At 73.6% G+C, this 109696-nt stretch carries 111 protein-coding genes and 1 pseudogene (2 of these 112 only partly in view); 51 read left to right on the top strand and 61 right to left on the bottom strand.

Annotated features, from left to right (window positions below; all coding sequences use genetic code 11):
* The 3 genes in view from ACIF8S_RS15355 to ACIF8S_RS15345 are tightly spaced (at most 54 nt apart) and all read left to right on the top strand, a layout consistent with a single transcriptional unit that may run on beyond the window.
* A protein-coding gene (locus ACIF8S_RS15355; RefSeq protein ID WP_399999619.1) for a GNAT family N-acetyltransferase crosses the window boundary here: on the top strand, window positions 1-724 show its 3' portion. It extends 179 nt beyond the left edge of the window; only the last 724 of its 903 coding nucleotides appear in the window; its start codon lies beyond the left edge, outside the window; its stop codon occupies window positions 722-724.
* Between the two features lie 43 nt (window positions 725-767).
* Window positions 768-1829 carry a nitrous oxide reductase family maturation protein NosD gene (locus ACIF8S_RS15350; RefSeq protein ID WP_399999618.1) on the top strand — a complete coding sequence of 354 codons (1062 nt, stop codon included), beginning with the start codon at window positions 768-770 and terminating at the stop codon, window positions 1827-1829.
* A gap of 54 nt (window positions 1830-1883) precedes the next feature.
* Window positions 1884-2912 carry a methyltransferase gene (locus ACIF8S_RS15345; RefSeq protein WP_349799339.1) on the top strand — a complete coding sequence of 343 codons (1029 nt, stop codon included), beginning with the start codon at window positions 1884-1886 and terminating at the stop codon, window positions 2910-2912.
* Window positions 2913-3002: 90 nt separating this feature from the next.
* Here the strand turns inward: ACIF8S_RS15345 and ACIF8S_RS15340 are convergent, their stop codons facing one another.
* The 7 genes from ACIF8S_RS15340 to ACIF8S_RS15310 all read right to left on the bottom strand — a co-directional run bounded on the left by ACIF8S_RS15340 (window position 3003) and on the right by ACIF8S_RS15310 (window position 8316).
* Window positions 3003-3338 (bottom strand): TcmI family type II polyketide cyclase, encoded by a 336-nt coding sequence (locus ACIF8S_RS15340; RefSeq protein ID WP_145825864.1) that lies wholly within the window; start codon window positions 3336-3338, stop codon window positions 3003-3005.
* Between the two features lie 37 nt (window positions 3339-3375).
* The gene (locus ACIF8S_RS15335) at window positions 3376-3858 is read right to left on the bottom strand and encodes an SRPBCC family protein (RefSeq protein ID WP_399999617.1); all 483 of its coding nucleotides are present in this window, start codon (window positions 3856-3858) and stop codon (window positions 3376-3378) included.
* Window positions 3859-3860: 2 nt separating this feature from the next.
* Window positions 3861-4121, bottom strand: coding sequence for an acyl carrier protein (locus tag ACIF8S_RS15330; RefSeq protein ID WP_399999616.1), 261 nt, complete (start codon window positions 4119-4121; stop codon window positions 3861-3863).
* Between the two features lie 26 nt (window positions 4122-4147).
* A complete protein-coding gene (locus ACIF8S_RS15325; protein ID WP_399999615.1) occupies window positions 4148-5392 on the bottom strand; it encodes a ketosynthase chain-length factor in 1245 nt (414 codons plus the stop codon).
* Window positions 5389-6657 (bottom strand): beta-ketoacyl-[acyl-carrier-protein] synthase family protein, encoded by a 1269-nt coding sequence (locus ACIF8S_RS15320; protein ID WP_399999614.1) that lies wholly within the window; start codon window positions 6655-6657, stop codon window positions 5389-5391. The genes ACIF8S_RS15325 and ACIF8S_RS15320 overlap by 4 nt, the downstream gene beginning before the upstream one ends.
* Window positions 6654-7121 (bottom strand): cupin domain-containing protein, encoded by a 468-nt coding sequence (locus ACIF8S_RS15315; protein WP_399999613.1) that lies wholly within the window; start codon window positions 7119-7121, stop codon window positions 6654-6656. The genes ACIF8S_RS15320 and ACIF8S_RS15315 overlap by 4 nt, the downstream gene beginning before the upstream one ends.
* A 70-nt stretch (window positions 7122-7191) precedes the next feature.
* Entirely contained in the window at window positions 7192-8316 is a 1125-nt protein-coding gene (locus ACIF8S_RS15310; RefSeq protein WP_399999612.1) for a SchA/CurD-like domain-containing protein, read from the bottom strand.
* A 273-nt stretch (window positions 8317-8589) separates the two neighbouring features.
* Between ACIF8S_RS15310 and ACIF8S_RS15305 the strand changes: the two genes are divergently transcribed.
* Entirely contained in the window at window positions 8590-10236 is a 1647-nt protein-coding gene (locus tag ACIF8S_RS15305) for an FAD-dependent oxidoreductase (protein ID WP_399999611.1), read from the top strand.
* A 26-nt stretch (window positions 10237-10262) separates the two neighbouring features.
* Here the strand turns inward: ACIF8S_RS15305 and ACIF8S_RS15300 are convergent, their stop codons facing one another.
* Together ACIF8S_RS15300 and ACIF8S_RS15295 are read right to left on the bottom strand one after the other, a co-directional pair.
* Window positions 10263-11222, bottom strand: coding sequence for a hypothetical protein (locus ACIF8S_RS15300; RefSeq protein WP_399999610.1), 960 nt, complete (start codon window positions 11220-11222; stop codon window positions 10263-10265).
* A gap of 148 nt (window positions 11223-11370) precedes the next feature.
* On the bottom strand, window positions 11371-12816 hold the full coding sequence (locus tag ACIF8S_RS15295; RefSeq protein ID WP_399999609.1) for a glyceraldehyde-3-phosphate dehydrogenase: 1446 nt from the start codon (window positions 12814-12816) through the stop codon (window positions 11371-11373).
* Window positions 12817-13025: 209 nt separating this feature from the next.
* Here ACIF8S_RS15295 and ACIF8S_RS15290 point away from each other — a divergent pair, with 209 nt between their 5' ends.
* Window positions 13026-13430, top strand: a complete 405-nt coding sequence (locus ACIF8S_RS15290; RefSeq protein ID WP_399999608.1) for an SseB family protein — start codon at window positions 13026-13028, stop codon at window positions 13428-13430.
* 104 nt (window positions 13431-13534) lie between these two features.
* On the opposite strand, the gene ACIF8S_RS15285 is transcribed toward ACIF8S_RS15290, so the two are convergent.
* The gene (locus tag ACIF8S_RS15285) at window positions 13535-13924 is read right to left on the bottom strand and encodes a MarR family transcriptional regulator (RefSeq protein ID WP_349799318.1); all 390 of its coding nucleotides are present in this window, start codon (window positions 13922-13924) and stop codon (window positions 13535-13537) included.
* Window positions 13925-14221: 297 nt separating this feature from the next.
* Between ACIF8S_RS15285 and ACIF8S_RS15280 the strand changes: the two genes are divergently transcribed.
* From ACIF8S_RS15280 to crcB (ACIF8S_RS15270), 3 genes are all read left to right on the top strand, one after another.
* Window positions 14222-14482 carry a helix-turn-helix domain-containing protein gene (locus ACIF8S_RS15280; RefSeq protein ID WP_399999607.1) on the top strand — a complete coding sequence of 87 codons (261 nt, stop codon included), beginning with the start codon at window positions 14222-14224 and terminating at the stop codon, window positions 14480-14482.
* An 88-nt stretch (window positions 14483-14570) separates the two neighbouring features.
* Window positions 14571-15014: a fluoride efflux transporter CrcB gene (gene crcB / locus ACIF8S_RS15275; RefSeq protein ID WP_399999606.1), complete on the top strand. Its 444-nt coding sequence runs from the start codon at window positions 14571-14573 to the stop codon at window positions 15012-15014.
* Window positions 15011-15385, top strand: coding sequence for a fluoride efflux transporter CrcB (gene crcB / locus ACIF8S_RS15270; RefSeq protein ID WP_399999605.1), 375 nt, complete (start codon window positions 15011-15013; stop codon window positions 15383-15385). The genes crcB (ACIF8S_RS15275) and crcB (ACIF8S_RS15270) overlap by 4 nt, the downstream gene beginning before the upstream one ends.
* A 62-nt stretch (window positions 15386-15447) precedes the next feature.
* Here the strand turns inward: crcB (ACIF8S_RS15270) and ACIF8S_RS15265 are convergent, their stop codons facing one another.
* A complete protein-coding gene (locus ACIF8S_RS15265) occupies window positions 15448-16536 on the bottom strand; it encodes a fatty acid desaturase family protein (protein ID WP_399999816.1) in 1089 nt (362 codons plus the stop codon).
* A gap of 191 nt (window positions 16537-16727) precedes the next feature.
* On the opposite strand from ACIF8S_RS15265, the gene ACIF8S_RS15260 reads away from it, so the two are divergent.
* The gene (locus ACIF8S_RS15260; RefSeq protein WP_399999604.1) at window positions 16728-17483 is read left to right on the top strand and encodes a FadR/GntR family transcriptional regulator; all 756 of its coding nucleotides are present in this window, start codon (window positions 16728-16730) and stop codon (window positions 17481-17483) included.
* Window positions 17483-18499 (top strand): asparaginase, encoded by a 1017-nt coding sequence (locus tag ACIF8S_RS15255; protein ID WP_399999603.1) that lies wholly within the window; start codon window positions 17483-17485, stop codon window positions 18497-18499. Before ACIF8S_RS15260 ends, ACIF8S_RS15255 begins: the two co-directional genes overlap by 1 nt.
* Window positions 18500-18684: 185 nt before the next feature.
* Here ACIF8S_RS15255 and ACIF8S_RS15250 read toward each other — a convergent pair whose 3' ends face one another.
* On the bottom strand, window positions 18685-19848 hold the full coding sequence (locus ACIF8S_RS15250; RefSeq protein ID WP_399999602.1) for a D-alanyl-D-alanine carboxypeptidase family protein: 1164 nt from the start codon (window positions 19846-19848) through the stop codon (window positions 18685-18687).
* 170 nt (window positions 19849-20018) lie between these two features.
* On the opposite strand from ACIF8S_RS15250, the gene ACIF8S_RS15245 reads away from it, so the two are divergent.
* Entirely contained in the window at window positions 20019-20747 is a 729-nt protein-coding gene (locus tag ACIF8S_RS15245; RefSeq protein WP_399999601.1) for a class I SAM-dependent methyltransferase, read from the top strand.
* 125 nt (window positions 20748-20872) lie between these two features.
* Window positions 20873-21670 (top strand): acyl-CoA thioesterase, encoded by a 798-nt coding sequence (locus ACIF8S_RS15240; protein WP_399999600.1) that lies wholly within the window; start codon window positions 20873-20875, stop codon window positions 21668-21670.
* Here the strand turns inward: ACIF8S_RS15240 and ACIF8S_RS15235 are convergent.
* The 6 genes from ACIF8S_RS15235 to ACIF8S_RS15210 form a co-directional block, all read right to left on the bottom strand.
* Window positions 21640-22398: a GntR family transcriptional regulator gene (locus ACIF8S_RS15235; protein ID WP_399999599.1), complete on the bottom strand. Its 759-nt coding sequence runs from the start codon at window positions 22396-22398 to the stop codon at window positions 21640-21642. The genes ACIF8S_RS15240 and ACIF8S_RS15235 overlap by 31 nt on opposite strands.
* Before the next feature lie 131 nt (window positions 22399-22529).
* Window positions 22530-23501 carry an acetylxylan esterase gene (locus ACIF8S_RS15230; RefSeq protein ID WP_399999598.1) on the bottom strand — a complete coding sequence of 324 codons (972 nt, stop codon included), beginning with the start codon at window positions 23499-23501 and terminating at the stop codon, window positions 22530-22532.
* Between the two features lie 224 nt (window positions 23502-23725).
* On the bottom strand, window positions 23726-24307 hold the full coding sequence (locus tag ACIF8S_RS15225; RefSeq protein ID WP_399999597.1) for a hypothetical protein: 582 nt from the start codon (window positions 24305-24307) through the stop codon (window positions 23726-23728).
* A gap of 207 nt (window positions 24308-24514) precedes the next feature.
* Complete coding sequence (locus ACIF8S_RS15220; RefSeq protein ID WP_399999596.1) at window positions 24515-25270, bottom strand: ferredoxin reductase; 756 nt, start codon at window positions 25268-25270, stop codon at window positions 24515-24517.
* A gap of 28 nt (window positions 25271-25298) precedes the next feature.
* Window positions 25299-25904, bottom strand: coding sequence for a sulfite oxidase-like oxidoreductase (locus ACIF8S_RS15215; protein WP_349799293.1), 606 nt, complete (start codon window positions 25902-25904; stop codon window positions 25299-25301).
* A gap of 137 nt (window positions 25905-26041) precedes the next feature.
* Entirely contained in the window at window positions 26042-26476 is a 435-nt protein-coding gene (locus tag ACIF8S_RS15210) for a MarR family winged helix-turn-helix transcriptional regulator (RefSeq protein ID WP_399999815.1), read from the bottom strand.
* A gap of 380 nt (window positions 26477-26856) precedes the next feature.
* Here ACIF8S_RS15210 and ACIF8S_RS15205 point away from each other — a divergent pair, with 380 nt between their 5' ends.
* On the top strand, window positions 26857-27612 hold the full coding sequence (locus tag ACIF8S_RS15205; protein ID WP_399999595.1) for a putative protein N(5)-glutamine methyltransferase: 756 nt from the start codon (window positions 26857-26859) through the stop codon (window positions 27610-27612).
* Between the two features lie 255 nt (window positions 27613-27867).
* Here the strand turns inward: ACIF8S_RS15205 and ACIF8S_RS15200 are convergent, their stop codons facing one another.
* On the bottom strand, window positions 27868-29940 hold the full coding sequence (locus ACIF8S_RS15200) for a SpoIIE family protein phosphatase (RefSeq protein ID WP_399999594.1): 2073 nt from the start codon (window positions 29938-29940) through the stop codon (window positions 27868-27870).
* Between the two features lie 269 nt (window positions 29941-30209).
* Here ACIF8S_RS15200 and ACIF8S_RS15195 point away from each other — a divergent pair, with 269 nt between their 5' ends.
* The 3 genes from ACIF8S_RS15195 to ACIF8S_RS15185 all read left to right on the top strand — a co-directional run bounded on the left by ACIF8S_RS15195 (window position 30210) and on the right by ACIF8S_RS15185 (window position 33294).
* Window positions 30210-30581: a hypothetical protein gene (locus ACIF8S_RS15195; protein ID WP_399999814.1), complete on the top strand. Its 372-nt coding sequence runs from the start codon at window positions 30210-30212 to the stop codon at window positions 30579-30581.
* A 108-nt stretch (window positions 30582-30689) separates the two neighbouring features.
* The gene (locus ACIF8S_RS15190; RefSeq protein ID WP_399999593.1) at window positions 30690-32705 is read left to right on the top strand and encodes an FAD-dependent oxidoreductase; all 2016 of its coding nucleotides are present in this window, start codon (window positions 30690-30692) and stop codon (window positions 32703-32705) included.
* A gap of 31 nt (window positions 32706-32736) precedes the next feature.
* A complete protein-coding gene (locus tag ACIF8S_RS15185; protein ID WP_399999592.1) occupies window positions 32737-33294 on the top strand; it encodes a PadR family transcriptional regulator in 558 nt (185 codons plus the stop codon).
* 97 nt (window positions 33295-33391) lie between these two features.
* Here ACIF8S_RS15185 and ACIF8S_RS15180 read toward each other — a convergent pair whose 3' ends face one another.
* Window positions 33392-34297: an oxidoreductase gene (locus ACIF8S_RS15180; RefSeq protein WP_399999591.1), complete on the bottom strand. Its 906-nt coding sequence runs from the start codon at window positions 34295-34297 to the stop codon at window positions 33392-33394.
* A gap of 131 nt (window positions 34298-34428) precedes the next feature.
* Here ACIF8S_RS15180 and ACIF8S_RS15175 point away from each other — a divergent pair, with 131 nt between their 5' ends.
* On the top strand, window positions 34429-35298 hold the full coding sequence (locus tag ACIF8S_RS15175) for a helix-turn-helix transcriptional regulator (RefSeq protein WP_399999590.1): 870 nt from the start codon (window positions 34429-34431) through the stop codon (window positions 35296-35298).
* 146 nt (window positions 35299-35444) lie between these two features.
* On the opposite strand, the gene ACIF8S_RS15170 is transcribed toward ACIF8S_RS15175, so the two are convergent.
* Window positions 35445-35978: a hypothetical protein gene (locus tag ACIF8S_RS15170; RefSeq protein ID WP_399999589.1), complete on the bottom strand. Its 534-nt coding sequence runs from the start codon at window positions 35976-35978 to the stop codon at window positions 35445-35447.
* A gap of 174 nt (window positions 35979-36152) precedes the next feature.
* Entirely contained in the window at window positions 36153-37154 is a 1002-nt protein-coding gene (locus ACIF8S_RS15165) for a fibronectin type III domain-containing protein (protein WP_399999588.1), read from the bottom strand.
* A 769-nt stretch (window positions 37155-37923) separates the two neighbouring features.
* Here ACIF8S_RS15165 and ACIF8S_RS15160 point away from each other — a divergent pair.
* Window positions 37924-38667 (top strand): glycoside hydrolase family 75 protein, encoded by a 744-nt coding sequence (locus ACIF8S_RS15160; RefSeq protein WP_399999813.1) that lies wholly within the window; start codon window positions 37924-37926, stop codon window positions 38665-38667.
* On the opposite strand, the gene dhaM is transcribed toward ACIF8S_RS15160, so the two are convergent.
* From dhaM to ACIF8S_RS15115, 9 genes are all read right to left on the bottom strand, one after another.
* Window positions 38652-39062: a dihydroxyacetone kinase phosphoryl donor subunit DhaM gene (dhaM, locus tag ACIF8S_RS15155; RefSeq protein WP_399999587.1), complete on the bottom strand. Its 411-nt coding sequence runs from the start codon at window positions 39060-39062 to the stop codon at window positions 38652-38654. The genes ACIF8S_RS15160 and dhaM overlap by 16 nt on opposite strands.
* Window positions 39055-39672: a dihydroxyacetone kinase subunit DhaL gene (gene dhaL, locus ACIF8S_RS15150; protein ID WP_399999586.1), complete on the bottom strand. Its 618-nt coding sequence runs from the start codon at window positions 39670-39672 to the stop codon at window positions 39055-39057. Before dhaL ends, dhaM begins: the two co-directional genes overlap by 8 nt.
* A gap of 48 nt (window positions 39673-39720) precedes the next feature.
* Window positions 39721-40713: a dihydroxyacetone kinase subunit DhaK gene (gene dhaK, locus ACIF8S_RS15145; RefSeq protein WP_145825832.1), complete on the bottom strand. Its 993-nt coding sequence runs from the start codon at window positions 40711-40713 to the stop codon at window positions 39721-39723.
* Window positions 40714-41020: 307 nt separating this feature from the next.
* The gene (locus tag ACIF8S_RS15140; RefSeq protein ID WP_399999585.1) at window positions 41021-42859 is read right to left on the bottom strand and encodes a sensor histidine kinase; all 1839 of its coding nucleotides are present in this window, start codon (window positions 42857-42859) and stop codon (window positions 41021-41023) included.
* On the bottom strand, window positions 42856-43545 hold the full coding sequence (locus ACIF8S_RS15135; protein ID WP_399999584.1) for a response regulator: 690 nt from the start codon (window positions 43543-43545) through the stop codon (window positions 42856-42858). Before ACIF8S_RS15135 ends, ACIF8S_RS15140 begins: the two co-directional genes overlap by 4 nt.
* Before the next feature lie 29 nt (window positions 43546-43574).
* Window positions 43575-44318: a L,D-transpeptidase family protein gene (locus tag ACIF8S_RS15130; protein ID WP_399999583.1), complete on the bottom strand. Its 744-nt coding sequence runs from the start codon at window positions 44316-44318 to the stop codon at window positions 43575-43577.
* Between the two features lie 81 nt (window positions 44319-44399).
* Window positions 44400-44684, bottom strand: a complete 285-nt coding sequence (locus tag ACIF8S_RS15125) for a DUF1876 domain-containing protein (RefSeq protein WP_399999582.1) — start codon at window positions 44682-44684, stop codon at window positions 44400-44402.
* A gap of 149 nt (window positions 44685-44833) precedes the next feature.
* Entirely contained in the window at window positions 44834-45559 is a 726-nt protein-coding gene (locus ACIF8S_RS15120; protein WP_399999581.1) for a CBS domain-containing protein, read from the bottom strand.
* Between the two features lie 462 nt (window positions 45560-46021).
* A complete protein-coding gene (locus tag ACIF8S_RS15115; RefSeq protein ID WP_399999580.1) occupies window positions 46022-46309 on the bottom strand; it encodes a metal-sensitive transcriptional regulator in 288 nt (95 codons plus the stop codon).
* A gap of 91 nt (window positions 46310-46400) precedes the next feature.
* Between ACIF8S_RS15115 and ACIF8S_RS15110 the strand changes: the two genes are divergently transcribed.
* The 5 genes from ACIF8S_RS15110 (at window position 46401) to ACIF8S_RS15090 (ending at window position 55953) form a co-directional block, all read left to right on the top strand.
* Window positions 46401-46979: a rhodanese-like domain-containing protein gene (locus ACIF8S_RS15110; protein WP_399999579.1), complete on the top strand. Its 579-nt coding sequence runs from the start codon at window positions 46401-46403 to the stop codon at window positions 46977-46979.
* 204 nt (window positions 46980-47183) lie between these two features.
* Window positions 47184-50738 carry a sodium/proline symporter PutP gene (gene putP, locus ACIF8S_RS15105; RefSeq protein WP_399999578.1) on the top strand — a complete coding sequence of 1185 codons (3555 nt, stop codon included), beginning with the start codon at window positions 47184-47186 and terminating at the stop codon, window positions 50736-50738.
* A 192-nt stretch (window positions 50739-50930) separates the two neighbouring features.
* Window positions 50931-53354 (top strand): phosphoketolase, encoded by a 2424-nt coding sequence (locus ACIF8S_RS15100; RefSeq protein ID WP_399999577.1) that lies wholly within the window; start codon window positions 50931-50933, stop codon window positions 53352-53354.
* 242 nt (window positions 53355-53596) lie between these two features.
* Window positions 53597-54931 (top strand): hemolysin family protein, encoded by a 1335-nt coding sequence (locus ACIF8S_RS15095; RefSeq protein WP_349799250.1) that lies wholly within the window; start codon window positions 53597-53599, stop codon window positions 54929-54931.
* Entirely contained in the window at window positions 54928-55953 is a 1026-nt protein-coding gene (locus tag ACIF8S_RS15090; protein ID WP_399999576.1) for a hemolysin family protein, read from the top strand. Before ACIF8S_RS15095 ends, ACIF8S_RS15090 begins: the two co-directional genes overlap by 4 nt.
* Window positions 55954-56082: 129 nt before the next feature.
* Here ACIF8S_RS15090 and ACIF8S_RS15085 read toward each other — a convergent pair whose 3' ends face one another.
* The 5 genes from ACIF8S_RS15085 to ACIF8S_RS15065 form a co-directional block, all read right to left on the bottom strand.
* Entirely contained in the window at window positions 56083-56361 is a 279-nt protein-coding gene (locus ACIF8S_RS15085) for a hypothetical protein (RefSeq protein ID WP_399999575.1), read from the bottom strand.
* 192 nt (window positions 56362-56553) lie between these two features.
* Window positions 56554-57822: a hypothetical protein gene (locus ACIF8S_RS15080; protein ID WP_399999574.1), complete on the bottom strand. Its 1269-nt coding sequence runs from the start codon at window positions 57820-57822 to the stop codon at window positions 56554-56556.
* Entirely contained in the window at window positions 57819-59117 is a 1299-nt protein-coding gene (locus tag ACIF8S_RS15075; RefSeq protein WP_399999573.1) for a glycosyltransferase, read from the bottom strand. Before ACIF8S_RS15075 ends, ACIF8S_RS15080 begins: the two co-directional genes overlap by 4 nt.
* Window positions 59118-59371: 254 nt before the next feature.
* Window positions 59372-59890, bottom strand: a complete 519-nt coding sequence (locus ACIF8S_RS15070; RefSeq protein WP_399999572.1) for a cellulase — start codon at window positions 59888-59890, stop codon at window positions 59372-59374.
* Window positions 59891-59901: 11 nt separating this feature from the next.
* Complete coding sequence (locus ACIF8S_RS15065) at window positions 59902-60408, bottom strand: SigE family RNA polymerase sigma factor (RefSeq protein WP_150155820.1); 507 nt, start codon at window positions 60406-60408, stop codon at window positions 59902-59904.
* A 190-nt stretch (window positions 60409-60598) separates the two neighbouring features.
* Between ACIF8S_RS15065 and ACIF8S_RS15060 the strand changes: the two genes are divergently transcribed.
* On the top strand, window positions 60599-61108 hold the full coding sequence (locus ACIF8S_RS15060) for an NUDIX domain-containing protein (RefSeq protein ID WP_399999571.1): 510 nt from the start codon (window positions 60599-60601) through the stop codon (window positions 61106-61108).
* A gap of 56 nt (window positions 61109-61164) precedes the next feature.
* Here the strand turns inward: ACIF8S_RS15060 and ACIF8S_RS15055 are convergent, their stop codons facing one another.
* The gene (locus ACIF8S_RS15055) at window positions 61165-61545 is read right to left on the bottom strand and encodes a DUF6479 family protein (RefSeq protein WP_349799235.1); all 381 of its coding nucleotides are present in this window, start codon (window positions 61543-61545) and stop codon (window positions 61165-61167) included.
* A 135-nt stretch (window positions 61546-61680) separates the two neighbouring features.
* Here ACIF8S_RS15055 and ACIF8S_RS15050 point away from each other — a divergent pair, with 135 nt between their 5' ends.
* The 3 genes and pseudogenes from ACIF8S_RS15050 to ACIF8S_RS15040 all read left to right on the top strand — a co-directional run bounded on the left by ACIF8S_RS15050 (window position 61681) and on the right by ACIF8S_RS15040 (window position 66025).
* A complete protein-coding gene (locus ACIF8S_RS15050; RefSeq protein WP_145825818.1) occupies window positions 61681-62052 on the top strand; it encodes a ferredoxin in 372 nt (123 codons plus the stop codon).
* 118 nt (window positions 62053-62170) lie between these two features.
* A pseudogene (locus ACIF8S_RS15045) lies at window positions 62171-64400 on the top strand (tetratricopeptide repeat protein).
* Window positions 64401-64456: 56 nt separating this feature from the next.
* Window positions 64457-66025, top strand: a complete 1569-nt coding sequence (locus ACIF8S_RS15040) for a phytoene desaturase family protein (protein ID WP_399999570.1) — start codon at window positions 64457-64459, stop codon at window positions 66023-66025.
* A 152-nt stretch (window positions 66026-66177) separates the two neighbouring features.
* Here ACIF8S_RS15040 and ACIF8S_RS15035 read toward each other — a convergent pair whose 3' ends face one another.
* Window positions 66178-67950 carry a serine hydrolase gene (locus tag ACIF8S_RS15035; protein ID WP_399999569.1) on the bottom strand — a complete coding sequence of 591 codons (1773 nt, stop codon included), beginning with the start codon at window positions 67948-67950 and terminating at the stop codon, window positions 66178-66180.
* Window positions 67951-68130: 180 nt separating this feature from the next.
* Between ACIF8S_RS15035 and ACIF8S_RS15030 the strand changes: the two genes are divergently transcribed.
* Window positions 68131-68670: a GNAT family N-acetyltransferase gene (locus tag ACIF8S_RS15030; protein ID WP_399999568.1), complete on the top strand. Its 540-nt coding sequence runs from the start codon at window positions 68131-68133 to the stop codon at window positions 68668-68670.
* 27 nt (window positions 68671-68697) lie between these two features.
* Here ACIF8S_RS15030 and paaK read toward each other — a convergent pair whose 3' ends face one another.
* Window positions 68698-69999, bottom strand: coding sequence for a phenylacetate--CoA ligase PaaK (gene paaK, locus ACIF8S_RS15025; protein ID WP_399999567.1), 1302 nt, complete (start codon window positions 69997-69999; stop codon window positions 68698-68700).
* Between the two features lie 265 nt (window positions 70000-70264).
* Between paaK and ACIF8S_RS15020 the strand changes: the two genes are divergently transcribed.
* From ACIF8S_RS15020 to ACIF8S_RS15005, 4 genes are all read left to right on the top strand, one after another.
* Window positions 70265-70507: a DUF397 domain-containing protein gene (locus tag ACIF8S_RS15020; RefSeq protein ID WP_145825813.1), complete on the top strand. Its 243-nt coding sequence runs from the start codon at window positions 70265-70267 to the stop codon at window positions 70505-70507.
* Window positions 70508-70646: 139 nt separating this feature from the next.
* Window positions 70647-71582 (top strand): universal stress protein, encoded by a 936-nt coding sequence (locus tag ACIF8S_RS15015; protein WP_399999566.1) that lies wholly within the window; start codon window positions 70647-70649, stop codon window positions 71580-71582.
* A gap of 368 nt (window positions 71583-71950) precedes the next feature.
* Window positions 71951-72553: a CGNR zinc finger domain-containing protein gene (locus tag ACIF8S_RS15010; RefSeq protein WP_399999565.1), complete on the top strand. Its 603-nt coding sequence runs from the start codon at window positions 71951-71953 to the stop codon at window positions 72551-72553.
* Between the two features lie 57 nt (window positions 72554-72610).
* Window positions 72611-73108 (top strand): hypothetical protein, encoded by a 498-nt coding sequence (locus ACIF8S_RS15005; RefSeq protein ID WP_024885988.1) that lies wholly within the window; start codon window positions 72611-72613, stop codon window positions 73106-73108.
* Window positions 73109-73186: 78 nt separating this feature from the next.
* Here ACIF8S_RS15005 and ACIF8S_RS15000 read toward each other — a convergent pair whose 3' ends face one another.
* A complete protein-coding gene (locus ACIF8S_RS15000; protein ID WP_399999564.1) occupies window positions 73187-75151 on the bottom strand; it encodes an N-acetylmuramoyl-L-alanine amidase in 1965 nt (654 codons plus the stop codon).
* Window positions 75152-75411: 260 nt separating this feature from the next.
* Window positions 75412-76542 (bottom strand): aminoglycoside phosphotransferase family protein, encoded by a 1131-nt coding sequence (locus tag ACIF8S_RS14995; protein ID WP_399999563.1) that lies wholly within the window; start codon window positions 76540-76542, stop codon window positions 75412-75414.
* Window positions 76543-76777: 235 nt separating this feature from the next.
* Here ACIF8S_RS14995 and ACIF8S_RS14990 point away from each other — a divergent pair, with 235 nt between their 5' ends.
* Window positions 76778-78268: a hypothetical protein gene (locus tag ACIF8S_RS14990; protein WP_024885985.1), complete on the top strand. Its 1491-nt coding sequence runs from the start codon at window positions 76778-76780 to the stop codon at window positions 78266-78268.
* An 18-nt stretch (window positions 78269-78286) separates the two neighbouring features.
* Here ACIF8S_RS14990 and ACIF8S_RS14985 read toward each other — a convergent pair whose 3' ends face one another.
* The gene (locus tag ACIF8S_RS14985; protein ID WP_399999562.1) at window positions 78287-79738 is read right to left on the bottom strand and encodes a PP2C family protein-serine/threonine phosphatase; all 1452 of its coding nucleotides are present in this window, start codon (window positions 79736-79738) and stop codon (window positions 78287-78289) included.
* Window positions 79739-80044: 306 nt separating this feature from the next.
* Complete coding sequence (locus ACIF8S_RS14980; protein ID WP_349799209.1) at window positions 80045-81139, bottom strand: chemotaxis protein; 1095 nt, start codon at window positions 81137-81139, stop codon at window positions 80045-80047.
* A gap of 110 nt (window positions 81140-81249) precedes the next feature.
* Here ACIF8S_RS14980 and ACIF8S_RS14975 point away from each other — a divergent pair, with 110 nt between their 5' ends.
* Window positions 81250-81660, top strand: coding sequence for a hypothetical protein (locus ACIF8S_RS14975; RefSeq protein WP_399999561.1), 411 nt, complete (start codon window positions 81250-81252; stop codon window positions 81658-81660).
* A gap of 22 nt (window positions 81661-81682) precedes the next feature.
* Here ACIF8S_RS14975 and ACIF8S_RS14970 read toward each other — a convergent pair whose 3' ends face one another.
* Window positions 81683-83281, bottom strand: a complete 1599-nt coding sequence (locus ACIF8S_RS14970) for an alpha/beta hydrolase (protein ID WP_399999560.1) — start codon at window positions 83279-83281, stop codon at window positions 81683-81685.
* A gap of 275 nt (window positions 83282-83556) precedes the next feature.
* Here ACIF8S_RS14970 and ACIF8S_RS14965 point away from each other — a divergent pair, with 275 nt between their 5' ends.
* Window positions 83557-84237 (top strand): chaplin, encoded by a 681-nt coding sequence (locus tag ACIF8S_RS14965; RefSeq protein WP_399999559.1) that lies wholly within the window; start codon window positions 83557-83559, stop codon window positions 84235-84237.
* 80 nt (window positions 84238-84317) lie between these two features.
* Here the strand turns inward: ACIF8S_RS14965 and ACIF8S_RS14960 are convergent, their stop codons facing one another.
* On the bottom strand, window positions 84318-84803 hold the full coding sequence (locus ACIF8S_RS14960; protein WP_399999812.1) for a nucleoside deaminase: 486 nt from the start codon (window positions 84801-84803) through the stop codon (window positions 84318-84320).
* A gap of 85 nt (window positions 84804-84888) precedes the next feature.
* On the opposite strand from ACIF8S_RS14960, the gene ACIF8S_RS14955 reads away from it, so the two are divergent.
* Entirely contained in the window at window positions 84889-85746 is an 858-nt protein-coding gene (locus ACIF8S_RS14955) for a GNAT family N-acetyltransferase (protein ID WP_399999557.1), read from the top strand.
* Window positions 85747-85935: 189 nt separating this feature from the next.
* Here the strand turns inward: ACIF8S_RS14955 and ACIF8S_RS14950 are convergent, their stop codons facing one another.
* Both ACIF8S_RS14950 and ACIF8S_RS14945 read right to left on the bottom strand, forming a co-directional pair.
* Window positions 85936-86199 (bottom strand): GlsB/YeaQ/YmgE family stress response membrane protein, encoded by a 264-nt coding sequence (locus tag ACIF8S_RS14950; protein ID WP_349796914.1) that lies wholly within the window; start codon window positions 86197-86199, stop codon window positions 85936-85938.
* Window positions 86200-86325: 126 nt separating this feature from the next.
* Window positions 86326-86772, bottom strand: a complete 447-nt coding sequence (locus ACIF8S_RS14945) for an SPW repeat protein (RefSeq protein WP_399999556.1) — start codon at window positions 86770-86772, stop codon at window positions 86326-86328.
* Between the two features lie 328 nt (window positions 86773-87100).
* Between ACIF8S_RS14945 and ACIF8S_RS14940 the strand changes: the two genes are divergently transcribed.
* From ACIF8S_RS14940 to ACIF8S_RS14925, 4 genes are all read left to right on the top strand, one after another.
* On the top strand, window positions 87101-88006 hold the full coding sequence (locus tag ACIF8S_RS14940) for a glycoside hydrolase family 19 protein (protein WP_349796910.1): 906 nt from the start codon (window positions 87101-87103) through the stop codon (window positions 88004-88006).
* A 98-nt stretch (window positions 88007-88104) separates the two neighbouring features.
* Window positions 88105-89487 (top strand): phospholipase, encoded by a 1383-nt coding sequence (locus ACIF8S_RS14935; protein ID WP_399999555.1) that lies wholly within the window; start codon window positions 88105-88107, stop codon window positions 89485-89487.
* A gap of 102 nt (window positions 89488-89589) precedes the next feature.
* Window positions 89590-89985, top strand: coding sequence for a VOC family protein (locus ACIF8S_RS14930; protein ID WP_399999554.1), 396 nt, complete (start codon window positions 89590-89592; stop codon window positions 89983-89985).
* Between the two features lie 56 nt (window positions 89986-90041).
* The gene (locus ACIF8S_RS14925; RefSeq protein WP_399999552.1) at window positions 90042-91121 is read left to right on the top strand and encodes an adenosine deaminase; all 1080 of its coding nucleotides are present in this window, start codon (window positions 90042-90044) and stop codon (window positions 91119-91121) included.
* Here ACIF8S_RS14925 and ACIF8S_RS14920 read toward each other — a convergent pair.
* Window positions 91103-91618: a DUF664 domain-containing protein gene (locus ACIF8S_RS14920; RefSeq protein WP_399999551.1), complete on the bottom strand. Its 516-nt coding sequence runs from the start codon at window positions 91616-91618 to the stop codon at window positions 91103-91105. The genes ACIF8S_RS14925 and ACIF8S_RS14920 overlap by 19 nt on opposite strands.
* A 27-nt stretch (window positions 91619-91645) precedes the next feature.
* Window positions 91646-92530 (bottom strand): LysR substrate-binding domain-containing protein, encoded by an 885-nt coding sequence (locus ACIF8S_RS14915; RefSeq protein ID WP_399999549.1) that lies wholly within the window; start codon window positions 92528-92530, stop codon window positions 91646-91648.
* A gap of 126 nt (window positions 92531-92656) precedes the next feature.
* Between ACIF8S_RS14915 and mgrA the strand changes: the two genes are divergently transcribed.
* The gene (mgrA, locus tag ACIF8S_RS14910) at window positions 92657-93649 is read left to right on the top strand and encodes an L-glyceraldehyde 3-phosphate reductase (RefSeq protein ID WP_399999547.1); all 993 of its coding nucleotides are present in this window, start codon (window positions 92657-92659) and stop codon (window positions 93647-93649) included.
* Between the two features lie 52 nt (window positions 93650-93701).
* Here mgrA and ACIF8S_RS14905 read toward each other — a convergent pair whose 3' ends face one another.
* Entirely contained in the window at window positions 93702-94085 is a 384-nt protein-coding gene (locus ACIF8S_RS14905; RefSeq protein ID WP_399999545.1) for a nuclear transport factor 2 family protein, read from the bottom strand.
* A gap of 334 nt (window positions 94086-94419) precedes the next feature.
* Between ACIF8S_RS14905 and ACIF8S_RS14900 the strand changes: the two genes are divergently transcribed.
* A complete protein-coding gene (locus tag ACIF8S_RS14900) occupies window positions 94420-94830 on the top strand; it encodes a hypothetical protein (RefSeq protein ID WP_024885967.1) in 411 nt (136 codons plus the stop codon).
* 13 nt (window positions 94831-94843) lie between these two features.
* On the opposite strand, the gene ACIF8S_RS14895 is transcribed toward ACIF8S_RS14900, so the two are convergent.
* The 3 genes from ACIF8S_RS14895 to ACIF8S_RS14885 form a co-directional block, all read right to left on the bottom strand.
* Window positions 94844-96103, bottom strand: coding sequence for a streptophobe family protein (locus ACIF8S_RS14895; RefSeq protein ID WP_399999544.1), 1260 nt, complete (start codon window positions 96101-96103; stop codon window positions 94844-94846).
* Between the two features lie 67 nt (window positions 96104-96170).
* On the bottom strand, window positions 96171-96605 hold the full coding sequence (locus ACIF8S_RS14890) for a PRC-barrel domain-containing protein (protein WP_399999542.1): 435 nt from the start codon (window positions 96603-96605) through the stop codon (window positions 96171-96173).
* Complete coding sequence (locus ACIF8S_RS14885) at window positions 96602-97180, bottom strand: PRC-barrel domain-containing protein (RefSeq protein WP_399999541.1); 579 nt, start codon at window positions 97178-97180, stop codon at window positions 96602-96604. The genes ACIF8S_RS14890 and ACIF8S_RS14885 overlap by 4 nt, the downstream gene beginning before the upstream one ends.
* Before the next feature lie 143 nt (window positions 97181-97323).
* Here ACIF8S_RS14885 and ACIF8S_RS14880 point away from each other — a divergent pair, with 143 nt between their 5' ends.
* Complete coding sequence (locus ACIF8S_RS14880) at window positions 97324-97779, top strand: ATP-binding protein (RefSeq protein ID WP_399999540.1); 456 nt, start codon at window positions 97324-97326, stop codon at window positions 97777-97779.
* Window positions 97780-97874: 95 nt separating this feature from the next.
* On the opposite strand, the gene ACIF8S_RS14875 is transcribed toward ACIF8S_RS14880, so the two are convergent.
* Window positions 97875-98762: a SigB/SigF/SigG family RNA polymerase sigma factor gene (locus ACIF8S_RS14875; protein ID WP_399999538.1), complete on the bottom strand. Its 888-nt coding sequence runs from the start codon at window positions 98760-98762 to the stop codon at window positions 97875-97877.
* Between the two features lie 270 nt (window positions 98763-99032).
* On the opposite strand from ACIF8S_RS14875, the gene ACIF8S_RS14870 reads away from it, so the two are divergent.
* Window positions 99033-99428 carry a helix-turn-helix domain-containing protein gene (locus tag ACIF8S_RS14870; protein ID WP_399999536.1) on the top strand — a complete coding sequence of 132 codons (396 nt, stop codon included), beginning with the start codon at window positions 99033-99035 and terminating at the stop codon, window positions 99426-99428.
* Between the two features lie 34 nt (window positions 99429-99462).
* Here ACIF8S_RS14870 and ACIF8S_RS14865 read toward each other — a convergent pair whose 3' ends face one another.
* The gene (locus tag ACIF8S_RS14865) at window positions 99463-100065 is read right to left on the bottom strand and encodes a ClpP family protease (protein ID WP_215212159.1); all 603 of its coding nucleotides are present in this window, start codon (window positions 100063-100065) and stop codon (window positions 99463-99465) included.
* A complete protein-coding gene (locus ACIF8S_RS14860) occupies window positions 100065-100721 on the bottom strand; it encodes an ATP-dependent Clp protease proteolytic subunit (RefSeq protein ID WP_215212160.1) in 657 nt (218 codons plus the stop codon). The genes ACIF8S_RS14865 and ACIF8S_RS14860 overlap by 1 nt, the downstream gene beginning before the upstream one ends.
* 232 nt (window positions 100722-100953) lie before the next feature.
* Here ACIF8S_RS14860 and ACIF8S_RS14855 point away from each other — a divergent pair, with 232 nt between their 5' ends.
* Both ACIF8S_RS14855 and ACIF8S_RS14850 read left to right on the top strand, forming a co-directional pair.
* Complete coding sequence (locus tag ACIF8S_RS14855) at window positions 100954-101439, top strand: VOC family protein (protein WP_399999535.1); 486 nt, start codon at window positions 100954-100956, stop codon at window positions 101437-101439.
* 110 nt (window positions 101440-101549) lie between these two features.
* Complete coding sequence (locus ACIF8S_RS14850) at window positions 101550-101879, top strand: nuclear transport factor 2 family protein (protein ID WP_252541473.1); 330 nt, start codon at window positions 101550-101552, stop codon at window positions 101877-101879.
* Window positions 101880-101906: 27 nt separating this feature from the next.
* Here the strand turns inward: ACIF8S_RS14850 and ACIF8S_RS14845 are convergent, their stop codons facing one another.
* Window positions 101907-102803 carry an MBL fold metallo-hydrolase gene (locus ACIF8S_RS14845; protein WP_399999533.1) on the bottom strand — a complete coding sequence of 299 codons (897 nt, stop codon included), beginning with the start codon at window positions 102801-102803 and terminating at the stop codon, window positions 101907-101909.
* 70 nt (window positions 102804-102873) lie between these two features.
* On the bottom strand, window positions 102874-103815 hold the full coding sequence (locus ACIF8S_RS14840) for an NmrA family NAD(P)-binding protein (protein WP_399999532.1): 942 nt from the start codon (window positions 103813-103815) through the stop codon (window positions 102874-102876).
* A 156-nt stretch (window positions 103816-103971) separates the two neighbouring features.
* On the opposite strand from ACIF8S_RS14840, the gene ACIF8S_RS14835 reads away from it, so the two are divergent.
* The 4 genes from ACIF8S_RS14835 to ACIF8S_RS14820 all read left to right on the top strand — a co-directional run bounded on the left by ACIF8S_RS14835 (window position 103972) and on the right by ACIF8S_RS14820 (window position 107511).
* Entirely contained in the window at window positions 103972-104826 is an 855-nt protein-coding gene (locus ACIF8S_RS14835; protein ID WP_399999531.1) for a helix-turn-helix domain-containing protein, read from the top strand.
* A gap of 109 nt (window positions 104827-104935) precedes the next feature.
* Window positions 104936-105730, top strand: a complete 795-nt coding sequence (locus ACIF8S_RS14830; RefSeq protein WP_399999529.1) for a VOC family protein — start codon at window positions 104936-104938, stop codon at window positions 105728-105730.
* Window positions 105731-105760: 30 nt separating this feature from the next.
* Window positions 105761-106468 (top strand): ribonuclease H, encoded by a 708-nt coding sequence (locus ACIF8S_RS14825; protein WP_399999527.1) that lies wholly within the window; start codon window positions 105761-105763, stop codon window positions 106466-106468.
* 59 nt (window positions 106469-106527) lie between these two features.
* Complete coding sequence (locus ACIF8S_RS14820) at window positions 106528-107511, top strand: aldo/keto reductase (RefSeq protein WP_399999524.1); 984 nt, start codon at window positions 106528-106530, stop codon at window positions 107509-107511.
* A gap of 32 nt (window positions 107512-107543) precedes the next feature.
* On the opposite strand, the gene ACIF8S_RS14815 is transcribed toward ACIF8S_RS14820, so the two are convergent.
* Window positions 107544-107885 (bottom strand): hypothetical protein, encoded by a 342-nt coding sequence (locus ACIF8S_RS14815; RefSeq protein WP_399999522.1) that lies wholly within the window; start codon window positions 107883-107885, stop codon window positions 107544-107546.
* Window positions 107886-108017: 132 nt separating this feature from the next.
* Here ACIF8S_RS14815 and ACIF8S_RS14810 point away from each other — a divergent pair, with 132 nt between their 5' ends.
* A complete protein-coding gene (locus tag ACIF8S_RS14810; RefSeq protein WP_399999521.1) occupies window positions 108018-108515 on the top strand; it encodes a DUF6328 family protein in 498 nt (165 codons plus the stop codon).
* A gap of 52 nt (window positions 108516-108567) precedes the next feature.
* Here the strand turns inward: ACIF8S_RS14810 and ACIF8S_RS14805 are convergent, their stop codons facing one another.
* Together ACIF8S_RS14805 and ACIF8S_RS14800 are read right to left on the bottom strand one after the other, a co-directional pair.
* Entirely contained in the window at window positions 108568-108993 is a 426-nt protein-coding gene (locus tag ACIF8S_RS14805) for an SsgA family sporulation/cell division regulator (protein WP_399999520.1), read from the bottom strand.
* Between the two features lie 103 nt (window positions 108994-109096).
* Window positions 109097-109696, bottom strand: partial view of an LLM class F420-dependent oxidoreductase gene (locus tag ACIF8S_RS14800; protein WP_399999519.1) — the 3' portion only. Its footprint extends 372 nt past the window's final position; only the last 600 of its 972 coding nucleotides appear in the window; its start codon lies beyond the right edge, outside the window; the stop codon is at window positions 109097-109099.

The following is a 109696-nucleotide window of genomic DNA, read 5'->3' as shown; positions in this document are numbered from 1 at the left end:
AACCGTCGCCGTCGGCCTGCTGGACGGCCCCGACCTGCTGCGTCTGGCCCTCGCGCCCGACGCCCGGCGGGACGAGGACGTGGCGCGGCGGCTCACCGCGGACCTCACGGAGCCCGGACGGGGCGTCCTGCCCGAGGGAACGGTGTACGTCGAGGCCCCGAGGGGCGCGCTGGTCCGGCAGACCCTCGCCGACGCCGGCTGGACGGACGACGAGCCGTGGACGCCGCTGCACCGTGACCTCGCCGCCCCGGTGCCCGGCCCGGGCGTACGGATCGAGGTGACCGGACCGGACGGGGCGCGGGTGCGCAGTGCCGTGCAGCGGGCCGCGTTCGCCAACTCGGCGTTCACGGAGGAGGCCTGGCACGCGATGGCCGCCGCGCAGACCTACACCGACGCCCGCTGCCTGGTCGCCCACGACGAGCGGGGCGACCCGGTGGCGGCGGTGACCGTGTGGTCGGCCGGCCCGGGACGTCCCGGGCTGCTGGAACCGCTGGGGGTGCACCGGGACCACCGCGGCCGGGGCCACGGCCGGGCGGTCACCCTCGCCGCGGCGGCCGCGCTCCGGGAGCTGGGCTCGTCGAGCGCCGTCGTGTGCACCCCCAGCTCCAACACGGCCGCCGTCGCCACCTACGCGTCGGCCGGTTTCCGGCGTCTTCCCGAGCTCCGGGACCTGCGCCGGGACGCGGTACCCCACCCCGCCGCGGCACCGCGCCCGGCTGGGTGATCACCGGTGGCGGGGCACAACGCCCGCTCATAGCTTCGGCTCCATGAACAAACGTCACATCGCGTATCTCGCGTGCACCACCGCCGTCGTGGCCGCGGGGATCGGTGCCGCCCCGTCGGCCCATCTGACGACCGTGCACCGCGTACAGCCGGGGCAGTCCATCCAGAAGGCCGTGAACGCCGCCAAGTCGGGAGACACCGTCCTCCTGGCCGCCGGCACCTACAAGCAGAGCGTCGACATCAAGAAGTCCGGCATCACCCTGCGCGGCGACGCCGCGGGCCGCACCGTCCTGCAGCCGGCCGCGAAGGCCGGCACGTCCGCCTGCGCCAAGGCCGGCAACGGCGTCTGCGTCACCGGCACCGACAAGAAGCCCCTCAAGGACGTCTCCGTACGCCACCTGACGGTGCGTGGATACGCCAAGAACGGGGTGTGGGCCACGGGGACCGACAACCTCAAGGTCCGCCATGTCGTCGCCGAGAAGAACGGCCAGTGGGGCATCGCCCAGGAACGCTCCGTGCGCGGCGTGCTCAGCCACAACGTCACCCGGAAGAACGGCGACGCCGGACTGTTCGTGGCCAACACCGTCGACACCGAGGAAGGCGCGCGCGACGCCAGGAAGACGGTGATCCGCTACAACAGGACCGCCGAGAACCGCGTCGGCGTCACCGTGCGCCGGCTGCGGAACGTCAGCGTCGACCACAACGAGGCCACCGGCAACTGCGCCGCGGTGTTCGTCGTGGGCGACGAGTCCAAGCCCCGCGCCGGCCACCTGAGCGTGTCCTGGAACAACATCCACGGCAACAACAAGTACTGCGCCAAGACACCCCGGCTGCCCTTCCTCCAGGGCTCGGGCATCGTCCTCACCGGCGTCGAGGAGACCCGGGTGGCGTTCAACCGGGTCGAGAACAACAAGGGCACCTCCCCGCTGTCCGGCGGCATCGTGCTGTTCAAGAGCCTCGTCGGCACGCCCAGCGAGCGCAACGACGTCCGCGACAACCTGGTGACCGGCAACAGCCCCGCCGACCTGGCCAACCGCGACACGGCGAAGACCAACACCTTCAGCCGCAACACCTGCACCCTCTCCGAACCCGCAGGAATGTGCTGACCCGTCAGCCCCCCCACCCCCCCCCACGGCACAACAGCAGAAGCGAGGCAACGGATGACCACCGTTGATCCGGCTCCCCCGCCGCCCATGCGGCTGAGGGAGCTCGTATTCGGGGCGGCCTGCGCGGCCGCCGTTCGCGCGGCCGTCCGCCTGGGCGTGCCCGACGCGCTGGACGACGACCCCATGACCGTCGACGACCTGGCGGCGGCGGTGAAGACCCAGCCGCACACCCTGCGCCGGCTGCTCCGCGCGCTGTCGTGCCAGGGCGTCTTCACCGAGAACCCCGACGGCAGCTTCGAGCACACGGAGATGTCCCGGCTGCTGCGCGAGGACGACCCGCACAGCCTGCGCTACATCGCCCTGTGGTGCACCGAACCCTGGACCTGGAACGTCTGGCCGCGCCTCGACGAGGCGGTGCGCACCGGCGGCAACGTCTTCGAGGACGTGTACGACCAGGAGTTCTTCACCTATCTCAACGAGTCGGCCCCCGAGTCCGCCCACGTCTTCAACCGGGCCATGACCACCTCCAGCGAGCAGTCCGCGCGGGACGTGGCCAAGCTGCTCGACCTGGACGACGCCTCCTCCGTGGTGGACATCGGCGGCGGCCAGGGACACGTCCTGGCCAGCCTGCTGGAGAAGCACCCCCACCTCCACGGCACCCTGCTCGACCTGCCGGGCGTCGTCGAGAACGCCGACCCCCGGCTGCGTGGCGGCGGCGCGCTCGCCGACCGGGTCCGCGTCGTGCCCGGCGACTGCCGCGAGGACGTGCCCGTCCAGGCCGATGTGTACATCATCAAGAACGTCCTGGAGTGGGACGACGACAGCACCCGCCGGGTGCTGGCCGCCATCCGCCGCTCGGCGCGGCCCGGCGCCCGGGTCGTCGTCATCGAGAACCTCGTCGACGACACCCCGTCCATGCGCTTCACCACCGCCATGGACCTGCTGCTGCTCCTCAACGTCGGCGGTGCCAAGCACACCCGGCAGAGCATGGTGGACCGCCTCACCGAGGCGGGCCTGACCATCGGCGAGATCCGCCCGGTCAACGCCTACCTGCACGCCTTCGAGTGCACCGTCGCCGGCTGACACGCGACGGCACGGGCCGCACACCCCGAGGCCGCCGGCTCCGCGTCTGACGCGGGACCGGCGGCCTCGGGGTTCTCCAGGTGCGGCGGCTCAGGAGCCGGCGCCGCGCTCCCAGCGGTAGAAGCACTGGGCCATGGCGTCCTTCGGGCTGCGCCACGTGGCCGGGTCGTACGCGCTGACGTACGCCTCCAGCTCCTGGCTGACGCGGCGGAACTCGGGGTGCGAGGCCACCTTCGCGATGGCCGGCGCCGGGTCCTGCTCGGACTCGATGAGGTGCAGGTACACGTCGTCCCCGAACTGGAAGAGACTGCGCCGGCTGACGCCGACCAGGTGGGGGAGCTCACCGCGGTCCGAGGCGGCGAACACGTCGGCGATGTGCGGCGCCGAACCGGGCTTCATCCGGGCGACGATCAGGGCGTGGTGCATGGGATGTCCTTCCGTGTCCCGCGGGCGGGAGAGGTGCTCAGCGCGAGGACGCGACGGACGCGCTCTCGGTCTCGCGGGCGGCCTGCTCGATCCTGTCCCGGATGAGCGCCATCTGGGTGCGGGAGTTGCGGTTGATGTTGTCCGTCATCCACGCGTCGTCGACCGGGGCGTCGGGCTTCATCGCGAAGTCCTGCGTCCAGCGCATCTCGATCCCGCCCGGCACCTCCTCGTACTCCCACAGGATGTCCATGTGGGCGAACGGGCCGGTCTCGACGCGGCGGGCGCGCACGATCCGCTTGGCGCGGTCGGGGGTGCGCTCCGACACCCAGCTCCACACCTTGCCGTTCTCGTCCGGGTGCATGGTCAGCCGGAACGTCGTCGTGGCGCCCTCGCGGGAGATGACCTCCACGGACGCGTACTCGCTGAACAGCCGCGGCCAGTTCTCCAGGTCGTTGGTCATCTCCCAGACGAGGTCGAAGGGAGCGTCGACGGTGATGCTGTTCTCCGTGTGTCCTGCCACTTTCAGGCTCCAGCCGTGAGGGTGCTGTTGACGAGGTTCAGGAACTCCCGGGGCGTCCTGCAGCGCTCCGAGTCGGGCGGCAGCGACACGCCGTACCGGTTCTCCAGCTCGCCGACGATGCCGAGCAGGCCGAGCGAGTCGAGGCCGAAGGAGTCGAAGGGGGACTCCGCGGCGTCCCTGAGTTCCTTGGGGTCGACGGTGATGCCGGCCGCCTGCTTCATCAGCGCGGCCAGTTCGTCGAAGGTCACTTCGGTGGTGATCATGGGTGACTGCTCCTTCCCCGCCCGGATCACCGGGCGGAATCGTCACCGCGGCGCACGACCAGCGCCGCGTTGGAGCCCATCAGTCCCCGGCTGAGGACGAGGGCGGTGCGCAGCTCGGCGGGCCGAGCGTGCGAGGTCACCAGATCGATGTCGTGGCAGATGTCGAACACGTTGGGCGTGGGCGGCACCAGACCGTGCTCCATGGCCAGCAGCGCGGCCACCGTGTCCAGCACGGGCGCCCCGCAGTACGCCCGGCCGTAGCCGGTCTTGGGCGCCGTCACCGGCACCCGCGTACCGTGCGCGCCGAGGGCGTCGGCGATCGCCAGCGCCTCCGCACGGTCCGCCTCGGGCACGCCCAGGGCGTCGGCGAAGACGACGTCGATCTCCTCCGGGGCGACGCCCGCGTCGTCGAGGGCGCCGGTGATGGCGTGCGCGAGGCCCGCGCGGGACTCCGCCCAGCGGGAGGCCCCGGTGAACGTGGCCGCGTGTCCGGCCACCACACCCCGTACGGGCACCCCGCGCTCACGGGCCCGCTCCTCGTCCTCGACGACGAGCAGCGCACCGCCCTCCGCGGGCACGAAACCGCACGCCTTCTCGGTGAACGGGCGGTACGCGCGGCCGGGGTCGTCGAGGGTGCTGAGCTCGGGGTAGCCGAGCTGACAGACCATCGAGTACGGGGCCAGCGGTGCCTCCGCCGCCCCCACGACCATGACGTCGGTGCCGCGCCGCACCGCGCGGGCCGCGTGCGCGAGGGAGTCCAGACCGCCCGCCTCGTCGCTCGCGACCACCCCGCACGGCCCCTTCAGGCCGCCGCGGATGGAGATCTGACCGGTGCTCGCCGCGTAGAACCAGGCGATCGACTGGTACGGGCCGACGAACTTGGAGCCCTTGCCCCACAGTTTCTGCAGCTCGCGCTGGCCGAACTCGCCGCCGCCGGAGCCGGCCGCGGTGACCACGCCGACCGAGTACGGATCGTCGGGCTCACCGCCGAGTCCGGCGTCGTCGAGGGCGAGCGCGGCCGCCGCCATCGCGAAATGGCTGAACCGGTCGGTCTGCACCAGGAAGCGGTCCTCGATGAGGGCCGCCGGGTCGAAGGACCGCACCTCGCCCGCCACCCGCAGCGGAAGGTGCTCACAGCCCTCGCGGGTGATCAGGTCCAGTACGCCGAGCCCTTCGCGCACCGACTTCCAGTAGGCGTCGGTGCCCAGTCCGCCGGGCGCGACCACACCGATGCCGGTGACGGCCGCACGCCCGGAACGCCGCTTGCTCATCGTGTCCTCCCGCCTGCCCCGGACAGCAGCACCGCGGACTGGAAACCGCCGAACCCGCTGCCGACGGAGAGCACGTGCTCCAGCTTCCGCTGACGGGCGGTGCGCGGCACGTAGTCCAGGTCGCACTCCGGGTCGGGGGTCTCGTAGTTCGCCGTCGGCGGCACCACCTGGTGTCGCAGCGCGAGCACGCAGGCGGCCACCTCGATGGCGCCGATCGCGCCGAGCGAGTGCCCCACCATCGACTTGATGGAGCTCATGGGCGTCTCGTACGCGTGCGCGCCCAGCGACCGCTTCACCGCGGCCGTCTCGTGCCGGTCGTTCTGCCGGGTGCCGGAACCGTGCGCGTTCACGTAGTCGATCCGGGTCGGATCGATACGGGCCTGGTCGAGGGTGCTGTCGATGGCCCGCGCCATCTCCAGGCCCTCACTGGTCAGTCCGGTCATGTGGTAGGCGTTGCCGTAGGTGGCGTAGCCGCTGATCTCGCAGAGGATGTCCGCGCCGCGCGCCCGCGCGTGCTCGTACTCCTCCAGCACCAGCACCGCCGCGCCCTCGCCCATCACGAACCCGTCGCGGCGGGCGTCGAACGGCCGTGACGCGTGCTCCGGGTCGTCGTTGTTGGGCGACGTCGCCTTGATGGCGTCGAAGCAGGCCATCGTGATCGGTGAGATCGGCGAGTCCGACGCCCCGGCGATGCAGACGTCGGCCCGGCCCTCGCTGATGGTGTGGAACGCGTAGCCGACGGCGTCGAGTCCGGAGGTGCAGCCGGTGGACACCGTCTGCACCGGGCCCCGGGCGTCGAACCGCTCGGCCACGGTGGCGGCGAGGGTGCTCGGCGCGAACGCCAGGTGCAGTTTCGGGTCCGCCTTGGTGTGGTCCACGTCCCAGCGCCGGCCGCTCTCGCTGACCAGCACGTAGTCGTGTTCCAGCCGGGTGGTGCCGCCGACCGCGCTGCCCAGGGACACCGCGGTGCGCCACGGGTCCACGGCCCCGGTGTCCAGCCCGGACTGCCGGACCGCCTCCCGGGCCGCGACCACGGCGAACTGGATGTAGCGGTCGGCGTGCTGGCACAGGTCCGCGTCCAGGCCGTGCTCGAACGGGTCGAAGTCGCACTCGGCGGCGATGCGCGAGCGCAGGCCCGCCGGATCGAACAGGGTGATGCCGCGGGTCGCGGTGCGGCCGGCGGCCAGCAGCTCCCAGAACGCCGTCGCCCCGATGCCGCCGGGAGCGACCACACCGATTCCGGTGACGGCCACCCGCCGGGTCATTTTATGGCCTCGCTCGGCTCGGCCGGGCGGGCCGTCTCCGGTCCGCCCACCGTCAACTGCGGTCCGGAGAGCGCGCTTTCGGTCTCCTCCGTGTCGACGTGCCCGAGGCTCGGGTGGGGCGCGAGGGGACCAAGGTGGAAGACCATGCGGGCCTCCTCGTCACCGACGTTGCGGAAGCGGTGCCGCATGTCGATCGGGATCATCAGCCCCTGCTCGGCGCGGAGCGCGAACGGCTCGCCGTCCAGGTCCACTTCGAGCGCCCCGTTGACGACGTACACGAACTCCTCGGAGTACGGGTGGTAGTGCTCGGCGATCCGCTCGCCGGGCTTGATGACGGCCAGCCCCATGAAGCCGCTCGTGGAGCCCACGGTGGCCGGGGTGAGCAGGGTCCTGAGGTCACCCCCGCGCCGGCGGTTGGGTTCCGTCTCGCTCAGGTCCACGATGCGTGGATGCTGCTTGGACATGGTTGATACCTCCGGGTGTACCGGTGACGTCCGGGCGCTCGGCGGCCGCGGACGTCACCGCGGTTGACCGTCAGGAAGCCGCCGCGCTGCGGTCGGTGACGGGCAGCATGTCGGCGTGCGACAGCAGCCGGTTGAGGGTGCGCTCCGAGTCGAGGGAGCCCTCGACGCCGATCGCGGCGCCGTCCAGGAGACGCTCCAGCTCCGCCGCCTTGCCCGGGCCGGTGATGCCGAGGGCCGCGAGCGGATCCAGGTCGAGGTCGCCGGTGACGTCGACGAGACGGACGACGATGTCGTCCCGCTGGAACACGGTGCTCGCGAACACCGGGCTGTCCGGGTCGTCGGCGGCCGTCTCGTCCTGCTGGGCGAGGAACCGGGCCAGCTCCATGCCCCGGCCCGCGACGGCCGGGTAGTACAGCGCGTGCCGCCGCAGCCCGGCGGGCTCAGGACGGCCGGACGCCACGTGGTGCACGGCGGGCAGCGCGGCCCGGGTGAAGAACAGTCGCGCCGACTCGGGATCGGTCAGGTCCCGGTCCTGCTCCAGATAGGGGTTGATGGCCTCCTCGACCGCCCGCACCTCCGGCTGGCGCGCCACGTGGCGCAGCGCGGCGAGCAGGTCGCCCTCCACCTCGACGGCCCGCACGACCCGGTTGCCGTGCATGAACAGCGAGGTGCGGCGCAGCCGCGTGGTGTCGTCGACCTGCGCCTTGGGCGACTCGTAGCCGGCCAGCAGCTCCGCGACCTTGGACTCGGAGCCCGGCTTGACGGTGAAGGTGAGGGCGTGGCGCGCCACACCGTCGCCGACCCGCACGGACGACTGCAGGCCCGCCCTGGCGGACTCGGAGCCCAGGGGGCGCTCGGGCATGGTCTCGCGCACGACGCTGTAGCGCATCGACCGGGTGTCCCGCACACAGCTGTGCATCGGCCGGACCGTCTCCACGTGCTCCTCGCTGTTCACCCACGCGAGGAACGGCGGGGCGCTCTCCCACTCGCTGGTGATCAGCCACTGCGAGGGGTTCTCGATCGACTGGCACAGCTGGTCGCTGATGTGACCGGGCACGGACGCGACCTTGCTGCGCATGTGCTCGTACGCCTCGAGGAACTGCTCCTGCGCCCCTTCGTACAGGTCGAGCAGCAGGATCACCCGCAGCCTGGAGCCGTCGAAGGCCGACTGCGATATGCGTCCCGACATGGTCATCCGGCGCACCTCTCCTCTTGTTGGGGAAACCCCTGCGGCGGGGCTTCTTCCGGAAGCTCTTCACGGAAGGTCAGGAACGACCGCCGTGTCCGATGGGCAGGGGGTCGCCATGTGTCGATGGTCGGCGCGGCCCGGGAAGCGCGCGAGCGACACGGGGCACGCGGGTGAACCGCGCGCCAACCGGGTGCCGCCCGGACGCGAAGGGCCCCGCACCGGGGATGAAATCGACGTCCCGTTCCTCAAACGACCCGGGCGAACGCTGGAGGCGTTTCAATGAACCGATCGGGTACGGCCGGCGAGGCGGTCCACCGCACGCCCGTCCTCATCGTGGGGGGCTCCCTGGTGGGCCTGTCCACGTCCCTGTTCCTGGGGCGGCTCGGTGTGCCGCACACGCTCGTGGAGCGTCATGCCGGCACGTCGATCCACCCGCGCGGGCGGGGCAACAACGTCCGCACGATGGAACTGTTCCGCGCGGCCGGCGTGGACGGCAGGATCGTCGAGGCCGCGTCGGTGCTGGCGGACAACCACGGCATCCTGCAGACACCGAGCCTGGTGGGGGACGCGGGGGAGTGGCTGTTCCGGGAGATCGACCCGGGCGGCGGACTCGCCCGCTTCAGTCCCGCCGGCTGGTGCCTGTGCAGTCAGAACGACCTGGAGCCGGTGTTGCTGCGCAGCGCGCGGGAACTGGGCGGCGATCTGCGCTTCAGCACCGAGATGATGTCCTTCGACCAGGACGCCGACGGGGTGACGGCCCTGGTCAAGAGCCGGGAGACCGGCGAGCACACCACGGTCCGGGCGGACTACCTGGTGGCCGCGGACGGTCCGCGCAGCCCCGTGCGCGAGGCGCTGGGCATCGGGCACACCGGTCCCGGCGACCTGTTCCACAACGTCAGCGTCACCTTCACCTCGCGCGACCTCGCCGCCGTCGTCGGCGACCGCCGGTTCATCGTCTGCTACCTCACCAGCCCGGACGGCGACGGAGCGCTGCTGCCGGTGGACAACCGCGAGCGCTGGGTCTTCCACGCGCCCTGGCACCCCGAACACGGCGAGACGCTGGAGGAGTTCACCGACGAGCGGTGCGTCGCGCACATCCGGCGGGCCGTGGGCGTCCCCGACCTGGACGTGACGATCACCGGCCGGGCCGCCTGGCACGCCGCCGAGCGGGTCGCCGAACGGTACGCGGAGGGACGGGTGTTCCTGGCCGGCGACTCGGCCCACGAGATGTCACCCACCGGCGCCTTCGGCTCCAACACCGGCATCCAGGACGCCCACAACCTCGCCTGGAAGCTGGCCGCGGTGCTCGGCGGCTGGGCCGGACCCGGCCTGCTCGACACCTACGACCGCGAGCGCCGGCCCGTCGCCGAGGCGACCAGCGCCCGCGCCTCGTCCCGCTCGGTGGAGCACAGCCACCCCGGGTACACGCCCGCCGAGGCCACCACGGCACTCACCGGCCGCAAGGGCGGCATCCTCAACGTGGCCCTGGCCTACCGCTATCCGCGCGGCGCGGTTTTGGGCGCCGACCCGGCGACGCCGGTGGTGCCCGACTCCGTGGCCCTGACCGGCGAGCCCGGCAGCCGCGCACCGCACCTGTGGCTGGACCGCGCCGGCACCCGCGTCTCCACGCTCGACCTCTACGAGCGCTCGCTGGTCCTGCTCACCTCGCCGCACAGCCCCTGGCAGGCCGCCGCGGCCGAGGTGGCGGCCGGGCTCCCGGTGCCGCTCGACGCGTACGGCATCGGTGAGGGCGCCGACCTGGTGCCCGAGCCGGGCACCGACTGGGCGGCCGCCCACGGCGTCACACCGGACGGCGCGGTGCTGGTCCGGCCCGACGGCTTCGTCGCCTGGCGCCACGAGGGCCCGGCCGCCGACCCGGCCCGGACCCTGCGGGAGGCGGTCACCACCCTGCTGTCCCGCGCCTGACGGCACGGCCGTCGGGGCGGCGCGGCTCAGCCGCTGCCAATGCCTCCCTGGCGGCCGCGTTCGGACTTGGCCAGATGCTGCTCGAAACGCTGGAGCGCCGGACCGTCGACGTCCCAGGGCCACGGGGTGACCACGCCCTGGAGGGCCTGGAACACCGGGTGGGCGTCCGCCGCGCGGCCGGCCGCGCACAGCGCGTACGCCAGGACGTTGAGGTCGGCGGTGGCCGCCGCATGCTGGAAGAACCCGGGCTTCGGCCACAGCGTGGCCGCCTGGTGCAGTGCCGCCGCCATCTGTCCCCCCTCGAACAGCTGGCCCGCCGTCATCGCCCGCACCCCGCCCTGCGCCAGGATGCCCTGGTACTGCCGTACGGCCGCAGTGAGTTCGATCGCCGCGCACGGCGCGTTGGCCGGGATGTGGGCGCGCACCGCGTCGACGAAGTCCAGCACCGCGGCGCTGGACCCGCCCTCCTCGGGCGACAGGTGGGCGAGCATCTGCAGATACGCCTCCCGGTGGTAGCGGTCCCGTCCGGTGGCCTCCCGCCACAGCGCCTGGACGTCCCTGCTGTCGTACCGCTCGATCCGCGCGGTGCCGAGCAGGACCACCCACGGCAGCGGGTCCTCCGGTGACAGCTCGGCGGCCCGGTGGCACCGGCCGACGACCTCCCGGGCGTCCTCCAGACGTCCGTCGCGCAGCCCTCGCGTCAGCTGGGTCCAGGAGTGGAACACCAGCGCGTCCGGCGCGTCCGGCTCCCGCTCCAGCCAGGTGGCCGCGATCCGGGTGCCGGCCGTCGCCTCGGCCAGCACGGACATCCGGTGCGAGCGTCTGTCCCAGTCGTCGCCGGTCTCCTCCAGCAGCTCGGAGATCGAGGTGGCGTCGGTCGCGCTGCCCTTCTTGCTCAACTTTCCGAGAGTACGGGAGAGTTGGTCGTCGCCGAGGGAGCGGGAGATGCGGGGGCGTCTGCTGGTGCGGGTGCTGAAGAGGGGCATGCCGGAAGACTAGGAAGCCTTGGTGCCCGGGCGATCGTTTTCCGGGTGATCGTTATCGATCTGGCCCTTACCACAGGTCATCCGGGCAGACCGGGGCGGGGCGGGGCAACCGGCCCCGCCCCGCCCCCGCTCCGCGGTCACCGTCGGCTCAGACCGCCGGGGCCGGGTACGTCGGGTACTCCACCCCGGAGACGTACTGGACGACCCGGACGACCTGGCAGGAGTAGCCGAACTCGTTGTCGTACCAGAGGTAGAGGATCGCGTTGTCGCCGTCGACCTTCAGCGCGCCGGCGTCGACGATCGACGCGTGCCGCGAGCCGATGAAGTCGCTGGAGACCGCGTCCGGCGCGCTGATGAAGTCGATCTGGCGCTTCAGCGGCGACGTCAGCGAGACGTTGCGCAGGTGGTCCAGGACCTCCTCGCGGTTCGTCGCGCGGGCCAGCTGGAGGTTGAGGATGGCGATCGACACGTCCGGCACCGGTACGCGGATCGAGCTGCCGGTGATCGGCGCCTTCAGGTCGGGCAGCGCCTTGGCGACGGCCGACGCGGCACCGGTCTCGGTGATCACCATGTTGAGCGGCGCGGACCGGCCGCGGCGCTCGGACTTGTGGTAATTGTCCAGCAGGTTCTGGTCGTTGGTGAACGAGTGGACCGTCTCCACGTGTCCGCGCAGCACGCCGTACTCGTCCGCCATCGCCTTCAGCGGCGGCACGATCGCGTTGGTGGTGCAGGACGCGCAGGACAGGATCCGCTCGTCCGGCTTGAGGGTGTCGTGGTTGACCCCGTGCACGATGTTGGGCACGTCGCCCTTGCCGGGCGCGGTCAGCACCACCTTGTCCACGCCGGGGCGCAGGTGCTGCGAAAGACCCTCACGGTCACGCCACTTGCCGGTGTTGTCGATGAGGATGGCGTTGTCGATGCCGTACGCCGTGTAGTCGATCTCGGACGGGTCGTTCGCGTAGATCACCTTGACCGTGTTGCCGTTGGCGACGATTGTGCTGTTCGCCTCGTCGACGGTGATGGTGCCCTGGAACTGGCCGTGCACGGAGTCGCGGCGCAGCAGCGAGGCCCGCTTGACGATGTCCTGCTCGCCGCCCCGGCGCACGACGATCGCGCGCAGCCGCAGGCCGTTGCCGGAGCCGGCCTTCTCGATGAGCAGCCGGGCGAGCAGCCGGCCGATGCGGCCGAAGCCGTAGAGGACGACGTCGCGCGGCTCGCGGCGGTCGATCTTGTCCGCGCCGGTCGCGCCGGCGACGGCCTCGGCGGTGAACTCGGCGACGGACCTGCCCCGGTCGTCGGCGCGGTAGGACTCGGCGAGCAGGCCGATGTCGATCTGCGACGGGCCGAGGTCCAGCGTGGTGAGCGCCTGGAGGAACGGCAGCGTCTCGGTGACGGACAGCTCCTCGCCGGCGATCTGCCGGGCGAAGCGGTGGGTCTTGAGGATGCTGACCACTGACTTGTTCACCAGGGAGCGGCTGTGCAGCAGGACGGTGACGTCCCGCTCCCGGTGCAGCTTCCCGATGATCGGGATCATCGACTCCGCGGTCTCCTCGCGGTGCTTCCAGTTGGTGAACGAGTCTTCGTTGACAGTCACAGGATCATCTTTCGAGCTAGAGGGTGCTCATATGATAGCCATGCTGCTCGAAGGGTTCCGAGGGGGTCCGCCCGCAGGTCCGCAGGGGCCCGTCGGCGGGTACGTCCCGCAGGGTTGCGTGACGGGCGAACGGGTACGCGTCCCCTGCTGTGCCCGGTTCGAACCAGTCCCGGGCGGGCCCCACGACCGCCGCTACCAGGGAATCTGCCATGGAGACACCCGCGCACGAGAACAACGCCCCCACGCCCGCGCAGCGGGCCCTGGACACGCTGTCCGAGAACACGGAGGACACGGCTGCGCTGGACGCCCTGGCGAACAGTGACGTGCTGATCCCCGTCCCCGACGACGCGGGCGACCAGGAGGCCGCCGACCCCGGAGCCGTCGCGCTGCCGGTGCTGGACCAGCCGGGCGGCACCCAGGTGGTGCCCGTGTTCACCTCCGAGCTGGAGATGGCCGGGCTGCTCCCGTTCGTGTCCCGCTACCGCCTGGTCCCGCTCGGCGCCCTCGCCGCGCAGTGGCCGGCCGAGGACCTCTCCCTCACCATCGACGGCAGCTCCGACCACCGTCTGACCCTCACCTCGGAAGGGGTGCGCACGCTGCTCGCCCGCCCGTAGGGGCCCTTGCGCACGTCAGCCCCGGCCCGTTCCGCCCGCCACCGGGCAGGACGCGGGCCGGGGCTTCGTCGTCGGTCCGGTGCCGGTGCGGCCGGCACAGACGTTCAGTCGCCGAGGGTGCGGGCCAGGGCGGCGCGCTGGACCGGGAGCGTCTCGGCGTACAGTTCGCGGCCCCGCTCGGTCAGCTGCACGTAGACGCCGCGGCGGTCCGTCGGGCAGGTGCTGCGCTCGACCAGGCCGTTCTTCTCCAGCCGTGCGATGAGCCGGGACAGCGCGCTCTGGCTGAGGTGGACCCGGCCGACCAGGTTCTGCACCCGGCACAGCTCGCCGGGCGGGGGAGTGCTGGAGGCGAGCAGGTGCAGCACCTCGAAGTCGGAGGCGCCCAGGCCGTAGGGGTGCAGAGCGCGGTCGATCTCGCCCTGGGTGCGGGCGTGCACCGCGAGGATGTCCCGCCACCGTTCCTCGAGCCGCGCCTCGTCGGCCATTCCTGCCATACCGGCACCGTAACACTTGTTCGATATTCAATGAACGCGCCCGTATTCGATGAACGGCCCCGTCCGCCCCGGCCCGAGGACCGCTTCACCCGGCGACGGCGTGGTTCCGTCACCGGCGACACCGGCACTGTGGCCGGGAGCCACGGCCCCCGGTCATCGCTTGCGTGTTCAACTTCCGTGCCAGGCAAGGGGGTTGAGTCAGGAGAACGTGCCCGCAGTACGGGACACGGGGACCCCGGGCGCGGCACAGTGGGAGGGCGCCGCGAGACACGGAAGCCCGGCGTGGAGGTGGACGACATGCTGAGCACTCCCGCCGACGGGACACGACTGCGCATCCTCGCGTGGCTGGCCGAACCCGGCGCCGCCGAACGCGGCCTCACCGCGGACGACGTCGCCGGCCGGCTGGGCGTGACCCGCCCCGCCGCCGTCACCCACCTCCGGCTGCTCACCTCGCTCGGCCTGCTCCGCACCACCCCCGGCGACGACGGCGGCCCCCGCTACCTGCGCGACGAGATCCGCGTCGCCGAGGTGACCCGGCTCTTCGAGAAGGGCTGGTAGGTGTCGGCGGGGTCGTACGCGGGCCGGTCGCGCGCACCCTCACCGGGGTCGTTACGCTGATCCCCGAGCGAGTGGGAGACGTACGACGGTGACAGCCCCCGGAACCGAGGGACGCCGGGCCCGCTCCGCGGTTCGCGTCCAGACTCCCGTCGTCGCGGCGGTGGCGGTGGGCGGGGGAGCGGGAGCGGCGGCCCGGTACGCGGCCACCCTGTGGTGGGCCACTCCGGCCGGCGGATTCCCCTGGACGATCCTGTGCGTGAACGTCGTGGGGTGCGCCCTGATGGGCGTCCTCATGGTGGCCGTCACCGAGGCCCGCACCCCCCACCCGCTGCTCCGCCCGTTCCTCGGCACCGGAGTTCTCGGCGGCTTCACGACCTTCTCCACGTACGCGGTGGACATCCGCGGCCTGTTCGAGGAGGGCCGTCCGGGTCCCGCGTTCCTCTACCTCGCCCTCACCCCCGTGGTCGCGCTCACCGCCGTGTGGGCGGCCACGGCGGCCACCCGTCGCGTCCTCGTGCGGAGGCGGCCGTGACCTGGCTCCACGTGCTGCTCGGCGCGATGGTCGGAGCGCCCCTGCGCTATCTCACCGACCGGGCCGTGCAGGCGCGGCACGGCTCGGGGCTCCCCTGGGGGACCTTCACGGTCAACGTCGCCGGCAGTCTGGTCCTCGGCCTGGTCACCGGTGCGGCGGCCGCGGGCGCCGCGGGATCCGATCTCCAGCTGCTGCTCGGCACCGGCCTGTGCGGGGCGCTGACCACCTATTCGACCTTCTCCTACGAGACCCTCCGCCTGGTGGAGGGCGGCGCACGCGGTCACGCGGTGGCCAACGTCGTGGTGAGCACGGCGGCCGGCCTGGGCGCCGCCTACGCGGGGGCGGCGCTGGCCGGGGCGGTGTGGTCGTAGCGCGACCGGACCGGTTCCGGCAGCCGGCGGGGGTCAGCACCGGTTCCGGCAGTCGGAGGGAGTCAGCCGCCCGCCGTGCGCAGCGGCTCACCGACGTCCCGCAGATGGCGCAGTGCGGTGCGGTGCGAGGCGAGCAGCCCCGTCCGGCAGTACGGGATGCCCAGCTCGGCGCAGTACCGCTCGGTGATGACCTGCGCCTCGGCGAGGGCGGGCGTCGGCATGCTGGGGAAGAGGTGGTGCTCGATCTGGTAGTTGAGGCCGCCCATGAACACGTCGGTCAGCGGGCCGCCGTCGACGTTGCGGGAGGTGAGCACCTGGCGGCGCAGGAAGTCCAGCTCGGTCCCCTCCTCGATCATCGGCATGCCCTTGTGGTTCGGCGCGAACACCGAGCCGAGGTAGAGGCCGAACAGCCCTTGGTGAACGGCGAGGAAGACGAGCGCCTTGCCGGGGGAGAGGACCGAGAAAAGGCCGCCGAAATACACGACGAAATGCGCGACGAGCAGCGTCCCCTCCAGCACCGGCCGTTTCATCGACGGGCTGCGCAGCGCCTTGAAACTGCTGAAACTCAAATTCAATCCCTCAAGGGTCAGCAGCGGAAAGAAAAGGGCCGCCTGGTGTTTCCCGATGAACCGGGCGGGCCCTTTGGCCCGGCGTGCCTGTCCCCGTGACCACACGATGATGTCCGGCGCGACGTCCGGGTCCTTGCTCTCGTGATTCGGGTTGGCGTGGTGGCGGGTGTGCTTGTTCATCCACCAGCCGTAACTCATCCCGAGGAGCACGTCGGCCACCAGCAGACCGCCTGTCTCGCTGGGGCGCCGGCGGGAGAACACCTGGCGGTGGGCCAGGTCGTGCGCCGCCAGACCGAGCTGCCCGAACACCAGGGCAAGGACGGCGGCGACGAGCAGCTGACTCCAGCTGTCGCCCAGCACGAGGAAGGCGGCGACGCTCCCGGCGAGCGTCAGACCCACGGCGGTGAACCGGACCGTGTAGTACAGCGGACGGCGTCGGAGCAGGCCCGCGTCGGCCATGCGCCGTGACAGCTCCGAGAAATCACTTCCTCGTCCCGCTCCTTCATCCCGCGCGCTGTTCCGCCCGTTTCTCTGTCGCCCTGTTTCCTTTTCCCCTTCACTTGAGGAAGGGGTGCCGGTCAGTACCGTCGAATTGGCCATACGGTTCAGTATGGGAACGATTTTGCCCGCGAAGAATGGCGGTGGCCCCCCAGTGGAACGCGGGTCACCCCCCGGGGGACGGGGTGGTGGCCCCCGCGCCGGGGGTGTGGTTCGCCCCACCCCCGCCCGCCCCCGCTTGACAGTGCCGACGGCCGCCGCGCACCATCGGGCTCGTGAACCTGTCAGACAGCCAGACAGGTGGTGCGGTACCCCGGCGCGTCAGCGCGATGGAGGCGGTGCTCGCCCACCTCCGCGACGCGATCGAGCGCGGCGAGTACGCGATCGGCGACAAGCTCCCCTCCGAGGCGGAGCTGTGCCGCGGCCTCGCGGTCTCCCGCCCGGTGCTGCGGGAGGCGCTGCGGGCCCTGCAGACCATGGGCCTGACCGTGTCCCGCACCGGCAAGGGCACCTTCGTGGTGGCCGACGCGGTTCAGGACGCCACCTTCGGCGACTTCACGGCCGGGGACCTCATGGAGGTGCGCCGGCACATCGAGATCCCGGTCGCCGGATACGCGGCCCTGCGCCGCACCCCTGAGGACGTGGACCAGCTGCGGAACCTGCTGGAGCGGATGGAGCGGGAGACCGACACCACCGCCTGGGTGGCCATGGACACCCTCTTCCACCTCGCCGTGGCCGAGGCCGCCCACAACCCGGTGTTCCGGCGGGTCCTCGAGGAGATCCGGGACGCGCTGGCCCGCCAGTCCGCCTTCCTCAACGAACTCGGCGGGCGCCGCGCGCAGTCCGACTGCGAACATCGGGCGATCGTCGAGGCGCTGGCCGACGGCTCCGAGCCGGACGCCGTCCGGGCCATGACCCACCACCTCGACCGTGTCGAGACGACCCTGACCGACCTCGTGCGCTCCGCGCGCACGCCGGGCCCGCGCACCACCCCCGCGCCGGTCCACCACCACAACACGCAGGCAGTGTGATGCTCAGCAGTCTCCCCGCGGACGCACCCCCGATCCGCGAACCCCTCCACGCCCCCGTCGCCCACCTGATACGCGGCGGCGTGGTGGAAGGCGTCCATTACGGCTCCGTCGTCGTCCTCGACGGCGACGGCCGGGTCCGGTTCCGTCTAGGTGACCCCGAGGCCGCCTTCTACCCGCGCTCCGCGCTCAAGCCCCTGCAGGCGGTCGCCATGGTCCGCGCGGGCCTCCCGCTCGACGGCGAACTGCTGTCGCTGGCGGCGGCCAGCCACTCCGGCGAGGAACGGCACCTCGCCGGCACCCGGCGCGTCCTCGCACGCGCCGGGCTGGCCGAGGACCGTCTGCTCAACGTGCCCGACCTGCCCTTCGACCCCGTCGTGCGGGACACCTGGGTGCGTGCGGGCCGGGCCCCGTCCCGGCTCGCCCAGAACTGCTCCGGCAAGCACGCCGCGATGCTGTACACGGCGAAGCTGAACGGCTGGTCGCTCGACGACTACCTCGACCCCGCGCACCCCCTGCAGAGGGTGATCGCCGAGACGGTCGAGGACCTCACCGGCCGGCGTGTCGCCGCGGTCACCGTCGACGGCTGTGGCGCCCCGCTGTTCGCGGTCTCCCTGGAGGGCCTGGCCCGCGCCGCCGCCCGTATCACCACGGCGGCGCCCGGCACCCCCGAGGCCCGGGTCGCCGACGCGATGCGCGCGCACGCCGAGATGGCGTCCGGCTCCGGCCGGGACGTGGCCGCGCTGATGCGGTCCGTGCCGGGGCTGCTCGCCAAGGACGGTTTCGAGGGTGTCCAGGTGGCCGCACTGCCCGACGGCCGGGCGGTCGCCGTCAAGATCGCCGACGGCGCCGGACGCGCCCGCATCCCGGTGGCCGCGGCGGCCCTCGCCCAGGCGGGCGTGGACCCGGCCCTGCTCGCCGACTTCACGGGCGAGACGGTCCTGGGCGGCGGCAGGCCGGTCGGCGGCATCCGTCCGGTCCACGCACTGGACGGGACGGGCGCCCCGGTCCGCGTGTAGGGCCTGTCCGGCGGAGCAAGCCGGGGGGGAAGCGGCGGCACTGTGCAGCCCTGGCGAGCGGTGTGCCGACGCCGGTTCCGGCCGGGCCGACCGGTCAGGTGTCCGCCGCGCCGGCTTTCGCCTGGCGCTGCAACGCCGGGGCGTCTGCGTCCGGTGGGGCCCGGGGAGGCGTGCGGGGGCGGTCGTCAGTCCTTCGGGACCGGGCCCCACCGCAGGCGCAGGAACACCGCCACCCCCGCTCCGCCCAGCAGCGCGGCCCCGGCGATCGTCCAGGTCACCGGGCGCTCGTCGGCGTCGTCCCGGCGGGGCGCGGGCAGGGCCACGGTGTCCGCCTCCGGGCCGCCCGGCGGGCCGGCGCGCAGGGCGTCCAGCGAGCCCACCGGTTGGACCCGTCCGGCCGCCTCGAAGCCCCAGTCCAGGAGCGAGCGCGCCTCCTCGTACACCGCGTGCCCGTCGTCCGACCGGGGGTTCATCACCGTGGCCACCAGCGTGCGGTCACCGCGTCGCGCGGCGGCGACCAGCGTGTTGCCGGCGTTGCTGGTGTAGCCGTTCTTGACCCCGATCAGCCCCCGGTACGGAGTGACCCCGTCCGCCCCCGTCAGCAGGCGGTTGGTGTTCACGATCGGGTAGTGGCCGCCGTCGCGGGCCGGAAAGCTGGCCTCCGCCCTGGCGCAGTACGTCGCGAACTCCGGGCTGCGCAGCCCCGCGCGGCCGAACACCGCCAGGTCGAACGCGGAGGACACCTGGCCCGGGGCGTCGTACCCGTCGGGCGACTTCACCCGGGTGTCCCGGGCCCCCAGGGCACGCGCCTTCTCCTCCATCCGTTCGGCCGTGACCCGCCACCCCCCGCTGAGCGCCGCCAGGACCCGCACGGCGTCGTTGCCGGAGTTGAGGAAGACCCCGTTCCACAGGTCCGAGACGCGGTACGACCGGTTCTCGGCGACACCGACGAGACTGCTCCCCGGCCCGATACCCTCCAGCTCCTCGGGGCGGACGCGGTGCCGGATGCCGGACGGCAGGGCCGGCATCACGGTCAACGCGAACAGTGTCTTGAGGGTGCTGGCCGGAGGCAGCCTGCGGTGCGCGTCGTGCGCCGCCAGCACCTCGCCGGTGCCGGCGTCGGCGACCAGCCACGAGCGGGCGGACAGGTCCGGGACCTCGGGCGCCCCCGCACGCGGGCGGACGTGTGTGCCGGGCCGGTACAGCAGGGACGCGGGAGCGTCCGTCGTCCGCGGCCCGGGGTCGGCACCGGGCCCGGTCGTCGCCGCGGCGGGCGCCAGCGCCAGCAGGCCCGCGGCGCAGAGCGCACACCCCGACACGGCAGCCCGCGAAGCAAATCCGATAGTCATACCGCAAACGTAGGAATCGGCCCCCCGAACACCGTGCTGCCCCGGCCGCGAGCCGCCCGCGAGCACCCGGATGCCCCACACGGCACCCGCCGGGCCACCAGGCGCGCCCGCTCACGGGCAGCCCGGCGCCGCACCGGGCGGCCGTACGGTTCAGGCTCTAGGCTGAGCGGATGTTCAGCCCCGAAGGCCCTCGTCTGAGCGAACTCGTCGCCCAGGCACTGTCGTCCGTCGAGCGCGGCTACGACCTCCTCGCCCCGAAGTTCGACCACACCCCCTTCCGTACTCCCGACTCGGTGCTGGACGCCACCGTCTCCGCGCTGCTGGACTCCGGGTCCTACGGCACCGGCCTGGACGTGTGCTGCGGCACCGGCGCGGGCGTGGACGTGCTGCGGCAGGTGTGCCGGGACACCGTCACCGGTGTGGACTTCAGTGCCGGGATGCTCGACGTCGCCCGCGCGCGCACCCGGCCGGCCGGACCCGAGGTCTCCTGGGTGCGGGCGGACGCGCGGGCGCTGCCGTTCGGACCGGAGTTCGACCTCGCGGTCAGCTTCGGCGCGTTCGGCCACTTCCTGCCGCGCGAGATGCCGCGGCTGTTCGCCCAGGTGTACGGGGCGCTGCGGCCCGGCGGCCGGTTCGTCTTCCCGGTGGTCGCACCACCCCGGCCCGGCTCCGTCACCCACGCGATGCTCCTGGGGTTCGACACCGCCATGCGGGTGCGGAACGCCGTGTGGCGGCCGCCGTTCGTCATGTACTACCGCGCCGTCCGCTTCGGTGACCTGTGGCACGGGCTGGAACGAGCCGGGTTCCGCGTCGCGTTCTGGCCGCTCCCCGAGTTCGGCCGACGGCGGGACGGAAGCCCGAAGGTGCGCCTGATCGTCGCCGAACGGCCGGAGGACTGAGGGGCCGGAGGGCTGAAGGGCCGGGAGAGGGCGGACGGAGGCCCTCCGCATCTGTGGGTTGGGGTTTCCAACTCGATCCCCGCATTGCGTTGGGTTTTCCAACTCACCTGGCTAGGGTGGGTCGCGTGACGACGACTTCGTATGACGCGACGCGCATCGACTCCCGCTGGTGGTCCTGGGAAGGCATGCACGGGGGCTGGGTCGCCGGAGCGGCACTGACCGCCGTGCGGGGCTCGTTCGCGGGCGGGGCGCAGCCGGTCCGCTCACTCACCACGCACTTCCTGGCCCCCGTCGGGACCGGGCCGCTCAGCTTCTCCGGGACGGCACCCGCGACCGGCCGGCGCACCTCCACCTGCGTCTTCACCGGACATCAGGACGGCGAGCCGGTGATCCTCGGCTCGGCGCTGTTCGGACCGTCCCGCACCGGCCCCGCGTACGCCGGGCTCGCCGCCCCGGAGGTGCCCGAACCGGACGACTGTCTCCCCCTGGAGCTGCCCGCCGACCTCGCGCCCTTCGCCCGCCAGCTGGAGATACGCCCCGGCACCGGTGATCTCCCGCTGGCCGCGGGACCTCGCGCCGAACTCGTCGCGTGGGTGCGCTTCCGGGACGACCGGCCCCTGGACGCGGCGGCCGTCACCACGCTCACGGACGTCATGCCGCCCGCCCTGTACGCCCACTGGAGCGCGCCCCGGCCGGTCCCCACCGCCGAGCTGACCGTGCACTTCTCGGATGCCCTGGACGACGGGGCGCCGTACGGCTGGAGTCTGGTCCGCATCCGCTGCGACCACGCGGGCGGCGGCTGGGCGGTGGACGACAGCGCGGTGTGGTCGCGGGACCGGACCCTGCTGGCGGCGGCCCGGCAGGCGCGCGTGGTGCGTGGCCCGACGCCCCCTCAGACGGCGGCCGGCATCATGAACTCGTAGACCAGCACGTCCTGCTGGGTGTCCATGACCAGCTCGGTGAGCTCCAGCGGCCGGGCGTACTGGTCGTGCACCCGCCGGGTCACCCGGACCGACGGGGTGCCCGCGAGCCGGGTGATCGTGTCCCGGTGGTGCAGCGACAGACCCGCCCGGCGCATCCAGTCGTAGGCCCGGCGCAGCTCTGCGGCGCCGGTGCCGTCGGCCCGGTCCCGGTAGCGCGCCAGTTCCTCGACCTCCGCCAGCACCACGGCGGAAAACGATGTCACCGCGGTCCGCTGCTCGCGCCCGTCGGCCGACGAGGACCAGTACCGGTGCATCAGGGTCGGCCGGCCCGGGGCGAGCCCCAGCGGCTCGGCGTGCCCCGCCGGCGGGACCTCCCAGGTGACGGTGGCCCGGGCCACCGTGTCCCGCCCGGCGCGCCGCGCCCCGAGCGGGAAGCCCGCGGCGGCCGGTGCCTCCACCGGCTCGCCGGGCAGCGCCGCATGGCTGCCGCGCCGGTCCGTGGCGACCAGCCCGTCCCGCCGCAGCACCTGCAGCGCCTGCCGTACGGTCTCCCGGCTGACGCCGAAGTGCTCGGCCAACTGCCGCTCGCCGGGCAGCCTTTCGCCGGGCGGGATGGTGCCGGTGCGCAGCTCGCCGAGCAGTGCCGTGGCGATCCGTTGGTACAGCGGCTCCCCGTCGGTGGGCGAGTGGTCGCCGACGACGTGATCGTGCGGGGTGGTGCGGGCCATACCGCGCCCTCCTGTTGGTGACGTACCGTGGCCGTGCCGGCTCGTTGAGCCATCACATCTACCATTGGTCTACACCAACAGGAAGGGTGGTCCGGCAGTTCGGCCGGAACCGTGCGGTGCCCCGGGGTGCGTCAGGCGTACGCGCGCATCCAGCGCACCTTCACCGCCTCCTGGTAGGGGCCGCCGCCCTCGTGGTCGTTGAACTCGTACACCTCGATGGTCTTGTCCTCGTGCGCCCACGCGTTGAAGGCGCCGAAGACCGTGGACGGCGGGCACGTCTGGTCCTCCAGGGCCGCCGAGAACAGGGCGGGGGCGTTGCCGCGGGCGGCGAAGTGCACGCCGTCGAAGTAGGACAGGGTGCGCAGGACGTCCGCCGAACGGCCCCGGTGGGTCTTGAGGAACGAGCCGATCTCCCGGTACGGGTTGCGGTCCGTGAGCGTCGTGGCGCGCGGGAAGTCGCACAGGAACGGCACGTCCGGCGCGACGGCCGCCAGGTCCGGAACCAGGCCGCCCACCGCGAGGGTGATGCCCCCGCCCTGGCTCCCGCCGACCGCCACGGTGCGGCTCGCGTCCGTCAGCGGGTGCGACCGAGCCGCCTCCACCGCGCGCACCGCGTCGGTGAACACCCGCCGGTAGTAGTAGTTCTCGGGCGCCTCGATGCCGCGCGTCATGAAACCGGCGAACGCCGGTCCGCCGCCGCCGACCGGGTCCGCGGTGCCGCCGCCCCCGCCCCAGGCGCTGCCCTGTCCGCGGGTGTCCATCACGAAGTGCGCGCGGCCCGTCGACGCCCACAGCAGGTGCTCGTGCGGCAGGCCCCGGCCGCCGCCGTACCCGACGAACTCGACCACCAGCGGCAGCGGCGCGCCGGCCCCGGCGGGCAGGACCAGCCAGCCCTTGACCGGGTGACCGCCGAACCCGGCGAACGTCACGTCGAGGACCTCCACGGTGGACAGTCCCGTGTCGACCGGCTCGAAACGGGCGTCCAGGTCGTGCCGGCGTGCCTCCTCCAGCGTCGCGGACCAGAACGCGTCGAAGTCCTCGGGCGCCGTGGACGTGCTGCGGTACGCGCGCAGTTTGTCGAGGGAGAGGTCGAACAGGGCCATCAGTGACCGCCTTCGGGAAGGGACCGTGCGAAGCGAGGACACGTTACGTGGATCATCCGGCGCGTCGCCAGGGTCCCTTGCGAAAAGGCCAGGTTAGAGGCGTGGAAAGCGATTGCTGTCGGGGCCGTCCCGCGATCCGGGGCGGCCCCGTTCGGCGGGTCGGATGCCGCGGTGGGTCGGACGCCGAGGTGGTCGGACGCCGAGGTGGTCAGACGCCGAGGTGGTCAGACGCCGCGGTGGGTCCACCGCGGCCCGGTGCGGGCCCAGGCGCGGTCCCATTCCTCGAGCCTGCGGCGCAGTGCCACCCGCCGCACCGCCCGGTGCGCGAGCAGCAGCACCGCCGCCGTGCCGCCACCGGCCAGCGTGCCCATGCCGACGCCGTACTGCCACACCGACGCGTCGTCGACCGGCGGCAGGACCTCGCGGCCCCGGGAGTCCAGCCAGACGTGCACCGTGTCGCCGGGGCGTACGTGCGCCGGGACGCGGGCCACCGTCGTACGTGTCCCCTCGTCCGGCGCAGCCCAGCGCACGGCCGCCCGGACGGCGTTCCGTCCGCCCGAGCCGGACGCGGGGCCCGCCCTCGACGGACGTTCCACGACCTCGGCGCGCACCCGGTGGCGCTCGGCGCGCTGCTCGTCGGCGGCCGCCCGTGCGTCCCCGTACGCCCAGCGAGTGGTGAGCACCCCCGCCAGCGGGGCCGCCAGGCACAGCAACACCGCGACGGAAAGTGCCGTCCACGCCTCGACGACGTCCGAGCGGCGGCAGAGCGCGCCGCGCCGCCGGGCGCTCAGCACTCGCGTCAGCATCTCGACCTCCCCTGCCGTCCCCGGCGGCCGAGGGGACGAAGGCCGAGCGGGGCGGCGGACCCAGCGGCTCCGGGACACGGCTCACGGCACGCGCGGAACAGTCCGGGGCGGGTGCCCCGGCGGCGGGCGCGCGAAACGACGGCTGCCCGGCCCGGGCGGGCAGGGACGGACGGCCGGCTGGGACCTGGGATCTGGGGCCGGTCCGGGTCAGCCGAAGCGCTCGATGCGGATGTGCTCCACGGGCTGCCCGGCGGCCACCAGCAGCCTGGAGGCGTGCTCGGCGAAGGAGTTGGAACCGCACACATAGGCTTCCCACCCACCGGCGGGCTGTTCGGCCAGGAGCGCCGCCACATGTGCGGCGGCCATACGTCCCACGGGCACACCCGACGGAGCGCTCCGGGTGAACACCGCGGTGGTCTCCGCGCCGTACTCGCGTCCGTAGATCAGGTCCTCGGGGCCGCGCGCCGACACCAGCAGACGCAGTGGGACGGTCAGGCCGCGCGCGCGGTGGTGCCGCACCATCGACATCAGGGGGACCACGCCCGATCCCGCCCCCAGCAGCAGCGCGGGCCGGTCGCCCGGCCAGGCGAAGAAGCCGCTGAGCGGACCGCGCATCTCGATCCGGTCGCCCGGGCGGGCCACCGTGTGGAACCAGCCCGACACCTCGCCGTCCGGCACGTGGTCCAAGGTCAGTTCGATGTGCCCGGAGTCGTCCGGCGCCGAGGCGATCGAGTAGTGGCGCTGCGCCGTGTATCCGTCCCCGGCGGTCAGCCGCACCATCAGGTGCTGCCCGGGCACATGCCCCGGCCAGCCCGGTACCGCGAACCGGAACGTCGACGCGCGGGGCGTCTCGCGGCGGATCTCCGTGAGGGTGGCCGTCCGCCACACCGACGCGGTCCGCTCGCTCACCCCGATGCGCCCGGGCACCGCGAACCGCGTCACCGGCGCCTGAGGCCCGGTCAATGCCCGAGTGATCCGCTGTGTCAGTTGCTCAGTCACCGGAGTACCGCTGCTCCTCCCACGGGTTGCCCCGCGCGTGATAGCCGTTGCCCTCCCAGAAGCCCGGCTCGTCGTGGTCCAGCAGCCGCAGCCCGGCGATCCACTTGGCGCTCTTCCAGAAGTACAGGTGCGGCACGATCAGCCGCGCCGGTCCGCCGTGCTCGGCGGGCAGCGGCTCGCCGCCGTACTCCCAGGCGATCCAGGCGCGCCCGCCGGTCACGTCGGCGAGGGGGAGGTTCGTGGTGTACCCGGTGTGCGCGTACGCCACCACGTGCGTGGCCGACGGCAGGGGCCGCACCCGCTCCAGGAACGCGTCCAGCGAGACACCGCCGAACCGCACCCCGAACTTCGACCAGCTCGTCACACAGTGGATGTCACCCTCGTACGCCGACGCGGGCAGCGCGTGGGCCTGCTCCCAGTCCCAGGTGCGGGGCTCGGCGACCAGGCCGTCGATCCGGAAGGTCCAGTCCTCGGGGGCCAGGTCGGGGGTGACCTCTGCGGACAGGACGGGCCACTCGTCCCCCGCGTCGTACTGGCCGGGCGGCAGCCCGGGGTTGTGCACGCGAGGACGGCCGGTGAAGCCTCGGGTGATGTTCACGTGATCGGCGTTTCCGTTGCGACTGGTGCTCAGTGTTTCCGCTGACCAACGGTACGCGGTGTCCGTGCCCCGCACGGCACGGGGCGGTGCGCTCCGCGTGGGCGCACGGGCCGGGCGCTCGTCGTCCGGTGCCCGGGTCAGTCCTCCCGCGCCGCGCGGCCCGGAGGCGTGACCGGCCCGGTCGTCCCCAGACCGGACCGGGCGTTGTAGCGCACGAGGTACCCGGCGAACCGGCGCAGGTCCTCCTCCGGCCAGTCCGCCAGCCGCTCCCCGAAGGCCGCGCGCCGGCGCTCGGTGACATCGGCCAGGATGCTGCGGCCGGCCGCCGTCAGCCGCACCACCTGCACGCGGTGGTCGGCGGGGTCCGGGCGCCGCTCCACCAGACCGGACCGCTCCAGGGCGGTCACCTGACGGCTCACCGTCGACTTGTCCAGCGCGTAGTGGGCGGCGAGATCGGTGGCCCGGCATCCGCCGCTCGTCTCCAGATGCCCCAGCAGCGTGTACGACACGAGCGACAGCTCGGGGTGCATGCGCCCGGCCGAGGCGCGGGCCCGGCGGGCGAACACCGTCATCTCCCGCTGGATGGTCTCCACGGCGTCCCGCGCGTCCCCGGACTTCTCCGCCTCGTCCGCTGATCTCCCCGCTTCGTCCGCTGACTTCCCCGCCTCGTCCGCGTCCACCCCGCACCTCCCCTCCGCCCTGCCCGAAACGGTCCTGAAGGCACCGTACCGCCGTGGTGATCGTCGGGTAGGGTGGCCGTCCGGCCGCGGACCGACCCGGCCGGAGTCGAGGAGGTGAGACCCATTACCGCTTGTCAGGTCGGGTGCTCTCACCTCGGAACGACACGGTCCGCCCGTAACGGGTGACCGGGAGAGCGCCTGTCGGCTCCCGAAAGGCCAGGCTCTTGCCGCACCGTTCCTCCCCTTCCTCCCTCTCCTCGCCCCGTGACGCGGTGGCCGCCACACTGCGCGCGGCGGGCTGCGTGTTCGCCGAGGACGAGGCCGAGCTGATCCTCGCCGCCGCCGAGGGCGACCCGTCCTCCGTCGACGCGATGGTCGCCCGCCGCGCCGCCGGACTGCCCCTCGAACTCGTCGTCGGCTGGGCCGAGTTCGGCGGGCTCCGGATCTCCGTGGAGCCAGGCGTCTTCGTGCCGCGCCGGCGTACCGAGTTCCTCGTCGAGCAGGCGCTCGCGTGGGCACCGGACGCGTCCGTCCTCGTCGACCTGTGCTGCGGGTCCGGCGCCGTCGGCGCCGCGCTGGCGGCCACGCTCGACGGCGCCGAGCTGCACGCCGCCGACATCGACCCCGTCGCCGTGCGTTGCGCACGCCGCAACGTCGCGAGTCTCGGCGGGCGGGTCCACCAGGGTGACCTGTTCGACGCGCTCCCCGAGCGGCTGCGGGGCCGCGTCGGCATCCTCGCCGCGAACGTGCCGTACGTGCCGAGCGACGAGATCGCCCTGCTGCCGGCGGAGGCCCGCGACCACGAGCCGCGCGTCGCCCTCGACGGCGGCGCCGATGGTCTCGACGTGCTGCGCCGGGTCGCCGCTCAGGCCCCGGCGTGGCTGGCCCCCGGCGGCTGCCTCCTGGTCGAGACCAGCAGCCACCAGGCCCCGTCCGCCGTCGCCGCCTTCGCCCGGGCCGGGCTGCACACCCGCCTCACCACCTGCGCGGAACGCCACGCGCATGTGGTGACCGGTATCCGCCGGTGACGCCGTGCACGGCGGGGGCCCGACAAGCCGGCTGCGACGCCCGGGGACGCCGCGCGCATGTGGTGACCGGCATGAACGGTGGGGGCCCGCTGCGGCAGGCCGCAGCGCCTGAGGCGCCACGCCCACGTGATGACCGGCATCCGCCGGTCACACCCTGCACCGTGGCGTTCCGTCGCAGCCGGCTGCGACGCCCCGCGCGCCCCGGAATGTGCGTCGCCCGTGCCGGACCGCCGCGCCCGGGACGTGCCTGGACGCCTACGTCCCCGGCGCCGTCACCCGGGCGATCAGGAGGGCGACGTCGTCGAAGTTGTCCGGTTCGTGGAGGGTGCGCAGAAGCATTTCGCAGACGTCGTCCAGGGAGTGGCCGGGCCGCTGGTCCAGCAGGGAGAGCAGCCGGTCCAGGCGTTCGTCCAGCGGATCGCGGCGCGTCTCGACCAGGCCGTCGGTGTAGAACACCAGCCGGTCGCCCGGCTCCAGGTCGACCGTGGTCGTGGAGAAGGCGACCCCGCCCACGCCGAGCGGCACCCCCGTGGGCAGGTCGAGCAGCTCGGGGGCGTGCCCGGCGCGGATCCGGGCCGGGGGAAGGTGCCCCGCGTTGGCGATGACGCAGCACCGCTCGGCCGGGTCGTGGACGGCGTAGACACAGGTGGCGATCGCCTCGTCCAGCTCGACGGTGATCCGGTTCAGGTGTTCCAGGAGCACGGCCGGGTCGAGCCCCAGGGAGGCCAGCGTGTGGGTCGCCGTGCGCAGCCGCCCCATGGTGGCCGCGGCGGGGATGCCGCTGCCCATGACGTCGCCCACCACCAGGGCCGTGCGGTCGCCGTCCAGCGGGATCACGTCGAACCAGTCGCCGCCCACCTCGCTGGTGGCACCCGCCGGCTGGTAGCGGGAGGCGACCTCCAGGCCGCCCGTCACGGAGGGATGGCTGGGCAGCAGGCTGCGCTGGAGCGTGAGCGCGGTGTCCCGGGCGTTCTGGTACCAGCGGGCGTTGTCGATCTGTACGGCCGCGCGCGAGGCCAGCTCCCGCGCGAGCAGCAGATCGTCCTCGTGGAACGGATGGGGCGTCCGCGTGCGGATGAGGTCCAGCGCGCCCAGCACCTCCCCGCGGGCGATCAGCGGCACGGCCAGGTACGAGTGGACACCCGCCCGGGCCAGCACCTCGGCCGCCTCGGGGGAGCGGGCGATGCGGAGCAGGTCCTCGTCCTTCACCTGCGGCACCATCACCGGCAGGCCCGTGCGGACGCACTCGGTGATCAGCCGGTCCGGCGCGTACCGGGTCACCCGCCCCGGCGGATCGGCCGCCGGCAGCACGTCGGACGCGTCCACCCAGCGCACCGCCAGCGCCCGCATCAGCGCCGGCTCGGCCGGGCCGATGACGCTGCGCCGGCCCCGTACGACCGCGTCCAGGAGGTCCACCGCGGCCGCGTCGGCCAGTTCCGGCACGGCCACGTCGGCGAGCTCGCCGGCCGTGCGGTCCAGGTCCAGCGTGGTGCCGATCCGGGCGGACGCGTCGGCGATCAGGGCGAGCCGGCGGCGCGCCGTCTCCGCCTCGGCGTTGGCCCGGTACTGCTCGGTGATGTCGACCACCGACACGGCGACGCCCAGCACGGTGCCGAGCGCGTTCTCCAGGCGGTACAGCGACACCGCCCAGGCGTGGTCCGCGTCCGGGTCGGCCGGGGTGCGGCCGGTGACCGACCGGTCGACCAGCGGCCGTCCGGTCCGCAGCACCTCCTCGGCGGCCTGCTCGATGGTGGCGGCGTCCATCAGCGGCAGCACCTCGCGCATGGTGCGGCCCCGGTGCTCGTCGGCGGGCAGGCCGTTGATCTGCTCCAGCGCCGGGTTCACCGACACGTACCGCAGGCCGGCGTCGAGGACGGCCAGCCCGATGGGGGACTGGGCGACGATCCGGGTGGACAGCGCGACGTCCTGTTCCAACCGGCGCACCGTCGTCTGGTCGACCGCGAGGCCGAGGGCGTACACGTCCCCCCGGTCGTCCAGCAGGCGCATGTTGCGGAACTCCACCAGCCGGGTCCCGCCGTCCTTGCGCCGGATCGGGAAGGCCCCGGCCCAGCTCCGCCCGGTGCGCATGACCTCCGCGAACAGCTTCCGTACGAGGTCGAGGTGCTCCTCGTGCACCATGATCCGGGCGGCGTACCTGCCCAGCGCCTCCTGCGCCGTGTACCCGAAGAGCTCCTCCGCCTGAGGGCTCCACAGCACGATCCGCCCCTCGGAGTCGAGGACGACCGAGGCCACGCGCAGTACGTCGAGCAGCCCGCTGGGACGCACCGGCCCGTCCCCGCCGGCCGGGAGTGACGCCGCTGCACTCATCCCACGCCCCGCCTTCGCCGAGTCCGCGGCGCGCCGTCGCCGCGCCGCCACCCCCCTGTTGTACCGCGCGCGAGGGCGATTTTCCGCCGCTCGCGTCGTCCCGTTCCCGCTTCTCCCACCATCCTGGGCGGTGTCCTCCCACCATCCTGGCCGGTGTCCGTGACCGCGCCACCGCGGGAGGGGCGCGCGGGTAGTGCTTCCCGGCGTCCGGTGCTTTGCTGAGGGAGGGGTGGGGGGGCGGCGACGTGACCACGAGAGGAGCGATCACGATGGTCAACGAGCCCACGCACCCGGAGTCCGTCTCGGTCGAGATCAGCGGATGCAGCAAGGACGACGCCCGGATCGTCTTCGACACACTGTGCGCGTGCTTCTCGTCGGACCGGTGCTCCGACGACGTGCCCGAGGAACTGCACGAGACCCGGCCCACGGTCTGGCTCGGCACGTTCGACGTCGCCGAGGCCCGCGAGGGAGAGGCCCGCCCCGCGCGGCTCTCGTCCTCGGTCGACGCCGACGTGCACGGCGGCTACTGGGCGATCGACCGGTTCCGCACCACCCTGGACGACCTGTTCCGGGTCAGCGAGCTGAGCAAGGTCTCGGGCGACCAGGAACGCGAACTGCACGTCCGGCTCGAAAGCGGATGACGCCGGCCGGAACGCTGTGCCCTCCGTCACCTCGTTTATGCAACTAGTTGCATAAGCCGGTGCGCGTGCCCTACAACTACAGGCACCACACCGCGCACGGAGGGCCCGATGAGCCGTTACCCCCACCTGCTGACCCCCCTGGACCTGGGCTTCACCACCCTGCCCAACCGCGTCCTCATGGGTTCCATGCACGTCGGTCTCGAGGAGGCCGAGGGCGGCTTCTCCCGCATGGCCGAGTTCTACGCCGCGCGCGCCCGCGGGGGCGTGGGCCTCATCGTCACCGGCGGCATCGCCCCCAACGACGAGGGCCGCCCCTACGAGGGCGGCGCCAAGCTCACCACCGACGAGGAGGCCGAGCAGCACCGGGTGGTCACCGCGGCCGTCCACCGCGAGGGCGGCCGCATCGCCCTGCAGATCCTGCACTTCGGCCGCTACGCCTACCACCGGGACCTGGTCGCCCCCAGCCCCCTCCAGGCGCCCATCAGCCCCTTCCCGCCGCGCGAGCTGACCGACGCCGACATCGAGCGGACCATCGACGACTACGTCCGCGCCGCCCGCCTCGCCCGCCAGGCCGGCTACGACGGCGTCGAGATCATGGGCTCCGAGGGCTACCTCATCAACGAGTTCATCGCCCGGCACACCAACCGGCGCACCGACCGCTGGGGCGGCTCCTACGAGAACCGCATGCGCTTCCCGGTCGAGATCGTCCGCCGGGTCCGCGAGGCGGTCGGCGACGACTTCATCCTCGTCTACCGGCTCTCCATGCTGGACCTGGTGCCCGACGGCTCCACCCTGGACGAGGTGATCACCCTCGCCAAGGCCGTCGAGTCGGCCGGCGCCACGATCATCAACACCGGCATCGGCTGGCACGAGGCCCGCATCCCCACCATCGCCACCTCCGTCCCGCGCGGCGCCTACACCTGGGTCACCAAGCGGCTCATGGGCGAGGTGAACGTCCCCCTGGTCACCACCAACCGCATCAACACCCCCGAACTCGCCGAGCGGTTGCTCGCCGAGGGCACCGCCGACATGGTCTCGATGGCCCGCCCGATGCTCGCCGACCCCGACTTCGTCGCCAAGGCCGCCGACGGCCGCGCCGACGCGATCAACACCTGCATCGGCTGCAACCAGGCCTGCCTCGACCACACCTTCAGCGGCCAGATCACCTCCTGCCTGGTCAACCCGCGCGCCTGCCACGAGACCGAGCTGGTGCTCTCCCCGACCCGCCGCCGCAAGCGCGTCGCCGTCGTCGGCGCCGGACCGGCCGGCCTCGCCTGCGCGGTCAGCGCCGCCGAACGCGGCCACCACGTCACGCTGTTCGACGCCGCGAGCGAGATCGGCGGTCAGCTCAACGTCGCCCGTAAGGTCCCCGGCAAGCAGGAGTTCGACGAGACCCTGCGCTACTTCCGCACCCGGCTCGGCGAGCTGGCCGTCGACGTGCGCCTCGACACGCGCGTCACCGCCGACGACGTCACCGGGTACGACGAGGTCGTCGTCGCCACCGGCGTCAGCCCCCGCGTCCCCGACATCCCCGGCGTCGACCACCCGAGCGTCCTCGGCTACCTCGACGTACTGCGCGACGGAGCGCCCGTCGGCGACCGCGTCGCGATCCTCGGCGCGGGCGGCATAGGCTTCGACGTCGCCGAGTTCCTCACCGACGGCGGCGACAAGGCGCACGAGGACCCCGAGACGTACTTCCGCCAGTGGGGCGTCGACCTCGACTACCGCGCGCCCGGCGGCCTCGCCGCCCCCGAGCGGCCCGCCCCGCCGCGCACCGTCCACCTGCTTCAGCGCAAGACGTCGAAGGTCGGCGCGGGGCTCGGCAAGACCACCGGCTGGATCCACCGCACCGAACTGCGCCACCGCGGCGTCACCATGGTCCCCGGGGTGCGTTACGACCGGATCGACGACGCCGGACTGCACGTCACCGTCGGCGAGGAGAGCACCGTCCTCGAGGTCGACACCATCGTGCTGTGCACCGGCCAGGAGCCGCGCCGGGGCCTCTACGAGGAGCTGGTCGCGGCGGGCAGCCCCGTCCACCTCATCGGCGGCGCCGACGTGGCCGCCGAACTGGACGCCAAGCGCGCCATCAAGCAGGGCACCGAGCTGGCGGCGGCGCTCTAGGACCGATCACAGCCGTCCCTAGGATGAGCGCATGTCACTCCCGCACGCGATCCTCACCGCCCTGCTCGAGAAGCCGTCGTCGGGGCTGGAGCTGACCCGCCGCTTCGACCGGTCGATCGGCTACTTCTGGTCCGCGACGCACCAGCAGATCTACCGCGAGCTGGGGAAGCTGGAGGGTGACGGCCTGATCAGGGCCCTGCCCACCGAACAGCCCGCGCGCGGCCAGAAGAAGGCGTACGAGGTGCTGCCGGCGGGCCGGGAGGAACTGGCCCGCTGGACCGCCGTGTCCCAGGACCCCAAGCCGCAGCGCGACGCCCTGCTGCTGCGGCTGAGGGCCGCGGCCGTGGTCGGGACGGCGGGCCTGGAGGCGGACCTGCGCCGCCACCGGGAGCTGCACGCCGGGCAGTTGGAGACCTACCGGGAGATCGAGCGGCGGGATTTCCCGCCGGGCCGCGACGAGCCGGAGGACCGGCTGCGCCACTTGGTGCTGCGGGCCGGCATCGACCTGGAGACCTTCTGGACGCAGTGGCTCGACCACGCGCTGGCGGAGTTCGCCGAGCTCTCCGACATGCCGGAGGGGCAGCAATAGGCGCCTGCGTGCGGGTGCAAGTGAGGGTGCGGGTGCGCAGGGGCTGGGCGCGCGGGTGCCCGCGCCCCTGGGGACGCGGGGACGTGGCGGCCGGCGTTCAGAGGTAGCGGACGCCGGTCAGGTCCTGCGCGGCCGTCCACAGGCGGCGGGCGACGGCCGGGTCGGCGGCCTCCTTGCCGAGCCGGGCCTCGGTGACCGGGCCTCGGGTCTCCCACAGACGGGCGGGGCCGAAGAACTGTCCGCCCCGCACCTCCGGGTCGGCCGCGGCGCGCAGCTGCGGCAGCGCCCCCTGTTCCACGGACTGGGTGGCCAGCAGGCCCGCCACGGCGATCACCCGGCCCAGCCGGCCGCGGTGCTCCCAGGCGCGTGGGGTGAGGTTGGTCCGGGTGAGTCCCGGGTGGGCCAGCGCGCTGACCACGGGGAGGCCCGCTGCCCGCAGACGGCGGTCCAGTTCGAGGCCGAAGAGGGTGGTGGCGAGCTTGGAGCGGCCGTAGGCGGGGGCGGCCCGGTAGCCGCGCTCGGACATCAGGTCGTCGAAGTCCAGGTGCGCGTTCTTGTGGGTGATCGAGCTGAGGCTCACCACCCGGCCGCCGTGGCCCGCGGCCAGCGCGTCGAGCAGCAGGCCGGTCAGGGCGAAGGGCCCCAGCATGTTCGTGCCGAGGTGCGCCTCGAACCCGTCGGCGGTGGTCCGGCGGGGCCCCAGACGCACCAGGCCGGCGTTGTTGACCAGCACGTCGACCGAGGGGTGACCGGCGGTGAGCTTCTCGGCGAACGCGCGCACCGACGCCAGCGACGCGAGGTCCAGTTCGCGGACCTCGGTGTCACCTCCGATACGGCGTGCCGCTGCCGCTCCCGCGGCGAGGTTGCGCACGGCCAGCACGACGTGCGCCCCGCGCCGGGCCAGCTCGGTCGCGGTGACCAGGCCGAGTCCTGAGTTCGCGCCGGTGACCACGGCGACCTTGCCGTGCTGGTCGGGAATGCGGTCGGCGGTCCATCCGCTCATCTGCTGCTCCTGGGGTGTGGCGGTGCCTGGAGCGACGACGGTAAGTGCCGCCGGGGCGGCCTCGGTCGTTCCCGTCTTCCTGGGTCCACGGGACCTACCCTGGGCGGCCGGCGACGGGGGACACTGACGGCATGACCCACCCGTACGCCCGTGAGCTCGGCGACTTCCTGCGTGCCCGGCGCGGCAGGCTGCACCCCTGCGACGTCGGCCTTGAGCCGGGAGGGCGCCGCAAGGTCACCGGGCTGCGGCGCGAGGAACTCGCCCTGCTGGCCGGTCTGAGCACCGACTACTACCAGCGGATGGAGCAAGGCAGGGACGTCCGGCCCTCCGACGACGTGCTGGACGCGCTCGCGACCGCGCTCGGTCTCGACGACGAGGAGCGCCGCCACCTGTTCACGCTCGCGCACGCCGCGCGCCGGCCCTCGCGCGCCCCGGTGGACCGCGGGCCGGAGGTGGTGCCGGACAGCACGCGGCGGCTGCTGCGGGTGATGCACACCCCGGCGGTCGTGCTCGGCAGGCACCTCGACCTGCTCGCCTGGAACGCGGAGGCCGAGGCGCTGCTCGGCGCTCCGGGCGATCTGCCGCCCGACCGGCTGAACATGCTTCTGCTGTTGTTCGACGACGAGTTGACCGGCGGGCGCACCTGCCCCGACTGGGAGTCGCAGGCGCTGGACTACATCGGGATGATGCGCGCGGCGGTCGCGGCCGATCCGACGCATCCGCGCGCCACCGCGATCGTGGGGGAACTGAGCATCCGCAGCGCCGAGTTCCGACGGCTCTGGGCCCGGCACGACGTCCGGGCCTCGGTGAGCGGCACCAAGACCTTCCGCAGCCCCGCGGTCGGTGACCTCACCCTGGAGTGGAGCACCTATCCGCTGCCCGGCAGGCCCGGCCCGTTCCTGCTGGTGTTCACCGCGGAGCCGGACTCGGCCGACGCCGACCGGCTGCACCTGCTGGGATCGCTGCATGCGACCCGCGCCGCCCGCTCCGACCGGCTCTAGGGTCCCTCGGACGAGGCCCTGGGCGCAGGACGATTCCCCGGGCGACGGCGCGTGGCTCCGCGACCCCGACGGCGAGCGGAGTGGGGGGGATCGACGCCGGCCGCCCGACCGGAGCGCGTCGGACGTGGTGGCGGCCGGCGCCGGGTCTACAGGTGGCGCGGGCGGCCGGCGCGCCGGCGCAGATACAGGACGGTGCCGACGATGCCGGTGCCGACCAGCGCGCCGCCCGCCACCGCGGTGACCGTGCCGTAGTCCCTGGAGCCGCCGCCGACGCCGCCCATCACACCGCGGGACGGTGAGGCCGTGGGGGAGGCCGACGGGCTGGGCGCGGGGGACACGACCACGGACTGGGTGCCCGCCGTGCTGCCGTTGGAACACACGACGATCACCGTGTACGTGCCCGCGCTGACGTTGGACCAGGCCGCGGACTGTCCCGCGGACGTCCCGGACAGCGCCACCTGGCGGCCCTGCGAGAAGTTCGCCTGACCGCTGCTGAGCAGCGAGGCGGTGCCCCAGTGGCCGTTGATCTGGCTGCACGCGTCGGTGGTGACCGAGACCGTGTTCCCCGTGGTGCTCACGGAGATCCCGTCCGCGGCGGCCGGCCCGGCCGGCAGCAGGGCGAGCGCGGCGGCGGCTGCCACGGTCGGTCCGAGGCGGAGCAGAGACGTCGAGATGCTCATGTGGACTGCCTTCCGGCGGCACGGCCGGCGGTACATCCCTTGCGCCGCCGAGGTCGGGGAGCGCCCGTGCCGCCACGACGCCAGCCAACGGGCAGCCCGACCGGCGCGCACTCCGGCCGCATCCGGGCAGGTGACGGCGTCCTCCGGGCGGCGCAGCGCGGACGTTCCGCCGGGTCAGGCGGCGGTGCCGGTCGTGACGGTCCGTTCGGCCGAGAACGCGCCCCAGGTGCCGTCCGGCAGCATCGCCCTGATCCGTACCCGGTGGGTGACGCCCGCCCGGTCGCCCGCGTAGAAGCGGTACGTCGCCCGGTCGCGCGGCGCCTCACCGCCGTACACCAGCGAGGTGACGGCCCGTCCGTCCAGCCGCACCTCGTACTCGGTGACCGTCCCGTCGACGCGTGGCGGCACCCACGTGAGGACGATGTAGTGGGCCCCGCCGGAGCCGCGGACGGCGGCGCGGAAGCCGGTGGGCGCGGTGGCGGTCGCGTCGCCCGAGCCGTCGGCGGTGGTGAGGCGGACGGGAGCACCGGGTGGCGAGAGGTTGTCCGCCGCGTCCCGGGCGCGGACGGTGAAGGCGTACCGCACGCCCGGCCGCAACCCCGTCACCACGGCGGCCATCTGGTTCCCGCCCACACTGTGAATCTTCGTGCCGCCCTGGTAGATGTCGTACGACACCACAGCGCGGTCGTCGGTCGCGGCGGTCCAGGACAGCTGGGCCGCCCGGCTGCCGGCCGCACGGCCCGTCAGTCCCGTCGGAGGGGCGGGCGGTGTGCGGTCGGCCCGGGTCGCCGCCGGGGTGGTGGCCCGGACCTCGCGGCTGGGCGGGCCGAGCCGGCCGTCCGCGTCCCGGGCGCGCACCGTGAAGACGTACGAGGTGGCGGGCCGGAGACGGGTGACGTCCACCATGTGTGCGGAACCGGGGACCTCCGCGACCTTGGTGGTGCCCCGATACACCTCGTACCGGGTCACCGCGCTCGCGGCCCGGGCGACCCGGTTCCACATGACGTGGACGCCGGTGGCGCTGCCGGCCTGCGCGGTGACACCCGTCGGTGCCGCCGGTGGCCGCTCGCCGCCCGTGTCGTCCGGTGCGCCCCAGCGGCAGGAGGCGGTCAGCAGGACCACCGCGCAGAGCGCGAGCAGGCGGCGCGATGACGCGGTTGGGGGAACGCCACGCACGACTCTGCCTCCCGGGGTGCGGTCGCGACCGGACCGGTCAATGGTCCGTACCAATATGGGGCACCTGACGCGCTCACTTCAAGAGGGTGGTGCGGGCCGACGGCGTCCGGGTGTTTCGTATGCTGAAAGCATGACGGGCCGAACCACCCCCGTAGACAGGGGTGTTGAGGCCCCGGGCGCGGACCGCTGTCGTCGCTGATCCCGCGCCGGTACGGGTGGCTGGACGGCCCGGGCCGCATCGAGCCCGGGCGTCCGGCGCCCCTCGTGTCCGACGGTGCATGCGTGCTCCGTCCGGCCCCTTTCGGGGCAGTCACCCTCCTCGCAACGGGATGAAATGGGGCAAAGTGCCCTGGGTGTGCGTCCTTGTCCCCGACGAGAGGCTCTCCTGACCGTGTCCCGTGTCCAGACGCTCACCGTCGCCGTGGCGGGCGTTGCGCTGCTGGCTCCCTCGGCGTCCTCCGCCGCCGAGCCGGCACAGATCCGTCCCTCCCGCGCCGAAGCGCGACGCGTCGCCCCGGGCCCCGCGGCGGATCCGGCCCTGCCGACCGGCCGGCCGCCCGTCGCCGTACCGCACCGGGGCCGCCCCGAGCCGGCCGGCCGGGACGCGAGCCGCGTGGGGCTGGCCCAGGGGGCCGCGGACCCGGGCCCTGTGACTCCTGGCCCCGTGACCCCGGCCTCCGTGACGCCGGGCCCCCTGACGCCGGAGGGAGGCACGCCCGAGCCCGTGACTCCCGCACCCGCCCCGCCGGCATCCGCGACCCCGGACGGCGTGGTGCAGGACCCCGGCACACCGGGCCCCGTGACCCCGGCGCCGGCTACGCCGGGTGCCGGCACCCAGAACCCCTCCGCTCCGGCCGCCCCGAGCCCCGCCACCCCCGAGCCCGCGCCTCCCGGCCCCGTCACCGCCGCCGATCTGCTGGCGAAGGTGCGTGGCTGCAGCCCCGTCTCCCGGGGCCGCTACCGCACGGACCGGGGGACCCCGGCGACCGTGCCGGTGTGCGGCACCCGCGAGGCGGTGTTCTGGAAGGCAGACATGGACATCGACTGCGACGGCCGCCCGGGCCGCCGCTGCAACGCCCGCACCGACCCGAGCTTCTCCTCCTCCACCGCGTTCGCCCAGTCCGACGGCCGCGCGCTGAGCTCGGAGAAGCTGCCCTACGTCGTGGTCCCCGCACCCAGCGACCTGTGGGACTACCGCGACGACGGCGTACGCGGCGGCTCGGTGGCCGCCGTGGTCTACCGCGACAAGGTCAGCTACGCGGTCGTCGGCGACACCGGCCCCACCGACATCATCGGCGAGGCGTCCCACGCCGCGGCCAAGTCCCTCGGCATCGACCCCGACCCGCGCTCCGGCGGCACCCCCTCCGGGGTGACGTACATCGTCTTCAAGGACAGCCGGGTCACCCCGATCGAGGACCGCGCGGCCGCGGTCTCCCAAGGGGAGCGGCTCGCCCGGGAGTTCGTCGACGCCGCCGACCGACCCGCCGGGCGGGCGCCTCACACCTTCCGGTAGTCGTACGCCTCCGAGGCCGCCGCGGCCACCGCGTCGAGGTCCGCGCCCGTGGAGGCGGTGACCACCGCGGCCACCGCGCCCTCCACGAACGGCGCGTCCACCAGCCGCGTGTTCTCGGGGAGTTCGTCGCCCTCGGCCAGCAGCGCCTTCACGGTGAGCACGGCACTGCCCAGGTCGGTCAGAACCGCGACGCCCGCACCCCGGTCGACGGACGCGGCGGCCGCGGCGATCAGGTCCGCGCTCGTGCCGAGGTCACCGCTCTCGGTCCCGCCCGCCGGAGCGACCGGAACCGTCGCCCCGGCGCCGGCGAGGCCCTGCGCCAGCTCCGCCACCGAGGAGGCGACGGTCGCGCTGTGCGACACCAGGACGATGCCGACCCGCTGCTCGTCACTCACCGCGGGCCTCCCCGTCCGGCCCGGCGTCGAGCAGCGCGGCGATCAGCAGCGCCGCCGACGTGGCACCGGGGTCCTGGTGCCCGATGCTGCGCTCGCCCAGATAACTCGCCCTGCCCTTGCGGGCCAACAGCGGTGTCGTCGCCACGGCGCCCTCCCGCGCGGCGTCCCGCGCCGCGGCGAACGAGTCACCGAGCGCGTCCACCGCGGGCACCAGCGCGTCGATCATCGTCTTGTCACCCGGTGCGGCGCCGCCCAGCTTCATCACGGCGTCCACCCCGGCCCGCAGCGCCTCGGCCAGCTGCCGCCGGTCCACCTCGGCGGCCTCGCCGAGCGTCTTCCCGGTACGGCGCAGCAGCGTCCCGTACAGCGGACCGGACGCGCCGCCCACCGTCGACACGAGGAGACGCCCCGCCTGTGTCAGCACCGCGCCGGGGGTGGCGGGCGGTTCCTTGTCCAGCGCGTCGCGCACCGCCCGGAACCCGCGCTGGAGATTGCTGCCGTGATCGGCGTCCCCGATCGGCGAGTCGAGCGCGGTGAGCCGCTCCGCCTCGCGGTCCACGGACGCGGCGGTGGCCGTCATCCAACGTCGGAAGAAGTCGGCGTCCAGCACGGGACCTCCTTGCGTGTAGGTGACCCGGAGCCCTCACCCCGGAGTGGATCACATTCCCCAGCGCAGCCCGGGTGTACTCACCGGCGCGTCCCACAGGCGCAGCAGCTCCTCGTCCACCTGGCACAGGGTGACGGACGCGCCCGCCATGTCGAGGGACGTGACGTAGTTGCCGACGAGGACCCGGGCGACCGGCACCCCGCGCTCGCCGAGCACCCGCTGCACCTCGGCGTTGAAGCCGTACAGCTCCAGCAGCGGCGTGGCACCCATGCCGTTGACCAGCACCAGGACCGGGTTGCGCGGGGTGAGGTCGTCCAGGATCGCGCCGACGGCGAACTCGGCGATCTCACCGGACGTCATCATCGGACGCCGCTCCCGGCCCGGTTCGCCGTGGATGCCGATGCCCAGCTCCAGCTCGCCGGCCGGCAGGTCGAAGGTCGGTGAGCCCTTGGCCGGCGTGGTGACCGCGCTCAGCGCCACGCCGAAGCTGCGGGAGTTCTCGTTCACCTGCTTCGCGAGCGCCTCCACCCGCTCCAGCGGCTGCCCCTCCTCGGCCGCCGCGCCCGCGATCTTCTCCACGAACAGCGTCGCCCCGGTGCCCCGGCGGCCCGCCGTGAACAAGCTGTCGGTGACCGCCACGTCATCGTTGACCAGCACTTTGGCGACCTGGACGCCCTCGTCCTCGGCCAGTTCCGCCGCCATGTCGAAGTTCAGCACGTCGCCGGTGTAGTTCTTCACGATGAACAGCACCCCGGCCCCGCTGTCCACGGCCGCCGCGGCCCGCACCATCTGGTCGGGCACCGGGGAGGTGAACACCTCGCCGGGACAGGCCGCCGACAGCATGCCGGGTCCGACGAACCCGCCGTGCAGCGGCTCGTGCCCGGAACCTCCGCCGGACACCAGGCCGACCTTCCCCGCCACCGGCGCGTCCTTGCGGACCACCACACGGTTCTCCACGTCCACCGTCAGCTCGGGATGGGCCGCCGCCATACCGCGCAGCGCGTCCGCCACCACGGTCTCCGGAACGTTGATCAGCATCTTCATGGGTGCCTCCTGGGACGGAACGGGTGGATCTTCGAGCCTCTGTACGGGTCGGAGCGGCAGGTCAGGTGCGGCGGGGTGACTGCGGACAGGTGGGTGCCCCACAGGGGCAGTATCGGCCTTGCGACCCCGGAGGGCACGTGAGGAGACGCCCGGGGAGCCGGACGATCTCGGTCGGGGACGCGGCCACAGCTCAGCATCTGCCCTGCCTTGGTGGGTTCCAAGGGGGCGTCGCCCGCTTTCATCGAACGGGGCGGATCCGGGAGCGTGTTTCGGCGGTCGTCCACGCGCCATGACCGGACCGCCGGCGCTAGCCCGGACCGTCCTCCTGCACGGGCGGCGGCACCGTGGCCGGCAGGCGCAGGGTGAAGACGCTGCCGGTGCCGGGCTCGCTGGTCACGCCGACCGTGCCGCCGTGGGCCGCGACGAGGTGACGGACGATGGGCAGGCCCAGCCCGCTGCCGCCGGTGCGCCGGCTGCGGGACTTCTCCGCGCGCCAGAAGCGCCGGAAGACGTGGGGGAGGTCCTCGGCGGCGATGCCGCAGCCCGTGTCGGCGACCTCGACGACTACGGCGTCGCCGTCGGGCCGCGCAGCCAGCGTGACGGTGCCGCCGGACGGGGTGTGACGGAGCGCGTTGGAGACGACGTTGCCCAGGGCCTGCCGCATCCGGACCGGGTCGGCGTCCAGCCAGGGAGTCCCGGGCGCGACGGCGGTGCTCAGGCCCACCTCCGCCGCCTCGGCGGCCACGCGGTGCGCCGCCGCCACCTGGTCCAGCAGTTCCGCGGTGCCGACCGGCTCGCGGTGCAGCCGCAGCTCCCCGGCGTCCGCGTCCGCGAGGTCCCGCAGGTCGTCGATGACGCGCTGCAGCACCAGGGCCTCGTCGTGCAGCGCGCCCAGCAGCTCGCGGTCCGGCTCGACCACGCCGTCCCGGGTGACCTCCAGCCAGCCCCGGATGTTGGTGAGCGGGCTGCGCAGCTCGTGGGCGATGTCGCTCACCATCGCCTTGCGCTGGGCCTCCAGACGCTCCCGGCGCGCGGTGAGGTCGTTGAACGCCTCGGCCAGCAGGCCGGTCTCGTCGCGGGTGGTGACGGGGACCCGCACATGCCGGTCCAGCGGCTGCCGTACCGCCTCCGTCAGGGCGCGCAGCGGCCGGACGAAATGGGCGGCGGCAGCCGCGGTCACGGCGACGGTCACCGCGAGCACCAGCGCCGCCACCCCGACGACCTTGGCCTTGTTGGCCGGTGACATGTCGAAGCGGACCTCGTCGCTGCCTCCGCCGCCCAGGAACAGCGCGGCCGGAGGGGCGACGTACGGATCGAGCTGGGCGCGCAGCGCGGCGTCCGCGCACCGCCGGTACGTGCGGCCGTCCGCCGGGTCGGCGGGCGGTTTCACGCCGTCCCGGATCAGCCCCTTGGCACCCGAGGTGAGGTCGAGGCCCATGAGGTGGTGGGCGCCCGGGGCCGTCCCGTGACGCCTCAGGCAGGCGTCCGTCCGGGCGAGGAGGTCGTCCTGGGCCACGCGCTCGCTCGCGGTCGGGGTGTTCAGCTTGCCGTCCGCGCACTCCAGCGGCACCTGTCCGCCGTCGACGGTGCCGGACTCGTCGGTCAGCACGGGCCGCCCGCTCGGCGTACGGACGACGGCCGTCCGCGTGCCGTGACGGGCCAGGCACGCCCTTCGGGCCTCGGCGAACCGGTCCAGGCGGGCGCGGTCCGCGGCCGACAGCCGGTACGGGCCGACCACCCGCGGGTCGATCCCGGTGCGCTGCGCCCCCGGCTCGCTGTGGGTGTCGGTGCGCAGCGGGTCGACGGTCGCCGCGGGGGTCGGCGGCCGGGGCGTGCCCGGCCGCGCGGAGTCGGCGACGACGGCCCGGTCCGGGGTGGCGAGCGCTATCCGGCGGCCGGTCTCCTGGGCCAGCGCCCGCACCACGGGGCCGACGCCCGTCCAGTCGGGATGGGTGGCGGCGTACCCGCTGAGCCGGCTCAGGATGTCCGTGTCGACGGCCAGCTCCTGACCCTGTTCCTCCCGCAGCGCGCGCGTGGTGGTCTCGACGACGAGCCAGGCCGTGGCCGCCACGGAGCAGACGGCGATGAGCACCGAGGCGACCAGAAGCCGCACCAGGAGGCGCTTGCGCACCGGCACGCCGCTCATCCGCGCGCCGCGCTCAGCTTGTAGCCGACGCCGAACACGGTGAGAAGCCGCCGGGGGCTGCGCGGGTCGTCCTCGATCTTCCGCCGCAGGTTCATGATGTGCACGTCGACGGCGCGCTCCGTGGACGCCCGGTCGATACCCCGGGTGCACGCGAGAAGCTGCCGCCGGGAGAACACCCGGTCCGGCTCGGCCGCCATCGCCAGCAGGATCGCGAACTCGGCCGGGGTGCAGTCCACCGGCTCCCCGTCGCGGCGGACCTCGTGCCGGGCCGGGTCCACGGAGATCCCGCCGGCGCGCACGACGCGTTCACCCGGCGCGCCGTGCCCGCTGCGCCGCAGCACCGTCCGGATCCGGGCGAGCAGCTCGCGCGGACTGTACGGCTTCGTCATGTAGTCGTCCGCGCCCAGGTCGAGACCGCGCAGCACGTCGTCCTCCGCGGTACGGGCGGTGAGCATCAGCACCGGTGTGCCACCGTCGCCGCGGAGGGTCCGGCACACGTCGAACCCGTCCAGCACGGGCAGCATCAGATCCAGGACGACGAGGTCGGGCCGCAGCCGCCGGGCCGCGTCCAGCGCGGCCGCGCCGTCGTGGACCACGGTCACGGTGTGGCCCTCCGACAGCAGGGAGCGGCGTATGAGCTCGGCCTGCATCGCGTCGTCCTCGGCCACCAGCACATGGGCACGCATGCCGGGCATCCTAGGTCGGCGGCCCGCCGTCACCGGGCGAGGGAGGTGGCGTCGCCCATCACCACGACGGGACGCCGGTCGGGGTCGAGCGCCCGCAGCAGAGCCCGCATGTGCTCGCGTGCGATCGAGACACAGCCCTGGGTGGGGCCGTCGTGGTCGACGTGCAGCCATATCCCGCCCCCGCGTTCCGCGCCGAGCGGGCGGGTCCAGTCCAAGGGGGACGTGCCGGGCCGGCGGTTGTAGTCGATGGCGACGACGTAGTCGAACGACCCCGCGAGGGACTCGCCGCGGAACCCGGTGCCCGACAGAGAGAAACCGTCGGAACGGTCGTACGGCATCCGCGTCCCCGGATCGGGCAGCAGCCCTCCCGCGTCCGACAGGGTGAACACGCCGACGGGTGACCGGAGGTCACCGAGCCGGTGGTCGTCGGTCCACCCCTTCAGGGCGTTGTGAGCGGGCCACCGGGACACGGCCTCCCAGCCGTCCGCGCCGCGCTCGTACAGGACGACGGTGGACTCGGAGGAGTTCCTGCCGCGTCCCGTCACCACGACGGCCTGCCCGGTGTCCTCGGGCACCTGCGCCCGGGTGCGCGGTCCCAGCCCGGGCAGCTCCTTCGGTTCGGGTGCGGCCTCGTGGCCGACGACGACCGGTGCCGAGGCCTGCGGGGCGGCCGCGGCGGGATGCGACTCAGCCGGCGCACCGGCGGCCGCACAGCCGGTGAGCAGCAGGGAGACCGTCACCAGGGGCACTCCCCGGGAAGCGTTTTTGATCATGCGGCCGACTCTGCCGGACAGTTGTGAGGAAACCGTCAGCTTCGCCGGCCCGCTGTCACCGTGCGGCCGTGCGGGTGGGGGTCACAGGGTCCAGCCGAGGAGCGGGGTGTGGTCCGGGTCTTGCGGGCTCGCGGTTTCGACGTCCTGTTCGGCGATGTCCAGCAGGTGGCGGCCGAGATCGCGCAGGGCGCGGCCCGCGGCCAGCTCGTCGCCGATCTCCGGCACGTCCGTGTCCGCCGGGTTGCGGTGGGCCGTGCCGTGACCGGTGAGGACCGTGGTCCCGGTGTCGAGCGTGGCCCGTGCCTTCGTCACGCCCTCCTCCTCGAAGAGGTAGAGGCGGGTCTTCCATTCCAGGGTGCGCGCCATGGCTTGCCTCCTCGGCCGGGGACGGGCCCGGGTGTGCCGGTCGCCTCACCCTCCACCGTCGCACTCCGGCCGCCGAGGGGCAGGGGGCCGAAGGTCCCGGCGGCGGTCCCTCGAACCCCGGGTACCCGGTCTGACGGGGCCACGCGCGGTCACCGGCGTGGGACCGGTTCCCCGGTCTCCCCGAGCGCGGGGGCGGTAGCGGTGGGCAGCCGGGTGTCGTCGACCCGGTAGGACAGCTGGTCGACGACGGCGACGACCCCGTCGATACGGCTCGCCGCGTCCACCGCGAGTTCGACGTCGCTGCGCCGTTCCACCTGGCCGGTGAGCGTCACCACACCGTTCTCGACGCCGACGGCGAGGGCCCGCGGTGTCAGCCACAGGGCCGTCCCGAGGACGTACCGGCGTACGGCGCGGTCGATGGCGCCGTCGGTGCGCAGGACCGCCCGGGAGAGGTCGCGCCGGGTGACGATGCCGACGAGCCGCTCCTCCTCGTCCACCACGGGCAGCCGTTCGACGCCGTGCGTGGTCATCAGGCAGGAGGCCTCCGTGACGGTGGAGCGGGCCCTCACGGTGACGGCGGGTGCCGACATCGCACCGCCCGCCGTACGGGCCCGGCCGCCGGAGAGCGCGCGGAGCGGGCTCCGGCCGGGCCCGCGCGGCCGGACCCGCCAGGGGCCGGTGACGGCCTCGCGGGCCCCGGGCCGCGTGAGGTCGGACGCGCAGATCACGCCGACGACCCTGCCCTCGTCGTCGGTCACCGGAAGGCCGCCGACGCGGTGCTCCGCAAGCCTGCGGACCACGTCCCCGAGCGGGGTGCCGTACGCGGCGGTGACCACCTCCGTGGTCATGACGGCGCCGACCTCGGTGGCCTTCATCGCTGAACCTCCTCACTGCGCGGGCTGTCGCCGGCAGGGACGCGTCCTCGCCGGGAACGGACACCTTCAGCCTCCGCTGGCCGGTCCGGCGGATCCCAGGGCCCCTGGGGGCAGGGACCAGGGCCGTTCGGCCCGGATGTCCGTGAAGCTCCCTACCGGGGCTCGCGGTGGGTGGCCGAAGGAGGCCCCGCCGCGTTCGAGAGTTCGCGCACGGGGGCCTCGGGCACCCGTGACGGCAGCCGCCCGCCCCGCGTGGCTCGGCCCTCGCGGCTCACGTCGAGGGCGTGGCGGCGGAGTGTGGCCGTCCGTCGCGTGACCGCGCGCCGCACCCCGCGCACGCCGGGGCGTGGCGACGGTTCCGCCTGCTTGCGGTGCGGGGCGTGCCTTCGGCGCGGGAGGAACGGCTGAAGGCCGCCTGCCGTGGGGCGGGCGGCCTTCGGTCCACGTGGGAGGGGCGGAGGGTCACGCCAGTGAGAGGAACAGCTTCTCCAGGCGGGCCCGCATCTGCTCGCCGTCCTCGCCGCCCGCGCGGCCGGACTCGATGTCCGCCACGCACTTCTGCAGGCCCGTGGCGATGATCGCGAAACCGGCCCGGTCCAGCGCGCGGGAGGCCGCCGCGAGCTGCGTGACCACGTCCTCGCAGTCGCGCCCCTCCTCGATCATCCGGATCACTCCGGAGATCTGCCCCTGCGCCCGCCGCAGCCTGTTCAGCACGGACTTCAACTCCGCGCCCGCGAGATCCATGTCCACGACCACTCCCTGATGAAATACCCCGTGGGGTACTCTACGTCCGCTTCGGGTACCCCGTCGACCGTCGACCACGAAGGATCACACACCCGCCATGAGCACCCCCGTCTCCCTCCCCACCGACGCAGCCGGCGCCCGGCTGCACGAGTTCACCGTGATCGACGTGCGTACGCCCGCCGAGTACGCGACCGGTCACCTGCCCGGCGCCGTGAACGTCCCCCTCGACCGGGTGCGGCGTGCGCTGCCGGAGATCCGGCAGGCCGCGCGGCGCGGTGACCTCCTCCTCGTGTGCGCCTCCGGGGCGCGTTCGGAGACGGCGTGCGCCCTGCTCGCCGAGGAGGGCCTCGACGCCGCCACGCTCGCCGGCGGCACCGGCGCCTGGGCGTCCGAGGGACGTGACCTGGAGCGCCCCGCGAACGCCGGTACCCGGGCGGTCTGGGGCATGGAGCGGCAGGTGCGCTTCACCGCCGGAACCCTGGTGCTCCTCGGCCTCGTGCTCGGCCTGCTCGTGCACCCCGCCTTCCAGCTGCTCTCGGCGGCCATCGCGGGCGGGCTGGTGTTCTCCGCCCTCACCGACACCTGCGGCATGGCCGTGGTCCTCGGCAAGCTGCCCCACAACCGGCCGCGCGGGGCGAACCTGGACTCCGCGCTGGCCGCCCTGCGCGGCGAGTGAGGCAGGCGCGGGCCGCCGCCGGCGTCCGCGCCTTCGCCGAGCCCGCCGCGTCCCCCAGCGGGGGTCCGGCCGTCCCGCCGGGCCCCCGCGCCGGCGTTCCTCTGGTTGCACCGGGTCGACATGGGTAAATTTGGCGCCGAGTCATGATTTGCCCGCCGGACCGAGGGTGTGCCGCGCATCGCGGGACTTCCGGGCGAGGACCACATGTTCCAGCTGAGCGCGCCGATCGTCGCCACGTTCGTCCTCTACGTGCTCGCCCTGATCGGAACGGGGATCCGGGCCTACGCCCGCACGCACGCCTTCGACGACTTCGCGCTGGGCGGGCGCCGCTTCGGCCCGTACGTCGCCGCCCTGTCCGCCGGAGCCAGCGACATGTCCGGCTGGCTGTTCCTCGCGCTCCCCGGCGCCGTCTACGCCGCCGGGCTCGGCTCCGTCTGGATCGCTTTCGGGCTGGTCGTCGGCACGTACCTGAACTGGCTGTTCGTCGCGCCACGGCTGCGCACCTACACCGAACGGGCCGGGAACGCGGTGACCCTGTCCGGCTACCTGGAGGAGCGGTTCGAGGACCGCACGCGCATGCTCCGCCTGGTCTCGGCCGCGGTCACCCTGGTGTTCTTCACCGTCTACGTCGGCAGCGGCCTGGTGGCCGGCGGGCTGCTGTTCCAGACCGTCTTCGATCTGCGTTTCACGGTCGGCGTCACCCTCACCGGCCTGCTCATCGTCATCTACTCGTGCCTCGGCGGTTTCCTCGCGGTGAGCCTCACGCACGTGCTGCAGGCCTCGCTGATGCTGCTCGGCCTGCTCGTGCTGCCCGCCGTGGCGATCGCCCGTCTCGGCGGCTTCGGCGCGCTCGGGGACGCCCTCGACGGCAGACAGCCCGCCCTGCGCGAATTCGGCTCCCGGGTCGACTTCGGGGGCGGAGTCTGGACGGGCGGGGGTCCGCTCGGGGCCGTGGCGATCGTGTCCCTGCTCGCCTGGGGGCTCGGCTACTTCGGCCAGCCGCACATCCTGGCCCGTTTCATGAGCATCCGCAGCACCCAGGACGTACCGGCCGCCCGGCGCATCGGCACCGCCTGGGTCGTCCTCGTCCTCACCGGCGCCACCCTGGTGGGCCTGGCCGGCATCGGGGAGCTGTCCCCGCTGTCCGCCCCCGACACCGTGTACATCGCCCTCAGCCGGGCGCTGCTCGATCCCTGGATCGCCGGGGTCGTCCTGGCAGCCGTCCTGGCCGCCGTCGTGTCCACCGCCGACAGCCAGCTGATGGTGTCGTCCGTGGCGCTCACCGAGGACTTCTACCGGGCGTTCCTCAACCGGCACGCCTCCGACAGGGCGCTGGTGTGGGTGGGACGCGGCACCGTCGTCCTGGTCATCGTGGTGGCGTACGCCATAGCGCTGCACGGCGACGGACTGCTGAGCATCGTCGCCTACGCCTGGGCCGGGTTCGGCGCCGCCTTCGGCCCCGTGGTGGTGCTGTCGCTCTACTGGCCCCGGATGACCTCGGCCGGGGCCATGGCGGGCATCGTCGCCGGCGCCGGCACGGTCCTGTTGTGGGACCAGGTCAACCCGCTGCTCGGTCCGCTGGAGTCGGGCGTCTACGAGATGGTCCCCGGCGTCCTCGTGGCCACCGTCGCGGCGCTGGTGTTCGGCCGGTACGTCGGCCGGCCGCCCAAGCGCGCCTTCTGGCGGATGCCCGGCGGCGGCACCAGCCAAGTGGTGCTCACCCCCTTCCTCACCCGCGCCCCGGTCGGCCTGGCGATGCTGGACACCGACCTGCGGTACGTGTGGGTGAACGAGCCGCTCGACCGGCTGATCCCCCTGGAGCAGCGCCTGGGGCGGCGGCTGAGCGAACTGCGGCCGACCTCGGAGTTCCGGGGCTTCGAGGAGCAGATGCGCCGGGTGCTGGAGACGGGCGAGCCCGTCATGGACTGGGAGTTCCGCAGTGCCGAGGAGGACCCCGCGGAGGCCCGCGCGGTCTCCGTGTCGTTCTTCGGGGTGACCGACCGCCGTGACCGCCCGGTGGGCGTCCTGTACATGGTCGTCGACGTCACCGAACGGTGGCACGCCCAGAACCGCCTCGCGCTGCTGAACGACGCGGGCGCCCGCATCGGCAGCACCCTCGACGTCCCGCGCACCGCGCAGGAACTGGCCGACGAGGCCGTGCCGTCCCTCGCCGACTTCGTCGCCGTGGACCTGCTGGACTCCGTGATGCGCGGCGAGGAACCGGCGCCCGGACCGGTCGGGCTCGCGCCGGTCATCCGCCGTGCGGGCCAGGCGTCGGCACGCGAGGACGGCTGCGGCGGCAGCCTGGCCCTCGGGGAGGCGGTCCGGCGGGCCCCCTCCTCGCCGGTGACCCGCTGCCTGCTGGAGAGCAGGACCCTGGTCGAACCCGACCTGGACCGCGCCACCAGCCCCTGGGTGACCGAGGACCCGTCGCTCGGCGCGTCGATCCTCATGTACGACTACCGGTCCCTGATGGTGGTGCCGGTCCGGGCCCGGGGCGTCACCCTGGGCGTGGCGACCTTCGCCCGCACCGAGCGGTTCGGCCCCTTCCGCGACGACGACGTGCGGCTCGCCGAGGAGTTCGTCTCCCGCGCCGCCGTGGCCGTCGACAACGCCCGCCGCTACACCCGCGAGCGCACCGCCGCCCGCGCCATGCAGCAGGCCCTGCTGCCCCAGGCGCTCAGCGGGGGGTCCGCGCTGGACGTGGCGTCCTGGTACCAGCCGGCCGACGTCCCGAACGGCGTCGGCGGCGACTGGTTCGACGTCGTCCCCCTCTCCGGCGCCCGGGTCGCCCTCGTCGTCGGCGACGTCGTCGGGCACGGCATGGAGGCCGCCGCGACCATGGGACGCCTGCGGACCGCGGTACGCACCCTCGCCAACCTCGACCTCCCCCCGGACGAGCTCCTCGCCCGCCTCGACGACCTGGTCATCGGGCTGATGGGCGCCCACGACGACCACGAGCCGGCCGCCGCGGGCTCCGCCTTCCTCGGCGCGACCTGCCTGTACGCCGTGTACGACCCGGTCGGCGGGCGGTGCGCGATGGCGCGCGCGGGGCACCTGCCGCCCGTCCTCGTCACCCCGGACGGCACCACCGAGGTGCTGGACCTGCCCGCCGGGCCCCCGCTGGGCCTCGGCTACCTGCCGTTCGAGGCCTGCGAGCGGGATCTCGCCGAGGGCAGCCTGCTGGCGTTCTACACCGACGGCCTGGTGGAGACACCGGACCGGGACATCGACGACGGGATCGCCCGGCTGGGCGACGCCCTCGCCGTACCCCGCTCGTCCCTGCGGGAGATCGGCCGGGGCGTGGTCGAGACCCTGCTCACCGGCCCGCCGCCGGACGACGCGGCGCTGCTCCTGGCCCGCACCCGGTGCCTGCCGGCGGACCGGGTCGCCTCCTGGGACCTGCCGAGCGACCCGGCCGCCGTGGGCACCGCCCGCACCGCCGCCGTCCGGCAGCTGTCCGCGTGGGGGCTGGACGAGCTGACGTTCACCACGGAACTCATCGTCAGCGAACTCGTCACCAACGCCATCCGTCACGCCTCCGGGCCGGTGTCCCTGCGTCTGATCCGGGACCGTGGGCTCATCTGCGAGGTCACCGACGGCAGCGGGACCTCACCGCGCCCCCGGCACGCCCGCACCACCGACGAGGGCGGACGCGGCCTGATGATCGTGGCCCAACTGGCCCACCGCTGGGGCACCCGCCACACCGCCACGGGAAAGGTCATCTGGACGGAACAGTCCTTCGTCACGGAACCGTGAGCGGGAGGCACGCCGGGGAAGGTCGCCGTCGCCGGGGCCCGCGGCGTGAGGGTGCCGCGGGTGCCGGGCGGCTGTCACGGGTTCGGGCAGATGGCCCAGGTGGCCCTGTCGGGTCCGCGGCCCGCGGGGGAAGGTGAGGAGATACGGACCCGCGGGCTTCCCCCGACCATCCCGACGCGGAAGGACACCATGATGTCCGTCGACACGCACCAGGCCTCCGCCCCTCCCCCAGCCTCCGGCCGGGGGGACCCCCATCTCGCTGCGCTCGGCGACGACGAGCTGAGGACGCTGGACGCCCACTGGCGCGCCGCGAACTACCTGGCCGTCGGCCAGATCTACCTCATGGCGAACCCCCTGCTCACCGAGCCGCTGCGCCCGGAGCACGTGAAGCCGCGGCTGCTCGGCCACTGGGGCACCTCGCCCGGCCTCAACCTCGTGTACACCCACCTCAACCGGGTGATCCGGGCCCGTGACCTGGACGCCCTGTGCGTCTGGGGCCCCGGGCACGGCGGGCCCGCGGTGGTCGCCGGGTCCTGGCTGGAGGGGTCGTACACCGAGACGTACCCCGACATCACCCGGGACGCGGGCGGGATGGCACGGCTGTTCAAGCAGTTCTCGTTCCCCGGCGGCGTGCCCAGCCACGTCGCCCCCGAGACCCCGGGCTCCATCCACGAGGGCGGCGAGCTGGGCTACTCCCTGTCCCACGCCTACGGCGCCGCCCTGGACCACCCGGACCTGGTGGTGGCCTGCGTGGTCGGCGACGGCGAGGCGGAGACCGGCCCGCTGGCGACCTCCTGGCACTCCAACAAGTTCCTCGACCCCGTCCACGACGGCGCCGTCCTGCCGATCCTCCACCTCAACGGGTACAAGATCGCCAACCCGGCCGTGCTCGCCCGGCTCCCCGAGGACGAGCTGGACGCGCTGCTGCGGGGCTACGGCCACGACCCGCTGTACGTCACCGGCGACGACCCGGCCGCCGTCCACCAGGCCATGGCGCACGCCATGGACACCGCCCTCGACCGCATCGCCGGGTTCCGACGCGCCGCACGCGAGGACGGCGCCACCGAGCGCCCCCGCTGGCCGATGATCGTCCTGCGCACCCCCAAGGGCTGGACGGGGCCGGCCGAGGTCGACGGACTGCCGGTGGAGAACACCTGGCGCGCCCACCAGGTCCCGCTGCCCGCCGTCCGGGACAACCCCGAGCACCTGCGGCAGCTGGAGGCGTGGCTGCGGTCCTACCGGCCCCAGGAACTGTTCGACGAGGACGGCCGCCCCCGCGCGGACGTCCTGGCCTGCGTCCCCGACGGCTCCCGCCGCCTCGGCTCCACCCCCTACGCCAACGGCGGGCTGATGCTGCGCGAGCTGCCCCTGCCGCCGCTGGAGCGGCACGCCGTCGCGGTGAACAAGCCGGGCGCGACCATGCACGAACCGACCCGCGTCCTCGGCGACCTCCTCGAGGACGTCATGCGGGACACCGCGGACCGCCGCGACTTCCGGCTCGTGGGCCCCGACGAGACCGCCTCCAACCGCCTCCAGGCCGTGTACGACGCCAGCGGCAAGGCGTGGCAGGCCCGCACGCTCGACGTGGACGAGCACCTCGACCGGCACGGCCGGGTGATGGAGATCCTCTCCGAGCACACCTGCCAGGGCTGGCTGGAGGGCTACCTCCTCACCGGCCGGCACGGCCTGTTCTCCTGCTACGAGGCGTTCGTGCACATCGTCGACTCGATGGTCAACCAGCACGTCAAATGGCTGCGCGTCACCCGCCGCCTGCCCTGGCGCGCCCCCATCGCCTCCCTCAACTACCTGCTGACCTCGCACGTGTGGCGCCAGGACCACAACGGCTTCTCCCACCAGGACCCCGGTTTCGTCGACCACATCCTCAACAAGAGTCCGGAGGCGGTACGGGTCTACCTGCCGCCGGACGCCAACACGCTGCTGTCGGTCGCCGACCACGTGCTGCGCAGCCGCGACTACGTCAACGTCGTCGTGGCGGGCAAACAGCCCTGCTTCGACTGGCTGACCATGGAGCAGGCGAAGGCGCACTGCGCGCGCGGCGCCGGCATCTGGGACTGGGCCGGCACCGAGACCGGCGACCGTGAACCCGACGTGGTGCTGGCCTGCGCGGGCGACGTGCCCACCCAGGAGGTCATGGCGGCGGCGCAGCTGCTGCGGCGGCACCTGCCGGAGCTGGCGGTGCGGGTCGTCAACGTCGTCGACATCGCCCGGCTGCTGCCGCGCGGGGAGCACCCGCACGGCATGTCCGACTTCGAGTACGACGGCCTGTTCACCGCCGACAAGCCGGTGATCTTCGCGTACCACGGCTACCCGTGGCTGATCCACCGGCTCGCCTACAGCCGCACCGGGCACCACCACCTGCACGTGCGCGGCTACAAGGAGATCGGCACCACGACCACGCCGTTCGACATGGTGGTGCGCAACGACCTCGACCGCTACCGCCTGGTCATGGACGTCATCGACCGCGTCCCCGGCCTGGCCGTGCGGGCCGCCGCGGTACGGCAGCGGATGGAGGACGTCCGGCTGCGCCACCACGAGTGGATCCGCGAGCACGGCACCGACCTGCCGGAGGTCGCCGACTGGACCTGGGACGGCTGACCCCGGTTCCGACGGGCGGCGGTCCGGGCTCCCCGAGAACGGGACATCCGTCACTCACGCGCGCGGGATACTTTGCGGGTCCTTTACAGTTGACGTGGAAGCAGGACATCCTGCTTCCACACATGTCTTCGTACCTGTTCGAAAAGGAGCGACGGTCCCCCGATGGGTGATCCTCCCAGTAGTAGCCGTGCCACCACCCGCAGTCCGCGTCACGCGGCCGGTCAGGGAGCGGGGGTGGCACGGTGACCGAGGTCCTGCTGCTCCTGCTCGCCCTGCTGCTGACGCTGGCCTGCGCGGTGTTCGTCGCGGCCGAGTTCTCCCTCACCACCGTCGAGCGCGCCGAACTCGAGCGCGCCGCGGACGCGGGTGAGCGCGGCGCGGCCGGTGCGCTGGCCGCCGTACGCCGTCTGACAGTGCAGCTGTCCGGCGCCCAGCTCGGCATCACCGTCACCTCGCTGGTGATCGGCATGCTCGCCGAGCCGTCCCTCGCCGCTCTGCTGCGCGGCCCGTTGCGCGCCGCCGGCCTGGGCGGCGCCGCCCCGACCGTGGCGACTCTGCTCGGCGTGGCGCTGTCCACGGTGGTGCTGATGGTGATCGGCGAGCTGGTCCCGAAGAACTGGGCCATCTCGCGTCCCGCGGCGGTCGCCAAGGTCGTCGCCGGACCGCAGCGCGCCTTCACGGCCGCCTTCGGCCCGTTCATCGGCCACCTCAACGGCACCGCGAACCGCTTCGTGCGCCGCTTCGGCCTGGAGCCCGCCGAGGAACTGGCTTCCGCCCGCACCGCCGAGGAGCTGGGCGCGCTGGCCCGGCACTCCGCCGCCGAGGGCGCCCTGGAGGCGGACTCCGCCGAGCTGTTCGTGCGCACCCTGCACCTGAGCGAGCTGACTGCTGAGAACGTGATGACCCCGCGGGTCGACGTCCGCGCCCTGGAGGTGCACGCCACCGCCGCCGACGCCGCCGCGCTCAGCCACGCCACCGGCCTGTCCCGCTTCCCGGTGTACCGCGACAGCCTCGACGAGGTCGTCGGCACCGTCCACATCCGGGACGTGCTGGCCCTCGAACCGGAGCGGCGCGCCACCACGCCCGTCACCGAACTGACCACACCGCCGCTGCTGGTCCCCGACAGCCTCCCCGCCGACCGCCTGCTGGAGCGCATGCGGGCGCACCGCGCCATGGCCGTCGTCATCGACGAGTACGGCGGCACGGCCGGCGTCGCCACCGTGGAGGACATCGTCGAGGAGGTCGTCGGCGAGGTCCGCGACGAGCACGACCCCGTCGAGGTGCCCGAGCTGGCCCCCGCGCCGGCGACGGCCGACGGCCGCGCCGTCTGGGAGGCCGACGGCAGCCTCCGGCTGGACCGGCTCACCGCCCTGGGCGTCACCGCCCCGGACGGGCCGTACGAGACGGTCGCCGGACTCATCGCCACCCGCCTGGCCCGCATCCCGGCCAAGGGCGACTCCGTCGACGTCGACGGCTGGCGGCTCGACGTGCTCGCGGTCGAGCACCACCGCGCCGACCGCATACGCGTCACCGCACCGGCCCCCGTACGGGCCGAGGTCATGGAGGAAGCCCGATGACCGTCCTGCAACTCGCCATCGGTCTCCTCACCCTGCTGACCAACGCGTTCTTCGTGGGCGCCGAGTTCGCCCTGATCTCGGTACGCCGCAGCCAGGTCGAGCCGCGCGCCCTGGCGGGCGAGAAGCGCGCGAAGATGACGCTGTGGGCGCTGGAGCACCTGTCCGCGATGATGGCCACCGCCCAACTGGGCATCACGGTGTCCTCACTGGTGCTCGGCGCGGTCGCCGAACCGGCCATCGCGCACCTGCTGGAGCCGCCCTTCGAGGCGGTGAACGTCCCGGACGCGCTGGTGCACCCGATCGCGTTCGTCATCGCCCTGAGCCTCGCCACGTATCTGCACATGCTGATCGGCGAGATGGTGCCGAAGAACATCGCGCTCGCCGCGCCGGTGCCCAGCGCGCTGCTGCTGGGTCCGCCGCTGGTGTGGCTGACCCGGGCGCTGCGGCCGTTCGTGTTCGGCATCAACGCCTTCGCCAACGTCCTGCTGCGGCTGCTGCGGGTCGACCCCAAGGACGAGGTGGAGTCGGTGTTCACCGACGACCAGCTCGCCCGGATGGTCGTCGACTCCAGCGAGGCCGGACTGCTCACCCCGGCCGACGGGGAGCGGCTGCGGGACGCGCTGGAGCTGGGCACCCGCCCGGTCGGCGAGATCCTCGTCCCGGCCCGGCGGATGCACACCGTCGACCACACGGTCACCCCGGCACGGCTGGAGCGCGTGGCCGCCGAGGCGGGCCTGTCCCGGTTCCCGGTCACCGGCCCCGGCGACGCGCTCCTGGGCTACCTGCACATCAAGGACACCCTCGGCGTCACCGAGCGGGACCGGCCCTTCCCGCGCACCACGCTGCACAAGGTCACCCGGGTCCGCATCGACACCCCGCTCGACGACACGCTCACCGCGCTGCGCGCGGAGGGCAGCCACCTCGCGGCGGCGGTCGGTGAGAACGGCAAGGTCATCGGCTTCGTGACGATGGAGGACGTCCTCACGGAACTCGTGGGCCCCGCGGCCCCCGCGCCCGCCTGACCCCGCCGCTCACCACGGCACCCGCGGCCCCGGCCGGACACCCCGTCCGCCCGGGGCCGCGGTCGTACGGTCCCGGGCGCGGCGCGGGGCCGCCGTCACGCGCTCAGGCGACGGCGCGCGGGGCCGCCGTCACGCGCTCAGGTGGCGGTGGTGCTCGTTGTGCCAGGCGATCGCGCGCCGGATGTCCGGCTCGTCGAGGCCGGTGCGGCAGGCGAGGTCGGTCATGGCGACCGGCGGGCCGGAGCCCAGCACGCGGCCGATCTTGCCCGCCCAGAGCTCCTCCTGCACGAAGGGCCGGCGCCGGTAGACGGCGCGGACCTCCTCCAGGTGCGCCTCGCAGCAGGCGGTGACGCGGCGCAGACCGTCGTGGAGGGGATCGGCGGGATGCACGGCCGAGGAGTCCGCCACGTACCCGCGCACCGCCTCGCCGGGCGGAAAGGTTCTCGCGCAGAGGTCGCACAACTCCGGAGCGAGGGCTGCGGATCGGCGATCGTGCTTCCTGCGCTTCCACATGGGAACTCCCGGTGGCCGGCTGCGGTCAGCGTACTGCCGGAAGCCTGCCCCCGCCCGCCGGCGGACAGACCACCGCCCCGCACCGGCCTACGGCACGCCCAGCTCGAACAGGACGTATCCCGCGTACGATCCCGACGCCACCGCCGCCGTGCCCAGCACCGTGACCAGCGCGGACCGGCTCAGCCGGCGCATGGCCAGGGCGAGCGGCACGAACAGGGGGAACAGCGGGAGCAGGTAGCGCGAGACGTTGCCGAAGTACTGCTGGGTGCCCATGACCGTCAGGTACGACAGCACCGTGTACACGACCAGCACGACGGGCGGACGCAGCCGCACCAGCAGCACGGTCAGCACCGGCACCAGCAGCACCACCCCCACGCCGATCGTGTCCTCCATCGGCATGGCGAACAGGTAGTCGAAGTGCCCGACCGGCAGCGAGGTCAGCACGTCGAGACTGTGCCGCCCGTAGTCGAAGGTGTGACCCCAGGCGCCCTCCTGGAGCTTGGTGTAGCCGCCCCAGTCGCCCATCCGGTACCCGACCCAGCCCAGGTAGCCGGCCATCCCGAGCGGCGCGATCGCCACCGCGGCCAGTGGGCGCCGCCAGTCCTCCGCACGGCGCAGCACCGCGCACAGCCCCGCGACGGCGAGGGCCGCGACCAGGGCGGCGGCGGTGGGCCGGGTGAGCCCGGCGGCGAAGGTCAGCACCCCGGCGAGCGCCCAGCGGCGGGTCGTCACGGCCCAGCAGGCCCAGGCGGCCAGCGCGGTGTACAGCGACTCGGAGTAGACCGCCCACTCCGTGCCGGAGCCGGGCCACACCGCCCACAGCCCGACCGCGGCCAGCCCGGCCCGGTGGCCGCCCAGCCGCGCGGTGACGGCGTGGATGCCGAGCGCGGCGGCGAACGAGCACAGCACGGACACGGCCATCCCGGCGCCGTACGGGCCGAGCCCGGTGATCTCCGAGACCAGCCGTATCAGGGCCGGGTACAGCGGGAAGAACGCCGCCGAGTTGCCCTCCAGGGTGATCAGACCGGTGGCGCCGGGGACGGGCTCCAGGGCGGGGTCGTAGCCGAAGAGGGCGATCTGCTGGTACCACCAGCCGTCCCAGCTGCCCAGCACGTCCCACGGGTGCGCGCCCCCGCCGAAACGCGGATGCTTCTCCCGGAAGTCGCCGGCCGAGTCCAGGAGCAGCATGAACACGGCGAAGCCGACCAGCTTGAGCACGCCGTACGTGGCGAGCACCGGGCCGTGACGCGCGGCGAGGCTCCGCAGCCGTTCGCGCGGCCCGGGTGCGGCCGGGGGAGGGGCGTCGGGTGCGTCGGCCGGGGCGGCCGGGCCGGTCAGGGGCGTCGTGCCGGTCATGAGGCGGAGGTTCCTGTCGTACGGCGGGAGCGGCGGCCGGGGAACACCCAGGCCCGCAGGACGTGGAAGCGCAGCAGGGCCGCGGCGAGGTTCGCGGTGACCAGCACCGGCACCTCGGTGCGCGGTCCGGCGCCGGGGACGGTCAGGTGGAGGACGGCCAGCGCGCCGCCGGTGAGGGCGAGACCGGCGAGGAAGGCCACGAGCCCCCCGAGGTGGTGGGCCGGGAGTCCCTCGCGGCCCCGCACCCCGAAGGTGAACCGCCGGTTCGCGGCGGTGTTGACGACGGCGCAGAGCAGCAGCGCGAGCGCGTTCCCCGCCTGGGCGCCGGCGGCCGGCCGCAGCAGGACGTACAGCAGCAGGTGCAGCAGGGTGGTGACGGCGCCGACGGCGGCGAAGCGGAGGCTCTGGGCGATCCGGCCGGGCGGCGGACCCGCGGCGCCGTCGGACGTCCCGGCGCGCCCCAGCGCGGCCAGCGGCAGCCGGCCACGGGCCAGCGCCCGCCCCAGCCGGGCCATGCCGCGCAGGTCGGCGAGCGCGGTGGGGAGGAGGTCGACCCGGCTGTCGGGGTCGTCCACCCAGTCCACCGGCACCTCGTGGATCCGCAGGCCGGCTCGCTCGGCGATCACCAGCAGTTCCGTGTCGAAGAACCACGCACGGTCCTCGACCAGCGGCAGCAGCCGCTCCGCCACGTCCCGCCGTACGGCCTTGAAGCCGCACTGCGCGTCGGAGAACCCCACGGAGAGGGTGCCGCGCAGCAGCCCGTTGTAGCAGCGGGAGATGATCTCCCGCTTCGGTCCGCGCACCACCCGGGAGCCGCGGGCCAGACGGGTGCCGATGGCGAGGTCGGAGTGGCCGGAGATCAGCGGGGCCACCAGCGGCAGCAGGGCCGCCAGGTCGGTGGAGAGGTCCACGTCCAGATAGGCCAGCACGGGTGCGGGGGAGCGGGACCAGGCGGTGTGCAGGGCGCGTCCGCGTCCCTTCTCCTCCAGCCGTACCCACCGGGTGCCGGTGAGTTCCGCGGCCAGGCGTGCGGCGATCCCGGGTGTCCGGTCCGTACTGGCGTTGTCGGCGACCGTGATCCGGAACGGGTAGGGGAAGGTCTCGGCGAGGTGCGCGTGCAGCCGCCGGACGCACGGCTCCAGGTCCCGCTCCTCGTTGTGCACGGGCACGACCACCTCGAGCACGGGTTCGGCATGGTCCGCGGGGAGCGCCGCCGGGCAGGGCAGTACCGGCCGGGCTGCGGAGGCGTCGGTCGGGGGTCGGTGGGGCGGTGCGGGCCGTCCGGCGGTTCTCATGGCGGGTCACGGTCACTTTCCGGCGTGGGCCTGCGGGAGGGTGGGTGTGGTGGGACTGAGATGTAATGCGCATGCCAAGTAGGCCCGTGGGGTGGTCCGGGGAACCGCCCGGTCGGGTGTCCCGGGCGAGGGCGGGCGTGCCGGGCCCTACGGTCCGGCGGCCGAAGCAGTCGAAGCAGTCGAAGCAGTCGATACGGGCGAGGTGGTCGATACGGGCGAGGCGGGTGACGCCGGTGAGGCGGGCGGGTCCGGCCTCATCCGGTCGGTGGGGGAGAGGTCGGGGTGCTGTCCGAGCCGGGGGCGGCGGTCGCGGTGTCCGTCGACTCGGGTTCCCTCGTGCCGAGGTGGGTCGAGCCGGGGCCCGTCGTGCCCGGTTCCGTCGTGCCCGGTTCCGAGGTGCCCGGTTCCGAGGTCTCCGGCGGTGAGGTGCCGGCAATCATGGACTCGGGGGTGCGGGGCGGCGGCAGGGACGGGCTCGGCCCGGTGTCGGAGGGGGACACGGTGGGTTCCCCGGACGCCTTCGGTGCCGTGGACCCGGTCGCCGGCAGCGGCAGGTCGGCGGGCGCGGAACCGGAACCGAGGTGGGGCAGCAGCGCCAGACCGATGCTCAGTCCGGCCACCGCGAGGGCGGAACCGCCGGCCCGCACCAGCGCCCGGGACCGGCGACGGGCCCGGATGCCGTCGTACAGGCGGGTGCGCTGCCCCGGTTCGAGGGGGATGTGTGTCCGGCCCTCGCGCATCATGCGCGTCAGCTCGCGCTCGAAGTCGTCCATCGCTGCTCCCCTCACCTCACGGGCCGGACGGAATCGGACAGGATCTGCCGCAGCCGCGCGACCCCGCGCGACGCGTGGGAGCGCGCGGTGCCCACCGGACAGCCCAGGGCCTGCGCCACCTGCCCCTCGGGCAGGTCCTCGTAGTAGCGGAGGACCACCGCGGCCCGCTGGCGGGGCGGCAACAGCGCCAGTGCCGCCTCCAGCCGCGAGCGTTCGGCGACGGCCGCCGACACGTCACCCGGCTCGGGCCGGTCGGGCAGCTCGCCCACCGGGCGCTCGCCCCACCAGCGCCGGCGGGCCGAGCGGGCCGCCATCCGCACCAGCACCTGACGCACGTACGCCTCCGGTGCCTGCTCGGCGACCTTCGGCCAGGCGAACCACAACTTCACCAGGGCCTCCTGGACCAGGTCCTCGGCGCGCTGGCGGTCGCCGCCGGTGAGCAGACGCGCGACATGCAGCAGCGCCGACCAGCGGGCGGCCACGAACTCGTCGAAGCCGTCGGCCCGAAACCGCTGCATCCCTTACCGCCCCGTGTCCGTACAAGCCCTTGCACCTGGAAGAAGGCCTTGGGGCGGGGGAAACGATGCACCCAAGTGCTGTGATGCGCCTCACGTCCCCACGGGAGAGCGCGGGAGAGGCGGGCGCCGGCGGAGGCACGGCCCTGAAAACACGTATGACAGCGCCGAAGGGCACTGTCAGTCTGACCGGATGCGTACACCCAGAGAAGCAGCCAGGGTCGCGGTGCTGGACCCCGAGGGATCGGTCTTCATGTTCCGCTACGACAACGACGAGGTCGGCGTGCACTGGGCGATGCCCGGCGGCGGGCTGGAACCGGGCGAGTCACCGCTGGAGGCCGCCGAGCGGGAGGTGCGGGAGGAGACCGGATGGACCGACCTCCGCGTCGAGGACGCCGTGCTGTGCCTGTGGGAGCACGACTTCACGCGGGCCGGGGTGCCCGTGCGCCAGCACGAGCACATCTTCCTCGCGCACGCTCCCCGCCGGGAGCCGGCCGGGGACCTCACCGCCGCGCACACCGCGGACAAGATCCTCAAGTGGCGCTGGTGGTCCCCCGCCGAACTGGCCGGGGACCACGAGCCGTTGTGGCCGCCGCAGCTCCCCGCACTGCTCGCCGGTGTGCGCGCGAACGGCGCTCCCGCGACCCCCGTCGACCTGGGCTTCGTACCGAACGGGCCCGTCGTGCGGGGAGAAACGGTCTGACATGACGACGGCCCCGGCTCGAAGCCGGGGCCGTCCGGGCTCGGTGGGCGTCCGGCTCAGTGGGCGCCCGGTCCTCCGCTGCCGAAGCCTCCGCTGCCGCCGCCCTCCCAGCGGGGCCGCTCCTGCGAGGCGCCGGTGCGGCTGCCGGCGTTGCCGTGGCCCCCCAGCTCGTGCGGCGTCAGCCGCTCGTCGCTCCGGGGCATCTCGTTCGGCTCCCGCTGCTCCCGCACCTCGCGGACCGGGCCGCCCTCGGGCATCCGGGGCTGCTCCTCCGGCCGGGGGTGGCTTGTGTCGCTGCTCCTGACGCGGCGGCTGCCGAAGACGAACATGCCGATCAGCAGGGCCAGGACCACGATCCCCGCCACCACCAGTCCGACACCGAGAGCACCGCGGCCGGCCGCCAGGTCGGTCGTCTCCATCCATGAGGCGTTCATCATGGCCTGCGGGTACCCCCGGACCCGCCCGCGAACCAGGCCGCCTCCCGCCGCGGCCGGCCGTACGACGCCCCGGAACCCGTGCGAACACCGGGCGCCACGGGGTTTGACGGCCCGCACGGCGGCAACCCGCGCGGTGTGACGACGACATCGCAGGAGGAGCTGTTCCGGTTCCTGGAAGACCGGTTCGCCTGCGCCCAGGCGTGCACCGAGTGCGCGCGGGCCTGCGCCACCCGGGCCGGACTCGTGGACCCCGACGGCACCGAGAACCAGGAACTCGTACGGCGCAAGGGCATCATGTGCGCGGAGGTCTGCGACGCGACCTGCCGGGTGCTGTCCGAGGAGAACCAGGCGGACGAGGCCACCATCCGCATGCAGGTCGAATGGTGCCGGCAGGTGTGCCTGGAGAGCGCCCGGACCTTCGACGGCCACCCCGGCGCGGAGGGGACCGCGGAGGCCTGCCGCGCCTGCGCCCGGGCCTGCACCGACTTCCTCGCCACCCTCGACTGACCCACCCCTCCGCCTGCCCCCGGGCGCCGCCGTGCCCCGTACGAACTCGGGCGAGTTGTCGCCATACTGGACGAGTCAGGGGAGGGCGGGACGGACTACGACGGGGGCGGCGTAGGACATGGGGGAGAGCAGGCTGATCCACGGCCGGTACCGGCTGATGGACCGGATCGGACGCGGCGGCATGGGGGAGGTGTGGCGCGCCCGGGACGAGTCACTGGGGCGGCAGGTCGCGGTGAAGTGCCTCGACCCGCTCGGCCCGCAGCGCGACCCGGCGTTCGGGCGGGTGCCGCGCGAGCGGTTCCGCAGGGAGGCGCGGGTCGCCGCGTCGCTGCAGCACCGCGGGATCACCGTGGTGCACGACTTCGGCGAGTCCGAGGGCGTCCTCTATCTGGTGATGGAGCTGCTGCAGGGGCGTGACCTCAGCAGGCTCCTGGAGGACAACAAGCACCATCCGCTGCCCGTCGGCGAGGTGGTGGACGTGGCCGCCCAGGTCGCCGCCGCCCTCGCCTACACCCACGACCAGGGGATCGTGCACCGGGACCTCAAACCCGCCAACATCGTGCGGCTGGACGACGGCACGGTGAAGATCTGCGACTTCGGCATCGCCCGCCTCGGGCACGACATCGGCGTCACCTCCCGGCTCACCGGCACGGGCGTCGCGATGGGCACACCTCACTACATGTCGCCGGAACAGATCGCCGGAGGGGAGGTCGACCGGCGCAGCGACCTGTACTCCTTCGGCTGCGTCCTGTACGAGATCGCCACCGGCGTACCGCCGTTCGACCTCGACGACGCCTGGGCGGTCCTCGTCGGCCACCGCGACACCCCGCCCCGGCCGCCGCGCCGCAACCGGGCCGAACTGCCCGGGCGGGCTCGAGGGCATCATTCTCGACCTGCTGGCCAAGGAGCCGTCCGGGCGGCCCGCGAGCGCCGGCGAACTCGCCCGACGTGTCGAGGAGTTACGGTCCGCTCCGGCCTCGGTCGCGACCGTCCGCCGGGCCGTCGGGCCGGGTCCTGCGGGGCGGGCGGAACGGCTCCCCTCCTGGACCCGCGGCTTCAGGCCCGGACCCGAGGCGGCGCGGCTCACCCCTGGGGAACGGTCCCCCTCCGGGGAGCGGTCCGCCTCGGGGGAGCTGCCCCCTGGCGGGGAGCTGTCCCTCCCCGGGGAGCCGCCCACCCCCGGTGGGCGGCCCGTCCCGTCGCCCTCGCTGCTCGCCGTTCTCGCGGAACGGCACCACGCCGGACTCGGCCTCGGGCGTCTCGGGCGCTGGGCGGAGGCGGGCGAGGCACACCGTGCGGTCGCCGTCGAGCGCGAGCGGATCCTCGGACCCGAGCACCCCGACACCCTCGCCAGCCGCTACGAGGAGGCGTTCACCCTCAGCCGCACCGGCCGGCCGGCCGACGCGCTGCGCGCCTACAAGACCGTCGCCGAGGCCCGTATCCGCGTGCTCGGTCCCGACCACCCCGACACCCTCGCCGCACGCCAGGAGATGGGGTACGTCCTCGCCCGGCTGGGCCGTCCCGTCGACGCCCACCGGGTGTACCTGTCGGTGCTCGACGCCCGCGAGCGGACCATGGGGCCCGGCCATCCGGACACCCTGCGCTGCCGGCACAACCTCGCCTTCAACCTCAGCAGGCTCGGCCGCCTGGAGGACGCGTACGGCATGGCGTGCGACGTGGCCGACGCCCGCGCCCGGGTGCTCGGCCCGGAGCACCCCGACACCCTCGTCACCCGGTACGAGGTCGCCTACGTCCTGGGTCGCCTGGGCCGTTGGAAGGAGGCACTTCAGGCGTACCGGGAGGTGGCCGTGGCCCGGGCCAGGGTCCTCGGCCCGGACCACGCCGACACGCTCGCCGCCCGGCACGAGGTGGGCGTCGGCCTGGGCCGCCTCGGCCGCGCCGGTCAGGCCCTCGACCTGTACCGGCGCCTGGTCGGGGACCGTACCCGCGTGCACGGGCCCGCCCACCCCGAGACGCTGCGCGCCCGGCACGGCGTCGGCGTCAGCCTCGGCCGTCTCGGCCGGTGGGCGGACGCCCTCGCCGAGTCCCGGGAGGTGGCCGCCCTGCGCGAGCGGACCCTCGGCGCCGGCCACCCGGACACCCTGGTCAGCCGGCGCGAGGTCGCGGTCGCCCTGGGCTGGCTCGAACGCTGGGCGGACGCGCTCACCGAGTACCGCAGGGTGGCCGACGCCCGTGAACGGATCCTCGGCGCGGACCACCCCGACACCCTCGCCGCCCGCGAGGACGAGGCCCACTGCCTGGAGCGTCTGGGACACGCACGAGAGGCCGCGGAACTGTACCGGCGGGTGGCCGCGCTGCGCGGCCAGGGCCTGGCCGGAGGCGCCTGACCGTTTCCCCTCCGCCTCCTCTGGCCGCCGCCGATCATCACGTGTTACGAAGAACCATGACCGCAGCTCAGGAGTCCCGGACGTACGACGCCGTCATCGTCGGCGGAGGCCACAACGGCCTCGTCGCCGCCGCCTACCTCGCCCGTGCCGGGCGCTCCGTACTGGTGCTGGAGCGGCTCGGCCACACCGGCGGCGCGGCGATCTCCACCCGTCCGTTCGCCGGCGTCGACGCACGGCTGTCCCGGTACTCGTACCTGGTCAGCCTGTTGCCGCGGAAGATACTCACGGACCTGGGGCTGGACGTGCGGCTCGGCACCCGCACCATCTCCTCCTACACCCCCGCCGAACGCGACGGGCGGCCCACCGGACTGCTGGTCGGCGGCGGCGAGGAGCGCACCCGCGAGGCGTTCGTCCGGCTCACCGGCTCCGACCGCGAGTACCGGGCGTGGCAGAGCTTCTACGACCTGACCGGCCGGGTCGCCCGCCGCGTCTTCCCCACCCTCACCGAGCCCTTGCCCACCCGTGCGGAGCTGCGCCGCACCGTCGACGACGAGGAAGCCTGGCGGATCTTCTTCGAGGAGCCCCTCGGCGTCGCCGTCGAGGAGCGCTTCGCCGACGACCTGGTACGCGGCGTCGTGTTCACCGACGCCCTGATCGGCACCTTCGCCGACGCCCACGACCCCGCGCTGCCGCAGAACCGCTGCTTCCTCTACCACGTCATCGGTGGCGGCACCGGCGCCTGGGACGTCCCGGTCGGCGGCATGGGCGCGGTCACCGACGCGCTCGCCGCCGCCGCCCGCGCCGCCGGGGCGGTCATCGCCACCGGCCACGAGGCCGTACGCATCGACACCGACGGCCGTACCGCCGAGATCACCCACCGTACGGCCGACGGCGAAGGGGTCGTCGGCGCCCGGCACGTCCTGGTCAACGCCTCCCCGGAGGAACTGGCCCGGCTCACCGGCGACACGCCCCCGCCGCGCGCTGAGGGCGCCCAGCTCAAGGTGAACATGCTGCTCACCCGGCTGCCCCGGCTGCGCGACACCTCCGTCGACCCGTGCGAGGCGTTCGCCGGCACCTTCCACATCGCGGAGGGGTACGAACAGCTGGCCACCGCGCACGCCCAGGCCGCGGCCGGCCGGCTGCCCGACACCCCGCCCTCGGAGATCTACTGCCATTCGCTCACGGACCCGTCGATCCTCGGCCCCGACCTGGCGGCGCGCGGCTACCAGACCCTCACCCTGTTCGGACTGCACGCCCCGGCGCGGCTGTTCGAACGGGACAACGACGCGACGCGCGAGAAGCTGCTGAAGTCGACGCTCGCCCAGCTCGACGCCCACCTGGACGAGCCGATCACCGACTGCCTGGCCACCGACGCCGAGGGGCGCCCGTGCATCGAGGCCAGGTCCCCGCTGGACCTGGAACGCGACCTGGGGCTGCCCGGCGGCAACATCTTCCACCGCGAACTGTCCTGGCCCCACGCCCAGGACGGCACCGGCCGCTGGGGCGTGGAGACCGCCCACGCCAACGTCCTGCTCTGCGGCGCGGGAGCGGTGCGCGGCGGCGGGGTGAGCGGGGTGCCGGGGCACAACGCGGCGATGGCGGTCCTGGAGGCCACGCAGACCTGACGGCCACGGTCCTCCACGCACCGCGGCCCCACCCGACGGACGGACCGCACCCGCCTGGTGCCCGCACGCGCCTGGTGCCCACGCCCGGCTGACGGACCACGCGGGCCTGTCGGCCCCGCCCGGCTCGGTCTCCGGGTGGGGCCGCGGTCGACTCAGCCGTCCTCCCGGGTCCACCCCTCCGACCGGAGCCGCGCCGCGTCGGCGGGGCGGGCCTCGTCGAAGATCCGCCGGCGGCCCCGCTCGACGCGCAGCCCGTCGACGTAGGCGCCGCGCCCCACGTACAGCCGGTCCGTCGTGTACCGCCAGCGCAGCACCAGGCCCGCCGCGGCGGGCAGGTCCGCGGTGAGGTCGTGCCAGACGCGGCCGGACCAGCCGGTCGCCGTACCCGTCGGGTGCTGCTCGGGCGCTGCGCCGCGCCGCGCGGTGGTGAACGGCACCGGCTGCCACGACGTGCCGCCGTCCGCCGAGGACTCCAGGACCAGGACGTCGGCGCGGGGCTCGGTGTCCCACCACAGCGAACAGCTCAGCCGGTTCCCGCCGGACGAGGTGTCCATCGCGGGCAGCGTGAGGGTGGCCGTCGCCGCGCTCGCCATCCCCGAGAACCACGCCGTACGGCCGTGCGCCGGCCGGACCGGCACCGCGCGGGCCAGCTGGTTCGCCGCGGCCACCCGGGGCGCCGAACCGGAGCGCCAACTGCGCACCGGGTGCACCGAGTTGCCGAGGACGACGAGGAACGAGTCGGTGGTCGGGTCGAGCACCAGCGCGGTGCCGGTGAAACCGGTGTGTCCCGCCGTGCGGGGCGTGGCCATCGCGCCCATGTACCAGTGCTGGTAGAGCTCGAAGCCCAGGCCGTGCTCGTCGCCCGGGAACGCGGTGTTGAAGTCGGTGAACATCAGCTCCACCGACTCCGGCCGCAGGATCCGCTCCCGGCCGCAGACACCGCCGTCGAGGAGCGTGCGGGCGAGGATCGCCAGGTCCCAGGCGTCGGAGAACACGCCCGCGTGGCCGGCGACCCCGCCCAGGCTGTAGGCGTTCTCGTCGTGCACCTCGCCCCACACCAGACCGCGGTCCAGGCCGGACCAGGGCGTGCGGGCGTCCTCGGTCGCGGCGATCTTCGGCTTCCAGGAGGCGGGCGGGTTGTACCGGGTGCGGCGCATGCCCAGCGGCTCGGTGATCTCCTCATGGAGCAGGACGTCCAGCCGGCGGCCGGTGACGTGCTCCAGCACCAGTTGCAGCGAGATCAGGTTGAGGTCCGAGTACAGGTAGACGGTCCCCGGCGGGTTCGCCGGCGCCTCGTCGTACACACGCCGTACCTTCTCCTCGTACGTCGGCGCCTCGTACAGCGGGATCCAGGCCGGGAACCCGGAGGTGTGCGTGAGCAGTTGGCGGATCGTGACGTCCTGCTTGCCGGCCCGCCCGAAGTCCGGCAGGTACGAGGCGACCGGTGCCTCCAGCTCCACCGTGCCCCGCTCGATCTGCTGCACGGCGAGGATCGAGGTGAACAGCTTGGACACCGACGCCAGGTCGAACACGGTGTCCTCGGCCATCGGGATCTGCCGGTCCGCCGGGAACTCCACGCCGGTGTCGGTCTCCTCGTCGTACGCCTGGTAGCGCACGGCCATGCCGATCGGCTTGTGCAGGGCGACCGTGTGACCGCGTCCGGCGAGCAGGACGGCGCCCGCGTACCAGGGGTGTTGGGGGGAGGGCTGGAGGAACGCCTCGGCGTCGGTGACGAGTTGCCGCAGCGGCTCGGGCAGCAACCCCGCCTGCCGCGCCGATCCATGACGCAGCACCGGACGGCCCCCACGGGCCGGGGCGGCCGCCGCGGCCGGGTCCGCGGGCAGCCCGGCGAACGCCAGCGCCCCGCCCAACGCCATCGCGCCCGCCCCCAGTCGACGCCGGGTGATCCCTCTCGCGTCCGCCATCCCATGCCTCCCGATTCCTGTCCCCACGCCGTCTGAAAGTAACTTGCGGGGATCGTCGCGCGGATGAAACTTTCCTGTCAGCGGTACGGGTTGTCAATGGGCGCGGGACGGCCGTCGGTTGACCGGCGGCCGGGGCGGGCCGCCTTGATCGCCGGGGAGGGCACTGGTTGGGTGGCCGGTATGAACGATCTCGGGCCCGTGCCGTGGCCGCCCGCTCCGATCAGGACCGCGAGGCTCCGCCTGCGTCCGTCCGAGGCCCGGGACCGTGCGGCGTTCGTCGAGCTGTTGTCGTCGCCCGAGGTGCACACCTACCTCGGCGGACCGCGCCCCCGCGACGAGGTGGAGCGTGAGCTGCCCGAGGTGCCGGAACGGTGGCCCGGGAGCTTCGTCGTCGAGCGGGGCGGGGTGATGATCGGGCAGGTGCTGCTCAGGAGGGCGACACGGGAACACCGTCCGGCCGCCGTGGGCAAGGTCGAACTGGGCTGTCTGTTCCTGCCGCGGGCGTGGGGAGCCGGGTGTGCCGCCGAGGCGTGCGCGGCGGCACTCGACTGGGTGGAGGGCGTCCTCCCCGGTGAGCCGGTGGTCCTCGCCACTCAGACCGCGAACACCGCCTCGATGCGCCTCGCCGCGAAGCTGGGCTTCGCCGAGGCCGAGCGGTTCCGGGCCTGGGGCGCCGACCAGTGGCTCGGTCTGCGCGCCCCGGGCCCGCTCCCGGACTGAGCCCGGGAGACACAAGCCGGTGCGCGCTCAGCCCCGGCGTTCCCGCAGGTCCACGATGCGGCGGATCTTGCCGACCGACCGCTCCAGGGACTCCGGGTCGACGATCTCCGCCTCGACCGAGACGCCGATGCCGTCCTTCACGGCCTGGACGATGGAGCGGGCCGCCGCCTCACGGGCCGCCGCGTCCGCGTCCGGGCGGGCCTCCGCGCGCACCGTCAGGGCGTCCATGCGGCCCCGCGTCGTCAGACGGAGCTGGAAGTGCGGCGCCACCCCCGGGGTGCGCAGCACGATTTCCTCGATCTGCGTGGGGAACAGGTTCACCCCGCGCAGGATCACCATGTCGTCGCTGCGCCCGGTGATCTTCTCCATGCGCCGGAACACCCGTGCCGTACCCGGCAGCAGCCGGGTCAGGTCCCGCGTCCGGTAGCGGACGATCGGCATCGCCTCCTTGGTGAGCGAGGTGAACACCAACTCCCCCTGCTCGCCTTCGGGAAGCACCTCACCCGTGACCGGGTCGACGACCTCCGGGAAGAAGTGGTCCTCCCAGATGTGCAGGCCGTCCTTGGTCTCCACGCACTCCTGCGCGACGCCCGGCCCGATCACCTCGGACAGCCCGTAGATGTCGACCGCGTCGATCGCGAACCGCTCCTCGATCTCCCGCCGCATCCGCTCCGTCCACGGCTCGGCGCCGAAGACACCCACCCGCAGCGACGTGGAGCGCGGATCGACACCCTGCCGCTCGAACTCGTCGAGCAGGGTCAGCATGTAGGACGGGGTCACCATGATGACCGACGGCTTCAGGTCCTGGATCAGCGTGACCTGCCGTGACGTCATCCCGCCGGACGCGGGGATCACCGTGCAGCCGAGCCGTTCGGCGCCGTAGTGGGCGCCCAGTCCGCCGGTGAACAGCCCATAGCCGTACGCGACATGGGCGATGTCGCCGGGGCGTCCGCCCGCCGCGCGCAGCGACCGCGCCACCATGTCCGCCCACATGGACAGGTCGTTCTCCGTGTAGCCGACGACCGTCGGGCGGCCGGTGGTGCCGCTGGAGGCGTGCAGCCGGCGGATCCGCTCGCGCGGGACGGCGAACATGCCGTACGGGTAGTTCTCCCGCAGGTCCGCCTTGGTGGTGAACGGGAACCGGGCCAGGTCGGACAGCGAACGGCAGTCGTCGGGGTGGACGCCCGCCTTGTCGAAGGACTCCCGGTAGAACGGCACGTTCTCGTACGCGTGCCGCAAGGAGCCGCGCAGTCGCTCCAGCTGGAGGGCCCGCAGCCCGTCGAGGTCGAGCCGCTCCGCCGGGTCCAGCAGGTCCACCGCCTGAGTCATCAGGACCTTCCCTTCACGCATCGCACCGCTGTCGACCGATCATTCGGTCGTCTGCCACGTGGCCCAGTAACTCAGGCCACCACGGCCGGGTGCAAGAGCCCGGCCTGCACTTCTCACCCACGGCGCCGGATCAGGGCGGACGACGGCCGGCGTCCCTTCCCCGCGTCACCGCGCCCCCTCCGGCGTCCTCCCTCCGTGGCCTGTCCGCGGGACACCCCGATCGCTAGGCTGGCCGCGGACGACGGCAAGAGGGAGGAGCACGGACGTGGCCGAGAGCACCACCCAGCAGCGCCCGCTCACGGGCTGGGACAAGCCCGAGCTGGACCTCAGCAACGCACAGTGGCAGTCCAGCAGCGGGGGTCTGGGCGATGTCCAGATCGCCTTCGTGGAGGGTTTCATCGCCATGCGCAACAGTGGCCGCCCGGAGAGCCCCTCCCTGATCTTCACCCCCGCGGAGTGGGGCGCGTTCGTCTCGGGGGCGCGGGGAGGGGAGTTCGACCTGACCTGACGTGAGCCGCGTCGCCGCCGCGAGGGGTGTGCCGTGCGCTTTTCCGGACACGTGATCCGCAGTGCCGTCCGCGGCCCCCGGCCCCACCGGGCCGGGCCGGGACGGCGTGGACCGAGGGACGTATCCGGAGGCGAGGCACATGAACGACAAGCCGGTGATCGCGGCGGTGGACGGTTCCCAGGACGGGCTGCGCGCACTCGAGTGGGCCCTCGACGCCGCCCGTCGGCGCGCGGCTGAGCTGCGGGTCCTGCACGTCCGCCCGGAACCGGCCCGGACGCCCTCGGACGGGCCACCCGGCCCCGGTGAGGACCCGGTCCTCGCCCAGGCGCAGGCCCGTCTGGCGGAGCTCGGCGGTGTGTCGTCCGTCGAGTACGTGGTGACCGAGGGAGCGCCGGGGCCGCTGCTGACCGGGGCGGGTGCCGAGGCCCGGCTGCTGGTGCTCGGCTCCCGGGGACGCGGGGGCTTCGCCAGCCTGCTGCTCGGGTCGAACTCCCTGGCCGTCGCCCGGGACGCCGCGTGCCCGGTGGTCGTGGTGCCCCGGCCCGGACGCGGCGGCAAGGGGACGGAGGCGCCGGTACGGCCGGACGGCCCCGTGGTGGTGGGGGTGAACCCCGACAGCTCCGTGGCCTCCGACGACCCCGACAGCCCCGACGCGACGACGCTCGCCTTCGCCTTCGACGAGGCCGCCCGGCGGAACACCTCCCTGCGGGTCGTCACCGCCTGTCCGTCGCTGCTGCAGACGGTGATGCTGCCCGGCGAGGCGCCGCCGCCGCAGATCGACCAGGACGCCCTCGAACAGGAGACCCGCGCCCTCCTGGACGACGTGCTGGCCCCGCACCGGGAACGGCACCCGCACGTCGCCACGGACACGGCGGTGCTCCCCGGGGACGCGGCCGGACACCTGGTCGACGCCTCCGAGGGCGCCGCACTCGTCGTGGTGGGCCGCCACCGCCGCCGCCTGTTCGCGGCCGCCCGCATGATGGGTTCGGTCACCCAGGCGGTCCTGCTCCACTCCCGCAGCCCGGTCGCGGTCGTCCCGCCCGTCCCCGAGGAGAACGAGCCCGCAGGCGCCTGAACCCAGTACCCGCCGAGCCGGACACCCAACGCCTCGACGGAGCGACCGCGCCCCTCCGGGTCCCGGGCCACTCCACTCGCGCCCGAGGGGAGTCGGGCCGGGGGCGCACGCAGGGCCCCGAGGCCGAACGGCACTGACGGAGACCGTGACCCCGGGTGCCCGGCGCCTGGGCCGCTACGAGCCCTTCCGGTCCCCGTCCACCCCACCCGAGCCCGAAGAAGGACGAGGTCGGCAGGGGGCGAACCAAGGGGCTTGGGCGCGAGGAACGCCGACCGGGGACGCGGCCACGGACGCCCGCCGCCGGGGGCGCTCCGGGCCCTCTCCGCGGTCCGGGCCACCCCCTCGGCGGAGCCCCTATCATCGGCCGCATGCGGGACTCGATCACCAGGGACACCCGGCTCGCGCTGGACCTCGCCCTCACCCTCCGCCACGACGGCGACGGAGCGGTCGCCGACGACCTCGCCGACCCCGCCGGCCTCACCGACTGGGTCCGCGCCCGTACCGCCGTGCTTCCCGCCGCTGAGGCGTTCGTCGCCGACGCCGGCCTGCTCACCGCCGTCCGCGACCTGCGCGCCGCCGTCCGCGCCCTCTTCGCGCACGCCGTACGCCCCGCACCGCCGAGCCCCGCCGACGCGAGCCGCCTGCTGCCCGTGCCCGAGGCGCTGCGCCGGCTGAACGAGGCGGCCGCCCGCACCCCCACCGTCCCCCTCCTGGACTGGGACGGGGACACCGGTCCGGCGGTACGGCGCCGGCCGGCTCCCGGCCATCCGGACGACCTCACCGCCGCCCTCGCCCGGGCCGCGATCGGGTTCCTCGCCGGCCCCGACCGGGACCGGCTGCGGGCCTGCCACGCGCCCCGCTGCGTCCGCTACTTCGTGAAGGACCACCCCCGTCAGGAGTGGTGCAAACCGGCCTGCGGGAACCGTGCCCGGGTGGCCCGGCACCACGAGCGGCAGCGCCGGGCCGGGTAGCTCCGGCGGCTTCCGCCCGACCGTCCGAACCGGGGTGCGGGCACGTACCATGGCGACATGTCGTTCCTCCGCCGCCGCAGTGCCACACCCGCCGGGCCCGATTTCGACGTACTGGCCATGGACCCGGGCGACTGGCCCGGAAACCTGGGCGCCGGCCTGCTGCCGGCCCCCGACGGAAGCTGCCAGGGCGTCTTCCTGCGCTACGACCTGTTCGGCGGCCGCGGCCCCGCGATGATCATCGGCAACCTGCCCGAGGGCTCCCCGGCGCGGGACGTCCCCGAGGGCGAAGTCCCCTTCGAGGTCGGACAGCTGCTGCTCGCGCTGGAGAACGACGAGGAGGTGACCGTCACCGGCACCGAGGACGTGCCGGTGATGCAGGGCGACAACCTGCTGATCGTGCGCCGCGTGAAGATGTCCGAGGGACGCATCTCCTGCGTGCAGTTCGACCGGAGCGACAAGGTCCTGGTGACCATCGCCGCCTGGGACCGCCCCATCACCGACGACCTGTACGCCCTCCTCAAGCCGCTGCCGGCGGAGCTGTTCCAGCAGGGCTGACCCCGCCCACGGACGACGACGGGCGCCCCCGGACCGCACCGGTCCGGGGGCGCCCGTCGCGTCGCGCGCGCTCCCGCGTCACGACGACGCCACGGTCACGTCCGCCGCCCGCACGAACCCGACCCGGTGCCCGAACTGGATCTCGTAGTACTGCTCCTTGCCGCGCACCACCTGGTGCGAGGCCGGGTCGAAGGTCACCGCGTAGTAGTACTCGCCCGGCACCTTGCCCCCGGTCACGTACTTCTGCCCGGCGAGCACCGTGTACGGCAGCGCCGACACCGTCTGGACCGGCACCCCCGCCGGGTAGGCCGCCGCCTCCGGGTAGGCGCGCCCGTACACGGGCACGGAGTCCAGTCCCTCGCGCGGGGTGATCACCTTCGCCTTGGCCGGCACGGCGACCGGGTTCTTCGCCGGGTTGCGGAACCAGGCCTTCTGGCCGAGGTACCAGATCGCGGTCCAGTCGCGCCAGCGGTCGGCGACCGCGTACTGCTGGCCGGTGGAGACGCGCGAGGAGAGGTCGTTCACCCCGGTGGTCGGCGCGGAACCGAGGCCGACGTCCCTGATCAGCGGGGAGTTCTCGTCGTGGTCGGAGTACAGCCGTACCGCGCTCGACCCGTGCGGGGCGCAGGGCTCGCCGGCGCTCTCGCAGCCGGTGAACACCGGCCGGTGGGTGTCGTAGTCGGGGCGGACGGTGACGACGCCGGAGTTCTTGGCGCCGGTCGCCTTCAGGGGGCTGCCCAGCAGCTCGAAGTAGTGGCGCCAGTCCCAGAACGGCCCGGGGTCGGTGTGCATGCCGGGGATGGTGGCCGTGGTGGTCCCGGGGACCGTGTCGTGGCCGAGGATGTGCTGCCGGTCCAGCGGGATGCCGTGCTTGTCGGCGAGATACCTCACCAGCCGGGCCGACGACCGGTACATGGCCTCGGTGTACCAGGCGTCCGGGTCGGTGAGGAAACCTTCGTGCTCCAGGCCGATCGACGCCGCGTTGACGTACCAGTTGCCGGCGTGCCAAGCGACGTCCTTCGCCTTCACGTGCTGGGCGATGTGGCCGTCGGTGGAGCGCAGGCTGTACTGCCAGGACACGTAGGTGGGGTCCTGGATCATGTCGAGGACGCCCTCCCAGGCGCCCTCCGTGTCGTGCACGACGATGTACCGGATCCGCTGCGAGGCGGGCCGGTTCCCCAGGTCGTGGTTGCCGTAGTCGTCCTCGCCGAACTCCTCGTAGGGCGCCGGGATCCACTCGCAGGACACGGTCCTCGGACACTCCGTGGGGGCGGCGGAGCCGGTGCGCAGTCCGGCCCGGTCCAGCGCCGAGGCTTCGGGCGCGAGGTCCGGGCGGGCGTCCAGGGCGACCCGCTGCCCGGCGTCCGTGACGCGCCGCTCGCCGGCCCGGATCACCGCGAACACGTCGTTCGCGTAGGCGGTCGCCGAGGCGCGGTCGTCGGCGCCGGAGAACAGGGCCACCGCCCCGTACCAGTCGGCCGGGTCGTCACTGGCAGGCGCACCCAGCCGGCGCTGCGCCTCGGCCAGCAGGGCGGCGCCGCCCGCCACGTTCGCCGCCGGGTCCTCGCGCAGCGTCTCGGTGCTCAGCCCGGTCAGCCGGGCGGCTTTCGGCAGGGTGGTCAGCCGGTCCGGCAGGGCGGCGGTGGCCGCGGCGCGTTCCGAGGGGAGCAGCGCGGGACGGGCGTCGTCGCCGCGCGGGTCCTCGGTGCCGGTCGCGTGGTGTCCGGCCGAGGCGAGGGCGGCCCGGGCGTCGGTGAGGTGCATGGGGCCGTAGCCGCCGGTGACGCTGGGGGCGCCGTTGTGCGCGTCCCAGCGGGACTGCAGGTAGGAGACACCCAGCAGGACGCTCTGCGGGACGTCGTACGCGGCCGCCGCGGAGGCGAAGGCCTGTTGCAGCCGGGCGGTGGCCGGCGGGGCCGGGTCGGGTGCCGCGCCCAGCAGGGGCAGCGTCAACGCGGCCGCGGCCAGGGCGCCGAGGGCACCTCGGACGGCGCGGCGTGACGGCCCGGCCGCACGGCCGGGCTCGGTGGCGAGATCTCGCAATGCAGCCTCCTGGGACGGTCGGGCACGCGGTCAGTGGTACCGGTAGTCCGATGATCCGTCAATCATGCCCAGGAGGGCGCGAATTCCCTTGTCAATCGGGGTGCGGCGGGGTTTCGTGGCGGGCTGCGGCGGGACCTGCGGTGCGTCAGCGGTCTACACCGGTGACGCACTCCGCGGGTCCGCTCCGGGCCGGAAATCCGCACCGCCCGCCTGCCCCGACTGCCCGCGGCGGCGCTCGCCCGCGGGCAGTCGCACGGGCGTCAGCGGGTGCCGACCGCGGCGCGCACGGCCCGCCGGGCCAACTGGCAGTCGTCGTGCAGCCGGCGCAGCAGCAGCCGCTGCTCCTCCCCGGACGGCATACCGCCCGGCTGGCCCGGCGCGGGCGCCACCTCGTGCATCGAACGCTGCACGGCCGTCTCGTAGGTGCGGATCTCCCGGGTCAGCACGAGCATCAGGTTCACCAGAAACGCGTCGCGTGAGGCGGGGCCCGCCGACTGGGCGATCTGACTGATCTGGCGCCGGGCCGCGGGGGCGTCCCCGAGGACGGTCCACAGCGTCGCCAGGTCGTAGCCCGGCAGGTACCAGCCCGCGTGCTCCCAGTCCACCAGAACCGGTCCGGCCGGCGAGATGAGGATGTTGGAGAGCAGCGCGTCACCGTGGCAGAACTGGCCCATGCCCTGCCGTCCCGTCGCCAGGGCGATGCCGTGCAGCAGTTTCTGCAGGTCGCCGAGGTCCCGGTCGGTGAGCAGCCCCAGCTCGTGGTACCGGTTGATGCGGGCCGCGTAGTCCAGGGGCGCGTCGAACGTCCCGGCGGGCGGCCGCCAGGAGTTGAGCCGGCAGATCGCGCCGAGTGCCGCCCTGATGTCCGCCCGGGGCGGCGCCTCCAACGGGTGCCGCTGCAGCGCCGCCACCCGTCCGGGCAGGCGCTCGATGACCAGCGTGCAGTTGTCCGGATCCGCTGCGATCAGCCGGGGCGCCCGCACGGGCGGACGCTGCCGGACGAACGAGCGGTATGCCGCTATTTCGTGCCGGATCCGCTCGCTCCAGGCGGGGGAGTGGTCCAGTAAGCACTTGGCGACCGCGGTGCTGCGGCCCGTGGTGCCGACCAGGAGGACCGACCGGCCGGTGCGGCGCAGCACCTGGACCGGAGCGAACTCCGGACAGATGCGGTGCACCGACGCGAGCGCGGTGCGCAGCTGGGCGCCCTGTGGACCGGAGAGGTCGAGCCGTCCGCTGAGCGGCTGGGTGCCCGGTCCCGCGAGGCGCCGTGCGGTGCCTCCGCCGAGCACGGGGTTCGCCGGGCGCGCGGGGGCGAGGTAGGGGCCGCTGTCCGACGGACGCGGACGCAGCGGCCGGGGCGGGGCGGACACGGAGGACGATGCTGCGTACATGGGTGATACAGATCCCTTCGTGTGCCTGCGACGTCAGTGCACCACCCAACCCGGCCGCCCGGCCGCACCCTGGGGGAATGCCCCTGCGGCGACGGGGTCGTGGTGGCGCGTTCCTACTCGACACCCGATGTCCCCTGGCACACCATCTGGCGCACCCTGGCGAACCCTGGCGAATAGTCGCCCGGCAACCCGCACCGGGCTACTGTCAACTCAGCCGAGAACCTGGGGGCTTGACGTGAGCGGACAACCCAACACCCGGCTCTCGGACCTGTTCGGCCTGGCCGGCTGGTCCAAGGGCGAACTCGCGAGGCTGGTCAACCGGCAGGCGGCGGCCATGGGCCATCCGCAGCTGGCGACCGACACCTCCCGGGTGCGGCGGTGGATCGACATGGGAGAGATCCCGCGCGATCCGGTGCCGCGGGTGCTGGCGGCTCTGTTCACCGAGCGTCTCGGCCGTGTCGTGACCATCGAGGATCTCGGTCTGGTCCGGCACGGGCGTACGGGGAAACGGCCACGCGGCGGGAGTGCGGAACATCCCGACGGAGTGCCGTGGGCGCCCGAGCGGACGGCCGAGGTCCTCACCGAATTCACGGGAATGGACCTCATGCTCAACCGACGCGGCCTGGTGGGTGCGGGTGCCGCCCTCACCGCGGGCTCCGCACTCAGCAGCGCCATGCACGACTGGCTGCACACCGATCCTGCCCTCACCGCCGACGCACCTCGCCTCCACGATCCTCTCCACGCCGACCCCGCCGGGTTCGACCGCTACGAGGCCGCGCCCATCGGGTCGCAGGAGATCGAGGAACTGGAGCGGTCCGTGGAGGTGTTCCGTGCCTGGGACGCCGCCCGCGGCGGCGGTCTCCAGCGCAAGGCGGTGGTCGGCCAGCTCAACGAGGTGGGCGGCATGCTCGCCTACCACCATCCGCCCCACCTCCAGCGGCGCCTGTGGGGCGTCGCCGCCAACCTCGCCGTCCTCGCCGGCTGGATGTCGCACGACGTGGGCCTGGAGCCGACGGCGCAGAAGTACTTCGTCATCGCCGCCCACGCGGCCCGGGAGGGCGGCGACCGCCCGCGCGCCGGGGAGGCGCTGTCCCGGGCGGCACGCCAGATGGTGCACCTGGGCAAGCCCGACGAGGCGCTCGACCTGATGAAGCTCGCCCAGTCCGGCTCGGGTGAGCAGGTGCTGCCGCGCACCCGCGCCATGTTCCACACCATCGAGGCCTGGGCGCAGGCGTCCATGGGCAAGGGACAGGCGATGCGCCGAACCCTGGGCCGGGCCGAGGACCTGTTCGTCTCCGACAAGGGGGACGTGCCGCCGCCGAACTGGATGCAGCTGTTCAACGAGGCGGACCTGTACGGCATGCAGGCCCTGGCGTACCGCACGCTCGCGGAGTTCGAACCGGGCGCGGCGGCGCACGCCCAGCACTACGCGGACAAGGCGCTCGCCCTGCGGGTGGACGCCCAGCAGCGGTCGAAGATCTTCGACTTCCTGTCGATGGCCTCCGCGTGCTTCATCGCCGACGACCCCGAACAGGCGGACCGGTTCGCCCGGCTCGCGCTGGTGTCGATGGGGCAGAACTCCTCGCGCCGCACCTGGGACCGGCTGCGCCAGATGTACCGGCTCACCGCCGAGTACTCCTCGTATCCGAGGATCCAGGAGCTGCGGGAGGAGATCGAGCTGGCGCTGCCCCGGCCCCGGGGAAAGGGCGGCAGCGCCCAGGCGTGACGGCCGGGCCGGCGGCCGCTAGGAGGCGACCCGGGCCACCAGCACGCAGGCGTGGTCCGCACGCTCCCCTTCACCGAACTCCCGTACGACCTCCCGGACGCAGTCCTGGGCGGAGCGGTCCCCGGCGAACCGGGGTGCCAGGGCGAGGAGCCGGTGGACGGCGCTCGCCCCGGTGTGCCCGGGCACCAGACCGTCGGTGTGCAGCAGGAGCAGGTCACCGGCCTCCAGGGTCTCCTCGGCCTGCCCGTGTCCGGAGCCCGGGGCGGCGCCGAGCAGCACGCCACGCGGCGTGTCCAGCGCCCGCCCCGCCCGGCCGCGGTACAGCACCGGGGCGGGGTGTCCTGCCTGCGCCCAGACCACGGTGCGGGTCTCGGGCCGGTAGCGCAGGCAGACGGCACTGGCCAGGGCGGGCTGGGCGGAGGCGTCGAGCAGCCGGTCGAGGCAGTCCAGCAGGGGCCCGGGCGGGGTGCCGGTCATCGCCATGCCCCGTACGGCGCCGAGCAGCATGGCCACTCCGGACGCGGCGCCGACGCCGTGCGCGGTGAGTTCGCCGGCGCCGAACAGGGTGGCGCCGTCGGGCAGTTCGAGGGCGTCGTACCAGGTGCCGCCGACCGGGGTCCGGCCCGAGGGCGGCAGGTGGGCGGCGGCCAGGTCCAGGGCCCGGGGGCCGTGTCGCGGGAGCCGCAGGGAGCCGTGCCATGCCGGCAGCACGGCCTCCTGCAGCTCGACCGCGAGCCGGTGTTCGCTCCGCACGGCGGCGTGCCGGTGCCGGTGCAGCGAGTCACGGGTCTCGCTCACCACGCCGCGGCAGCGGCGCAGTTCGCTGACGTCCCGCAGGACCGCCCACATCGAGATTGTGCTGCCGTCGGCGCCGAGCACCGGTTCGCCCATCATGTGCACGGTCCGTATGCCGTCGTCCGGGCGCCGGACCCGGAACTCCCCGTCGATGGGGCGGCCGTCGACCAGGCAGCCGGTGACCATGTCGGTCAGGCTCGGCCGGTCCTCGTCGAGCACGAGGGAGGGGAGTTCGTCGAGGGTGAGCGGGGGAGCGGCCGGGTCCCGGCCCAGGATCCGGTACAGCTCGCCGGACCAGCTCACCTCGTCGGTGAGGAGGTTCCACTCCGCGCTGCCGACCCGGCTGAGCAGAGAGGCGCGGGGCGGGGCCGCGGGCAGGGGTAACTCCTCGCCGGGAGCGAAGTAATCGCCGTGAACGCCGGAGTCGCAGGACGCCCGCAGCGGGTCGTCACGCAGCTGCGCCAGGTGTTCGTCCAGGTCGTCGAGCTGGTGCAGCGCCAGGTCGTAGAGCGCGCGACGCCAGCGCTCCCGGGGGTCCCCCGCGTCGGCCGGGGTGTCGCGGCGCACCGCGTCCACCTCGCCCTTGAGCCGACGGGTCTGCGAGATGAGCGCGTCGACCGGGCCGCCTCCCGGCGGCCGGGCGGCTGGGCGGTCCGCGGAGAGAGGGGACGGCATGACGCACTCCGATGCGGGACGGTACGGCCTTGGGCTGACGGAGGGACCGTTACGACTGTTGCACAGCCCGCGACGCGCTGTAAGGGATTTGGCAACACACGATAAGGTGGTGCCTTTGGCATATGCCAGCGTCTCCCGGAGTTACCGCGGGGTAGTCCCGCGGTGCGCGATCGGCGCCGCAACTCCCATGGTACGCAAGTGACCTGACGCCCCGTCAGAGGCCCGAACAGGTCCACTCGTACGTTCGAAACGTGCGTGCGTGTTCGGGGGCGGTCCCCGGGTCGCCCGGCGAACCGCCCCCGGTCGTCAGAAGCGCAGGACGGCGGCCATCCGGTCCGCGTCCCCGAGGCTGCCGTCCGGCACGAACCGCACCTCGGCGCCGGTCTCCAGGCACTGCTCGACGATCTCGTCCACGATGTCCTCGCGGGCGTCCAGATCGCCGTCCTCGGCGATGATCAGATGCTCGCCGTCGTCACGCACCGTGATCCGGTAGTTCTCCTCGACGGCCAGCAGCCTGATCCGCCCCTCGCGGGCACTCTGCCACAGTTCGTCGACGCCGGCCGCGAACTCCTTGCGGCCGCGGGCGGACTCCAGGGAGCGCCGCACGTCCTCGGTACGCCGGCGCGCCTCCTCCTCCAGCGCCGGCCGCACCGCCTGCCACACCGCCTCGTGCGAGCCGCGCGCCAGGCCGCCGTGCGGCACCTGCACGGCGTCCTTGCAGACACCGCCGAACTCGCACAGCAGCGACAGCGCCGCCGGCTCTCCGGTGACGAAGAGCGGCCGCGGGTGGGCGCGCAACAGGGAGGTCGCCGCCGTGGCCGCGTCACGCAGGAACCGGCGGGTGTCCTCGTCCCGGTAGTTGCTGGGCTGGTCGCCGGCCCGTTCCACCCGCTCGGGGTCGAAGTTCGGCTCCTCACGGACCAGGGGGAAGCCGCCGACGCGCTCCTCCGCCACCCGGTCCGTGCCGCCGCTCCACAAGGTGGCACGGTCGGCGGCGACGGACAGCACCCAGAACGGGCGCTCCGCCGTCTGCGCGGAGACCAGGTTGCGGGTCAGGAAGGTGTCCGAGATGACGACGCGCTCGGGAACGCCGCGCGCCAGGGACCACACCTGGTGCTCACCCGGTGCGGCGAAGATGGCCAGCCCGTCCTCGGCGTGCGCCAGGTCGACCTCGGCCAGGGCCCGGTCGAGCTGGTCCGCCACGTCGGCGCGCCGGTCGCGGGACACCGACGGATCGGACTCCAGCTTCTTCTTCGCCTCGGCCACCATGGTGCGCAGCCGCACGGCGTCCTCGGTGCTCAGCGGGTTGCGCCGGTTGGTCGGGGTCAGGACCGACACCGCCGGATAGGGCCGCGGGCGGCGAAGCTCGGCGAGGGCGGAGGGACTCAGATCGTGCTCCATGACAGCACCATAGGGCGGAATCCGCAGTAGGGCATTCGGGGCAAAGCGCCCGCCGTGCCCGTGCGGGCCGGGGCGGTCCCGGGTGCACGCCGGTGAAGGAGGTGACGGCGATGGCGCGGCTGGTCGTGGAGCGGAACGCGGACGGGTGGACCGTCGTCGTCCGGCCGGTGTGGCGGGAGGCGCTGCCGGCACGCCGCCGCGAGGTCCGGGTGCCGTTGTCCCAAGTGACGGCGACGGGTGTGGAGCCCGACTGGTGGCGCGCGATGCGCGGCACCCCGGTCGTCGGCCGATGCCGCCCCGGCAGGATCTGCGTGGGGGAGCGGGAGCACGCCCTCGGCCGGGACCCCGTCGCCGTACGGGCGGGGGTCCCGGCGGTCCTGGGGACCTGCGGGGCTCCGGCGCCGTTCGTACGGCCGGCGGTTTCCGTGCCCGACGCGGGGCAGGCGGCGAAGACGCCGCGGCGCCACCTCGGCGGGGACGAGGGCGAGGAGCCCGGCCCCCGGTGGGTGGCGTCCGGGTAGAGCGCGCCCGGGGCGTTCGGACTCAGATCCGGTCCTCGTCCTCCGCGCCGCAGGAACTGCCGGACGGCGGCAGGGAGCCGTAGAGCAGGAAGTCGTCGACCTTGCGGTGGACGCACTCGGACGAGCCGTACCCGGTGTGGCCCTCGTTCCGGTTGTCCAGCACCACGGCCGACGGTCCCAGCCGCTTCGCCGTCTGCTCGGTCCAGTAGTACGGCGTCGCCGGGTCGCCCCGGGTGCCCACCAGCAGCATCTTCGGGGTGTCGAGGTCCTTGACCTCCTCCCGGATGTAGTCGGTGCCCTTCGGGCGGCCGTGGCACAGCACCACCTGGGCGAGCCGGTACGGGCCGAACACCGGCGACGCCTCCTCGTAGGATGCGCGCAGCCGCGTCAGGTCCCGGGCCAGCCGCTCGGCGCCGGGACGGTCGGGGTCGTCCGCGCAGTTCACCGCCATCAGCGCCGCCGGAAGGTTGTCCAGCGGTACGTCCTCCGGGTCGGCGAGCGGCTCGTCCGACGGCGCCGGTGCCGGGGCCGTCCCGCCGGTCGCCAGGGCCTCCACGCCGTGCGTGTCCCCGTCCTCCATCAGCTGGGCGAGCGCCCGCTGGAGCACGGGCCACATCTCCTTGGTGTACAGCCCCTGCGCGATGGCGCCGGCCAGGTCCTGGCCGGTGAACTCGTAGCCGAAGTCGGTCGGTACGGGGGTGTCGTCGAGCGAGGCGACCAGGTCCACGACGTGCTCGCGGGCGGCGCGCGCGTCCTGCCCGAACGGACAGGCGAGCTCCTCGGTGCACCAGGTGAGGAAGTTGTCGAGCGCCGTCTGCTGGCCCCGGGCACTGGCCAGCCCCTGCTCGGCCAGCGGTTCGGTCAGCGTGTCCACGCCGTCCAGCGCCATCCGCCCCACCTTGTCGGGGAACCGCGCCGCGTACACCGCGCCCAGCCGGGTTCCGTAGGAGAACCCCAGGTAGTTGAGCTTCTTGTCACCGAGCGCCTGACGCATCACGTCCAGGTCGCGGGCCACGTCCACGGTGCCCATGTGGGCGAGGACCGGACCGGAGTGCTCGGCGCACTCGGCCGCCACCTCGCGCAACTGCCGCAGCGCGTCGCGTGGATCGGACATCTCCTCGCCGTCGGTCGCCTCCAGCGCGCGGCTGGTGGCGTCGGTCCCGCAGCTCACCGGCGCCGAACGGCCCACGCCCCGGGGGTCGAACGACACCACGTCGTAGCCCTCGGTCAGCCCCAGGAAGTCCTTGCGGCCGTGCGCGAGGCCCATCACCCCCGAGCCGCCCGGGCCGCCGAAGTTCAGCATGACCGAGCCGCGCCGGTCGCCGGAGGCGCGGTAACGGGCGAGGGCCAGGTCGAGGGTGCCCTCGTCCGGCTTCGCGTAGTCGAGCGGCACGGTGAGCGTGCCGCACTGCAGGTCCTTGGGCAGCTCCGTGCCCGCGCACGCCGCCCAGCGGACCTTCTGGTCATAGAACCGGCCGAGGTCCGGCTCCGCGCGCCCGGTCGCCGTCAGGCCCGTGGCCAGCAGGACCAGCCCGACCGCCCCGGCGGCCGCGCAGCGCCGCACGGAGGGCGACAGGGCGCGGTGCCCGCCCCGGAGTCGCTCGGTCAGCTCGGCCAGCATCGATGCCTCCCAGGACGCCCCGACCGGCGCCCTCGCCCACCATAAGCGGGCCCCGCGGCCCCCGCCCGTCGGCCGTGCGGCGCCGGTGAGCGCCTCCTGAGCAGGCGTTCGGGCACCGCGAGTTCGACGGTCTTTGCCGGACGTTCGAGCCGCGGGGCCCCCGATGGGGTGAACCGGCTGCGGCATACGGAGGACCCATAACCCGGATGCCACGTCTGCGTTCTACCCGGTGGCGGGCGAACGCTCGTGACCAAGTCTGGAAGGCAGGGAACCTCATGCGAAGGGTTACCCGAAACGGTGTGATCGCCGTCGCCGCCGCGTCGGGCGCGATGGCCGTGGCGATGCCGGCGTACGCCGATTCCGGGGCGGAGGGCGTCGCGGCCGGATCGCCCGGAGCGGTGTCCGGCAACACCGTTCAGCTCCCGGTGGACGTCCCGGTGAACGTGTGCGGGAACACGGTGAACGTGGTGGGCCTCCTCAACCCCGCCGCGGGCAACACGTGCGTCAACGAGGACGCACGGCACGAGGACGCGTCCCACGGCTCCGCGGCCGGAGAGTCCGCCGGGTCCGGCGCGTCCGGCGGGTCCCACGGATCGGGCGCCTCCGCCGAGAGCGGCGCGTACGGCTCGCCTGGTCTGCTGTCCGGCAACGGCGTGCAGCTGCCGGTGCACGTCCCGGTCAACGTGAGCGGCAACAGCGTGAACGTGGTCGGCATCGGCAACCCGTCCACGGACAACAGCTCCGTCAACGCCCCCGGCGAGGAGCCCGCGCCCGAGCGGACCGTCCCGGCCCGTACCCTCCCCGCCCCGGTGCCGCAGCACGCGGCCCCCGCGGAGCACGTCGCGCTCGCCGAGACCGGCGCCGACCAGACGGTCCCGGTCCTCGCGACCGGCGCCGCGCTCTTCCTGGGCGGAGTGGCCCTGTACCGCCGTGCCCGGCTGCGTTCGGGCGTCTGACCGCCCGCGGAATCGGTCCGCCCGCCCCGGTCCCGCTCATCGGCGGGCCGGGCGGGCGGACCGCGGTCGGCCCGGCCGGGTCAGTCGCGCCCGCCGTGGAACCGCCGGTGCAGCTCCCTGATGTCGTCGGTCAGTTCGGGCACCGGCCCGGCCACGGTCACGTCCGGGGCGACGGCGGGGACGGGAAGCGGCCGTACGGGCGCGGCGGGCACGCCCCAGTCCGTCAGCCAGGACACCAGCTGCTCGGACGACGCGACGTACACGATGCGTCCGAGGCCCACCCAGGCATGGGCGGCGGCGCACATCGGGCAGTGCTCGCCGGACGTGTAGACCGAGGCCGCGGCCCGCTCCTCAGGTGTCATGTGCGCAGTCGACCAGCGCGCCAGCTCGAACTCGGGATGCCGGGTGCGGTCGCCGGAGGCCACCCGGTTGTGGTCCTCGGCGAGCACCGTGCCGTCGCCGGCCACCAGCACCGAACCGAACGGCTCGTCGCCCGACTCCAGCGCCTCGGCCGCGAGCTCCACACACCGCCGCAGGTACGGCAGTTCGTCGTCCCGTACACCCATGGTCACGTCCCGTCTCCTCACCGGCATGATCGGCAGCAACCCTAATCCCGTTGCTCCCGCCACCGGCGGATGATGCACTCCCGCCATGAACCGTTCCGCCGCCCCCGCCCTGCTCGCCCTTTACGACCGTGAACTGCGGGAGGGAGCCCGCCCCGACGGCCCCGACGACACGGTCGAACGCGTCGGCGGGGTGGTGCGCCGGACCGCCCCCGCACACGGCTGGAACGGCGTGGTCTGGTCCGACCTCGGCGCGGCCGACGCGGACGCCGCGATCGCCGGGCAGATCCCGCACTACACCGCGCTCGGCCTCCCCTTCGAGTGGAAGCTGTACGGCCACGACCTGCCGGCCGACCTCGGACCGCGGCTCGTGGCGGCCGGGTTCACGCCCGGACCGGAGGAGACGCTGATGGCCGGGGAGACCGGCCGGCTGACCCTGGACGCGGAACTGCCCGACGGCGTACGGGCCGTGCCGGTCACCGACGAGGCCGGAGTGGACCTGGTCGCCGCGGTGCACGAGCGGGCGTTCGGCGACGACGCCTCCTGGCTGCGCCGGCAGCTGCTCGACCGGCTGACCGCCGCCCCGGACGACGTCGTCGCCGTCCTGGCCCTGGCCGGGGACGTGCCCGTCAGCGCGGCGCGCATGGAACTGGTCCCGGGTACCGGCTTCGCGGGTCTGTGGGGCGGCGGCACGGTACCGGACTGGCGGGGCCGCGGCATCTACCGCGCCCTGGTCGCCCACCGCGCCCGCGTCGCCGCGGACCGCGGCTACCGGTACCTCCAGGTCGACGCCTCCGCCCAGAGCCGCCCCATCCTGGAACGTCTCGGCCTCACCCCGCTGACGTCCACCACGCCCTACGTGTACGAAACCTCGGGCAGCATCTCCGTGACGTGTCAGGAGGAAGCGGCCGCTCGTGGTGGCGGCCGGGGCCCGGCACACGCGTGAAGTGGCGGCCACCGGCGAAGTGCCGGACGCGGACGGGCCGGGCGCGGACGGGCCGGGCGCGGTCAGGGACTTCGAGGGCCTTCACGTGTCCGGAGCGGCGGGTGGCTGCGGGAGCCGACCACGGGCAGACGGGCATCGTGAGCGGAGCCCGTGGATCCGGCCGGCCCCGCCGGGGCCGGCCGGAGGGGGTCAGCGGCCGGACTTCGCGCGGTCGAGCGCCGCCACGCCCACCGCGGCGAGGCCGATCTGGATCAGCCACTCCACCCAGTCCACGCCCTTGGTGTCCGCGACCCCGAACGCCGAGGCGAGCGCCGAGCCGATCAGGGCGGCGACGATGCCGACCAGGATCGTCCACAGCACCCCGATGCGCTGGCGGCCCGGGACCACCAGCCGGCCCAGGATGCCGATCACGACGCCGATGACCAGGGCACTGATGATGCCGTCGATCTCCATGTCCTCCCCTTTCCGAGTCCTCCGCTGACACGCGTCTGCCCGCTGCCCGGGGCGCCAGTCGTCCGGACGCCGAAGGGCCGGCCCGCGACGTGCGCGGACCGGCCGAGGGGGAGTTCTGCGCGGGCCCTACGACCTGGCCTTGGAGGACGCCCTGAGCGCCGTCGCGGCGCAGGCGGTGCCCAGGATCACGGCGAGGGCGCCGATGACGATGTTGTTCCAGATCACCCCCGCGTCGGGGTTCGTGCCCACGACCCATGGAGAGATGATCATCCAGATGCCCAGTGCGCACATGGCACCGCTGAGGCCGTACATACGCGAGGGGGCCGCCGTGAACCCCAGGGCGAGCAGACCGATCGCGATGCCCACGATCAGGTTGTGCGTCACGAGCGGGGGCTGGCTCGTCGTGTAGTGGAGGATCCACGGTGACACCGCGCAGTACAGGCCGAGCAGGAACACCGGGCCGTCCACGAAGGCCACGTCACGACCGCCGAGGACACGTTCGTACCGTGCCCGCATTTCCGGCGCGTCCGGATGGCTGGAGAGATCACCGCGCTGGTGAGAGACGTTGGCCATGACTCGTCTCCTTTGACTGGCAGGCCTGGTTGCGTCTGGGTGCGGTATGCGGTATCGACCGCATACGTCCCATTGTGCGCTTATTTCTCCTTTATGCGAGTTCTGGCGGAGGTCCCGGTGGCAGCCTTCCGGCTCGTGGGCGTGTACGCGCCACGATGACTGGTCTAAACCCTTGACTGGTACAGACCAAAGCGCTTGAGTGTGCTCCACACCCCCCACCACGGCCGCCCCCACGCCGTGACCGGCCCTGCCGGCGCGTGCGGGCGAGGCCTCGCCCCGGCATGTCCTCGCCTCGGGAGCGGCCGTGATCCGCGAAGGAGTTGATCCCGTGTCGAGACGCCGCATCGCCGCCGTGACCGCCGCCCTCGTCCTCGCCGGAAGCGCGCCGCTGCTGGTCCCCGCCGCGGCCACCACTGCCTCGGCCGCCGCCGCGGCCGCGTGTTCCAGCTACCCCGCCTGGGTCGCCGGACAGTGGTACGAGGCCGGCGCGATCGTCCGCTACACCGACGGCAAGGCGTACGTCGCCGAGCACGCCAACCCGGGCTACGACCCGGTCATCAGCACCTGGTACTGGGAGCCGTACGCCTGTGACAACGGCCCCGGTACGCCCGTCGGGAACTTCGTGGTGACCGAGGCGCAGTTCAACCAGATGTTCCCGAACCGGAACGGGTTCTACACGTACCGCGGTCTCACCGCCGCCCTGAGCGCCTACCCCGGCTTCGCCAACACCGGCAGTGACACGGTGAAGAAGCAGGAGGCCGCCGCCTTCCTCGCCAACGTCAGCCACGAGACCGGCGGCCTGGTGCACGTCGTGGAACAGAACCAGGCCAACTACCCGCATTACTGCGACTGGAGCCAGCCGTACGGCTGCCCGGCCGGCCAGGCCGCCTACTACGGGCGCGGCCCGATCCAGCTGAGCTGGAACTTCAACTACAAGGCGGCGGGCGACGCGTTGAACATCGACCTGCTGGGCAACCCCTGGCTGGTGCAGAACGACGCGGCCGTCGCCTGGAAGACCGCCCTGTGGTACTGGAACACCCAGTCCGGCCCGGGCAGCATGACCGGCCACGCCGCCATGGTGAACGGGGCCGGGTTCGGCCAGACGATCCGAAGCATCAACGGCTCCCTGGAGTGCGACGGCAGGAACCCGGCCCAGGTGCAGAGCAGGGTGACGACGTACCAGCGGTTCGCCCAGATCCTGGGGACGTCGCCCGGCGGCAACCTGTACTGCTGACGCCGGCCGCTCGGCGTGGTGTCATGCACCTGACCTCACTCCGGGGCGGGCCGCACCCCCAGGGGTACGGCCCGCCCCTCCGGACGAAGGGAACCCGCATGCGCACCCCCCACGCCCTGCTCGCCACCGCCGTCACGGCCGCCGCGCTCGCCGCGGCGGTCCTGGCGCCCGTGCCCGCCGCCGGCGCCGACGCGGTGCCGCCGCCCGGCACCTACTACGTCCAGAGCGCCGTCACCGGATTCAACGCCGCCGGCACCTCCGGCGCGGTGGAGCAGCACCGGCCGCGCGGCGACGAGGACCGCCAGCAGTGGGCGCTGCGCCCCGACGGCGCCGAGCACCTCCTGGAGAACACCGACAGCCCCGGCACCTGCCTGGGACGGGCCGACGACCAGGCCCGTGCCGTGGCCTGTGCGACCCCCGAGGCCCGCTGGCGGATCACCCCGATCGGCGCCGACCGGTACACGCTCGCCGCACCCGGCACCGACGGGCGCCTCACCGTCGCCCCGAAGCCCGCCGGCGCCATCCACCCCGCCCCGCTGACCGTGACCACCACCGGCACGGGCGACCTCGCCGCCTGGTACCTCACCCCCGTCGACGCGCGCGGCGGGGACATGCCGCCACGGGAGCGGCGCACCCTGGACCAGGTCACGTTCCTCACCGCCCACAACGCCTACGCCAACGGCGTCGACGGCGGTTTCGCCCCGCCCTTCGTCGACCTCTTCCCCAACCAGAGCCGGGGCATCCAGCAGCAACTCGCCGACGGCGTGCGGGGGTTCATGCTGGACATCCACCAGACGCCGGACGGCGCCATCCTCTGCCACAACAGCTGCACCCTGGTGCGCAGACCCGTCGCCCTATGGGTCGACCTCCAGCGGATGGTCGACTTCCTGCGTGCCCACCCCGAGGAGTTCGTGACCGTCTTCCTGGAGGACTACGTCGCCCCGCAGGTCCTGCGCGCCGAACTGGACCGCGTCCAGGGGCTGTCGGACGTGCTCTACCGCCCGGACCGGACCGGGGTGCGGGAGAACGGCTGGCCCACGATGGGCGAACTGGCCGCCGCCGGCCACCGGTTGCTCATCTTCACCGATCACAGCAAGGACGCCGACCGGTCGGCCGGGCTGACCCGCGACAGCTTCGGCGTGATGTACCAGCGCGAGTGGACCGTCGAGAATCACTGGTCGATGGGCCCGGGCGTCGGCACCTCCGACTGGTCCTGCTACAGCCGCTGGCACGACGCGAACACCCTCGTCCCGCTGACCCGCACCGAGCCCGGCTTCCGTCCCCTGTTCGTGATGAACCACTTCCGGGACGCCGCCCTCGCCGCCACGGCCGCCACCGACAACGCCAAGCTCGCCGACCGGGCCCGCCGGTTCTGTCAGCCGGCCGCCCGCAAGAAGCCCACCTACCTCGCCGTCGACCGCTACGACCTGGGCGATCCCGCGTCCGCCGTCGCCGCGCTGAACACCTACACCTACCCGTAGGGGACCGTGCCGTACCGCCCCGGGCCGGGCCACCGGGGCGGGACTGGCGTTCCCTGCAGTTTTACGTATAACCTCTCCGGTCAACCCCTGCGAGAGGTGACGATGAGACGTATTGCCCTGGTCACCCTCGTCGTCCGCGACTACGACGAGGCGATCCGCTTCTACACGGAGGCCCTCGGTTTCCGGCTCGCCGAGGACGCGCCCCGGCCGGACGGCGGCCGCTGGGTCGTCGTCGAGCCCGGAACCGGACACACCGGCGCCGCGCTGCTGCTCGCCCGTGCCGCGGGGGAGGAGCAGCGGGCCCGGGTGGGCGACCAGACCGGCGGGCGCGTGGGCTTCTTCCTGCACACCGACGACTTCGCCCGCGACCACGCCCGGATGACCGCCGCCGGGGTGACCTTCCTGGAGGAACCGCGCCACGAGCCCTACGGCTCGGTCGCCGTCTTCCAGGACCTCTACGGCAACCGCTGGGACCTGCTCCAGCCCGCCGACTCCTGATCCAGCCGCAGCCGCTCCATCGCCGAACGACACGACCTGCCGAGGAACCTCCAGCCATGTCATCTACGCGCATAGACGCCGACACGATCCGCCGCCTCCCCAAGGCGGTCCTGCACGACCACCTCGACGGCGGCCTGCGCCCGGCCACCGTCGTGGAGCTCGCCGACACCGTCGGCCACACGCTGCCCACCACCGACCCGGACGAGCTCGCCGCCTGGTACGTGGAGGCCGCCGACTCCGGCGACCTGGTCCGCTACATCGCCACCTTCGAGCACACCCTCGCCGTGATGCAGACCCGCGAGGGCCTGCTGCGCACCGCCGAGGAGTACGTCCTCGACCTCGCCGCCGACGGCGTCGTCTACGGTGAGGTGCGCTACGCCCCCGAGCTGAACACCCGCGGCGGGCTGACCATGGCCGAGGTCGTGGAGAGCGTCCAGGAAGGTCTGGCCGCCGGCATGGCCAAGGCCGCCGCCGCCGGGACGCCCGTCCGCGTCGGCACCCTGCTGTGCGGCATGCGCATGTTCGACCGCGTCCGTGAGGCCGCCGACCTGGCCGTCGCCTTCCGTGACGCGGGCGTCGTCGGCTTCGACATCGCCGGCGCCGAGGACGGCTTCCCGGCCGCCGACCACCTCGCCGCCTTCGAGCACCTGCGCCGCGAGAGCGTGCCGTTCACCATCCACGCCGGCGAGGCCCACGGGCTGCCCAGCATCCACCAGGCCGTCCAGGTGTGCGGCGCCCAGCGCATCGGGCACGGCGTGCGCATCACCGAGGACATCCCCGACCTCGCGGGCGGCAAGCTCGGACGGCTCGCCGCCTGGGTCCGCGACCGCCGGATCGCCCTGGAGATGTGCCCCACGTCCAACCTCCAGACCGGCGCCGCGACCTCGATCGCCGAGCACCCGATCACCCCGCTGAAGGACCTCGGCTTCCGGGTCACCGTCAACACCGACAACCGGCTCGTCTCCGGCACCACCATGACCCGCGAGATGTCCCTGCTGGTCGAGCAGGCCGGCTGGACCGCCGAGGACCTGCGCACGGTCACGGTGAACGCGGTGAAGAGCGCGTTCCTGCCGTACGACGAGCGCGCCGCGCTGATCCGGGACGTGATCCTGCCGGGTTACGCCTCCGCGCTCTGAAGCAGCCCGCGGACGTAGGCGGCCTGTCCGACGTGCTGGAGGTCGTCGGACAGGACGCTGACCAGACGCACGCCCAGGGTCACCGGCGGGTCCCAGTTCTCGTCGACGACCCGCTCCAGGTCCTTCGCGGTGAGCGTCCGCAGGACGCCCAGCGTCTGCTCGTGGACGGCGTCGTGATAGCCGGTCAGCAGGTCCCCGGAGTCGACGCGCACCTTGGCGACCTGCGCCGGGGAGTGGCCGAAGCCGGTCGTGCCGCGCGGCAGACCGAGTCCGAACCGCTTCTCCCAGCCGCCGGAGAGCCACACCTGGTCGAGCCCGAAGGCGTCCGCCATGTGGTCGTCCTGGATCCGGGTGAGGTGCCACACCAGCCAGGCGATCGTGTTGGCGTCGGGGCCGGGTCGTGCGGCGAGGTCGTCGGGGTCCAGGCCCTCCACGGCGGCGTGGACCTCTTCCCGGATGCGGCCGAAGCCGTCGATGAGGATGTCCTTGGCATGCATGGGTCCAGCGTCGCGCACCTTCCCGCGTCACGCGCCCCCGGTGTCCAGCAGCGTCATCAGCGCCCGCGCCGCCGGACTGGTGGCCCGTGGCGCGGGGACCAGCGCCACCGTCTCGTACGCCGCCTCGCCGGCGTCCTTGAGCGGCAGCGCGGTGAGCGAGGGCCGCTTGTGCCGGAAGTGCCGCGGCACGACCGCCACGCCCAGGTTCTCGTCGACCAGGTCGAGCAGGCTGTGCACGTCGTTCACCTCCAGCGCCACCGTGCGCCGTACGCCCGTGACGGCGAAGGCGGCGTCGGTGGCACGGCGCGGCCCCCAGTCGGGGTGGAAGTCGACGAACACCTCGTCGGCCAGGTCCTGCGGAGTCACCGGGGCTCCGGCCCGGGCGAGCCGGTGGCCGGGGTGGCACAGCACCGTCATCGGCTCCCCGGTCAGCGGTACGGCGCGCAGCTGGTCGGGGTCCGCGTCGGTGCGGTAGGCGAAGGCGAGGTCGAGCCGTCCGGCCGCGACCTCCTCGGCCAGCGCCGCCGAGCCCCACTGCCGCAGCCGTATCTCCACGTCCGGGTGACGCCGCCGGAACGCGGCGAGCAGCTCCGCCACGTTCACCCCGGCGATGCACTGCTCCGTCCCCACCGCGAGGGTCCCGCGCAGCACCCCCTGCACCGCGGCCACCGCCTCGTGCGCGGCCCGCACCTGTGCCAGGATGCGTTCGGCCTCGGCGAGCAGCGCCCGCCCGGCCTCGGTGAGCGTCACCCTGCGGGTGGTCCGTACGAACAGGGGCGTCTGCAGCTCACGCTCCAGCGCCCGGATGGACGCCGACAGGCCCGACTGGGAGACCAGCAGCCGTTCCGCCGCGCGGGTGAAGTGCTGGTCCTCGGCGACGGCCACGAAGTGCTGGAGATGGCGCAGTTCCATGACTGAGAAGCGTAACCGCTGAATTCCATCGGATTCTTCTGTTGGACCACTGCCCGCAGGTCACGACAGAGTGGACGGGCGGTTCGACGAACCGCCAAGACGTGTGCCAACCCCTCTGGAGTCGCGTTGTACACCGCACACCCCGACCGTTACGCGGACATGCCCTACCGGCGCACCGGACGCAGCGGCCTGCAGCTCCCCGCGCTCTCGCTCGGCCTGTGGCACAACTTCGGTCCCGACCGCCCGGCCGAGACCCAGCGGGCCATCCTGCGCCGCGCCTTCGACCTCGGCGTCACCCACTTCGACCTCGCCAACAACTACGGCCCGCCGCCCGGTGCCGCCGAGTCCGCCCTCGGCGAGGCGCTGAAGGCCGACTTCGCGCCGTACCGGGACGAGCTGGTGATCTCCACCAAGGCCGGCTACCTGATGTGGCCGGGACCGTACGGCGAATGGGGTTCGCGCAAGTACCTGCTGTCCTCGCTGGACCAGAGCCTCAGCCGCATGGGCCTGGACTACGTCGACATCTTCTACTCGCACCGCTTCGACCCGGACACCCCGCTCGAGGAGACGATGGGCGCCCTGCACACGGCGGTCCAGCAGGGCAAGGCGCTCTACGTCGGCGTGTCCAACTACAACGCCGAGCAGACCCGCGAGGCCGCCCGCATCCTCGGCGAGCTGGGCACCCCGCTGCTGATCAACCAGCCGCGCTACTCGATGCTCGACCGGCGCCCGGAGGACGAGGGCCTGATGGACGCCCTGGACGAGCTCCAGGTCGGGTCCATCGCCTACTCCCCGCTGGAGCAGGGCGTGCTGACCTCCCGCTACCTGGACGGCATCCCCGAGGACTCCCGCGCCGCGAGCGACAGCCCCTTCCTCAACACCGACGCCCTCACCGAGGAGCTGGTGGGCCGGCTGCGCGCGCTCGCCGACATCGCCTCCGAGCGCGGTCAGAGCCTGGCGCAGATGGCCCTGTCCTGGGTGCTGCGCGGCGGCCGGCTCACCTCCGCGCTGGTCGGCGCGAGCAGCCCGCGACAGCTGGAGGACAGCGTCGCCGCCACCCGCAACCTCGACTTCTCCGACGAGGAGCTGTCCCGCATCGACGCGATCGTCCAGCAGTGAGCGTGAACCGGCCGCCGTCGCGCGAGCGGGCGGCGGCCGGTGCGCGACGGCGTCACTCACCGGTCCCGGGCAGCCGGTCCAGGAAGCCGTACACGGCCCGGATCCGGCCCTCGGCGTCGAGGGTGATCACGTCCGACCCCGCGACCGGGGCCGACCCGTCCGCGTCGTTCACCAGCTCCCAGGAGAAGCGGGCCGTGTCGTGGTGCCCGTCGACCGGCCCCGCCGGCCGGAACGAGAAGCCCGGGAACTGCTCGCGGGCCGCCGTGATCACGGCGGCGATCGCCTCGTGGCCGACCGCGTCGCACAGCGGGTCGGTGTAGCGGCCGTCCGCCGTCCAGACGTCGGCGACCACTTTGGCGCGAGTCTGCGGGTCGTCGGCGTTCCACGCCTCGAAGCAGCGGGCGACGGCGGCGTCGTGGCGGTGGGCTGCGGTCATGGCGGGATCCCCCAGAGGTGTCGTGGCCGTGGTCGGACACCGGGTCACGGTCCGGCCGGCCCGGTGCGCACACCCTGCCCGTGCGGCCGACCGCACGTCGATTACCTGGCACGTCATGCCGCGGGCCGCGCACACCGCGTCGTTTCGGCCAGGAACGGCCGTGCATATGCCAGGAGACTGGCCGGAAACATGTGGTGACAGTGTTTCAGTGGTGAACATACTCGACACGAGAGCGCTTCACACCGCGCGACGGCGCCCTCACGCACAGCACGCGAGCCACGGAGCGGGCAGCCGGCCCGGAACCGGCAGGCGAGCACGCAGCGGGGGAGGGAACGTGCACGACGAATTCCTGTGCCACGTCACGGCGTACGGAGTCTGTGACGGACGGCGTATCGGCGTGCCCCTGGGCACCTACCGGGCGCCGACGCTCGCCCTCGCCACCTGGTGGCTGCGCGACCGGGCCCTCTGGATCGCCGAGCGCCTCGACCCGCAGCCCGACGCCGAGCACTTACCCCAGGGCGCGCTCGTCCCCGTCCCCGACAGCGTGCCCGACGTGCCCACCGTGCTGCGCACCTGGTGCGGTGACGTCACCCGGCAGGAAGAGGCGGCCGAGGCGCTCGCCGCCGGCCGGATGGTGCGGGTCGCCACCGGCGACGACACCACCGAGTACGAACTGCTGGCCGAATCCGTGGACGCCCTGCGCATGCAGCGCGCCGCCCGCGTCCTCGGCGTCCCGGTCGCCTGACACCGCACCGCCCTCAACGCCTCCGCCGCCGCAGTCCCCGTACCGCCCAGGCTCCGGCGAATCCGGCCGCCAGACCCCACAGCAGCGCCAGGCCCAGCGCACCCCACGGATGAGGCTCCAGCAGCACCTGCCCGGACAGCCCCTCGCCCAGGTCGCCGATGCCGAGCACCGACAGGCCGATCCGCGCCGAGATCCGCGCCAGGGGACCGATCGCCGGCACCGCCAGTGCCAGCGCCACCGCCAGCCGCACGGCGTGCTGCCAGGCCGGCACCCCGGGCGGCGAGTCGGTGACCATCAGGAAGGCCGCCGCGGCCACCAGGACCGCCGCGGCCACCAGCAGCCACCACCACCGTCCCCCGTCGTGCTCGACGAGCGTGCCCAGGTTCAGCTCGGAGATGTCCGGGGTGCGCAGCACCTCGTCCAGCACCCGCGGCATGGGCAGCCCGAACGGCCCCTCCACCCTGCCCTCCCAGGTGGCCCCCAGCCCGACGGTCAGCGCCGGCCAGGCCACGTTGGGCAGCCCCAGCAGCACGACGGCGAACGTCTCGGCCGGATGCCCCCGGGTGCCCGCCACCACCAGCGCCACGACGAGAGCGACGGCGACCGAGGCGAGCAGCAACAGCACCGCCGCCCGGGCCGCGGGGCGGGCCGCCGCCTGGAACCGCATCAGCCCGGCCGGCAGCGGCGCGCCACGGGACACCAGCAGCGCCACCACCAGCACACCCGCCAGCCACACCAGACCGACCAGGACGGTCGGCAGCACATCCGCGGCGAAGCCGACCACCGGGGTGACACCGAACAGCTCGCCCAGGTCACCGAGCAGGTCGTCCCCGAGGGAGATCTCGAAGGTGTGGCGCGCGCCCAGCGCCAGCCCGAGGACGGCGAGCAGCCACAGCACGGCCACCCGCGCGGCCCACCCCGCGAGACCGGGCGCGCCCACGACGGTACGGCGGCGCAGCGGGCGCAGGAAGCACCAGCCGACCAGCAGCGCCCCGGTGAGGGTGACGGACAGCGGGATCACCGTCAGACCGCCCTCCGTGCCGGCCAGCCCGCCGGCGTCCCCGGACAGCCGGACCGTGCCCCCGACGGCCAGCACCAGGACGGCCGCGAGCACCGGCGCGAAGGAACCCTCCGGGAGGTCGGCGGCGCCGGCCGCCCAGAGCCCCAGCGCCGCCACCGCGCCCATCGCGGCCAGCGGGCCGACCACCGTGACCAGCGCCGGAAGCCAGCCGTGCAGAGGGGACCGCGGGGGAGAAGGGGAGTGTGCGCTCACGTGTGCACGCTAAGCAGGGGCCGCCCCCGCCGCCCGCCGGGAGGTCCGTCCGCGCGGGTCCCCCGCCTCAGACCGGGTGGTGTCCGCGGGCGTCCCGGACCACCAGGGCGTGGTCGCCGAGACCCAGCAGCCGGTCCGCGCTCACCTCGCCCCGGGTCGTCAGCACCGCGTCGAGACGGCCGGTGGACGGATCGAACGCCGCGTCCAGCACCGTGCCGTGCTCCTCGCCGCACTCCGTGAGCACCTCGCTGCCCAGCAGCTCGCGCGGGGCGGGCACCCGGGCCGGTCCGGCGGCCGGCCGGACCGTGAGCAGCCCCGGCCCGGACGCGCGCAGGTCGTCCCAGGCCACCACCGTGTCCCGGCGCCACCGCCCGCGTCCGATCCGCACGTGGGTGACCCTGCCGGACGCCAGGTCGACCGTCAGGGACCGCACGGCACCGAGCCGGGCCCCGTCGGCCCCGGCCACGGGCAGCCCGCACACCTCGGAGAACAGCGTCGTCACGGCACGCCGCCCGCCCGGCCGTGGAGAGCGTCGACCCGCGCCACGAAGCCGGGCAGGTCGTCGGTCACGTACGCCGTCACGCGCGCGGGGACGACCAGGGTGCGGCCGGTGATCCGCAGCGCCTCGCCGCCCGGCAGGTACACCTGGTGCCGGTGGTGGCGGGAACCGTGCACCAGGTTCCGGTGCGCGGCCAGCCGGAACGCCACGATCCGGCCGCTCGTGCCGCCCTCCACCAGGACGTCGAGCACCGTACCCACCGGGTCGCCGTCGTCGGTCACCACCTGCGCGCCGAGCACCCGCCCACGCGCGGCGTCCCGCCGTGCCTCGGGGGACAGGGCGAACAGCGCCCCCGCGTCCCGGATCATGACGGCCCGGCGGCCCAGGCAGTGCACCGCGGGCCACGGCAGGTCGCGGGACAGCGGCCCGGACAGCAGCGCCGGCCCGCTGAGGCTGAAACTCGCGATCCGCCGGGCGGACGTGTCGAAGACCGTGTCCCGTACCAGCGCCACCGCGTCACCGCCCAGCGTCACCACGGGCAGCGTCGTGAGGCTCCGTACGGCTTTCAGCCCGTTCATGGCGCCCCCTTCGCGAGCCTGGGGCCCACCGGGTTCCCCGGCTCGGGAAGCCGAACATGGATCAGGTGGAGTGCTCGGGCCGACTCGGGGTACCAGGACCGGTGCGGATCGTCCGGCCGACCCGGCGTCGCAGAGGGAAACGCATGACCTATCGCTTGGACGGGGTAGTGATACCGACTGGTTTCGACGTGCCCGTGGAACCGCTGCGGCGGGCGGCGCACTTCACCGGCGAGCAGGGTTGCATCGCCGAGGCACGGCACTTCGCCGCGCAGTTCCTCGAGCAGCTGAGGACCGAGTGGTGCGCGACGATCGACGCGCGCGTGGACGGTGCCGTGCAGCTCGTGGTGAGCGAACTGGTCACCAACGCCGACCGGCACAGCGACGGTCCGTACATCCTGGAACTGGAGGGCACCGACACCTCGCTCACGGTCGCGGTCTACGACAGCAGCGGCACCCTGCCCCGGGTGTTCCCGCGCGATCCGCAACGCATCGGACGGCACGGACTGGAGATCGTCCGCGCCCTGGCCCAGGACGTGACCGTCGAGCGCGTCCCGGTCGGCAAACGCGTACGCGCGGTCCTCGACCTCACCAAGGGCTGACCGACTTCTCCCGCGGCTGCCACGCGGTCCGTCCCTCGCACCGGCGCCCCGTCCGGATCCGTCCGGCAGGGGCGCTCTCCGGTGTGCGCGTGCCGTCAGGCGCAGCCCAGCTCGCCGAGCATGCCGGTACGCAGCCGGGCGATGATCCGCTTGATCAGGCGGGACACGTGCATCTGCGAGCAGCCCAGCCGTTCACCGATCTCCGCCTGCGTGGCCTCCTCGACGAACCGCATGTGCAGGATCTCGCGGTCGCGGTCGCTGAGCTCCGCCATGAGGGGGGCCAGCGCGTGGAAGTCCTCCACCAGGCCCAGCCGCTCCTCCTCGACACCGATGAAGTCGGCGAGGACCGACTCGCCGTTCTCCGGGCCGTCCCCGGTGAGCGCGGCGTCCAGCGAGGAGGAGTTGTAGCCGTTCGCGGCGATCTGCCCCTCGATCACCTGCTGCTCGCTGAGGTTCATCAGGGTGGCCAGCTCGGCGACGGTGGGCTCGCGGTCCAGCCGGCTGGCCAGCTCCTCGCGGGCCTTGGCCAGCTCCACGCGCAGCTCCTGCAGCCGGCGCGGCACGTGCACGGCCCAGGTGGTGTCACGGAAGAAGCGCTTGATCTCGCCCACGATGTACGGCAGCGCGAAGGAGGTGAACTCGACCTCGCGGGACAGCTCGAACCGGTCGATGGCCTTGATCAGGCCGATCATGCCGGTCTGCACGATGTCGTCCATGTCGTCGCCGCGACCGCGGAAGCGCCCGGCCGCGAAGCGCACGAGGGACATGTTCATCTCGATGAGCGTGTTGCGCGCGTACTGGTATTCGAGGGTCCCCTCCTCCAGCTGCGCGAGGCGCCGGAAGAACTGCCGGGAGAGTTCGCGGGCGTCCCGGGGGGCGACGGCGCGCGCGTCGACCGAGGTCGCAAGGTGCTCGCCGTACGCGCCGGCCCTGGTGTGCTCGACGACGTCCCGCTCCTGCGACCGGATCACGGCGGTCCTCATTGCCTCTCCCCACGCACGTCACGGCTGCCATGTGCCTGAGCCTCGCGAGTACCCAGGTCCGGCGAACCTATGCCCGACAATTTTCCGCGTGGGTCGCCCGGCACCGCTCGGGGCAGACGCGGTACGCACGGCCGTCACGCCTGCGTCCGATGGTACGGGGCCCGGCGCGGCACGGCACCATCGGGCGGAGGATTGTCGTCCGGATACGGCTTCACTCAGGGCGGAATCCCGCTCCCTTGCCCACGGGAGCGGGATTCCTAGGCTGAGGACGTGACCGCTCACCAGCCGAACCACGCCCGTGTCATCCCCCTGCGCCGCGACCCGGCGCCCTCCGGCCCGCCGGCCGCGCCGAGAGAGCCGCTGTGGCGGCACCTCGTCGGGGACGTGCTGCGCAAGGAGCGGCAGACCCAGGAGCGGACGCTCAAGGACGTCGCCGACGCCGCCCGGATCTCCATGCCCTATCTGTCGGAGGTCGAGCGGGGCCGCAAGGAGGCCTCCTCGGAGGTACTCGCAGCCGCCGCGGGGGCGCTCGGCCTCGGTCTGGGCGACCTGCTGGCCCGCACCCACGCGGAGCTGGTCCGGGTCACGTCCCGGCGGACCGCCGTCGGCCCCCGGCCCGTCGTCCGCGACGGCTCCGCGCACAACGGGCTCTGCCTGGCCGCCTAGCCACGGGGCGGGCGCCGTCCGGCCGCCCGGCCCCTCACATCCCCACGAGGCGCCGGGCGAGCACCTCGTCGGCGAGGCCGTACTCCACGGCCTCCCGCGCGGTGAACACCTTGTCGCGGTCCATGTCGGCCCGCAGCGTCGCCACGTCCTGATGCGTGTGCCGCGACAGCACCTCCTCCACCTGCGCCCGGATCCGCACCATCTCGCGGGCGCGCAGGGCCAGGTCGGACGCCGTGCCCCGCACCCCGCCGGTGGCGGGCTGCCCGAGCAGCACCCGCGCGTGCTCCAGCACGAACCGCCGCCCCGGGTCGCCGCCGGCCAGCAGCACGGCGGCCGTGGACGCCGCCTGCCCGACGCAGTAGGTCGAGACGGGCGCCCGCACGAACGTCATCGTGTCGTAGATCGCCATCAGCGAGGTGAACGAGCCGCCGGGGGAGTTGAGGTAGACCGCGATCTCGCTGTCCGGGGCCTCGGACTCCAGGTGCAGCAGCTGGGCCACGACCACGTTGGCCACCCCGTCGTCGATCTCCGTGCCGAGGAAGACGATCCGCTCCGCGAGCAGCCTGCTGAACACGTCGTAGGACCGCTCGCCGCGCGCGGTGCGCTCGACGACGTTCGGAATCGTGTAGCTCCCCATCAGCGCAGCCCCATCCTCGGTCGCGCGGCCGCCGGCCGGACGTCGTCGAGCGACTCCACCACCCGGTCGACCATTCCGTACGCACGGGCCTGCTCGGCCGTGAACCAGCGGTCCCGGTCGCCGTCCCGGGAGATGGTCTCCGGGGTCTGCCCGGTGTGCTCGGCGGTGATCCGCTCGATGGTCCGCTTGGTGTACTCCAGGCTCTCCGCCTGGATCTCGATGTCCGCGGTCGTCCCGCCGATGCCCCCCGACGGCTGGTGCATCATCACCCGCGCGTTCGGCAGGGCGTACCGCTTGCCTCGCGTGCCGACGCTGAGCAGGAACTGCCCCATGCTGGCCGCGAAGCCCATGGCCAGGGTGGACACGTCGTTGGGGATCAGCCGCATGGTGTCGTAGATGGCCAGCCCCGCGTGCACCGAACCGCCGGGGCTGTTGATGTACAGGCTGATGTCGGTGCGCGGGTCCTCGGCGGACAGCACGAGGAGCTGGGCGCACACCCGGTTCGCGGAGACCTCGTCGACCTGGGTGCCGAGCAGCACGATCCGCTGCGCCAGCAGCTGGGCGGCGAGGTGGTCGTCGAACCGGGTCGGCGGGGTGTCGCCGTCCTCGGCCGTGGGCCGGACGGCCGGCCAGGGGCCGGCGGTGAGTGGGGACATGGACGCTCCCGTTGCTCGTCGGAGCACGGCCGGGCGGCCGTGTGCGTCCACTGTCGGCCCGCCGCACCGGCCGGAGGGGAGATCTCTGCCCGCGGCAGATTCGCCCCGGGCAGAACGGCCCGGGCGGCCCCGCCCCGTGCCGGTGCGCGGCGACGCCGATGAGTTCCGGCGTCCGGACCGGTCTGCCCCCGTGACCGGTTCCCACGAGGGGCACCGCACCCGGGAGGTACTCATGGACACCGACGGATTCACCACCTGCCTCTGGTTCGACGGCCAGGCCGAGGAGGCCGCGCGGTTCTACGTCTCCGTCTTCGGCAACTCCAAGCTCGGCGACGTCGTCCGCAACACCGGCGCCGTGCCCGGCGAGGAGGGCTCCGTCCTCACCGTCGAGTTCACGGCCAACGGCCAGAAGTTCGTCGCCCTGAACGGCGGACCGGAGTTCGTGTTCAACGAGGCGATCTCCTTCCAGCTCGAGTGCGACGACCAGGACGAGATCGACCACTACTGGGAGAAGCTGGCCGAGGGCGGCGGCGAGCACGGTCCGTGCGGCTGGCTCAAGGACCGGTACGGCGTCTCGTGGCAGGTCAACGCCAAGCGGCTCACGCAGATGATCGGCGACCCGGACCGTGAGAAGGCGGACCGCGCGTTGAAGTCCATGATGACCATGGGCAAACTGGACATCTCGGAACTGGAGAAGGCGTACGCGGGCGAGGCGTGAGGCCGGCGCGGGGCGTGAGGCCGGCGCGGGGCGTGAGGCCGGCGCGGGGCGTGGCCGCGGACCACGCCCCTCCGCCCGCCCGGTCCGCACGCCGTGAGGAAGGGAACCAGATGTCCACTCCTGATCTCCCCGACGCCATCCGTACGTTCGTCGAGGCCACCAACCGCGGTGACAGCGACGCCTTCGTGGCCGCTTTCACCGAGGACGCCTACCTCAACGACTGGGGACGCGAGTTCCACGGCCATGACGGAGTGCGGTCCTGGAACCGCACGGACAACATCGGCGTCCAGTCGCACTTCGGCACGGAGGGGGTCGAACCCGGCCCCGACCCCGACAGTTACGTCGTCACGCTCGCGGTCACCGGGAACGGATACAACGGAACGGGCCCGATGACCTTCCACCTCCGTGACGGCCTGATCGCGAGCGTGCGGATCGGCTGAGCGGACGGACGGCCGCCCGCCACGCCCTCACCCGGGCACACCCACGGGCTTGAAGTGGACCGGGAGCCAGGTGTACCCGTCGCCGGCGCGCCGCACATGACCCAGACCGGGGAACGGCAGATGGGACGCGGCGACCCACCAGCCGTGCGCCGAGACGCTCTCCAGCACCCCGGCACGCGCCTCGACCGCGCCGAACTCGTCACTGTCGATGGCGATCGACACGTGCGGGCAGGGCAGCTGCACCGTGTGGCTGTGCACGGTGTCGCCCCAGAAGAGGACCGGCTGGTCTCCTTCGCCGAAGAGATATCCGCTGTGACCGGCGGTGTGGCCCCGTTGGTCGACGGAGCGAACGCCGGGCAGGGTGTCGAGGCGGTCGAACGCGTCGACCCGGCCGGTGGCCAGATAGGGCCGCAACGCGTCGGCCGCCGCGTCGTGGATCACCTTGTGGACGCCCTGCGCCCGGGCCGCCCGGGCTTCGTCGAGCCAGTGGTCGACCTCCGCGCGTGCGACGTGGACGGTGGCCCGGGGGTAGGCGGCCTCACCTCTCCCGGTGACGAGGCCGCCGCTGTGATCGGGATGGAGATGGGTGAGGAGAACGTCGTCGATGTCCTCCGCCGTGATTCCGGCGGCCGCCATCGCCGCGGGGAGGTGACCCGTGGCGGGCCCCAGCGTGTGGCCGCTGCCGGCGTCGACGAGGACGCGCCTGCCGTCGTACTCGACGAGGAAGGCGATGACGGCCGTGTGCGGATCGCCCTCCTCCGGCAGGTGGGCGTCGGTGAGACGACGGCGTATGCCGGCCGGCTCCTCGCCGCGCAGATCCGCGGCGAGAATGGGTACGAATCCGTCGTAGAGGGCGGTGACCAGCAGGTTCCCCAGACGGAACCGCTGGAATCCGGGAGCCTGGCCGGCCGGTGCGCTGGACATGCGTGAGCCTTTTCCTTCCTGACGTACATATAAGGGGAGTCGCCCCGGAGGGCGGTGGAGCGAGGAGGGGTCAGGCCGTGGCGGCCGCGACGAACTCCTCCAGGGTGGTCGAGGTGGTGATCGTCCGGTCCGTCCCCAGCAGCCTGATGCGTCCCTCCGCGACGTCGAGCGTCATGGCGACGGTCCCGTCGGCCATGTGGTCGCTGAACCCCGCGTCGATCAGGGCGGCCCGTACGGCCTCCGGGGAGCGGGGGACGTACCGGGCGTCGTCGGCCCCGACCGCCGCCCCGATCAGCCGGGTGGCCTCGCCGAGCGTGCGGAAGGCCGGGCCGGCGACCTCCACCGGGCCGGGGACGAACGGGCGCTCGCCCCGCAGGAACTCGGCCGCGACCCGTCCGATGTCCGCCGTGGCGATCATCGGCAGCGGAAGGTCCGGGGGGACGAGGCCGCCCGTGCCGCCGGTGGCCCTGACGGACGCGATGTCGGCCCGGAGGTTCTCCATGAACGACCCCGCCCGCAGGTGGACCGCGGGGACCCCGGTGGCGTCGACGGCGTCCTCGAACTTCTTCAAAGCCCGCACCGGGCCGCGGGCACCGGGGTAGTTGGCCGCCCAGCCGCTGAGGGTGACCACGCGACGCAGGGAGCCGTGCCGGTGGGCGGCCTCCACCGCCTCCGCCTGCGCGACCGTCACGGCGTGCTGGTAGGCCGGGAAGTCCTCGCTGTCGGGAATGAGGCCGGGCGCCATCATGACGAAGGCGCCGGTCGCGCCCTCCAGGGCCGCGGTGAGGCCCTTCGCGTCGTCGAGGGGGCTCACCTGGGTGCGGGCGCCGAGCCGGGCGTACTCCTGGAGCCGCTCGCCGTCGCGGCCGACGGCCACGACCGGTGATCCGCCGTCCAGCAGCGCACGGACCACGGCGGAACCGGTGTCACTGGTGGCCGCGGTGACGACGAACAGGTCCGGCCCGTCTCCGGATCGCGTGGGGGCGTCGGCCGAGTGATGCTTCACGTTCATGTCCTCATCGTCGGACGGGGCCCGGGGACGAGCCAGACCACGCCGTGGACACCCATCCGGCGCCGCGTCCTCCAGGGCCGCGGCCGGGGCCGGTGAATCCCTGGGGGACCATGCGGTGGACAGGTACGACGGCACGCCGGCTGGGATACTTCACCCATGAGCACCGCCTGGTCGTCGTCGTCCGAGCTCGGTGCCTTCCTCCGTAGCCGACGTGCCGCGCTCACCCCCGAGGAGTCCGGTCTGCCCTCCTGCGGGCGGCGCGGGGTGCCCGGCCTCAGGAGGGAGGAACTGGCCGACCTCGCCGGCATCAGCGTCACCTACTACACGCGCCTGGAACGGGGAGAGAACCACCAGGTGTCCGACTCGGTCCTGGCCTCCCTGTCGCGGGTCCTGAAACTCAGCCAGGACGAGCAGGCCTACCTCGCCCGCCTGGTGAGGCCGGGCCGGCCGGCCGGAACGGGGAACGGCGCGGGCGAGCCCGAACGCCTGCGCCCCGCCGTACAGGCGCTCGTGGACGCCGCCGGCAGTCAGGCGGTCCTCGTCGTCGGGCGGCGCGCCGACGTCCTCGGCGGGAACCGGCTGGGCTTCGCCCTCTGGGGCCTGCCCGCACCCGACGAGGCCCCCGGCGGGCCCCGGCCGAACATCGCCCGCATGACCTTCCTCGATCCCCCGACCCGGGACCTGCTCCTCGACTGGGAAGCACAGGCGAGGGACATCACCGGGTACCTGCGCCACGCGGCCGCCCAACACCCCGACGACCAGGAACTGCACGCGCTGATCGGTGAGCTGCGCGCGGGCAGTCCCGACTTCGTGCGGATCTGGTCCGCCCACCCGGTGAGCGACTGCCTGTCCTCCAGGCGCGGCTACCGCCACCCCCGGGTCGGCACCCTCCTGCTGGACGAGGAGGTGCTGCGGCTGACCGACACCCCCGGCGTGCGGGTCATCTTCAGCGGCGCGGAGGAGAACACCGAGTCCGCCGAGCGGCTGCGCCTCCTGGCCACGCCGACCTGAGGCCCCTCGCCCGGACCGGCGCGGACGCCTTCCCGCCCGGCGCGCGGGCCCGGGCGGCGGTGGCTAGCGTGAGGAGACGACCGGACCGTCGACGCGGAGGGCCGCAGCCATGGCCGTACCACCCGAAGGAACACCGTGCTGGGCCGACGCGATGTTCGAGGACCTCGACGCGGCCAAGGACTTCTACGGCGACGTCCTCGGCTGGACGTTCGGCGAGACGTCGCCCGAGCAGGGGAACTACACCCAGGCGTACGCCGACGGCAAGGCGGTGGCCGCCGTCGTACCGCCCATGCCCGGGCAGGAGGGCACCTCGCAGTGGTGCCTGTACTTCGCCGCCCGGGACGCCTCCGCCACCGCCGCCCGGATCCGGGACAACGGCGGAGAACTGCTCATGGACCCCATGCAGGTCGGTGACTACGGCACGATGTGTCTGGCCCGCGACCCCGGCGGGGTCGTGTTCGGCGTGTGGCAGCCCGGCACCCACGAGGGCTTCCAGGCGGTCGCCGAACCGGGCGCGTACTGCTGGGCCGAGGTCTTCACCCGCGAACCGGAGAAGGCCGACGCGTTCTTCCCGGCCGTCTTCTCCTACCGCGCCAAGCAGCTGGAGGGCGAGACGGACTTCCGCGTCTACGACCTGGGGGAGCGCAGCGTCCTCGGCCGGATGCGGATGACCGACGACTTCCCGCCCGAGGTGCCGCCGTACATCAACGTCTACTTCACCGTCGCCGACTGCGACGAGGCGGTCGCCCGGGCGACCGCGCGCGGCGGTGTGCTGCGGTTCGGGCCGATGGACACGCCCTTCGGGCGGTTCGCGGCGATCAGCGACCCGCAGGGCGCGAACTTCTCGGTGCTCGACATCACCACGACGACGGGGGAGGTGCCGAAGACCACCGACGTCGGCTGAGCGGGACCGGGGCACCCTGGCGGCCGTGGCATGATCGGGCGCATGGGTGAACGTGTGGTGGCCGCGTGCGACGGGGCCTCGAAGGGAAATCCCGGGCCCGCCGGCTGGGCCTGGGTGGTCGCCGACTCCTCCGGGACACCGGAGCGCTGGGAGGCCGGCGCGCTCGGCACCGCCACCAACAACGTCGCCGAACTCACCGCCCTGGAGCGGCTGCTGGCCGCCACCGACCCCGGCGTGCCGCTGGAGGTCCGGATGGACTCGCAGTACGCCATGAAGGCCGTCACCACCTGGCTGCCCGGCTGGAAACGCAACGGCTGGCGCACCGCGGCCGGCAAGCCGGTCGCCAACCAGGAACTCGTGGTCCGCATCGACGGGCTGCTCCAGGACCGCCCGGTGGAGTTCCGCTACGTCCCCGCCCACCAGGTCGACGGCGACCGGCTCAACGACTTCGCCGACCGCGCCGCCAGCCAGGCGGCCTCCGCCCAGCAGGACGCCGGCAGCGCGCAGGGCTCCCCCGAGCCACCGCCGTCCGCCCCGCGCCCGGCGGGCGCCACGGCCCGCCGCGCCTCCGGCGGCGCCAAGACGTCCCGGCGCTCCGGCGGGTCCTCGGCGCGCACCATCAAGGCGAAGTTCGCCGGTCGCTGCCCGTGCGGACGGACGTACGCGGCCGGTGAGCCCATCGCCAAGAACGACAAGGGCTGGGGCCACCCCGAGTGCCGGACGGCCGTGACCGCCTGAGCGGCCCGAACGGGGGAGCCGCCGGTCGCCGGACCGGAGCGGATGACAGACTGACCGCCATGGAAGAGCGCACTTTCGACAGGTCCGGACAGCACGCCTCGGTGATCGGTCTCGGCACATGGCAACTCGGGGCCGACTGGGGAGACGTCGACGACAAGGAAGCCCTCGCGGTGCTGGAGGCCGCCGCCGAGTCGGGCGTCACCTTCTTCGACACGGCCGACGTCTACGGCGACGGGCGCAGCGAGCAGACCATCGCGTCGTTCCTCAGCGGGCGGCCCGACCTGCACGTGCTGGTCGCCACCAAGATGGGCCGCCGCGTCGACCAGATCCCGGAGAACTACGTCCTGGACAACTTCCGCGCCTGGAACGACCGCTCCCGGCGCAACCTGGGCGTCGACCGCATCGACCTGGTGCAGCTGCACTGCCCGCCCACGCCCGTCTACTCCACCGACGAGGTCTTCGACGCCCTCGACACGCTCGTCGAGGAGGAGCGGATCGCCGCCTACGGCGTGAGCGTGGAGACCAGCGCCGAGGCCCTGACCGCCATCGCCCGGCCGAACGTGGCCGGCGTGCAGATCATCCTCAACCCGTTCCGCATGAAGCCGCTGCGTGAGGTGCTCCCCGCCGCACGGGAGGCGGGCGTCGGCATCATCGCCCGGGTCCCGCTCGCCTCGGGTCTGCTGTCCGGCAAGTACACCAAGGACACCGTCTTCGCGGAGAACGACCACCGCTCGTTCAACCGGCACGGCGAGGCCTTCGACCAGGGGGAGACCTTCTCCGGCGTGGACTACGCGACCGGTGTCGAGGCGGCCGCCGAGTTCTCGGCGCTGGCCCCCGAGGGGTACACGCCGGCCCAGCTGGCGCTGCGCTGGATCGTCCAGCAGCCCGGCGTGACCACCGTCATCCCGGGCGCCCGCTCGCCCGAGCAGGCCCGCGCCAACGCGGCGGCGGCCCGGCTGCCGGAGCTGTCCGACGCGACCCTCACCGCGATCGCCGACCTGTACGACCGGCGGATCCGCGAGCAGGTCGAGGGCCGCTGGTAGGGGAACGGGTCACCACCCGCGGGAGCGGCTGCTCAGGATTCGAGGAGTAGCTGACGCTCCTGCTCCTGGTCGCCGGCGACGGCGCCCTCGTCGCGGGTCGTGAAGGACCGCGACAGCGTGTCGCTCGCCCGGCGCACCGCCTCCGGGCTGCCCTGCACGGTGACGGTCACCGGCTCCGACAGGGGCCTGGTGTCCGTCGGCCCGGAGGCATCCCCCTGCCCCTCCCCGGCGAACGTCGCCATACGGACCGTCGCGTCCGTGTCGGAGGGCCGCTCCTGCGGCGGTCCGAAGGTGCCTTCCAGCGCCCCGACGACCGCCCGGGCGTCCTCGGTGTCCCCGCCGCTGAGTGTCACGGTGAGCTGGGTGTCCGACATGTGTCCCACTTTCCTCGGGCCTGGGTCGTGTCGCCGACCGTGTAACCGTGCCCCGCGCCGCCAAACCGGCGGTGGGAGGACGCCCCCTTTTCGGGGAAACCGGGGAGGGGAGACCTACCCGAAGGAGGCACCGTGCCGGACGCGGAGCAGGGCGACACCAGGCGCCGGGGGCGGAACGAGTCGGAGGACGAGAGAGCGGACCGGATGTGGACCGAGCTCATCCAGGAGGTCCGCGTCGCCCAGATGGGCGTGCAGATCCTGTTCGGCTTCCTTCTGACGGTCGTGTTCACCCCGACGTACGAGGACCTGTCCGGAACCGACAAGACCATCTACATCGTCACGGTGGTCCTGGGCGCCTGTGCGACCGGGGCGCTGATCGGCCCGGTGTCGCTGCACCGGCTCGTCAGCGGACGGCGCATCAAACCGCAGGCCGTGCAGTGGGCCTCCCGGCTCACCCTGCTCGGGCTGGCGCTCCTGCTGGTCACCACCAGTTCGTCGCTGCTGCTGATCCTGCGCGTGGCCACCCACGACGACTTCGTCCCGTACCTCGTGGCCGGGGTGGTCTGCTGGTACCTGCTGTGCTGGTTCGGCCTGCCGATGTGGGCCCGCTACCGCCACACGACCCGCTGACGCGGGGGAGCGGGGCGCGCGTCACTTCACCCGGCTGCCGCGGTGAGGCCGTTCAGCTCCCCGCCAGGACGTCCGCGAGGAAGTCGTCCACGCGCACCTCCTCGCACCCCGGCGGCACCATCCGGTGGGTCTCGTGCAGGAACTCCCCGACCGCCTCCGCCCAGGCGAACACCACCGCGTGGTGCCGGCCGCCGTCGGCGCGCGCCTCGCCCAGGAACTCCATCCGCAGCTCCCGCCCCACCCCGCGGGCCTGCGGGCGCAGCCGTACGTCCCCGATGCCGACCGGCCGGGTCAGGCCGTCGGTGACCATCTCCCGGTCCAGCTGCCAGCGCGCCAGGATCCGCCCGTCGAGACTGAAGACGACGGTGACGGCGAACGGGTCCGACGGGTCGTAGCTCAGGTGGGCGAGCACGGGAAAGCGTTCCGTGTCGCCCGCCTGGAGCTCCACCACCAGGGTTCTGTGCACGAACGAGTTCACGAGGTGCCTCCGGGACGTACCGACGTAGAGCCCTCTAGTACCCCGGTTCCGCGCAAGATGCTCAGCTCTCCGGGTGAATCTGTCACCGGCCCGGGACGGAGGGTCAGGCGAAGGCCTCCCGGAGCGCCGGCAGCAGGGTCTTCTCCGACCAGTCCAGGAACGCCGGCTGCGACTCGCCGCCGATCTGGACCAGGGCGATCTCGGTGAAACCGGCCTCGGCGTACGGGCGGACGGCTTCGACGAAGTCCTCCGGGTCGCTGCCGCACGGAATGGACGCGGCGACGTCGTCGGTCCGTACGAACTGGGTCGCCGAGGCGAAGGAGTCCGGGTGCGGCAGCTCGGAGTTCACCTTCCAGCCGTTGCCGAACCAGCGGAACTGGGCGTGCGCGCGCTCCACGGCCGTGTCCCGGTCCGGGTCGTAGCTCACCGGCAGCTGCCCCACCCGCGGCTTTCCCTCGCCGCCGTGCTCGTCGAACAGTTCCAGCAGCTTCGGCTTCGGCTCGGTGGCGATCACCAGGTCGGCGAGGTGCCCCGCGAGCGCGCACGACCGCCTGCCCGACACCGCGATCCCGATCGGCGGCGGCTGGTCCGGCAGGTCCCACAGCTTGGCCGACTCCACGTCGAAGTGCTCGCCCCGGTAGTTCACGTGGCCGCCCTCGAACAGCGCGCGGATGATCTCCACCGCTTCCTCGAGCATCTCGTG

The sequence above is a fragment of the Streptomyces sp. NPDC085937 genome (assembly GCF_044540535.1).
Lineage (GTDB): Bacteria > Actinomycetota > Actinomycetes > Streptomycetales > Streptomycetaceae > Streptomyces.
The sequence above is the reverse complement of the archived record's forward strand: the minus strand, read 5'-3'. Positions and strand labels throughout refer to the sequence as shown.

Bases quoted from the DNA above. Each gene is read 5' to 3' on its own strand.
- ACIF8S_RS15175 (WP_399999590.1), top strand. From the start codon at position 34,429: ATGACCCACCCGTACGCCCGTGAGCTCGGCGACTTCCTGCGTGCCCGG.
- ACIF8S_RS14875 (WP_399999538.1), bottom strand. From the start codon at position 98,762: ATGAGGACCGCCGTGATCCGGTCGCAGGAGCGGGACGTCGTCGAGCAC.
- ACIF8S_RS15125 (WP_399999582.1), bottom strand. From the start codon at position 44,684: ATGGCGCGCACCCTGGAATGGAAGACCCGCCTCTACCTCTTCGAGGAG.
- ACIF8S_RS14825 (WP_399999527.1), top strand. From the start codon at position 105,761: ATGATCGGGCGCATGGGTGAACGTGTGGTGGCCGCGTGCGACGGGGCC.
- ACIF8S_RS15320 (WP_399999614.1), bottom strand. From the start codon at position 6,657: ATGACCCGGCGGGTGGCCGTCACCGGAATCGGTGTGGTCGCTCCCGGC.
- ACIF8S_RS14925 (WP_399999552.1), top strand. From the start codon at position 90,042: ATGTCATCTACGCGCATAGACGCCGACACGATCCGCCGCCTCCCCAAG.
- ACIF8S_RS14950 (WP_349796914.1), bottom strand. From the start codon at position 86,199: ATGGAGATCGACGGCATCATCAGTGCCCTGGTCATCGGCGTCGTGATC.
- ACIF8S_RS15315 (WP_399999613.1), bottom strand. From the start codon at position 7,121: ATGTCCAAGCAGCATCCACGCATCGTGGACCTGAGCGAGACGGAACCC.
- ACIF8S_RS15170 (WP_399999589.1), bottom strand. From the start codon at position 35,978: ATGAGCATCTCGACGTCTCTGCTCCGCCTCGGACCGACCGTGGCAGCC.
- ACIF8S_RS14860 (WP_215212160.1), bottom strand. From the start codon at position 100,721: ATGTCCCCACTCACCGCCGGCCCCTGGCCGGCCGTCCGGCCCACGGCC.
- ACIF8S_RS15005 (WP_024885988.1), top strand. From the start codon at position 72,611: ATGTCGTTCCTCCGCCGCCGCAGTGCCACACCCGCCGGGCCCGATTTC.
- ACIF8S_RS14955 (WP_399999557.1), top strand. From the start codon at position 84,889: ATGAACCGTTCCGCCGCCCCCGCCCTGCTCGCCCTTTACGACCGTGAA.
- ACIF8S_RS14815 (WP_399999522.1), bottom strand. From the start codon at position 107,885: ATGTCGGACACCCAGCTCACCGTGACACTCAGCGGCGGGGACACCGAG.
- ACIF8S_RS14820 (WP_399999524.1), top strand. From the start codon at position 106,528: ATGGAAGAGCGCACTTTCGACAGGTCCGGACAGCACGCCTCGGTGATC.
- ACIF8S_RS14845 (WP_399999533.1), bottom strand. From the start codon at position 102,803: ATGTCCAGCGCACCGGCCGGCCAGGCTCCCGGATTCCAGCGGTTCCGT.
- ACIF8S_RS15110 (WP_399999579.1), top strand. From the start codon at position 46,401: ATGAGCACCCCCGTCTCCCTCCCCACCGACGCAGCCGGCGCCCGGCTG.
- ACIF8S_RS15195 (WP_399999814.1), top strand. From the start codon at position 30,210: ATGGTCAACGAGCCCACGCACCCGGAGTCCGTCTCGGTCGAGATCAGC.
- ACIF8S_RS14965 (WP_399999559.1), top strand. From the start codon at position 83,557: ATGCGAAGGGTTACCCGAAACGGTGTGATCGCCGTCGCCGCCGCGTCG.
- ACIF8S_RS15285 (WP_349799318.1), bottom strand. From the start codon at position 13,924: ATGGCAGGAATGGCCGACGAGGCGCGGCTCGAGGAACGGTGGCGGGAC.
- paaK (WP_399999567.1), bottom strand. From the start codon at position 69,999: ATGACTCAGGCGGTGGACCTGCTGGACCCGGCGGAGCGGCTCGACCTC.
- ACIF8S_RS15135 (WP_399999584.1), bottom strand. From the start codon at position 43,545: ATGCGTGCCCATGTGCTGGTGGCCGAGGACGACGCGATGCAGGCCGAG.
- ACIF8S_RS14945 (WP_399999556.1), bottom strand. From the start codon at position 86,772: ATGGCCAACGTCTCTCACCAGCGCGGTGATCTCTCCAGCCATCCGGAC.
- ACIF8S_RS15340 (WP_145825864.1), bottom strand. From the start codon at position 3,338: ATGCACCACGCCCTGATCGTCGCCCGGATGAAGCCCGGTTCGGCGCCG.
- ACIF8S_RS15310 (WP_399999612.1), bottom strand. From the start codon at position 8,316: ATGACCATGTCGGGACGCATATCGCAGTCGGCCTTCGACGGCTCCAGG.
- ACIF8S_RS15120 (WP_399999581.1), bottom strand. From the start codon at position 45,559: ATGAAGGCCACCGAGGTCGGCGCCGTCATGACCACGGAGGTGGTCACC.
- ACIF8S_RS15030 (WP_399999568.1), top strand. From the start codon at position 68,131: ATGAACGATCTCGGGCCCGTGCCGTGGCCGCCCGCTCCGATCAGGACC.
- ACIF8S_RS15090 (WP_399999576.1), top strand. From the start codon at position 54,928: ATGACCGTCCTGCAACTCGCCATCGGTCTCCTCACCCTGCTGACCAAC.
- ACIF8S_RS15290 (WP_399999608.1), top strand. From the start codon at position 13,026: ATGGAGACACCCGCGCACGAGAACAACGCCCCCACGCCCGCGCAGCGG.
- ACIF8S_RS15070 (WP_399999572.1), bottom strand. From the start codon at position 59,890: ATGGACGACTTCGAGCGCGAGCTGACGCGCATGATGCGCGAGGGCCGG.
- ACIF8S_RS15040 (WP_399999570.1), top strand. From the start codon at position 64,457: ATGACCGCAGCTCAGGAGTCCCGGACGTACGACGCCGTCATCGTCGGC.
- ACIF8S_RS15225 (WP_399999597.1), bottom strand. From the start codon at position 24,307: ATGCTGACGCGAGTGCTGAGCGCCCGGCGGCGCGGCGCGCTCTGCCGC.
- ACIF8S_RS15200 (WP_399999594.1), bottom strand. From the start codon at position 29,940: ATGAGTGCAGCGGCGTCACTCCCGGCCGGCGGGGACGGGCCGGTGCGT.
- ACIF8S_RS15250 (WP_399999602.1), bottom strand. From the start codon at position 19,848: ATGACTATCGGATTTGCTTCGCGGGCTGCCGTGTCGGGGTGTGCGCTC.
- ACIF8S_RS15080 (WP_399999574.1), bottom strand. From the start codon at position 57,822: ATGACCGGCACGACGCCCCTGACCGGCCCGGCCGCCCCGGCCGACGCA.
- ACIF8S_RS15180 (WP_399999591.1), bottom strand. From the start codon at position 34,297: ATGAGCGGATGGACCGCCGACCGCATTCCCGACCAGCACGGCAAGGTC.
- ACIF8S_RS15010 (WP_399999565.1), top strand. From the start codon at position 71,951: ATGCGGGACTCGATCACCAGGGACACCCGGCTCGCGCTGGACCTCGCC.
- ACIF8S_RS15330 (WP_399999616.1), bottom strand. From the start codon at position 4,121: ATGATCACCACCGAAGTGACCTTCGACGAACTGGCCGCGCTGATGAAG.
- ACIF8S_RS15015 (WP_399999566.1), top strand. From the start codon at position 70,647: ATGAACGACAAGCCGGTGATCGCGGCGGTGGACGGTTCCCAGGACGGG.
- ACIF8S_RS15280 (WP_399999607.1), top strand. From the start codon at position 14,222: ATGCTGAGCACTCCCGCCGACGGGACACGACTGCGCATCCTCGCGTGG.
- ACIF8S_RS14930 (WP_399999554.1), top strand. From the start codon at position 89,590: ATGAGACGTATTGCCCTGGTCACCCTCGTCGTCCGCGACTACGACGAG.
- ACIF8S_RS15055 (WP_349799235.1), bottom strand. From the start codon at position 61,545: ATGATGAACGCCTCATGGATGGAGACGACCGACCTGGCGGCCGGCCGC.
- ACIF8S_RS14840 (WP_399999532.1), bottom strand. From the start codon at position 103,815: ATGAACGTGAAGCATCACTCGGCCGACGCCCCCACGCGATCCGGAGAC.
- ACIF8S_RS14980 (WP_349799209.1), bottom strand. From the start codon at position 81,139: ATGGAGCACGATCTGAGTCCCTCCGCCCTCGCCGAGCTTCGCCGCCCG.
- putP (WP_399999578.1), top strand. From the start codon at position 47,184: ATGTTCCAGCTGAGCGCGCCGATCGTCGCCACGTTCGTCCTCTACGTG.
- ACIF8S_RS14835 (WP_399999531.1), top strand. From the start codon at position 103,972: ATGAGCACCGCCTGGTCGTCGTCGTCCGAGCTCGGTGCCTTCCTCCGT.
- ACIF8S_RS14985 (WP_399999562.1), bottom strand. From the start codon at position 79,738: ATGCCGTCCCCTCTCTCCGCGGACCGCCCAGCCGCCCGGCCGCCGGGA.
- ACIF8S_RS15130 (WP_399999583.1), bottom strand. From the start codon at position 44,318: ATGATCAAAAACGCTTCCCGGGGAGTGCCCCTGGTGACGGTCTCCCTG.
- ACIF8S_RS15325 (WP_399999615.1), bottom strand. From the start codon at position 5,392: ATGAGCAAGCGGCGTTCCGGGCGTGCGGCCGTCACCGGCATCGGTGTG.
- ACIF8S_RS14855 (WP_399999535.1), top strand. From the start codon at position 100,954: ATGGACACCGACGGATTCACCACCTGCCTCTGGTTCGACGGCCAGGCC.
- ACIF8S_RS14915 (WP_399999549.1), bottom strand. From the start codon at position 92,530: ATGGAACTGCGCCATCTCCAGCACTTCGTGGCCGTCGCCGAGGACCAG.
- ACIF8S_RS15065 (WP_150155820.1), bottom strand. From the start codon at position 60,408: ATGCAGCGGTTTCGGGCCGACGGCTTCGACGAGTTCGTGGCCGCCCGC.
- ACIF8S_RS15245 (WP_399999601.1), top strand. From the start codon at position 20,019: ATGTTCAGCCCCGAAGGCCCTCGTCTGAGCGAACTCGTCGCCCAGGCA.
- ACIF8S_RS14830 (WP_399999529.1), top strand. From the start codon at position 104,936: ATGGCCGTACCACCCGAAGGAACACCGTGCTGGGCCGACGCGATGTTC.
- ACIF8S_RS14885 (WP_399999541.1), bottom strand. From the start codon at position 97,180: ATGAACGGGCTGAAAGCCGTACGGAGCCTCACGACGCTGCCCGTGGTG.
- ACIF8S_RS14960 (WP_399999812.1), bottom strand. From the start codon at position 84,803: ATGGGTGTACGGGACGACGAACTGCCGTACCTGCGGCGGTGTGTGGAG.
- ACIF8S_RS15185 (WP_399999592.1), top strand. From the start codon at position 32,737: ATGTCACTCCCGCACGCGATCCTCACCGCCCTGCTCGAGAAGCCGTCG.
- ACIF8S_RS15305 (WP_399999611.1), top strand. From the start codon at position 8,590: ATGAACCGATCGGGTACGGCCGGCGAGGCGGTCCACCGCACGCCCGTC.
- ACIF8S_RS15255 (WP_399999603.1), top strand. From the start codon at position 17,483: ATGCTCAGCAGTCTCCCCGCGGACGCACCCCCGATCCGCGAACCCCTC.
- ACIF8S_RS14880 (WP_399999540.1), top strand. From the start codon at position 97,324: ATGACCTATCGCTTGGACGGGGTAGTGATACCGACTGGTTTCGACGTG.
- ACIF8S_RS14850 (WP_252541473.1), top strand. From the start codon at position 101,550: ATGTCCACTCCTGATCTCCCCGACGCCATCCGTACGTTCGTCGAGGCC.
- ACIF8S_RS15075 (WP_399999573.1), bottom strand. From the start codon at position 59,117: ATGAGAACCGCCGGACGGCCCGCACCGCCCCACCGACCCCCGACCGAC.
- ACIF8S_RS15345 (WP_349799339.1), top strand. From the start codon at position 1,884: ATGACCACCGTTGATCCGGCTCCCCCGCCGCCCATGCGGCTGAGGGAG.
- ACIF8S_RS15235 (WP_399999599.1), bottom strand. From the start codon at position 22,398: ATGGCCCGCACCACCCCGCACGATCACGTCGTCGGCGACCACTCGCCC.
- ACIF8S_RS14970 (WP_399999560.1), bottom strand. From the start codon at position 83,281: ATGCTGGCCGAGCTGACCGAGCGACTCCGGGGCGGGCACCGCGCCCTG.
- ACIF8S_RS15100 (WP_399999577.1), top strand. From the start codon at position 50,931: ATGTCCGTCGACACGCACCAGGCCTCCGCCCCTCCCCCAGCCTCCGGC.
- ACIF8S_RS14935 (WP_399999555.1), top strand. From the start codon at position 88,105: ATGCGCACCCCCCACGCCCTGCTCGCCACCGCCGTCACGGCCGCCGCG.
- ACIF8S_RS15230 (WP_399999598.1), bottom strand. From the start codon at position 23,501: ATGGCCCTGTTCGACCTCTCCCTCGACAAACTGCGCGCGTACCGCAGC.
- ACIF8S_RS15140 (WP_399999585.1), bottom strand. From the start codon at position 42,859: ATGAGCGGCGTGCCGGTGCGCAAGCGCCTCCTGGTGCGGCTTCTGGTC.
- ACIF8S_RS14920 (WP_399999551.1), bottom strand. From the start codon at position 91,618: ATGCATGCCAAGGACATCCTCATCGACGGCTTCGGCCGCATCCGGGAA.
- ACIF8S_RS15190 (WP_399999593.1), top strand. From the start codon at position 30,690: ATGAGCCGTTACCCCCACCTGCTGACCCCCCTGGACCTGGGCTTCACC.
- ACIF8S_RS15350 (WP_399999618.1), top strand. From the start codon at position 768: ATGAACAAACGTCACATCGCGTATCTCGCGTGCACCACCGCCGTCGTG.
- ACIF8S_RS15060 (WP_399999571.1), top strand. From the start codon at position 60,599: ATGCGTACACCCAGAGAAGCAGCCAGGGTCGCGGTGCTGGACCCCGAG.
- dhaK (WP_145825832.1), bottom strand. From the start codon at position 40,713: ATGAAGATGCTGATCAACGTTCCGGAGACCGTGGTGGCGGACGCGCTG.
- ACIF8S_RS15300 (WP_399999610.1), bottom strand. From the start codon at position 11,222: ATGCCCCTCTTCAGCACCCGCACCAGCAGACGCCCCCGCATCTCCCGC.
- ACIF8S_RS14865 (WP_215212159.1), bottom strand. From the start codon at position 100,065: ATGGGGAGCTACACGATTCCGAACGTCGTCGAGCGCACCGCGCGCGGC.
- ACIF8S_RS14995 (WP_399999563.1), bottom strand. From the start codon at position 76,542: ATGTACGCAGCATCGTCCTCCGTGTCCGCCCCGCCCCGGCCGCTGCGT.
- ACIF8S_RS14975 (WP_399999561.1), top strand. From the start codon at position 81,250: ATGGCGCGGCTGGTCGTGGAGCGGAACGCGGACGGGTGGACCGTCGTC.
- ACIF8S_RS14905 (WP_399999545.1), bottom strand. From the start codon at position 94,085: ATGACCGCAGCCCACCGCCACGACGCCGCCGTCGCCCGCTGCTTCGAG.
- ACIF8S_RS15035 (WP_399999569.1), bottom strand. From the start codon at position 67,950: ATGGCGGACGCGAGAGGGATCACCCGGCGTCGACTGGGGGCGGGCGCG.
- ACIF8S_RS15210 (WP_399999815.1), bottom strand. From the start codon at position 26,476: ATGACGGTGTTCGCCCGCCGGGCCCGCGCCTCGGCCGGGCGCATGCAC.